At 60.1% G+C, this 109,457-nt stretch carries 97 protein-coding genes and 1 pseudogene (1 of these 98 cut by a window edge); 52 read left to right on the top strand and 46 right to left on the bottom strand.

The window, feature by feature from the left end; all coding sequences use genetic code 11:
• Positions 1 to 114: 114 nt before the first annotated feature.
• The 4 genes from D4754_RS18515 to D4754_RS18500 form a co-directional block, all read right to left on the bottom strand.
• Entirely contained in the window at positions 115 to 1,272 is a 1,158-nt protein-coding gene (locus D4754_RS18515) for a helix-turn-helix domain-containing protein (RefSeq protein ID WP_121066480.1), read from the bottom strand.
• A gap of 239 nt (positions 1,273 to 1,511) precedes the next feature.
• Positions 1,512 to 2,471: a plasmid partitioning protein RepB gene (gene repB / locus D4754_RS18510; protein WP_121066477.1), complete on the bottom strand. Its 960-nt coding sequence runs from the start codon at positions 2,469 to 2,471 to the stop codon at positions 1,512 to 1,514.
• Positions 2,461 to 3,663: a plasmid partitioning protein RepA gene (gene repA, locus D4754_RS18505; protein WP_089852475.1), complete on the bottom strand. Its 1,203-nt coding sequence runs from the start codon at positions 3,661 to 3,663 to the stop codon at positions 2,461 to 2,463. The genes repB and repA overlap by 11 nt, the downstream gene beginning before the upstream one ends.
• Before the next feature lie 441 nt (positions 3,664 to 4,104).
• A complete protein-coding gene (locus tag D4754_RS18500; RefSeq protein WP_114273238.1) occupies positions 4,105 to 4,992 on the bottom strand; it encodes a recombinase family protein in 888 nt (295 codons plus the stop codon).
• Positions 4,993 to 5,109: 117 nt separating this feature from the next.
• On the opposite strand from D4754_RS18500, the gene D4754_RS18495 reads away from it, so the two are divergent.
• A complete protein-coding gene (locus D4754_RS18495) occupies positions 5,110 to 8,526 on the top strand; it encodes a DEAD/DEAH box helicase (protein ID WP_121066474.1) in 3,417 nt (1,138 codons plus the stop codon).
• A gap of 103 nt (positions 8,527 to 8,629) precedes the next feature.
• On the opposite strand, the gene D4754_RS18490 is transcribed toward D4754_RS18495, so the two are convergent.
• Positions 8,630 to 9,763: a tyrosine-type recombinase/integrase gene (locus D4754_RS18490; RefSeq protein WP_093733201.1), complete on the bottom strand. Its 1,134-nt coding sequence runs from the start codon at positions 9,761 to 9,763 to the stop codon at positions 8,630 to 8,632.
• A gap of 225 nt (positions 9,764 to 9,988) precedes the next feature.
• Here D4754_RS18490 and D4754_RS18485 point away from each other — a divergent pair, with 225 nt between their 5' ends.
• Positions 9,989 to 10,687: an IS6 family transposase gene (locus D4754_RS18485; RefSeq protein WP_047998088.1), complete on the top strand. Its 699-nt coding sequence runs from the start codon at positions 9,989 to 9,991 to the stop codon at positions 10,685 to 10,687.
• Positions 10,688 to 10,765: 78 nt separating this feature from the next.
• Here the strand turns inward: D4754_RS18485 and D4754_RS18480 are convergent, their stop codons facing one another.
• Together D4754_RS18480 and D4754_RS18475 are read right to left on the bottom strand one after the other, a co-directional pair.
• A complete protein-coding gene (locus D4754_RS18480; protein WP_047998087.1) occupies positions 10,766 to 11,659 on the bottom strand; it encodes an SDR family oxidoreductase in 894 nt (297 codons plus the stop codon).
• Positions 11,660 to 11,688: 29 nt separating this feature from the next.
• Complete coding sequence (locus D4754_RS18475) at positions 11,689 to 12,501, bottom strand: DODA-type extradiol aromatic ring-opening family dioxygenase (RefSeq protein WP_047998086.1); 813 nt, start codon at positions 12,499 to 12,501, stop codon at positions 11,689 to 11,691.
• Positions 12,502 to 12,654: 153 nt separating this feature from the next.
• On the opposite strand from D4754_RS18475, the gene D4754_RS18470 reads away from it, so the two are divergent.
• The 20 genes from D4754_RS18470 (at position 12,655) to D4754_RS18375 (ending at position 34,928) form a co-directional block, all read left to right on the top strand.
• Complete coding sequence (locus D4754_RS18470) at positions 12,655 to 12,987, top strand: winged helix-turn-helix transcriptional regulator (RefSeq protein ID WP_047998146.1); 333 nt, start codon at positions 12,655 to 12,657, stop codon at positions 12,985 to 12,987.
• Positions 12,974 to 13,573 (top strand): TetR/AcrR family transcriptional regulator, encoded by a 600-nt coding sequence (locus D4754_RS18465; protein WP_047998085.1) that lies wholly within the window; start codon positions 12,974 to 12,976, stop codon positions 13,571 to 13,573. Before D4754_RS18470 ends, D4754_RS18465 begins: the two co-directional genes overlap by 14 nt.
• Positions 13,574 to 13,715: 142 nt before the next feature.
• The gene (locus tag D4754_RS18460) at positions 13,716 to 14,270 is read left to right on the top strand and encodes a TetR family transcriptional regulator (protein WP_047998084.1); all 555 of its coding nucleotides are present in this window, start codon (positions 13,716 to 13,718) and stop codon (positions 14,268 to 14,270) included.
• The gene (locus tag D4754_RS18455) at positions 14,257 to 15,405 is read left to right on the top strand and encodes an efflux RND transporter periplasmic adaptor subunit (RefSeq protein WP_047998083.1); all 1,149 of its coding nucleotides are present in this window, start codon (positions 14,257 to 14,259) and stop codon (positions 15,403 to 15,405) included. The genes D4754_RS18460 and D4754_RS18455 overlap by 14 nt, the downstream gene beginning before the upstream one ends.
• A 31-nt stretch (positions 15,406 to 15,436) precedes the next feature.
• The gene (locus D4754_RS18450; RefSeq protein ID WP_047998082.1) at positions 15,437 to 18,526 is read left to right on the top strand and encodes an efflux RND transporter permease subunit; all 3,090 of its coding nucleotides are present in this window, start codon (positions 15,437 to 15,439) and stop codon (positions 18,524 to 18,526) included.
• 197 nt (positions 18,527 to 18,723) lie between these two features.
• Positions 18,724 to 19,935: a CaiB/BaiF CoA transferase family protein gene (locus D4754_RS18445; RefSeq protein WP_047998081.1), complete on the top strand. Its 1,212-nt coding sequence runs from the start codon at positions 18,724 to 18,726 to the stop codon at positions 19,933 to 19,935.
• On the top strand, positions 19,932 to 21,098 hold the full coding sequence (locus D4754_RS18440) for an acyl-CoA dehydrogenase family protein (RefSeq protein WP_163025970.1): 1,167 nt from the start codon (positions 19,932 to 19,934) through the stop codon (positions 21,096 to 21,098). Before D4754_RS18445 ends, D4754_RS18440 begins: the two co-directional genes overlap by 4 nt.
• A gap of 105 nt (positions 21,099 to 21,203) precedes the next feature.
• Positions 21,204 to 22,058, top strand: a complete 855-nt coding sequence (locus D4754_RS18435; RefSeq protein ID WP_047998079.1) for an SDR family oxidoreductase — start codon at positions 21,204 to 21,206, stop codon at positions 22,056 to 22,058.
• Between the two features lie 33 nt (positions 22,059 to 22,091).
• A complete protein-coding gene (locus tag D4754_RS18430; protein ID WP_047998078.1) occupies positions 22,092 to 22,877 on the top strand; it encodes an ABC transporter ATP-binding protein in 786 nt (261 codons plus the stop codon).
• Complete coding sequence (locus tag D4754_RS18425; RefSeq protein WP_047998077.1) at positions 22,870 to 24,789, top strand: AMP-dependent synthetase/ligase; 1,920 nt, start codon at positions 22,870 to 22,872, stop codon at positions 24,787 to 24,789. Before D4754_RS18430 ends, D4754_RS18425 begins: the two co-directional genes overlap by 8 nt.
• A complete protein-coding gene (locus D4754_RS18420) occupies positions 24,790 to 25,677 on the top strand; it encodes a branched-chain amino acid ABC transporter permease (protein WP_047998076.1) in 888 nt (295 codons plus the stop codon).
• Position 25,678: 1 nt separating this feature from the next.
• Positions 25,679 to 26,752, top strand: coding sequence for a branched-chain amino acid ABC transporter permease (locus D4754_RS18415; RefSeq protein ID WP_047998075.1), 1,074 nt, complete (start codon positions 25,679 to 25,681; stop codon positions 26,750 to 26,752).
• Between the two features lie 12 nt (positions 26,753 to 26,764).
• Entirely contained in the window at positions 26,765 to 27,577 is an 813-nt protein-coding gene (locus tag D4754_RS18410) for an ABC transporter ATP-binding protein (RefSeq protein ID WP_047998074.1), read from the top strand.
• 33 nt (positions 27,578 to 27,610) lie between these two features.
• Positions 27,611 to 28,849 (top strand): ABC transporter substrate-binding protein, encoded by a 1,239-nt coding sequence (locus D4754_RS18405; protein ID WP_053079190.1) that lies wholly within the window; start codon positions 27,611 to 27,613, stop codon positions 28,847 to 28,849.
• Positions 28,850 to 28,935: 86 nt separating this feature from the next.
• The gene (locus tag D4754_RS18400) at positions 28,936 to 30,186 is read left to right on the top strand and encodes an ABC transporter substrate-binding protein (RefSeq protein WP_047998072.1); all 1,251 of its coding nucleotides are present in this window, start codon (positions 28,936 to 28,938) and stop codon (positions 30,184 to 30,186) included.
• Between the two features lie 89 nt (positions 30,187 to 30,275).
• Entirely contained in the window at positions 30,276 to 31,052 is a 777-nt protein-coding gene (locus tag D4754_RS18395; RefSeq protein WP_047998071.1) for an enoyl-CoA hydratase/isomerase family protein, read from the top strand.
• Positions 31,053 to 31,063: 11 nt separating this feature from the next.
• The gene (locus D4754_RS18390; RefSeq protein ID WP_047998070.1) at positions 31,064 to 31,846 is read left to right on the top strand and encodes an enoyl-CoA hydratase/isomerase family protein; all 783 of its coding nucleotides are present in this window, start codon (positions 31,064 to 31,066) and stop codon (positions 31,844 to 31,846) included.
• 43 nt (positions 31,847 to 31,889) lie between these two features.
• Complete coding sequence (locus D4754_RS18385) at positions 31,890 to 32,648, top strand: electron transfer flavoprotein subunit beta/FixA family protein (protein WP_047998069.1); 759 nt, start codon at positions 31,890 to 31,892, stop codon at positions 32,646 to 32,648.
• A complete protein-coding gene (locus tag D4754_RS18380; protein ID WP_047998068.1) occupies positions 32,648 to 33,577 on the top strand; it encodes an electron transfer flavoprotein subunit alpha/FixB family protein in 930 nt (309 codons plus the stop codon). Before D4754_RS18385 ends, D4754_RS18380 begins: the two co-directional genes overlap by 1 nt.
• A 193-nt stretch (positions 33,578 to 33,770) precedes the next feature.
• Positions 33,771 to 34,928: an acyl-CoA dehydrogenase family protein gene (locus D4754_RS18375; RefSeq protein ID WP_114294360.1), complete on the top strand. Its 1,158-nt coding sequence runs from the start codon at positions 33,771 to 33,773 to the stop codon at positions 34,926 to 34,928.
• Positions 34,929 to 34,943: 15 nt separating this feature from the next.
• On the opposite strand, the gene D4754_RS18370 is transcribed toward D4754_RS18375, so the two are convergent.
• Both D4754_RS18370 and D4754_RS18365 read right to left on the bottom strand, forming a co-directional pair.
• Positions 34,944 to 36,110, bottom strand: coding sequence for a CaiB/BaiF CoA transferase family protein (locus tag D4754_RS18370; RefSeq protein WP_047998066.1), 1,167 nt, complete (start codon positions 36,108 to 36,110; stop codon positions 34,944 to 34,946).
• Positions 36,107 to 37,273, bottom strand: a complete 1,167-nt coding sequence (locus D4754_RS18365) for a CaiB/BaiF CoA transferase family protein (protein WP_047998065.1) — start codon at positions 37,271 to 37,273, stop codon at positions 36,107 to 36,109. The genes D4754_RS18370 and D4754_RS18365 overlap by 4 nt, the downstream gene beginning before the upstream one ends.
• 96 nt (positions 37,274 to 37,369) lie before the next feature.
• On the opposite strand from D4754_RS18365, the gene D4754_RS18360 reads away from it, so the two are divergent.
• The 10 genes from D4754_RS18360 (at position 37,370) to D4754_RS18315 (ending at position 46,492) form a co-directional block, all read left to right on the top strand.
• On the top strand, positions 37,370 to 37,753 hold the full coding sequence (locus D4754_RS18360) for a Zn-ribbon domain-containing OB-fold protein (RefSeq protein WP_047998064.1): 384 nt from the start codon (positions 37,370 to 37,372) through the stop codon (positions 37,751 to 37,753).
• A 3-nt stretch (positions 37,754 to 37,756) separates the two neighbouring features.
• The gene (locus D4754_RS18355; RefSeq protein WP_047998063.1) at positions 37,757 to 38,908 is read left to right on the top strand and encodes a thiolase; all 1,152 of its coding nucleotides are present in this window, start codon (positions 37,757 to 37,759) and stop codon (positions 38,906 to 38,908) included.
• 23 nt (positions 38,909 to 38,931) lie between these two features.
• A complete protein-coding gene (locus tag D4754_RS18350) occupies positions 38,932 to 39,789 on the top strand; it encodes a MaoC/PaaZ C-terminal domain-containing protein (RefSeq protein WP_197089319.1) in 858 nt (285 codons plus the stop codon).
• A gap of 10 nt (positions 39,790 to 39,799) precedes the next feature.
• Positions 39,800 to 40,936 (top strand): CaiB/BaiF CoA transferase family protein, encoded by a 1,137-nt coding sequence (locus D4754_RS18345; RefSeq protein WP_047998062.1) that lies wholly within the window; start codon positions 39,800 to 39,802, stop codon positions 40,934 to 40,936.
• 66 nt (positions 40,937 to 41,002) lie between these two features.
• Positions 41,003 to 41,722, top strand: coding sequence for a transglutaminase-like domain-containing protein (locus D4754_RS18340; protein WP_047998061.1), 720 nt, complete (start codon positions 41,003 to 41,005; stop codon positions 41,720 to 41,722).
• Positions 41,719 to 42,168: a MaoC/PaaZ C-terminal domain-containing protein gene (locus D4754_RS18335; RefSeq protein WP_047998060.1), complete on the top strand. Its 450-nt coding sequence runs from the start codon at positions 41,719 to 41,721 to the stop codon at positions 42,166 to 42,168. Before D4754_RS18340 ends, D4754_RS18335 begins: the two co-directional genes overlap by 4 nt.
• A complete protein-coding gene (locus tag D4754_RS18330; protein WP_047998059.1) occupies positions 42,155 to 43,282 on the top strand; it encodes an acyl-CoA dehydrogenase family protein in 1,128 nt (375 codons plus the stop codon). The genes D4754_RS18335 and D4754_RS18330 overlap by 14 nt, the downstream gene beginning before the upstream one ends.
• On the top strand, positions 43,279 to 44,430 hold the full coding sequence (locus tag D4754_RS18325) for an acyl-CoA dehydrogenase family protein (RefSeq protein ID WP_047998058.1): 1,152 nt from the start codon (positions 43,279 to 43,281) through the stop codon (positions 44,428 to 44,430). Before D4754_RS18330 ends, D4754_RS18325 begins: the two co-directional genes overlap by 4 nt.
• Positions 44,431 to 44,458: 28 nt before the next feature.
• Positions 44,459 to 45,268: an enoyl-CoA hydratase/isomerase family protein gene (locus D4754_RS18320; protein WP_047998057.1), complete on the top strand. Its 810-nt coding sequence runs from the start codon at positions 44,459 to 44,461 to the stop codon at positions 45,266 to 45,268.
• A 345-nt stretch (positions 45,269 to 45,613) separates the two neighbouring features.
• On the top strand, positions 45,614 to 46,492 hold the full coding sequence (locus D4754_RS18315; protein WP_240453940.1) for a phenylacetate--CoA ligase family protein: 879 nt from the start codon (positions 45,614 to 45,616) through the stop codon (positions 46,490 to 46,492).
• A gap of 110 nt (positions 46,493 to 46,602) precedes the next feature.
• On the opposite strand, the gene D4754_RS24620 is transcribed toward D4754_RS18315, so the two are convergent.
• The 4 genes from D4754_RS24620 to D4754_RS18285 form a co-directional block, all read right to left on the bottom strand.
• Positions 46,603 to 47,064, bottom strand: coding sequence for an NAD(P)H-dependent flavin oxidoreductase (locus D4754_RS24620; protein WP_331284233.1), 462 nt, complete (start codon positions 47,062 to 47,064; stop codon positions 46,603 to 46,605).
• Between the two features lie 1,276 nt (positions 47,065 to 48,340).
• Positions 48,341 to 49,507, bottom strand: coding sequence for an acyl-CoA dehydrogenase family protein (locus D4754_RS18295; RefSeq protein WP_047998054.1), 1,167 nt, complete (start codon positions 49,505 to 49,507; stop codon positions 48,341 to 48,343).
• A 15-nt stretch (positions 49,508 to 49,522) separates the two neighbouring features.
• Positions 49,523 to 50,761: a thiolase family protein gene (locus D4754_RS18290; protein WP_047998143.1), complete on the bottom strand. Its 1,239-nt coding sequence runs from the start codon at positions 50,759 to 50,761 to the stop codon at positions 49,523 to 49,525.
• A gap of 16 nt (positions 50,762 to 50,777) precedes the next feature.
• Positions 50,778 to 51,566: an enoyl-CoA hydratase/isomerase family protein gene (locus D4754_RS18285; RefSeq protein WP_053079188.1), complete on the bottom strand. Its 789-nt coding sequence runs from the start codon at positions 51,564 to 51,566 to the stop codon at positions 50,778 to 50,780.
• A gap of 112 nt (positions 51,567 to 51,678) precedes the next feature.
• Between D4754_RS18285 and D4754_RS18280 the strand changes: the two genes are divergently transcribed.
• Positions 51,679 to 52,782 carry a CaiB/BaiF CoA transferase family protein gene (locus tag D4754_RS18280; protein ID WP_047998053.1) on the top strand — a complete coding sequence of 368 codons (1,104 nt, stop codon included), beginning with the start codon at positions 51,679 to 51,681 and terminating at the stop codon, positions 52,780 to 52,782.
• A 22-nt stretch (positions 52,783 to 52,804) separates the two neighbouring features.
• Here D4754_RS18280 and D4754_RS18275 read toward each other — a convergent pair whose 3' ends face one another.
• The 18 genes from D4754_RS18275 to D4754_RS18190 all read right to left on the bottom strand — a co-directional run bounded on the left by D4754_RS18275 (position 52,805) and on the right by D4754_RS18190 (position 73,550).
• Positions 52,805 to 53,593 (bottom strand): SDR family NAD(P)-dependent oxidoreductase, encoded by a 789-nt coding sequence (locus D4754_RS18275; protein ID WP_047998052.1) that lies wholly within the window; start codon positions 53,591 to 53,593, stop codon positions 52,805 to 52,807.
• Between the two features lie 13 nt (positions 53,594 to 53,606).
• Positions 53,607 to 54,398 carry an ABC transporter ATP-binding protein gene (locus tag D4754_RS18270; RefSeq protein ID WP_047998051.1) on the bottom strand — a complete coding sequence of 264 codons (792 nt, stop codon included), beginning with the start codon at positions 54,396 to 54,398 and terminating at the stop codon, positions 53,607 to 53,609.
• A 61-nt stretch (positions 54,399 to 54,459) separates the two neighbouring features.
• Positions 54,460 to 55,698, bottom strand: coding sequence for an ABC transporter substrate-binding protein (locus D4754_RS18265; protein ID WP_114294390.1), 1,239 nt, complete (start codon positions 55,696 to 55,698; stop codon positions 54,460 to 54,462).
• A 36-nt stretch (positions 55,699 to 55,734) separates the two neighbouring features.
• Positions 55,735 to 56,787 (bottom strand): branched-chain amino acid ABC transporter permease, encoded by a 1,053-nt coding sequence (locus D4754_RS18260; RefSeq protein ID WP_047998049.1) that lies wholly within the window; start codon positions 56,785 to 56,787, stop codon positions 55,735 to 55,737.
• A 3-nt stretch (positions 56,788 to 56,790) separates the two neighbouring features.
• A complete protein-coding gene (locus D4754_RS18255; RefSeq protein ID WP_047998048.1) occupies positions 56,791 to 57,675 on the bottom strand; it encodes a branched-chain amino acid ABC transporter permease in 885 nt (294 codons plus the stop codon).
• 15 nt (positions 57,676 to 57,690) lie between these two features.
• Positions 57,691 to 59,688, bottom strand: coding sequence for an AMP-binding protein (locus D4754_RS18250; protein WP_231582204.1), 1,998 nt, complete (start codon positions 59,686 to 59,688; stop codon positions 57,691 to 57,693).
• 4 nt (positions 59,689 to 59,692) lie between these two features.
• Positions 59,693 to 60,472 (bottom strand): ABC transporter ATP-binding protein, encoded by a 780-nt coding sequence (locus D4754_RS18245; RefSeq protein ID WP_047998046.1) that lies wholly within the window; start codon positions 60,470 to 60,472, stop codon positions 59,693 to 59,695.
• Positions 60,473 to 60,682: 210 nt separating this feature from the next.
• Complete coding sequence (locus D4754_RS18240) at positions 60,683 to 61,522, bottom strand: HTD2 family dehydratase (protein ID WP_047998045.1); 840 nt, start codon at positions 61,520 to 61,522, stop codon at positions 60,683 to 60,685.
• A gap of 11 nt (positions 61,523 to 61,533) precedes the next feature.
• Complete coding sequence (locus tag D4754_RS18235; protein ID WP_047998044.1) at positions 61,534 to 62,697, bottom strand: acyl-CoA dehydrogenase family protein; 1,164 nt, start codon at positions 62,695 to 62,697, stop codon at positions 61,534 to 61,536.
• Positions 62,698 to 62,700: 3 nt separating this feature from the next.
• Complete coding sequence (locus tag D4754_RS18230) at positions 62,701 to 63,495, bottom strand: citryl-CoA lyase (protein WP_047998141.1); 795 nt, start codon at positions 63,493 to 63,495, stop codon at positions 62,701 to 62,703.
• The gene (locus tag D4754_RS18225; RefSeq protein ID WP_082135449.1) at positions 63,495 to 64,409 is read right to left on the bottom strand and encodes an SDR family NAD(P)-dependent oxidoreductase; all 915 of its coding nucleotides are present in this window, start codon (positions 64,407 to 64,409) and stop codon (positions 63,495 to 63,497) included. The genes D4754_RS18230 and D4754_RS18225 overlap by 1 nt, the downstream gene beginning before the upstream one ends.
• Before the next feature lie 12 nt (positions 64,410 to 64,421).
• The gene (locus D4754_RS18220; protein WP_047998042.1) at positions 64,422 to 65,381 is read right to left on the bottom strand and encodes a hydroxymethylglutaryl-CoA lyase; all 960 of its coding nucleotides are present in this window, start codon (positions 65,379 to 65,381) and stop codon (positions 64,422 to 64,424) included.
• Position 65,382: 1 nt separating this feature from the next.
• Complete coding sequence (locus D4754_RS18215) at positions 65,383 to 67,392, bottom strand: acetyl/propionyl/methylcrotonyl-CoA carboxylase subunit alpha (RefSeq protein ID WP_047998041.1); 2,010 nt, start codon at positions 67,390 to 67,392, stop codon at positions 65,383 to 65,385.
• A 10-nt stretch (positions 67,393 to 67,402) separates the two neighbouring features.
• A complete protein-coding gene (locus D4754_RS18210; protein ID WP_047998040.1) occupies positions 67,403 to 69,010 on the bottom strand; it encodes an acyl-CoA carboxylase subunit beta in 1,608 nt (535 codons plus the stop codon).
• Positions 69,007 to 70,410, bottom strand: a complete 1,404-nt coding sequence (locus D4754_RS18205) for a phenylacetate--CoA ligase family protein (RefSeq protein ID WP_240453937.1) — start codon at positions 70,408 to 70,410, stop codon at positions 69,007 to 69,009. The genes D4754_RS18210 and D4754_RS18205 overlap by 4 nt, the downstream gene beginning before the upstream one ends.
• 14 nt (positions 70,411 to 70,424) lie before the next feature.
• The gene (locus D4754_RS18200) at positions 70,425 to 71,585 is read right to left on the bottom strand and encodes an acyl-CoA dehydrogenase family protein (RefSeq protein ID WP_047998038.1); all 1,161 of its coding nucleotides are present in this window, start codon (positions 71,583 to 71,585) and stop codon (positions 70,425 to 70,427) included.
• Between the two features lie 7 nt (positions 71,586 to 71,592).
• Positions 71,593 to 72,372 carry an enoyl-CoA hydratase/isomerase family protein gene (locus D4754_RS18195; protein ID WP_047998037.1) on the bottom strand — a complete coding sequence of 260 codons (780 nt, stop codon included), beginning with the start codon at positions 72,370 to 72,372 and terminating at the stop codon, positions 71,593 to 71,595.
• Positions 72,369 to 73,550 (bottom strand): acyl-CoA dehydrogenase family protein, encoded by a 1,182-nt coding sequence (locus tag D4754_RS18190; protein WP_047998036.1) that lies wholly within the window; start codon positions 73,548 to 73,550, stop codon positions 72,369 to 72,371. Before D4754_RS18190 ends, D4754_RS18195 begins: the two co-directional genes overlap by 4 nt.
• A 94-nt stretch (positions 73,551 to 73,644) precedes the next feature.
• On the opposite strand from D4754_RS18190, the gene D4754_RS18185 reads away from it, so the two are divergent.
• From D4754_RS18185 to D4754_RS24435, 3 genes and pseudogenes are all read left to right on the top strand, one after another.
• Positions 73,645 to 75,678, top strand: coding sequence for an NADPH-dependent 2,4-dienoyl-CoA reductase (locus D4754_RS18185; protein WP_121066471.1), 2,034 nt, complete (start codon positions 73,645 to 73,647; stop codon positions 75,676 to 75,678).
• Positions 75,679 to 75,700: 22 nt separating this feature from the next.
• Positions 75,701 to 76,703 (top strand): annotated as a pseudogene (locus D4754_RS24440) (class I adenylate-forming enzyme family protein); the annotation flags it as partial.
• A gap of 21 nt (positions 76,704 to 76,724) precedes the next feature.
• Positions 76,725 to 77,180, top strand: a complete 456-nt coding sequence (locus tag D4754_RS24435; RefSeq protein ID WP_338031156.1) for a class I adenylate-forming enzyme family protein — start codon at positions 76,725 to 76,727, stop codon at positions 77,178 to 77,180.
• Positions 77,181 to 77,207: 27 nt separating this feature from the next.
• Here D4754_RS24435 and D4754_RS18175 read toward each other — a convergent pair whose 3' ends face one another.
• From D4754_RS18175 to D4754_RS18155, 5 genes are all read right to left on the bottom strand, one after another.
• A complete protein-coding gene (locus D4754_RS18175; RefSeq protein ID WP_047998035.1) occupies positions 77,208 to 77,663 on the bottom strand; it encodes a PaaI family thioesterase in 456 nt (151 codons plus the stop codon).
• A gap of 21 nt (positions 77,664 to 77,684) precedes the next feature.
• Positions 77,685 to 78,410: a helix-turn-helix domain-containing protein gene (locus D4754_RS18170; protein WP_047998034.1), complete on the bottom strand. Its 726-nt coding sequence runs from the start codon at positions 78,408 to 78,410 to the stop codon at positions 77,685 to 77,687.
• On the bottom strand, positions 78,394 to 79,248 hold the full coding sequence (locus D4754_RS18165) for an SDR family oxidoreductase (RefSeq protein WP_047998033.1): 855 nt from the start codon (positions 79,246 to 79,248) through the stop codon (positions 78,394 to 78,396). Before D4754_RS18165 ends, D4754_RS18170 begins: the two co-directional genes overlap by 17 nt.
• Positions 79,245 to 81,182: an AMP-binding protein gene (locus tag D4754_RS18160; RefSeq protein ID WP_047998032.1), complete on the bottom strand. Its 1,938-nt coding sequence runs from the start codon at positions 81,180 to 81,182 to the stop codon at positions 79,245 to 79,247. Before D4754_RS18160 ends, D4754_RS18165 begins: the two co-directional genes overlap by 4 nt.
• 112 nt (positions 81,183 to 81,294) lie before the next feature.
• Entirely contained in the window at positions 81,295 to 82,056 is a 762-nt protein-coding gene (locus tag D4754_RS18155) for a glucose 1-dehydrogenase (RefSeq protein ID WP_047998031.1), read from the bottom strand.
• A 91-nt stretch (positions 82,057 to 82,147) separates the two neighbouring features.
• On the opposite strand from D4754_RS18155, the gene D4754_RS18150 reads away from it, so the two are divergent.
• The gene (locus D4754_RS18150; protein WP_114294392.1) at positions 82,148 to 83,503 is read left to right on the top strand and encodes a TetR/AcrR family transcriptional regulator; all 1,356 of its coding nucleotides are present in this window, start codon (positions 82,148 to 82,150) and stop codon (positions 83,501 to 83,503) included.
• An 18-nt stretch (positions 83,504 to 83,521) separates the two neighbouring features.
• Here the strand turns inward: D4754_RS18150 and D4754_RS18145 are convergent, their stop codons facing one another.
• Genes D4754_RS18145 through D4754_RS18120 form a run of 6 tightly spaced genes read right to left on the bottom strand, consistent with a single transcriptional unit; the run spans position 83,522 to position 88,506 of the window.
• Complete coding sequence (locus D4754_RS18145; RefSeq protein ID WP_231582202.1) at positions 83,522 to 83,926, bottom strand: PaaI family thioesterase; 405 nt, start codon at positions 83,924 to 83,926, stop codon at positions 83,522 to 83,524.
• Positions 83,923 to 84,405 carry a PaaI family thioesterase gene (locus D4754_RS18140; RefSeq protein WP_047998030.1) on the bottom strand — a complete coding sequence of 161 codons (483 nt, stop codon included), beginning with the start codon at positions 84,403 to 84,405 and terminating at the stop codon, positions 83,923 to 83,925. The genes D4754_RS18145 and D4754_RS18140 overlap by 4 nt, the downstream gene beginning before the upstream one ends.
• Positions 84,406 to 84,416: 11 nt before the next feature.
• Entirely contained in the window at positions 84,417 to 85,220 is an 804-nt protein-coding gene (locus D4754_RS18135) for an enoyl-CoA hydratase-related protein (protein ID WP_047998029.1), read from the bottom strand.
• Entirely contained in the window at positions 85,213 to 86,067 is an 855-nt protein-coding gene (locus D4754_RS18130) for an SDR family NAD(P)-dependent oxidoreductase (RefSeq protein WP_047998028.1), read from the bottom strand. The genes D4754_RS18135 and D4754_RS18130 overlap by 8 nt, the downstream gene beginning before the upstream one ends.
• Positions 86,068 to 86,078: 11 nt before the next feature.
• Complete coding sequence (locus D4754_RS18125; protein ID WP_047998027.1) at positions 86,079 to 87,278, bottom strand: acyl-CoA dehydrogenase family protein; 1,200 nt, start codon at positions 87,276 to 87,278, stop codon at positions 86,079 to 86,081.
• 13 nt (positions 87,279 to 87,291) lie between these two features.
• Positions 87,292 to 88,506, bottom strand: a complete 1,215-nt coding sequence (locus D4754_RS18120) for an acyl-CoA dehydrogenase family protein (RefSeq protein ID WP_047998026.1) — start codon at positions 88,504 to 88,506, stop codon at positions 87,292 to 87,294.
• Between the two features lie 136 nt (positions 88,507 to 88,642).
• On the opposite strand from D4754_RS18120, the gene D4754_RS18115 reads away from it, so the two are divergent.
• The 5 genes from D4754_RS18115 to D4754_RS18095 are packed head-to-tail and all read left to right on the top strand — an operon-like array spanning position 88,643 to position 94,843.
• Entirely contained in the window at positions 88,643 to 89,428 is a 786-nt protein-coding gene (locus tag D4754_RS18115) for an enoyl-CoA hydratase-related protein (RefSeq protein ID WP_047998025.1), read from the top strand.
• A gap of 21 nt (positions 89,429 to 89,449) precedes the next feature.
• A complete protein-coding gene (locus D4754_RS18110; protein ID WP_047998024.1) occupies positions 89,450 to 91,264 on the top strand; it encodes an acyclic terpene utilization AtuA family protein in 1,815 nt (604 codons plus the stop codon).
• The gene (locus D4754_RS18105; protein WP_047998023.1) at positions 91,261 to 92,730 is read left to right on the top strand and encodes an acetyl-CoA carboxylase biotin carboxylase subunit; all 1,470 of its coding nucleotides are present in this window, start codon (positions 91,261 to 91,263) and stop codon (positions 92,728 to 92,730) included. The genes D4754_RS18110 and D4754_RS18105 overlap by 4 nt, the downstream gene beginning before the upstream one ends.
• Positions 92,718 to 93,233, top strand: coding sequence for an acyl-CoA carboxylase biotin carboxyl carrier protein subunit (locus D4754_RS18100; RefSeq protein WP_047998022.1), 516 nt, complete (start codon positions 92,718 to 92,720; stop codon positions 93,231 to 93,233). Before D4754_RS18105 ends, D4754_RS18100 begins: the two co-directional genes overlap by 13 nt.
• Before the next feature lie 2 nt (positions 93,234 to 93,235).
• Entirely contained in the window at positions 93,236 to 94,843 is a 1,608-nt protein-coding gene (locus tag D4754_RS18095) for an acyl-CoA carboxylase subunit beta (RefSeq protein WP_047998021.1), read from the top strand.
• A 118-nt stretch (positions 94,844 to 94,961) separates the two neighbouring features.
• On the opposite strand, the gene D4754_RS18090 is transcribed toward D4754_RS18095, so the two are convergent.
• Positions 94,962 to 95,573, bottom strand: a complete 612-nt coding sequence (locus tag D4754_RS18090) for an acyltransferase (protein WP_047998020.1) — start codon at positions 95,571 to 95,573, stop codon at positions 94,962 to 94,964.
• Positions 95,574 to 95,851: 278 nt separating this feature from the next.
• Between D4754_RS18090 and D4754_RS18085 the strand changes: the two genes are divergently transcribed.
• The 9 genes from D4754_RS18085 to D4754_RS18045 all read left to right on the top strand — a co-directional run bounded on the left by D4754_RS18085 (position 95,852) and on the right by D4754_RS18045 (position 105,868).
• The gene (locus tag D4754_RS18085; RefSeq protein ID WP_047998019.1) at positions 95,852 to 97,036 is read left to right on the top strand and encodes a lipid-transfer protein; all 1,185 of its coding nucleotides are present in this window, start codon (positions 95,852 to 95,854) and stop codon (positions 97,034 to 97,036) included.
• A gap of 24 nt (positions 97,037 to 97,060) precedes the next feature.
• Positions 97,061 to 97,891: an SDR family NAD(P)-dependent oxidoreductase gene (locus tag D4754_RS18080; protein ID WP_047998018.1), complete on the top strand. Its 831-nt coding sequence runs from the start codon at positions 97,061 to 97,063 to the stop codon at positions 97,889 to 97,891.
• A gap of 181 nt (positions 97,892 to 98,072) precedes the next feature.
• Positions 98,073 to 98,702 carry a TetR/AcrR family transcriptional regulator gene (locus tag D4754_RS18075; RefSeq protein WP_047998017.1) on the top strand — a complete coding sequence of 210 codons (630 nt, stop codon included), beginning with the start codon at positions 98,073 to 98,075 and terminating at the stop codon, positions 98,700 to 98,702.
• Between the two features lie 3 nt (positions 98,703 to 98,705).
• Positions 98,706 to 100,304 carry an acyl-CoA carboxylase subunit beta gene (locus tag D4754_RS18070; protein ID WP_047998016.1) on the top strand — a complete coding sequence of 533 codons (1,599 nt, stop codon included), beginning with the start codon at positions 98,706 to 98,708 and terminating at the stop codon, positions 100,302 to 100,304.
• 10 nt (positions 100,305 to 100,314) lie between these two features.
• Positions 100,315 to 101,109 carry a crotonase/enoyl-CoA hydratase family protein gene (locus tag D4754_RS18065; protein ID WP_047998015.1) on the top strand — a complete coding sequence of 265 codons (795 nt, stop codon included), beginning with the start codon at positions 100,315 to 100,317 and terminating at the stop codon, positions 101,107 to 101,109.
• Complete coding sequence (locus D4754_RS18060) at positions 101,106 to 103,112, top strand: acetyl/propionyl/methylcrotonyl-CoA carboxylase subunit alpha (RefSeq protein WP_047998014.1); 2,007 nt, start codon at positions 101,106 to 101,108, stop codon at positions 103,110 to 103,112. The genes D4754_RS18065 and D4754_RS18060 overlap by 4 nt, the downstream gene beginning before the upstream one ends.
• Positions 103,109 to 104,275: an acyl-CoA dehydrogenase family protein gene (locus D4754_RS18055; RefSeq protein WP_047998013.1), complete on the top strand. Its 1,167-nt coding sequence runs from the start codon at positions 103,109 to 103,111 to the stop codon at positions 104,273 to 104,275. Before D4754_RS18060 ends, D4754_RS18055 begins: the two co-directional genes overlap by 4 nt.
• Before the next feature lie 53 nt (positions 104,276 to 104,328).
• Positions 104,329 to 104,895: a biotin transporter BioY gene (locus D4754_RS18050; RefSeq protein WP_047998012.1), complete on the top strand. Its 567-nt coding sequence runs from the start codon at positions 104,329 to 104,331 to the stop codon at positions 104,893 to 104,895.
• 139 nt (positions 104,896 to 105,034) lie between these two features.
• Positions 105,035 to 105,868 (top strand): MBL fold metallo-hydrolase, encoded by an 834-nt coding sequence (locus D4754_RS18045; protein WP_224557916.1) that lies wholly within the window; start codon positions 105,035 to 105,037, stop codon positions 105,866 to 105,868.
• 63 nt (positions 105,869 to 105,931) lie between these two features.
• On the opposite strand, the gene repC is transcribed toward D4754_RS18045, so the two are convergent.
• The 3 genes from repC to D4754_RS18030 form a co-directional block, all read right to left on the bottom strand.
• Positions 105,932 to 107,089: a replication initiation protein RepC gene (repC, locus tag D4754_RS18040; protein WP_121066468.1), complete on the bottom strand. Its 1,158-nt coding sequence runs from the start codon at positions 107,087 to 107,089 to the stop codon at positions 105,932 to 105,934.
• A gap of 220 nt (positions 107,090 to 107,309) precedes the next feature.
• A complete protein-coding gene (locus D4754_RS18035; RefSeq protein WP_121066465.1) occupies positions 107,310 to 107,963 on the bottom strand; it encodes a hypothetical protein in 654 nt (217 codons plus the stop codon).
• Between the two features lie 85 nt (positions 107,964 to 108,048).
• Positions 108,049 to 108,318 (bottom strand): hypothetical protein, encoded by a 270-nt coding sequence (locus D4754_RS18030; RefSeq protein WP_067296151.1) that lies wholly within the window; start codon positions 108,316 to 108,318, stop codon positions 108,049 to 108,051.
• A gap of 621 nt (positions 108,319 to 108,939) precedes the next feature.
• Between D4754_RS18030 and D4754_RS18020 the strand changes: the two genes are divergently transcribed.
• Positions 108,940 to 109,457, top strand: partial view of a lytic transglycosylase domain-containing protein gene (locus tag D4754_RS18020; protein ID WP_375342699.1) — the 5' portion only. It continues 31 nt past the right edge of the window; 518 of the gene's 549 nt are visible here — the first part of the coding sequence; its start codon is at positions 108,940 to 108,942; the stop codon falls past the right edge of the window.

Here is a 109,457-nt window from a genome sequence, read left to right as displayed (position 1 = left end):
CAAGGCTCGCATAACGGTCCGAAAGATCAAAGAAACCCATCTGCGTCATTGCTGCATCCCCTATATGCCGGTTCACCAAGTCACGATATCGCAGCGCCAAGGTCAGGGCAATTTTTAGAGATGCCCTAAGGTATGTTTGGTAGCTGAAATGATTCGAGCTAGGTATGCGTCAGGGTTGGAGATTTGCTCTGCACTGCCAGCAATCTGGTTTTGGACCATTAGTGTTTTCGCGTAACCTATTGTTGAAATCGCTTTCGTTAGGGTAACCTGAGCTATTCTAAGCATCTTTCCAAACTCGAAGATTATTTGCACCATAGCGCGCTCTGTTCGAGGCGTACTGGGATAGAACTCAGACAGGACTGTCAGACTGTTCCAAAACTCTGTGTTTGAATCTGGCGTAGTTTTTTTTGTATATGATTTTTGTGGTTCTTTGTGCCGGACATTTCGACCGTCTGTGGCGGTCATTGTGGCTGTATCATCAAGGTTCTGTTGTGGCTGATTTATGGTGGTGGTTTTAGATTCTATCGTGGCAACAGGTGCTTGGGTTCCTTCTGTATTGGCCTGATCCACGCCCATGAGAACGTCTGTAAGCTTGTCAATGATTGCGCGGGCTTGCACTAGCGTCGTACTGGCGCGGCGCATGATGTTGCGTGTTCCTTCCAAGAAAGTACTTACGTCTTCGCCTACGGGTAGTCTTAAACATTCCATACGCAGCTTCTGGATATAGGAGCGAAGACCGCGCAGCTCATCGGCTTCCTGACGACGCTTTTGGGCGAGGGCAAAAAGTTCTTCTGCCCGTGCCAGGAGAGGGGAAAGGTCAATGCCGAATGCGCCGATAACCTTCCCGCCGCGATGAATTGGGAACCGTTTCCCGTTAGCACTGTCTTTGCGTTGGATCAGCCCAACTTCTTCTAGGCGTTCTAAATGACGCCTGAGCTGTCGCTCGGTGATCCCCTTGGCTCGAAAGCAAAGTGTATTATTGGACGCGTAGACGGTAAGCAAAGTTAGTGGCGAAATAGGTCTATCGAGACCTGATTTGGAATCTTTGCAAGGGAGGCAGCTGAGTAGAGCATCAATCACCATAACAGAGGCTGCGCGCAGTCCGAGGTCTTTGGAGACGGTGTTGACCGCGGCCATCAAATCTCGCCTCGTGATCGGTCTGAAAGAAGGTTGCTGCTCGATGCTGCCCATTCCCGCAAAGGCAATGGGCTCCTGCAAGGCACAGTTATCCTGCGCCTCGACTGCTGAAGTCGCGACTTGTTCCTGTTTCATATGATTTCAGACGGCAAAATGCGACCGGGCACCGAAATCGGTGTTGCAGTGATTCGTTTTTGGGAGTACCAATATAGTGCTAGTAAATCGGGACCCTCTGGAGAGCTTCACCGCCTTCGGGGGGTTTCTTTTTGCGCGCTTGTCTGCCTCCTTGTTGTTTGCTTCTATCTTTTCCATAGGTTGGCCACGGCCAACCGTAACGAAATCAATGGCTTATCGTTTGTGGATCTGCGCCAGCTTCATGGATTCTTTTTCCACTCGTCGTAGAGTCTCTCAAGGTTGGCTTCGACAAAACCGATGAAGCCTCGTTCTTTCTGTTCCGATACCTCGATCATAAGGCGCTTGCCCTTTGCCTTAAACGAGACCGGCCTGTCCTTTAATCTGGACAGTGGGTTAGGAGAGGCAGCATTTGCCGCCAAACCTACAGCCTTTTTGCTCTTGCCTTCAGCAGCCTGAAGCGCCTCAATGAGAGCGCTCAGCTTTTCAGTTGGCGTACCATTGTCAGGAACCAGCGAGAGCATTTCAGCGTCTGTCACAGCAGTTTCGATCTTGATGAGTCGCCTGAGTTCGAGCCACGGTCGCCGCCCTGCCTCATGAGCAGCGCCAATTGCATAGATCAGCACATCAGGAAGATCGCGCGCTACACTTATCAGCTTGCTGAGGGTTCCCTTGTCGACTGCGAGGACATCTCCGATTTCTGCCCTGGTGAAACCCTGTTCTTCGAGCTTGATTGCGAAGATAGCTTGTTCAATGAAACTTCGTTCGAGGCGAGCGGAGTTTTCTAAGGCTTGAGAGACAAGTGCCTCACGTTGGTCCATTTCCTTGATGTAGGCTTTGACCTTGATCCCAAGCGCCCGACAGGCTGCGATTCTTCTGCGACCATAGACAACTTCGTAGCGAGGGCCGACTCCACGCCGATACCGAAGCAGGGCAGGAAGCTGTTGACCAGAAGTCCGGATCGACTCAATGAGATCGTCAAGCCCCTCGGCCACGTCAAACCTGTCTGCAATTTCGGAATCCGAGATTTCGCTGACATCCACTTCTTGGGAAGCTTGGGCCGAAACTTGAGAGAGCACGTCTGACATGCTTTTCAGCGAGCGAGGGGCTCCTTCGCCGGGCTTCTGGTCGTTCTCCTCGACAGCCGCAGAAGGTTTGGAACCCATTTGCGCTAGGCTTTTGGCAAGTAGATCACGCTTCATTGCTGCCTCCTCGACCCCATGCGGATTGGATCATCTTTTCGATATCGTTTGAGAAGCTGATCACGGATTCCAAGGCGCGATCATAAGTCTTCCGGTTCTTCGAGCCGGCAAGATCCACCTCGAAGATTGTCTTCTGGGACAAGCCAGCTTCGCTTACGGCAGACGACTTAACGAATGGGGACTTGATCACACTGTCACCAAGCAACTGCCTGATCCATTCGGCCAAATCTTGCTGCGTACTTATGGCTGTGTCAAACCGGGTCAGCAGATACGCAAAATTGTCGTAGGCGCCGATCCCTCCGTTGGAATGAAGTACTTCCAAAACACCAGATGCCATGGTGAGAAACTGGCTGGCTGAAGCGAGGTCTACGCGCTCGGGGATAATGGTCATGAGCAGTGAAGTTGATGCGCATACTGCCGACATCGTGAGATATCCAAGCTGAGGGGGGCAGTCGATGAGGATAACATCGTACTCGTCCTCAACCTGGCGTATCGGATCTCGAATCCGATTGAAAAACACCGGCTGCTCACCACGGCTCAATGCCATAGGGGTCTCTGTTTCAAACTCCGAGAGCATGATCCCTCCAGGAACCAAGTCCAGATTGGGAAAGTAGGTCTTACGTAGAACGTCGGTGATCGGGACTCGGGATATTTCGCCGTCGTTGTAGCGGATTGCATCATAGAGCGTTCCGCCCTTACGGAAATCGATCTCGGGCTGATATCCGAAAAAGGTCGTGAGCGAGGCTTGCGGATCTGCGTCGATCAGACACACACGATAGCCGCGTAACGCTAGCCTCATCCCAAGCGTTACGGTCGTTGTCGTTTTGCTCGAGCCGCCTTTGAAGTTAACAGTGGACCAGATTTGCAGTTTGTCGCCCTGACGTCGACCAGGAAGGAACTGGTAGGGGTCTTTAGCGTTCTGTGACAGAATATTGCGGATCTCGAGAATCTTCTCGGCGGTGTAGAGGCGTTTGTTGTTAGAGCCTTGCTCGACATCGGGGATGCGATCGTCGAAGTGAGCTTTTCGCAGATAGCCATCGCTTACACGCAACAACTCTGCCACTTCAGCGGTAGTGAAGCTCCGAAGCGTCTTTTCTTCTTTTGGCGCTAGGAAGAGCTTGGACATGTGTTCAAGGGCTTCGGAAAGCCGGTCTGCGTCTGCTCTTAGTTTATCATGCAGCACTGGATGCATTTTTGTTCGTCCGCCTCACATCGTCCCGTCTGCGTTACTCGATATAGGCTACCGTTCGGAGCATCGGGAAACGCGAAGGACGTATTTTTTCTTCTTTTCACGTTACAGCTATGACGCGAGAAATGGGGAAACTCAAGAAAAAATGTTTGCGGCCGTCTTGTGCTGACGGAGGAGGTAACCACCATATGAAGCGCTGACGTTAAGACAGCGCATCATGACTTCATGCTAAGCAGTTGGTTTAACTAGATTATCTTATACAAGATTTATCCACAGGACAACATTTCACCCCGGCGAGGGTGAGCAGTTGAAACGTCACTACCAGCTTCAGTAACGCAATTCATGCCGCTCTGACCACTTATAGGTTCTTTAGCGCAGCTCTGGCGATTCCTTTGTACAGCCCAAAGTTTGAACGATCTAGTGACTGCTGTATGCCGTATCCCGTTACTTAGAGAGTAAGCCTAGGCGTTGAGCACGCTCCAGCAACATCTTGACCGAAGACGGTTGCCAACTGGTTCGCCCGCGCGGTGTGCGTTCGCGCATCGCTTCTAAGCGGACGCAGATCGCCTGTAGCGTGATATCAGGGTCTGCACCCTTGATGGCGGCGACGATGGCCGGCAGGCGGTCGTCCGTCTCGCGTCGCCCGGCACGGCCAAGAACGGCTTCAGACAGGAAGCCGTCGCGCACGTAGGCCTTCACGGCACGCCGCAGGCGGCTTTGCGTCCAGCGACGCGCTTCGGGCAGGGGGGCATTTACGATGCGCAGCACATCTTCCCAGGCCATGTCTGGGCGCAACCGGCGGACATGTGGCACCCAATCCTGCGCCGTCTCGTTCAGGCGCTCCATATATCCATCCTGGCGCGCCAGACGGACCTTGCGCAACGCTGCAGGATCCTTGGCGCGCAGACCAGGGTTCCCACCGACGCGTCCCTTGTTGCGTGCGCTGGCCAGCCCCGCTTTGGTACGCTCACGGATCAGCGCGCGTTCGAACTCGGCCGCCGCGCCCAGAACCTGCAGGGTAAATTTGCCCTGCGGGGACGCAGTGTCGATTGGGTCCAGCAGCGAGCGAAAGAAGGCCCCCTTGGCTTCCAGCCGTTCGATCACCTCGAGTAGATGGGAGAGTGATCGCGCCAGGCGGTCGATGCGGACTACGACCAGCGTGTCGCCCTTGCCGATCCGCTCCAGCACGCGCGCAAGCACCGGCCGGGCGCGATTGCCGCCCGAGGCTTGCTCTTCGAATATCTCGGCGCAGCTTGCGGATTTCAGGGCCTGCGACTGGGGCAGGGGGGTCTGATCCTCTGTCGAGACGCGTGCATAACCGATTAAAGGCATCAAAACAGGCCGTTTGCAGTTTCATATACCGTCACTAAACGACCGATTGATGGCAGAAGAATAACGTTTCGGAGGTTGGTGCCACCTTTTTTCTGTAAGTTCCACATAGGCGGCGCAATGGAAAACCGCTATCTGGAAGAATATGCGGGAGACCTGTGGGCCGGGTCTGCGGGGCGGGCATTGGGGTGTTGCATGGACTTACGGTTGAGGGATTATTTTGATGTCGGCACGCTGCAACGCGGTGAAGATTATGCGCATCGCGGTCTGGTCGCGACGGTCGAGCCTCTGCCGGATGGGAGTATCCGCGGGCGTGTGTTGAATGGGCGCGGGGAAAGCTACCAACAGCGGATTACCCTGAGCAACAGCTTTGTGGACGGGATTTGCTCTTGCCCGGTGGGGCATAATTGCAAGCACGTGGTCGCTGTTTTGATGACATCGGCGGAACGCGATTCCAGCTCCCCGCAACTGGCAGCACCGGTGCGGGGTTGGCTGACCCGTGTCAAGCAGCAGCCGACAGCCCTAGTGCCGCCTGAGGCACGTCCCGAGGACTATCCGGACAAGGTGAAGGAACGCCTGCTTTATGTCCTGATCCCGAATGAAACAAAAGTCAGGATCGACATTTACAAGGGCCGTATCAATGCTGCTGGCACAGGCCTGAACAAGGCGATCCGGCGCTATGATGCGCTGCGCAGCAACGCTGTGGCAAAATTCATCCGACCGACCGATCTGGAGCTTTTGTCTGCGCTGGCGCAGACCCAACTGTGGGAAACGCACTATAGCTACGGCCTGCCCGGTATGTTCAAGCCAAAGGGGCAGGATGCTTTGCCCCTGATCCGGCGCTTGTGCGACACGGGTCGCTTCCTCCATGACAATTCTCCGGACGCGGAGTTGAGCTGGTCAGAAGCGTGTCCAAAGGCCAGACTGGCCTGGCGCATGGCGGCGGATGGCAGTCAGAGCCTGGGGTTTGAGGACGCAGACGGCATACAGTTGGAGTTGCGGGCGTTGGACGGGGCAGCGCTATGGGTGAACACCGCGCACGGTCAGATCGGGGCGCTGGCACAGCCGGTGCAGATTGAGGCGCTGCAGCTTGTCCAGAGCGCTCCCCAAGTCGCGCCCGATGAAGCGGCGGCCCTGGCTGCGGAGATGCCCGCCACGCTCGCTGGACTGGCCTTGCCGCCGCCGCATGTGGCGCGACAGAGACGGCGCGCGGCCCATAAACGCATCGCCCGTTTGACGCTTGGAGCGGAGAGCGCGCGTGACGGCTATAGGCGTTGGGACAGCGTTTCTGTCACTCTGCCAACACTGACATTGCGCTTTGTCTATGACGGGCAGGAGGTTTGGGAAGGCGACGCCGACCCCCGGGTCGTTGAAAACAACGAGGTCGTAACGCTGACGCGCGATCATCAATGGGAAGCTGCTTGCGTCATCCGACTGATGGATGCAGGGGCGATACCCGTTGACGAAATGGACTATCTTTTGCCGAGCGCTCGAATGCTGCAATGCGATTTCGTCTTCGCTGAGGAGGAGATGGGCGCGAACAGTATGCGCCTCCTGTCGTCGCGCGATGGTCTCGAGTTTGCGTTCCGGACGCTGCCCGGGTTGCGGACCGAAGGCTGGGAAATCATTGAAACATCAAAGTGGCCCTTCCGTTTGAGCGATGAAGCTGCCGCGCTGACGGTTGCAACACAGACCGAGGCAGGCGACGCATTCCACGGCAACGACTGGTTCTCGCTGGGGTTTCAAGCCGAGATCGGCGGCAAGCCAGTGGATGTCGCGCCCCTGATCGCGGCCTTTCTTGAACAGGTGCGTGACGAATGGGACGCCGTGCCGGATGTCGACGTCCTGTCGCAGCATCTGTCCGATAAGCCGGTTTACCTGAACCGGGGCAAGGCGGGCTATGCCCCCCTGGACCTCAGTCCGCTGGCACCCCTACTCCATCTGGTGCTGACGCATTATGCCGAGTTGGGCGCGCTGCACCCGTCGGATGCCGATGTCGCTCGGTTGGCAGAAAAGGCGCTGGCAGGCAGCTCGGTACACTTCGCCGATAACGCCGGGATCATTCCGCTGGCTCGTAGCCTGAAGGCATTGGCCGAGGCCGAGAGTTTTGCTCCACCAAAGGGATTGCGCGCGCAGTTGCGCCCCTATCAGGCCTATGGTTCCGCCTGGATGGGCAGCTTGCTCGAAGCCGGTTTTGGCGGAGTTCTGGCGGATGATATGGGGCTGGGCAAGACAATTCAGGTGTTGGCCCTCTTGCAGGCACGTCGCGAAGCAGGAGCAGCTGGCCCGGCGCTTCTGATCGTACCGACCAGCCTGCTGCATGGCTGGCAGATGCAGTCCGCGCAATTCACACCGGATATTCGACTCGTGGTCCTGCATGGCACAGGCCGGGCGGCGCTGCGCGACGAGGCTCTGCGCGCCGATCTGGTCGTCACCACCTATCCGTTGCTGGCGCGTGATCAAGACTGGCTGACAGCGACAGAGTGGCCTCTGGTGATCCTGGACGAAGCGCAAACCCTCAAGAACCCTGCGTCGCAAATGGCCAAGAGCCTGCGCAACATTCCTGCCAAGGGGCGGCTGGCGCTGACCGGCACGCCGCTGGAAAACTCGCTGCAAGACCTTTGGACACTGATCGACTGGGTGAATCCGGGTCTTCTGGGGTATAGAAAAGAGTTTCAGAAACTGTTTCGCACCCCGATCGAAAAGCATGGTGACGCGGTCGCACAATCGCGTCTCAACCGTCGGCTGCGCCCCTTCATGCTGCGTCGCACCAAGGAGCAGGTCGCAACCGAACTTCCTCCTAAGACCGAAATCCTGGAACGGGTGGAGCTGCCAAAGCCGCAGCAAGCGCTTTATGAAACCGTGCGCAGCACCATGGATGCCCGGGTGCGCGAGGCGATCAGCGCCCGTGGTCTGGCCGCAGCGCGGATTACTGTGCTCGATGCGCTGCTCAAGCTGCGGCAGGTGTGCTGCGACCCCGCGCTGGTCAAGACTGACGCGGCGCGCGCGGTGGCGGACAGCGCCAAACGCGTGCGTTTGCGTGAATTGCTGGCCGAGCTTGTGGCCGAGGGTCGCCGCGTTCTGGTGTTTTCGCAATTCGTTGAAATGCTGCATCTGATCGAAGCGGATCTTGCGGCCGCCGGTATCCCCCATCTGACATTGACGGGCCAGACGCAAAAGCGTGCCGATGTACTGGAAAGCTTTGCAAAAGGCACTGCGCCGGTTTTCCTGCTCAGCCTGAAAGCCGGTGGTCTTGGGCTGACCTTGACCGAGGCGGATACGGTGATCCTTTATGACCCATGGTGGAACCCAGCTGTGGAGCGTCAGGCCATGGACCGCACCCATCGCATAGGTCAGGACAAACCGGTATTCGTGCATCGTCTGGTCGCTGCAGGCACGGTAGAGGAAAAGATACTGGACATGCAGTCGCACAAACAGGCGCTGGCCGACGCCTTGTTCGACAAGGATGGGGGACAGGCTGGCCCGTTGCTGGACGAGGCGATACTGCAAGATCTGTTTGCGCCGCTCGGGGTGTGACAGGGGCTCGCCGCCTAGACGTTGCGCCAAAGCATGCGAACGCGGCTCTTCCGGCTTGAGGTGTTGCTGACCATTTCTGGCAAACGCGCCGAAGGTCCGAAGATTACAGCCCCGCAGCCTTGGTCAGGTTTACGCGGAACCGGTCGCGGCGACGCTGATAGCGGCGGGTCATTTCGGCTGAGGCGTGACCAAGATGCTTTTGGACGTAGCGCTCATCGACTTCGGCAGAGCTCGCGAGACCGGCGCGCAAGGAATGGCCGGAAAACAGCGCCAGGCGCTCTTTTTCGGACAGTTCGGATCGGATGCCGGCGTCGAGGACCGTGCGCTTGATCAGTCGTGCGACATGTTTGTCGTTCAGGCGTGTTTCAGATGCGCGCTTGCCATCCCGCGAGGTGCCGACGAAGACAGGGCCGAAGTCGATCTTTGCAAAGTGCAGCCATTGTTCCAGCGCCTGGACCGGGCAGGTCTGATCGCTGGAGCCGCGGCCAATTTCGACCTCGCGCCAGCCGGTCTTGGCGTTGAGCGTGAGCAGGGCGCCTTTGTCGAAGATCTCAATCCAGCCACCAGAATCCGGCGTGTCGTCCTTGTGCACGTCGAGGCTGACGATTTCTGACCGGCGCATACCGCCCGCATAACCGTTCAGCAGGATCGCCCGATCCCTGAGCCCGCGCAGGTCGTAGGGCAGGGTGGCCACCATCGCGAGGATGTCCTCGGCCAGGATCGCCTCCTTTTGCACGGGCGGTCGCGCGTGCTTGCGCTTGATCCCGGCAAGGACGGTTGCGATGTGGCGGTTCTTACGTTCAAAGGTGAAGCCGCGTTGCGCATAGTTCCAGGCAAGGCCTGACAGGCGACGTTCGATCGTGCTGACAGACAGGGGGCGGGACGCCGACTGCGGTCCGAACGTGGACTGCGATGGTGAGGGACCGGACCCGGAGGCGAGATCCGCGAGGTAAAGGCCAATCATCTCGGCCGAGGGGGGCAGGGGCTCCACCCCCCTCAGTCGGCACCAGCGCGCGAAGTGCGCCCAGTCCTTTGCGTAGGCCTTCAGTGTGTTATCGGAGGCCGCGGCGCGCGCGTAGCCGCGGGCGGTATCTACCAGCCGATCGAGGGTGCCAGACCCAGCAACATGAGCCGGCCGGGCGATCCAGTCGCTTTTCTCTTGACGGCTCTCGTTACCCTGAGCATCATCAAACTTATCAGAGCGTGCTGAGGTCGATTTATCGTGTTCTGCGCCCATCATTTTTCCAAAAATCCACTCATTTTAAGCCTATGTTACAGCATATTCCTTTGTGCCCGATAATGCAAACTTATTGGCATAGCTGCGGCCGACAAGGCGAGGCGCTTATAGTGCTATTTTCTGGAAGAAAGCGCCGTGATGACGTAAGCTTGAAGCATGACATTCACCCGGCACGCCCGGCATTGCCAAGTTGTTCAGCTTGCATGATCAGGCTATTTCAACGTCATGAAAATCCCAACCAGTATCCTGCGCCTAAAGGGCTTCCGGTTCCCTCGCGAAATCATCGCATACGCTGTTTGGGCTTGCCATCGCTTCGCAATGAGCACGGCCGACGTCGAAGACCTGCTGGCCGAGCGCGGTGTGATTGTAAGCCGGGAAGCGATCCGGTTGTGGGTCAATCGCTTTGGTCCACATTTCGCAAATTGCGTCCGGCGCGATCGTCCTCGCCCCAATGACAAATGGCATCTGGATGAGGTCGTTATCTCGATTCGAGGGAAGAAACATTGGCTGTGGCGTGCCATCGACGCGGAAGGGGACGTCCTCGACATTCTCGTGAAAACGCGACGAAACGCTAAAGCAGCCAAGCGGTTTCTCCAAAGGCTGATCAATCAGTTCGGCGAGCCGAGGGTCGTGATCACCGACAAGCTGCGCAGCTATGTCAAGCCGATCAAAACATTGGCACCGGACGCTGACCACCGCGCCCACAAGGGATTGAACAACGCCATCGAAGGATCACACAGGCCGACCCGGAAGCGAGAGAAGATATTCGGCCGGTTCAAGTCACATCGGCAGGCTCAGAGGTTTCTATCCGCTCACGATCAGATCAACCTGATTTTCCGTCCCCGCCGATTTCAACTCACCGCAAACTCATATCGCCACGCCCGAGCTGACGCGTTCAGCCTCTGGGCAGAATACACCATCTAGATGGTGGCGTAATTTACAGACCTGCAACACCCTACGACACGCGGCCAACAACTTAGCAATGCCCTTTGGGCGTGTCGTTTACGCCTGTCCTGTCAAAGCGGTTTTGTTTGCCAGCAGGAAATCCCGGACCGACTCCGCCTTCTGCCCGATCAGTTTTTCAACCTCATGCGAGGCAACATCAAGACTTTCCGTAGCAATGGCGACGTCGAAGGATGAGAAGACATCCGCGACGAACTCCGGCAGGCCGTTCTTGACCATAGCCTCGACAAGCGCATCGCGCGTGATCGAGACATAGGGGATCTTCTTTCCGGAAACTTTGGACAGGATCGCGGCGATCTCGGCATGGCCGACGGCCTCGGGTCCGGTGATGTCGCGCAGGGTCGATCCGGTCTCGGACAACAGGGCCGCGGCGGCAGCGCGGGCGCAATCTTCGCGCGTGACATAGCCTGCTTTGCCTTCGCCTGCTGCCGCGTATAGCGCCCCCGCATTGATTGCCTGCTGTCCGCTCTGCAACAAGAGATCGGCATAAAGGCAGTTGCGCAGGATCGTGTGCGGGATGCCGGTCTGCTTGATCAGCGCCTCGGTCTCACGGTGATCGGCGGCAAAGGTTATCGGGCTGCTTTCATCCGGGTTGGTGAGCGACGTATATACGATATGCGAAACACCGGCGTCCTGCGCGGCGGCGATCGCGTTACGGTGCGCGGCAAGCCGTTTGCCCGGCTCAAGGTCGTCCGTCGAGATGATCAGCAGCCGCCCGCCGCCGGCAAAGGCCGCACCAAGAGCGGCCGGGTCATTGAAATCGCCTGCCCTGACGTCGACCCCACGCCCCAGAAGGGCCGCGAGCTTTTCCGGCGTGCGGGTGATTGCAACAAGGGGCTCGGCCCCCTGCGCCAGCAGGTTCTCGATGACTTGACTGCCGAGTTGGCCGGAGGCACCGGTCACGATGAAGGGGCCTTTGATGTCAATTGACATGACTTTGTGTTCCTGTTCCAAGTTTCTGTTCAACCGAAGCGAAAGGCGCTTTCGATAGCGCCAAGAACGTGATCCTCCAGCGTCTTGCGACCGATATCGTCGCCCGCCGCACCCGCCACGACATGCAGCGGGATGAGATGCTCTTCGCGCGGATGGGCATCCCGGCCGCCGGGTGCGTCCGACCAGTGCGTCAGCCTGCGGTTGCGGTCCTCGGAATCGGGGCAGGTCGTCGCCTCGGTCAGCCAGGTGTCGAACGCGCCGCCAACGATGTCGCCCCGCGGCCCGCAGCGCAGGCTCCGCATCATCACGCCCATGTTGTGATAGGTGTTGCCGCTGCCGAGGATCAGCACGCCCTCGTCGCGAAGGGGGGCCAGGGCCTGGCCAAGCGCGATATGGCGCCCGGGGTCGAGATCGCTGGCAACCGACAGCTGGACGCAGGGAATGTCGGCCTCCGGAAAGGCGACCTTGAGCGGCACGAAGACGCCGTGGTCAAACCCCCGCACGGCATCCTTTGCGGCGGGGAGACCCGCGGCGCGGATCAGGTCATGCACGCGCTCCGCCAGCGCCGGATCGCCGGGGGCAGGCCAGGTCAACTCGTAGGTATGGGGCGGGAAACCGCCGTAGTCGAACAGAAGCGGTGGGGCAGGGTTGGTCTGCATGGTAAAGGCAGGCTCTTTCCAATGACCCGAGATCACCAAGAGCGCCCTGGGGCGCTCAGGCAGCGTGCCCGGCAGATCCTTCAGGAACTGCCGGTGCCGGTCCCACTCATCGGGCGGGTTCCAGTCCATGAAGAAGCAGGGGCCGCCCCCGTGGGGAATGAAGAACGTGGGTTGGCGGGCCATGTCCGTTTGTCCTTCCCGGTTTGCAGGGAGACCTCGCGTGTCTCGTGAAGACACTGAATAGTTGATGCATGGCGAAAAATAAAGTAGGAACGGAAAAGTAACTGCATAGCCCGAGGGTGAACAGCGATGCCCAAGGTCCCGCCACAGTGCCCGATGGACTCGATTTTGCGTCTGCTCATGGGACCCTGGACCACCTACATCATCTGGGTCCTGAGCGATCAGGGGCCGCAAAGGTTCGGGGCGCTGAAGCGAGCTGTGCCGGGGATATCAACCCGAATGTTGACCGAGCGTCTGCGGATGCTGCAAGGCGCTGGTGTCATCTGGCGCGAACAGGCTGAGACCATTCCGCCTGCGGTGTCCTATGGCCTGACGTCGCGCGGCAACGACTTGCGAAGCGTTCTCGACGCACTGGGAGAGATTGCACATAATTGGGAACACGAGGGCGTCTTCGCAGGCGAGGGAGGTGGTCGGCATGAGGGTCAGTAAAGTTGACGATGTGCTCAGAGGGGCCAGGACCGTTTTCCTGAAATTTGGCTTCGAAGGTGCCAGCGTCGATGCGATTGCCGAGGAAGCGAAAGTATCCAAGGCAACCCTTTATGCTCATTGTTCAAGCAAGGAACAGCTCTTTCTGATCGTTGTGCAAGCGGAGTGCGACAGGCTCTCGGCCGAAATATCTCGACCGCTATCAAGCAGAGAAGATCCGCGAAGCGTCCTGGAAGAGCTCTCACGGCGCATGATCGACCTTGTGATGGATGATGACTACATTCGTCTATTGCGTTCCTGCATTGGTGCGGTTTCGGTTCTGCCCGAGGCAGGCGACATATACATGGAAGCGGGTCCGAAGCGGGCTACCGGAATTGTCGCGCGGATCCTTCAAGGCATGCGCGACGCGGGATCTCTGCACGTGCAGGATTGCCATACTGCTGCCGGTCAGTTCATTCATCTCTCCCTGTCCGGCGTCATCATGCCGAGACTGTTGGCGCTCGAGCCTCGGATCGATGCATCAGAACATTCCACGAAAGCTACCGACACCTTTCTAGACGTCTATTCCGCGGGCAATAGCTCGATTTAGCGGGAGGAGGACATCCAGGTGGCTTCATGTACTCTTGACAGCAGGCGCCACGCCTTTTTGACGCGATGTGCACCGGACGCTTGACTTAGGTGGTAACGAGACATAGCTGCCTGTCGAACCTAACCGTCCGGATGGTACAGAAATGAAAGGGCGCCTACTCGCTGCGGGAGAAGGAAAGACCTCGCGGAAGATCCTCGAGGCGGCGCGTGCGATTGCCGCGCGTGAAGGTGCTGGAAAAATAACGATTGACGCCGTCGCAAAGGAGTCCGGCCTGAGCAAGGGCGGGGTGCTATACAACTATCCGACGAAGAAAGCCCTGCTATCCGGACTTTTGAACCAAATGCTCTCGGCGCATCGCGTGCTCCTTAACGATCTGCCCGAGCGGCTGTCCTCGCGCACATTGCGAGGACATCTTGAAACCATCACCCGATCCAAGGATGTCGACGATGACCTGTCCATGGCGATACTCGCCGCCGCGGCCTCGGATCCACAGCTGCTAGATCCACTCCGCGTTGAGCTGACCGGCGATCTTGAGCGCATCCTGTCCGACACGAAGGACGCTCCGGGTGCCATGATTGCCGTCCTTGCGATCCAAGGGCTGAGGTTCCAGAAGCTTTTGAAGCTTCCGGATGGCGGCGCGGACATCGGGGAACGCGTCATCGAACGATTGAGGACCATGATCAATGAACTCGAATAGAAAGACACGACGTTTGAAGCAATTAATGTCTGTTGTCTTGGTCGCAGGCGTGGCTGCCGTTGCAATTCCGTTCGCTCCGTCGTTCCTGACCGACGTGCTTGCTCAGACCGCGACGGGCACCACGGAGGCAGATGTTGACACACGGCCTGGGGGGAACGCGGAACGACCGGTCACAGTCGAAGTCACCCGTGTGATCAGTCGCTCCGTCAATCAATCCCGCACCGTCGCAGGTCGCGTCGAACCTGCCCGGACAGTGGATTTTGCGTTTCAGATATCGGGGCAGATCGTTCGGCTCGCGGTGGAGCCCGGCGACACGGTCCGCGCGGGCGACGTTATTGCCGAGCTCGATCCGGTCGATTTCGAGCTTACGGTCCACCGGGCGCAAGCGTCCTTCGATCTCTCGAAGTCCGAGCTTAATCGCGCGGCCGGTCTCGCCGCGCGGGGTGTCGCGGCCGACGCCCGGCTCGAGACTGCGCGCGCCCAATTCGCGCAGGCAGATGTCGCGCTGCGAGAGGCACGGCGGCGTCTCTCACAGACCCAGATCGTCGCGCCGTTCGACGCGATCGTGGCGCGCACCTTCGTCGAGGAATACGTCAACATTACTTCGGCCGCCCCAGTCGCACGCTTGCAGGACCTCAACGAGATGCTAGTCGTGATATCGCTGCCGGAGGATCTTGCGGCCATTGCGCGAGCGACACCCGGCGCCTTCCACATCGTGGCGAGTTTCCCAGCCGTGCCGGGCTACACGGCACCTCTCGTATTCCGGTCCTTTGCGACCGATGCCGACCAGACGGCGCAGACCTATGATCTGGAATTCGCCATCACCGGCGATATCGACCCGCGCCTGCTGCCAGGAATGATTGCGGATGTGCGCATTGCCATTGCGGCAGAAGAAAGTCGCCCACAAGCCATCATCGTTCCGGTTTCAGCGGTGGACACGACGAGCCGACCCAATCCTTCTATTTGGGTCTACAATGAATCATCCGGCCAGGTCTCGCGCAGGTCGGTCCAGCTTGGGCTTCCCGTTGATGACGAGGTTGTCATTCTGGGCGGTCTGGAGGGCAACGAACTGGTCGTGTCTGGCGGCTGGTGGCGGCTCAGCGACGATCAGGCAGTCGTCGTTTCGGGTTTGTGATCCTACCCTTTTAACAGGACGAAATTAGTTCATGGCACTCAGCATTTCACGCGCCAGCATCAAGCGTCCCGTCGCGGTATGGCTTGCGATCATCTTCTGCCTGTTCGGTGGCTACTGGGGGCTGAACACGGTCGGCCGTCTGGAAGATCCGAGCTTTACCCTCAAGACCGCGCTCGTCTTCGTGCCCTATCCCGGCGCCACGGCCGTCGAGGTCGAGGAGGAAGTCGCTGACGTCATTGAGAATGCTTTGCAGCAGATGAAGCAGCTGGACAGGGTCGAATCCAAGTCGATGCCGGGCATGGCGCAGATTACTGTTGACATCGTGGACACCTATGGTCGTGACGAAATCCCGCAGGTCTGGGACGAAATGCGACGCCGAATCCGAGATGTGGAGGGGGAGCTTCCGGCGGGCGCGCGCGCACCCATCATAAACGACGACTTTGGCGACGTCTTCGGCATGTTCTACGCTGTGACGACCGAAGGTCTGACCCCACAGCAGCAGCGTGATCTGGCGAGGTCGTTGCGAGTCGGACTCGTCACTGTCGACGGGGTCGCAAATGTCGAGGTTCAGGGCCTCGCCGAAGAATTGGTCACCATTTCGATCCCATCCGCCCGCCTCACTGGACTTGGGATTCCGCCCAACCAGATACTTGGTCTTCTCACGGACGAGAACCAGGTGTTCACCAATGGCGAGATAACCGAGGGCCCTGCACGTATCGGCCTGTCGGTTCCGCCGGGTTATGTAACACCCGAAGGGCTTGAAGAACTGCGGCTTGGCGTGGCTGGAGAGGTCGGACAAGTGGCGGTCAACGACATCGCCCGTGTCACTCGCGATGAGGCCGAACAGCCAAGCCAGATCATCCGCCAGAACGGAGCAGCAGCCTTCACTCTCGGCGTGTCGGCGTTGACAAACCGGAACGTCGTCGAGGTCGGCGCTGCGGTCTCGGACCGGATCGAACAGCTGAGGGCCGCGTTGCCCGAGGGGGTAGAGATCACCCCTATCTATGAACAGCATGTTGTGGTCGACGAGGCGGTTTCGAGTTTTCTTGTCAGCCTAGGGCAGTCCATCGCCATCGTCGTCGGGGCGCTGATGCTGACCATGGGCTGGCGGGCGGGCCTTGTGGTGGGGACAACGCTCGGGCTCACCGTTTTCTCCACGCTGTTCTTCATGTCGGTGTTCGGGATCCAGATGGAACGGATCAGCCTGGGCGCCCTGATCATCGCAATGGGAATGCTGGTTGATAACGCCATCGTCATCACCGAGGGAATGGTAATCGGCATGGCGCGGGGAAAGAGCGCGGAAGACGCGGCGGTCGAAACAGAAGGTTCCACATCCATCCCCTTGCTCGGCGCGACCGTGATCGGGATCATGGCCTTTTCCGGGATTGGTCTGTCGCCCGATGCGACGGGCGAGTTCCTGTTTTCGTTGTTCGCGGTGATCGCCATATCGCTGCTCATGAGCTGGGTTCTTGCCGTAACGGTCACGCCGTATCTTGGCAAGCTGCTGCTCAAGGCCCCCAAGAACATTTCGGATGATCCCTACAAGGGCGCTTTCTATGGGGTTTATCGCGGGTTTCTGTGGCTGGCGCTGCGCGCCCGTATCCCGGTCGTGCTGACAATCTTGGGGATCACCGTCTGGTCGGTGATGGCCTTCGGTCAGGTTAAGCAGGCCTTTTTCCCGGCGTCGAACACCCCGATTTTCTATGTCCAATTCCAGATGCCGCAAGGGACCGACATCAATGTCACCGAACGCGAAATGCGACGTCTGGAACAAATGTTTCTGGCCGAAGAGGGTGTAACAGATGTGACGACCCTGGTGGGGCGTGGTGCAAGCCGCTTCATGCTGACATACAACCCAGAGCAGGCGGATGCCAGCTATGGCCAGCTCATCGTCCGGGTTGCGGACGCCGCGATGATCCCGGCGATCGCCAGCAGACTCAACGAAGACTTGCCCGCTGAATTCCCCCACGCTCTGATCCGCGTCGAAGAGATCGTGTTCGGACCGCCAGCCGGTGCCGATGTTGCAGTTCGTTTTTCGGGACCCGATCCTGTCATCCTGCGCCAGCTCGCGGATGAGGCGACAAGCATTTTCGAGGAGGCAGGTACGATCACTAATCCGCGCACCAACTGGCGCCAACGCGAGATTCTCATTGAACCTGTCGTCGACGAGTCGCGGATGCGGCTGGCCGGCGCCACGCGCAGCGCGATCGCGGACACTATTCGCTTCGGAACCTCTGGCTTGCGCGTTGGCGAGCTGAGAGAGGGAGATGTGGTGATCCCGATTCTTCTCCGACTTCCAGAGAGCGAACGTGACGGCATTGGCCACGTCCGCGACCTGTCGGTTTGGTCCGCGGGGGCGGGATCCTATGTTCCCATGGCCAACCTGGTGGAACGCTTCGAAACACGCCTCGCCGAGGCGCTCATTCACCGGCGCGACCGCGAACGGACGATCACCGCCCTTGGTGGCGCGCGCAGCGACCTCACCGCTGATGAAGCTTTCCGCAGTGTCCGCGCCGAGATCGAGGCCATTCCGCTTCCGGAAGGTTACTCGATGGAATGGGGTGGCGAATTCGAAAGCGCAGGGGAGGCGCAGCAAAGCCTTGGCAAACAGCTTCCCCTAGGCTTCCTGGTCATGCTGACGATTTCGATCCTGATGTTCAACAAGATCCGCCAACCGCTGATCCTTTGGCTTGTCGTCCCCATGTCCGTGACGGGCATGGTCCTGGGGCTGTTGCTCACCGGATTGCCTTTCACCTTTACGGCCTTGCTCGGCTTCCTCTCGCTATCCGGGATGCTGATGAAGAACGCGATTGTTCTGGTCGAAGAGATCGACTTGCAACGTGCAGATGGTGTTGCGGATTACGAGGCCGTGATGAATGGATCGGTCAGCCGTCTGCGCCCGGTGGTGCTCGCGGCCGGCACGACGATTTTCGGCATGATCCCACTGCTGCCGGATGCGTTTTTCGCGTCTATGGCGGTCACAATCATGGGCGGCCTTGCCTTTGCTTCGGTCTTGACGCTGGTGGCCGTGCCGGTGCTTTACGCGCTCCTCTTTCGGATCCGTCCTCCGAGGCGGGAGATGAATCCGACCACGTTGCATTCGAAGTTGATCTCTTCCTGACTTTGCGAACTGGTCGATATCACGTGAATAAGGTGACGACTTTGTGGGTAAACATTCTCTCTGTCTGACCGCAAATTTCTAAAAGACAGCAATCATTAACCCTTTCCCGAGCCATTGGAATCGCAATTGCGGCTTGAATTTGGTCCGCCTCTTCGCTAATAATCTAACGGATGTTAGATTATTAGCGAAGAGATCATATGACCTCCCCACTTCATCAGCTGAAAATCATCGAACTCGGTCATGTTATTGCTGGACCACTCTCGACCTCGCTGCTTTCTGATTTTGGGGCAGACGTCATCAAGATTGAGGCACCCAACCGGACGGATATGATGCGCGATCTCGGACCAAAGGCCGGGGACGGAGTTGGCGTTTGGTGGAAAACTCTGGGCCGCAACAAAAAAATTCTGAGCCTCGACTGGAAGTCGGGCGAAGGACGGGACATCCTGCGCAGACTGGTTGAAAGCGCCGACGTACTTGTTGAAAATTTCCGGCCAGGCGTGCTTGAACGTGCGGGTGTCGGGACTGAAACCCTGCATAAGTGGAACCCGGATTTAGTTATTCTGCGCGTTTCGGGTTACGGTCAGGACGGCCCGATGCGGGACGTGCCCGCTTTCGGGCGCGCGGCAGAGGCGTTGAGTGGTCTAGCCCATCTGACTGGTTTTGCGGACGGGCCACCGATGCACCCCGGATTTCCAGCGGCCGACAGCACGACAGGGTTGATGGGTGCTTTGGGGATCATGATCGCGCTGTTTGCCCGGGAAAAAGGGATTGCGCGTGGTCAGGTCGTCGATCTTGCGGTGTTCGAGGCGCTGCTTCGACTGATGGACTATCCCGTGCCCGCATTGACGGGCGCGAACCTCTCGCCGCGGCGCAACGGGCTGCGCCAGCCGATGGATTTTGCGCCGGGGGGCATGTTCCGAACCTCTGATGGGGTGTGGGTGACCGTTTCGGCTGGTAGCGCAGAAACAGCGCAACGCCTGTTGCGGGCGGTCGGCGGAGATGCGCTGGCCGATGATCCGCGGTTCGCTACACTCGACGAGATGTCGCAGCATATGGCCGTGGTCTTCGACGCCATAAATGATTTCGTCACGCAACACACGCTTGCGGAAGTCGAGGCGGAGTTTGCCCGCTATGATGCGGTTGCCTCTCGTGTGCTGAGCGTCGAGGAGATCATGACGAATGAGCAGATACGTCATCGCGGCGACATCGTATCGGTTGAGGGCGAGCAAACGCAGGTGATTGGACCTATCCCGCATCTCAGCGCCACCCCCGGTGAGTTGCGCTGGCTAGGGCGGCCGCCGGGCGCGGACAGCCGAAGCATTCTGCGCAATCTTGGATATGAAGATGACCGGATCACTGCCCTGTGTGAGGCAGGGTTTGTAGGTGTGGATGGGAGCGAGACACAATGACATTTCGAATGACGGGTGAACAAAAGGAAATTCGAGATCAGATCCTGCGTATATGTGCGCAGTTTGATGACGACTACTGGCTGGACCGGGATCGGAACGGGGGTTTCCCGCATGATTTGCACAGGGCGATGGCAGATGGTGGCTGGCTTGGCATTGCCATGCCGGAAGACGTAGGCGGTGCTGGTCTGGGGATCACCGAAGCGACCATCATGATGCAGGCGATTGCCGAATCGGGGGCTGGCGCCAGCGGGGCCTCGGCCATCCACATGAACATTTTCGGGCTCAACCCGGTGGTCAAGTTCGGAACCGATGAACAGCGCGCTCGCATGCTGCCCCCTCTGATCGCCGGCGATCAAAAAGCTTGTTTCGCTGTAACCGAGCCGACGACCGGGCTGGATACCACCAAGCTTAAAACCATAGCTGTGCGACAGGGGGACAGGTACGTCGTTCATGGTCAAAAGGTCTGGATTTCGACCGCGCAGGTGGCCCACAAGATGCTGCTTCTGGCCAGAACGACACGGCTTGAAGACGTGACTAACCCGACCGAGGGTTTGAGCCTGTTCTATACGGATCTGGACCGCAATTTCGTGGATGTTCGCGAAATCGAAAAAATGGGCCGGAAAGCCGTTGACTCGAACGAGATGTTCATCGACAGACTGCCAATCCCGGCCGAAGACTTGATTGGGGAAGAGGGCAAGGGTTTCCGACAGATTCTGCATGGGCTGAACCCGGAACGCATCCTCGTTGCCGGCGAATGCATCGGCATCGCACGCAATGCATTGGTGCGCGCCGCGCAATACGCCAACGAGCGTGTGGTCTTTGGGCGGCCGATCGGCCAGAATCAGGGCATCCAGCATCCGCTGGCAATGGCATGGGCACGGGTGGAAGCTGCCAATCTCATGGTGATGCATGCCGCCGCCCTCTATGATTCGGGAGAGGCGTGCGGAGTGGAAGCCAACGCTGCCAAGCTACTGGCCGCAGATGCCGCGGTCGAGGCGACTGAAGCAGCGCAGATTACCTTTGGCGGGTTTGGATACGCCAAGGAATATCATGTGGAGCGTCTGGTAAGAGAGGCACTACTTTTCCGCATCGTCCCCGTGACACCACAGATGCTTTTGTCGTTCATCGCCGAAAAAGCGTTAGGGCTTCCAAAGTCTTACTGACCAGAGGTGATCACTATAGCAAAGCGCATTCTTGTCTTGCATAGTTTTCTAACACGCGTTAGATTATCCGCAACGAACCCGAACGGGACACAGGGAGGAGGCGTCATGACTAAGACGCAGTACGGGTCTTCGCGAGGAGACTTGGCGTCACGCGCAACCGTGTATGCAAGCGACTTGTTTGCGGGTAAAACCGTTGCTGTGACGGGCGCCGGCGGTGGCTTGGGTCTTTCCATTGCGGTGCTGTTCGCTAGGTTGGGTGCCAATCTTGCGATCAATGGACGCGACGCGGTAAAGCTGGCCTCGGCCAAGGAATTTCTCGAAACTTTTGGTGGCATGGTGTTTGCCAAGCCTATGACGATCCGGGATCCCGGACAGGTCGAGGACTTCGTTGGCGAGGTCAACCGTGAATTCGGATCGATTGACGTTCTGGTGAACAATGCCGGGGGTCAGTTTCCCCAAGCAGCGTTGGACTTTTCTCCGAAGGGCTGGAACGCGGTCATCGACACCAACCTCAACGGGACCTGGTGGATGATGCAATCCACCGCACGACACTGGGTCGAGCAAAAGCGACCCGGTTCTATCGTGAATATCGTGGCCGACATCTGGCGCGGCATGCCGGGCATCGCGCATACCTGTGCGGCGCGAGCAGGGGTGATATACTTGTCAAAATCGGTCGCGGTAGAGTGGGCGCCGCATGGGATTCGCGTGAACTGCGTGGCGCCCGGATGTTGTGAAAGCAACGGCTTTCACAACTATCCCGAAGACGGCGCGGCCACCTTCGAGGACTCAAATCCGATGCGCCACGCCGGCGACGAATGGGATGTCGCCGAAGGCGTTGTTTATATGGCGGCAAATTCGGGGAAATTCGTAACCGGTGAAGTTCTGAATATCGACGGTGGGCAGCAGTTGTGGGGAGATCCCTGGCCCACAGGTCGACCGGATTACTTCCGGATATCTTGATACGTGCATTGCCTGGGGGAAAACGGGGGCCATATGACGACACTAAGTAATAAGCCGATACTGGAATGCACAGGGATCGAACGCCGTTTTGGCGGTATCGTTGCTGTCACCGGTGTCGATCTTGTCATCCAGCGAGGGGAAATCTTCGGCCTTGTTGGGCCGAATGGCAGTGGCAAGACGACGCTTACCAATGCAATCACCGGGTTCTACCCGCCAAACGAGGGGACTGTCCGGTTGGCCGGAAAGAACATTACCGGCACGGCACCCCACAAGGTTGCAAAGCTCGGTGTGGCCCGGACGTTTCAGAACCTCGCGCTCTTCAATGGGATGAGCGTTCTCGATAATATCCTGCTCGGCCGGCACATTCATATGCACCCGGGAGTTTTCCGCACGGCGTTCTATTGGTGGGCGGCCCGTCCTGAAGAAGTCGAGAACCGCAAAATCGTCGAGGAGGTGATCGAGTTCCTGCAGCTCGAGAGCATCCGGTACGAACTGGTCGACGGCCTTCCGATCGGGCTGAAAAAGCGGGTCGAACTTGCGCGGGCCCTGGTGGCAGAGCCGCAGATGTTGATCCTTGACGAGCCGATGGCGGGTATGAACCAGGAGGAGAAGGGGTATATGTCCCGCTTCATTCTGGACGCGCGGGATGAACGCGGCGTTAGTGTCCTGCTTATCGAACATCATATGGACGTCATCATCGGTATTTGTGATCGGGTGCTGGCACTCAACTACGGCGAAATGATCGCCAGCGGTATCCCGAAGGATGTTGTAAAAGATCCGAGGGTTATCGAGGCATATATTGGAGGATCGCATGGTTGAAGCAGCAAAATCGCAGTTTTCCGCCAGCGAAACGATCGGGGCATTGCTGGCACGGAACGCGTCAAGCTACGGGTCGAATATTGCTATTCGCGAAAAAGAGCGTGGAATCTGGAAGGAAACCACCTGGGCAGAGTACGCCGAAGAAGTACTGGCCTGCGCGGCCGGGCTTGAGAAGATCGGCGTAAAGCCCGGCAAGGCTGTGCTCATTCTGGGCGACAACCGTGCGCGGCTCTATGCAGGCATGCTTGCGATTTCGCTGCTCGGTGCCTATGCAATGCCGGCTTATCCTGGCGCAACGATCGAAGAGCTTCAGCATTTCCTGAGCGAGGTCGAAATCGTCGCGGCCATAGCAGAAGATCAAGAGCAAGTGGACAAGGTCCTCGAGCTGCGGAGCGCGAGCGCGAGCGGCATAGCGCATATCATATACGACGAAACGCGCGGGCTCAGCTTCTATGAAGACGACGGCCTGATGTCATGGGATCACCTGATCGAAATCGGCCTGCACAGTCTCAACGAGGATCCGCGCCGCCGCGATGAACTTCTGAACAGAGCGAAGCCCGAGGACCCGGCAATCTTCCTGCATTCGTCGGGCACCACGGGCAAGCCGAAGGGTATCGTACTGAGCCAGAAGAATGTTCTTGCCGCTGTCCGCAATGGCCATGCAGCGGGAGTGTTTGGAGAGGGAGAGGAAATCCTTGCCTATCTCCCGATGGCCTGGGTCGGCGATTATGCCATAACGGTGGCGGCGGCGCTGATGTTCCGGTTCACGGTGAACGTACCGGAGAGGCAGGAAACGGTCGTTCGAGACATGCGGGAAATCGCACCGACCTTCTACCTGGCAGCACCCAGGAGTTGGGACCAGATGTTGACAACAATCCAGGTCGGCATGGAGAACTCAACCCCGTTGAAGAAGTGGCTCTACCACTTCTTCATGGACCGGGCGATTGCCGCCGAGACGCGCAAACTGAACGGCCAAAGTGGTGGTGCGTTGGAACCACTGGGCCGTTTTCTGGGGGAGGCTCTCATTTTCGGTCCGATCAAGGATCAATTCGGCATGAGCCGCCTGAGGAATGCGTTTACCGGTGGCGAGGCGATTGGCGAAGATACCTTCGTGTTCTACCGCGCCCTCGGGATCAAGCTGCGCCAGTTCTACGGCCAGACCGAGCACAGCGCGATCACCGCGATGCAGGCCCCCAACGAGGTGCGCCTGCATACCGTCGGCAAGCCCGTGCCGGGTGTCGAGGCGAAGATTGACGAGAACGGTGAAATCCTCTTGCGCTCGGAAGGTGTGTTCAATGGCTATTTCAACAAACCCGAAGCGACCGCCGAAGCCCTGACGGACGGGTGGCTGCGTACTGGCGATGCCGGCTATCTTGAGGAGAATGGCCAGCTTGTGGTTCTGGGGCGCGTCTCCGAGGTCATGCATACGGCGGGCGGTGAACGCTACGTGCCAAACTATATAGAGAACCGGCTGAAATTCAGTCCGTATATCAAGGATGCGGCCGTTGTCGGAGCGGGGCGGGATGAGCTGACTGCGATGATCTGCGTGGATTTTGAAGCTGTCGGTCATTGGGCCGAGGTGAACGGTGTGCCATATGTGTCCTATTCAGATTTGTCTCAGCGCGACGAAGTCGCGGCGCTAATACGCCCGGCTTTCGAACGGGTAAACAAGGCCGTCACCGAGCCACTGCACCTGAAGCGCTTTGTCTGCCTTCCAAAGGAATTTGACCCGGACGATGGCGAGATCACTCGAACCCGAAAACTGCGTCGCAAGGTCGTAGAGGAACGCTACGCCGATGTTATCGCGGCACTCTATGACGGTTCAACCAAGGTCCATGTGAGCGCCCAGGTGGCTTACGAGACCGGAGAAATGGGGAAGGTCGAAAGAACCCTTCCCATAAGGGAGGTTTAAATGGATTGGGTTTTTTTATCAGAGCTTGCGATCAACGGTGCCCTGACGGGTCTGTTGTATTCACTTTTTGCCATCGGCCTGGTCCTGGTCTACAAGGCATCCTCGGTGCCTAATCTGGCGCAGGGCGGGCTGACAATGGTCGGGGCTTATGTGGTTCTTGCCCTAGCGCGCGATCTGGGAATGCCGTTATGGCTAGCTATTCCGCTTGCTGCGGTCGTCATGTTCGGTCTGGGGTTTGGCATTGAAAGGGTGGCGCTTCGGCGTCTCGCGGGCCGTCCGGTCGTCATGATCCTGATGCTGACACTTGGCCTCGACATCTTCCTGCGGGGCACAACGCTTGCAATCTGGGGTGGGACGTCGCGTTCGATGGAACTCGGTGTCAGCTATGAACCATTGTTTCTGGGCGACATCTTCATCAGCCGCATCCATCTGGTCGGCGCCGGCGTTGCGCTTGCCCTGTTCGTCGCTTTCATGGTGTTCTTTCGAACCCGGACCGGGATCAAATTGCGGGCGATCGCGGATGATTACATGGCATCATGGTCTGTCGGAATTTCGGTCGAGCGCGGTGTCGGGCTGTCCTGGGCCCTCGCTTCTGTGGTGGCTGTGGCGGCAGGTGTCATTTGGGGCGAAATCCAGGGTGTCGATCAGGCACTGTCGCTTCTGCTTCTCAAGGGTCTGACTGTCGCTGTTCTGGGTGGTCTCGACAGCATATTAGGCGCGATCGTTGCTGGTATCATTCTGGGCGTAATCGAAAATGTCGGTGCGGAATTTCTTGATCCGCTTGTCGGAGGCGGCAGCCGCGAACTCATCGTCGCCGCGGTCCTGATTCTTACGGTCATGATCCGTCCGCACGGACTGTTCGGCCGTCACGACATCGAAAGGGTGTAAAATGTTCTATCGACTCTCGGGTGTCTACCACTCCAGTTTGATCTCGGATAGCCGCATGTTCAAAGTTCCGGCAGACCGGAACTTGGCGGTGTTCCTTCTGTTGATCGGACTTGCGGCACCGTTTATCCTACCGTCACTTTACCTTAACAGTTACATTTTGCCTTGGCTGATCTGGACAGCCGCCGCTTTAGGACTGAACTTGGTGACAGGCTGGGCCGGACAGCTCCATCTCGGATATGCCGCAGTAATGGCCGTTGGTGCCTATTCGGCCATACATGCCGTGCGGCTCGGGGTGCCTTGGGAAATCGCCTTGATCATTGGCGGGTTGGCGGCATCAGTGATCGGCAGTCTGTTCGCCTTTGCCGCATTGCGGGTCAAAGGTCTTTATCTCGCGCTCACGACCCTCGCGATGCAATTCGTGATGGACTGGGTATTGACCCACTCCCCAACGATTTCCGGCGGGTCACACGCATCACTTCAGGCTCCAACTTTGGCGCTGTTAGGACAGCAGATCACCTCTGATGCCGGCTATTATTATGTCGCACTTGGCTGGTGCGTCTTGGTCACAATCTTCATGCTAAACCTCAAGCGCACTGGGCTGGGACGTGCACTTGTCGCAGTGCGTGAGAAGGATTTTGCTGCGGCGATCCTCGGCGTAAACAGCTTCTACTACAAGATCCTAGCCTTCGCGGCATCGTCTTTCATTGCCGGTGTCAGCGGGGCCCTGCTGGTCGCGACCTTCTACTTTCTGGCCGCACCCGAACAGTTTTCGGTAAACGTATCAATCCAGGTATTGGCGATGGTGATCGTAGGCGGACTTGGCAGCATCATCGGGTCCTATTTCGGAGTTGCGTTGATCCTGCTCGTGCCGGGGCTGGTGAACGGGCTCGTCGTGACAGCGAGCGAAGAGCTCGGCATGCAGGTCAATGTGGAAACGCTCGCTCATATCCCCAATGCGGTCTACGGCGCGTTGATCGTCATCATTCTCATGATCGAACCGCTAGGTCTCGGAAAACTCTACGGCAATATCAGAGACTATCTTATGACCTGGCCCTTCGATCAGCTCAGAAAGTAAAGAGGAATGCCGATGCAAGAGAAAGCCCAAGGCCAGTCCATTCTGTCGATGAATAGCATCGAGGTGCTGTACGACAACGTAATGCTGGCGATCAAAGGCGTTTCTGTTCAGGTGCCGAAGGGCGGAATGGTCGCGCTTCTGGGCTCCAACGGAGCCGGAAAAAGCACAACATTGAAGGCGATCAGTGGTCTTCTGAAGGCAGAACGCGGCCATATCAGCCGGGGTGAGATAAAGTTTGACGGGACCGACATCACAGAGATGCTGGCGCAGAAACGTGTCGAAATGGGCATCTGTCACGTCATCGAAGGACGGCGCGTTTTCGAGCATCTGACTCCAGACGAGAACCTGACTGCGGCCGCACCGATGGGAATGTCCAGATCTGAATTGAGTGTGGAAAAGGATAAAATATACGACTATTTTCCCAGGCTTGCCGAGCGCCGTAATTCGCAGGCGGGTTATCTGTCGGGCGGCGAACAGCAAATGCTTGCCATTGGCCGAGCTCTTGTGACCCAACCGAGTCTTCTGATGCTCGATGAGCCGAGTCTTGGGCTAGCGCCATTCTTGGTGGCTGAAATTTTCGGCATCCTTCAAAAAATCAACCGCGAGGAGGGTTTGTCGGTGCTTTTGGTTGAACAGAATGCCTTGGCCGCGCTGGAAATCGTTTCGGAAGGTTATCTGATCGAAAACGGCCGCGTGGTCATGCATGGTACAGCCGAGGCGCTCAAATCCAACTCCGACATCCAGGAATTCTACCTTGGCGGCGGAGAAGGTGCCAACTTTCACAATGTCAAACATTACAGCCGACGCAAGCGTTGGCTGAGTTAAGTCACTAGACAGAGATTGTTCAGGGAGGAAAAGATGAAGAAACTTACCAAGGCATTAGCTGTTTTTTCTATGATGGGGAGCTGGATGGCCGGAACACAGGCTCTGGCGGAGCCATTCAAGGTCGGGGTTTGCTATGATCTTAGCAAGGCCTATACTTTCGCCACGCCGCAGGTGTCGCAGGCAGCGATGGATGTGGCGAAGCTGATCAACATGCAGGGTGGTATCGGTGGAGAGCCGGTAGAGGTTATCGTTCGTGATCACGGAAACGAGCCACAGCGCGGCATCGAGTGTTATTCCAGGCTGAGCCGGGAAGGGGTTTTCGTCTTCGACACGCTGTCGACGCCTGTATCTTTGGCGATCCTGCCACGCGCGATGGAAGACGGGCGGATTCTCATGCAGTCACTGGTGGGTCGGGGCGATGCGGTGGATGGAACCGTTTTCGAATGGGTCTATCCCGTCGGCCCGACATATTGGGGGCAGGTGGCAAACGATATCGGATATATCAAGCAGCTACATGACGACGATCTCTCGGACGTCAAGATCGGCTACATTTATTTCGACTACCCGTTCGGGCAGGAGCCGATCGAGATTCTCAAAACGCTGTCGCAGAAAGAGGGTTTCGAACTACTGCTTTACCCCGTGCCGCTGCCGGGCAGCGATCAATCCGGTGCATGGTCGAAGATGCGTCGTGACAATCCCGACCATGTGATCTCATGGATGCTTGGTGGTGCGCATGTCGTCGCTTCGAAGGAAATGCAACGCAATCGCATTCCGATGGACAAGTATATTTCCGTAAACTGGCTGAATGAAGTCGACATCGCCAATATTGGCGCCGAGGCCGCCACCGGGCTCAAGCGCGGCACAAATGTCGTGGGTGGTCAGGACGTGCCCCTGCGTCTGGAGATCATCAATAAACTCTATGACGAGGGAGAGGGCTCCGGTCCGCTCGTGAACACGCAGGACGTCTATTACAACACAGGTCTGGCGATGTATTCGATCATCTTCGAGGCTGCCCGCAGGGCCGCAGACCTGGAGGGGATGCCGATCACCGCGGAATCCTATAAAAAGGGCCTAGAGTCGCTGGAAAACTACGACGCCAACGGTCTGATGGCACCAATCACGGTCACAGCCGAGGATCACGGCGGCGGCGGCAAGACGCGTATCGAGATGTGGGATGGCGAAACCTGGGTTCCGCAGACTGACTGGATCGCGGCGTACGGAGAAGTTGTTTGGGACGTCGTTAGGGAAAGTTCTTCGAAGTACGGGGAATGAAGAATGGCAACTGAACGCAAAATGCGTGGGGCTGAGAATCAGTATTGGAACTATGAGCCCTGCGTTCAACAACGGGAGAGAGAAACATGAAAACCAAACGGAAAGTATGGACTATTGCCATCGCCGCTGCGTTGGCAACCAGCGGGGCGATCGCATCAGCTCAGGAAAATGAGCCGATCAAGTTCGGCCTCTGCTTTGACCTCAGCAAGTCATACACATTCATTTCGCCACAGGTCGCACAGGCGGCCCAAGATCTTGCGATGTACACCAATGAAAACGGTGGCATCGAGGGGCACCCGGTTGAAATCATCGTGCGCGACCACGGCAATGAGCCGCAGCGGGGCGTGGAATGCTATGAGCAGCTGAAGCGTGAGGGCGTTTTTATCTACAACTTCCTGTCTACGCCGGTCACGAACGCGGCTTTGCCGCGTGCCATGAAGGATGGAAACATTTTGATGCAATCTTTCGTCGGCCGTGGTGACGCAGTCGACGGCGAGGTTTTCGGATGGGTCTTCCCTGTCGGTCCGACCTATTGGCAGCAGGCGGCGAACGATGTTGCCTTCATCAAGGGCCAAATGGGGGGCGATCTGAGCGATGCCAAGATCGGCTTCATCTATCTGGACTATCCTTTCGGGCAGGAGCCGATCGAGATTCTTAAGACGCTTGCCGAGAAGGAAGGCTTCCAACTGGAGCTCTATCCGGTTCCGCTGCCGGGGTCGGATCAGTCCGGCGCATGGAGCAAGATTCGCCGAGACAAGCCTGACTATGTGATCAGCTGGCTATTGGCCGGTGGGCATGTTGTTGCGTCCAAGGAAATGCGTCGTAACGGTTTCCCAATCGACCGCTACTTGTCGGTGAACTGGATGAACGAGGTCGATATAAATAACATCGGCGCGGAAGAGGCAAAAGGTGTCTTGCGCGGGACTAACGTGGCCGGCGGGCAAGACGTGCCAATCGTCAAGACGATGCTCGACACCTACTATGCAAACGGAAAGGGCAGTGGGCCGGAAAGCCTGGTTCGTGACGTATACTACAATCTCGGCCTTGCAGTCTATACGACGGGTTTCGAAGCTGCTCGGCTTGCGATCCAGGAGAACGGTTGGCCGTTGACGCCCGAGAGCATGAAATCGGGCTACGAGGCGATAGAAAACTTCGACGCCAATGGCTTGATGGCCCCTGTGACCGTAACGCCCCAGGATCACGGTGGCGGTGGCAAGACACGCATTGAACAATGGGACGGGGCAAACTGGGTTCCTTTGACCGACTGGAGCGCGGACTACATCGATGTGGTGTGGGAAGTGATCAAGGAAAGCTCGGCGAAGTTCACTGTCGAATAGATGGCAGCTCCCCCGTGGCGATCATGTCGCGGGGGAGCAACAACCGCGTGTTCAAGTTAAAACGATGCTGGAGAAACGAAGTGGAAACCATGAGCCCGATCAAGCTTACAATTGAAGACGGAATCGCGACCGTCTGTATCAATCGGCCCGAGCGCAAGAACGCGTTGTCTGTGGACGCAACGAACGGGCTGACAGATGCTTGGAAGAAAATCGGAGCGGATGACACCGTCCGCGTGGCGATACTTACCTCGACCGATTGCGGTGTCTTCAGTGCCGGGCTGGATTTGAAGGAAGCTTCGCAGATAGCGCGTGATGAAGGAGTCGATATTCTGACGAAAATGCGTGACCCGTTTCATGAAACCATGCGCGCCTGCAAGAAGCCGATCATCGCCGCGATGACTGGATCGCTGATGGCGGGGGGCATGATGCTGACCCTCAATTGCGACCTGCGCGTCGGCCTCAAGGGAACAAAGGTTGGTATTACAGAGGTGAAGATTGGCCGGGGGTCGCCTTGGGCGGCGCCGGCGCTGTCGATGCTGCCGCAACCCATTCTCATGGAAATCCTTCTGACCGGCGATCTGATGCCGATTGAGCGTCTGCATGATTACGGGTTCACCAATTATCTCGAGGATACGCCGGACGCGGTGCGCGCGCGGGCGTTGGATCTCGCCAAGCGGATTGCCGGGGGCGCGCCGCTTTCCGTGATCGCCGCCAAAGGCGGCGTTCGCGCCACCATGGATCTGGGCTGCGCAGGCGGTCTGGAAGAAGGTAAGCGCCTGCACGAGGTCGTTTACGCCAGCAATGACGCAATCGAGGGCCCCAGAGCATTCGCCGAAAAGCGCGCCCCGGTGTGGACCGGAACCTGAGGGAGATTGGCATGACCGAGTTGATGCGCCTAGACCGGGACGGCCCCATCGGCATCCTACGCTTTACCCAGCCCGGGAAACGTAACCCCTACAGCATCGGGTTTGTCGAGGATCTCGTAACATGCCTGCGGCAGGCGGAGCGGGACGACACGCTACGCGCAGTTGTCATGACCGGTGGCGATCATTTCAGCAGCGGTGGGGATCTGGTCGGCTTTCAGTCTGAGATTGCCAAAGGCGCGAGAGCCACATCGGAAATGGTGGACAAGGTTCATGATGGCGGGCGCGCCGCGTATCTCTTTCGGAAACCCCTGATCTCCGCCGTCTGCGGTGTCGCCTTCGGTGCCGGCCTGAGCCTGGCCCTGTCGGCGGATATCGTCGTAGCGGCCGAAGATGCCCGGCTGTGCGAGGTTTTTGCCCGTGTCGGCGGCTGCCCTGACACCGGGTCGAGCTGGCTTCTTCAGCAACGCGCCGGCGCGGGCGTGGCGCGGATGCTTGTTCTCACGGGGCGCGAGATCGACGGGCGCACCGCCCGCGACCTGCGCGTCGTCGAGGAATGTGTGCCGGCCGGACAGGTCGAGGCCCGCGCGCTTGAGATCGCGCGCGAGATTGCACAGCATCCGATGTTCGGCGTTCAAACCGCCAAGCGTGTGATGCGCGCGTCGGCGGAATGTAGTTATCTTGAGGCTCTGGACATCGAGCGTGACTGCCAAAGTGTTCTGCTGTGCGCGCATGACTTTCCCGAAGCTATGAAAGCGTTTTCGGAGAAGCGCAAACCCCAATTCACAGACCGATAAGTCGGTCGAAACCATATCGAAGAACTCAAGGGAGACCACGCCAATGAAGGTACTCGTGCCTGTCAAACGTGTGATCGACTACAACGTGAAGGTCCGCGTCAAGGCGGACGGAAGCGGTGTCGATCTCGCCAATGTCAAAATGTCCATGAACCCTTTCGACGAGATCGCGGTGGAAGAGGCGATCCGGTTGAAGGAAGCGGGAAAGGCTGATGAGGTCGTGGTGGTTTCCATCGGCGTCAAGCAAGCGCAGGAAACCCTGCGGACCGCGCTGGCCATGGGCGCCGACCGCGCCATTCTGGTCGTGGCTACGGACGATGTTCACAACGACATCGAACCGCTGGCCGTGGCCAAGATCCTGAAAGCCGTCATCGCCGAGGAAAACCCCGGTCTGGTGATCGCGGGTAAACAGGCCATCGACAACGACATGAACGCCACCGGCCAGATGCTATCTGCCCTGCTGGGCTGGAGCCAAGCCGCCTTCGCCTCGCATCTGGACATTCAGGGCGATCACGCGCTGGTCACCCGCGAAGTGGATGGCGGTCTGCAGACGATCAAGGTCAAACTGCCCACGATCGTGACCGCCGACCTGCGCCTGAACGAGCCGCGCTACGCGTCGCTGCCGAACATCATGAAGGCCAAGAAAAAGCCGCTCGATGAAAAGACCGCCGCCGATTACGGCGTCGATGTCACCCCGCGCCTGACCGTGGTCAAGACCTCGGAACCGGCGGCGCGCGCGGCGGGCATCAAGGTGGGCTCGGTTGACGAGCTTGTGGCGAAACTCAAGGAAGCGGGGGCTGTGTGATGGCTGTTCTTCTGATTGGTGAAGTAACCGATGGCACGCTGGCAGTGGATGCCACCGCCAAGGCCGTGACCGCGGCCAAGCAACTGGGCGATATGACCGTGCTCTGCACCGGCGCCTCGGCCAAGGCCGCAGCGGATGAGGCCGCCAAGATCGAAGGCGTCTCCAAGGTGCTGGTCGCCGAAGACGCGCTCTACGGGCACCGCCTGGCCGAACCCGTGGCCGCCCTGATCGTCAGCCTTGCGGGCAATTATTCGCACATCGTGGCCCCCTCTACCACGGATGCGAAGAACATTATGCCGCGCGTCGCCGCCCTGCTGGACGTGATGATCCTGTCCGACGTGGTGGGCGTAGTCGATGCGGACACGTTCGAACGTCCGATCTATGCCGGCAACGCGATCCAGACGGTGAAATCCACCGATGGCGTCAAGGTGATAACGATCCGCACCTCGACCTTCGATCTGGCCCCGATGGGCGGCTCTGCCTCGGTCGAGGCGATTGCCACGGGCGAAAACCCCGGCCTGTCCGAATGGGTCGAGGACAAGGTAGCCGCCTCGGACCGCCCCGAACTGACCAGCGCAGGCGTGGTCGTGTCGGGCGGGCGCGGTGTCGGCTCGGAAGCTGACTTCGCCCTGATCGAGAAACTGGCCGACAAGCTGGGTGCCGCCGTCGGCGCATCCCGTGCCGCCGTTGACTCGGGCTACGCCCCCAACGACTGGCAGGTCGGGCAAACCGGCAAGGTTGTAGCCCCCGATCTTTATGTCGCGGTGGGCATCTCTGGCGCGATCCAGCATCTGGCCGGTATGAAAGACAGCAAGATCATCGTCGCCATCAACAAGGACGAAGAAGCCCCGATCTTCCAGGTTGCCGACTACGGCCTTGTCGCGGATCTTTTCACCGCGGTGCCGGAATTGATCGAGAAACTCAGTTGATTCGGGGCGCACAGCGTTTGAAAGGTCCGCCTTGCGCGGAGCTTATCATGAACGGGAGCAACCAGTAGGGGAACCGGCTCTTGGGAGGATATTTGCTTAATCTGACGCATCGCTTGAACCTGTTCCTCCTCATTTTCAAGACAAGACACCTGATAGATTTCAACAGATCAAGTCGCCTTTGTAGGAAAAAAACATGTCTCTGATCAAGAACTCCCCAAACTGGGTTTCCGATGAACACAAGATGTTCGCGGAGAGTACCCGCAAACTTTTTGATGCCGAGATGGCGCCAAATGTCGACAAATGGGCGTCACAAGGCATCGTCGACCGAGAGTTCTGGAAGGTCGTCGGCGAGCAGGGCGTCATGGGCGGATCCATTGCGGAGGAGTATGGTGGATTCGGGGGCGGTATTGGGTTTGACGCGATCACTGTCTATGAACAAGGGCGCACCGGAGATACCGGCTGGGGTTACGGCATCCAGAGCATCGTAATTCACTATCTGAACACCTACGGCAGTGAAGAGCAAAAGAAAAAGTGGCTGCCGCGGTTGATTAGCGGCGAAAGCGTCGCCGCTATCGCCATGACAGAACCGGGCACCGGCTCGGACCTTCAGAGCGTTCAGACCTATGCAGAACGAGACGGCAATCACTACAAGATCAACGGGTCGAAGATTTTCATAACCAACGGTCATACCGCCGACATAGTCGTAGTGGTGGCCAAGACGGACAGAAGCGCAGGGGCCAAGGGTGTGTCGCTGATCGTTCTGGAGGCCAAGGACGCAGAAGGATTCCGGCGTGGGCGGAACCTAAAGAAGCTTGGCATGAAGGGCTCTGACACGGCCGAGCTGTTTTTTGAGGATGTGCGCGTCCCCACAGCCAACCTGCTAGGTACTGAGGAAGGGCAGGGGTTCTATCAGCTGATGAAGCAATTGCCCTGGGAGCGATTGATGATCGGAATCACCGCGCTTGGTTTCATCGACTTCGCGATCGATGAGACCGTAAAATACGTTCAGGATCGCAAGGCGTTCGGCAAGCGGATCATGGATTTCCAGAACACCCGGTTCAAACTGGCGGAATGCAAGACCAAAGCCGAACTGCTGCGTAGCTTCGTCAATGACGGCATTGCCCGAATAGAGGCTGGCGAGCTTGATGCCGCCACCGCGTCAATGGCGAAATGGTGGGGCAGTCAGACGCAGAACGAAGTCATGCATGAATGTCTGCAACTGCATGGCGGATACGGTTACATGATGGAATTCCCGATCGCGCGTCTTTACGCCGACAGCCGGGTGCAGATGATCTATGGCGGCACCAACGAAATCATGAAGGAACTGATCGCTCGTTCGCTGGATGTCTGATCGGTCCGGGTGGGGTTACTCTTCGGCCGGGCCCAAGATCTCTTCGCTGTGCTCGCCCAACCGAGGGGCTGGTCGGTGGTCGTGTCGCGCCGGGGTTGCCGAAAATCGAACCGGCGGGCGTGTTGTCCAGATGGCACCTTCCGTTGGATGAGCAATCTGCTGAAAGAAACCGGTGGCGGCAAGATGGGGGTCGCTGGGCAGATCTGACAGGTTTCGGACTGGCATGGCGGGAATATCGGCCTGCTCCATCAGGGCAAGCCATTCTTTTGTGGTCCGTGTCAGCGCGAGCTGCGCCACCATATCGTAAACCGCGCCTATGTTGCGGCTGCGGGTGTCCATGTCGGTCACCCACAAGTGGCCGAGCATGTCTTCCCGCCCGACTGCCTTGAAAAAGCGTGCCCATTGAACGTTGGTGTAGGGCAGAATAGTGATAAACCCGTCCGAAGTCTGAACCGGGCGGCGATGAGGGACAAGCATGCGGGCATAGCCGAAATCTTGCGGGTTGTCCTCGAATGTGGCACCATCCATATGTTCGGTCAGCAGGAACGACGTCAGCGTCTCAAACATCGGCACTTCGACATGCTGGGGCACGCCCGTGCGCTCACGATGGAACAAGGCGGCCATGACAGCATAGGCCGCAGTGACGCCGCCAAGCTTGTCGGCAAGGATCGTCGGGGCATAGGCCGGCGCAGCTTCGGGATCGCGCAATGATGCCAAGCTGGCCAACCCCGAGACCGATTGGACGATGTCGTCGAAGGCAGGTTTGGCCGCATAGGGCCCGTCCTGCCCAAAGCCGGTGGCGGATACCGTAATCAGTCTCGGATTCTCGCGGCGCAACGTTTCGGGGTCAAGGGACAATCTGGCAAGCGCCGCGGGCCGGATGCTGGAGATCATCACATCGGCATCGGCCAGCAGCTTGCGCAGCCGATCGCGATCATTTGGCGTCTTGAGGTCTAGAATGACGCTGCGTTTGTTGCGGTTTGCACCCAGAAAGGCGGCGCCCATCAGCTTGTTGCGGGACGGCTGGACCTGGCGCAAAAGATCTCCCTCGGGGCTTTCCACCTTGATCACATCGGCCCCCAGATCGCCCAGCATTTGCGTGGCCAAAGGCCCGAAAACCACAGAAGTAAGATCGACAATCTTCACGCCATCAAGGATCGCGGGTTTCTGCGCAGCGGTCATTTATGCGTGTATCCTGTTCTATGACGAGGGTCGAACTCGGCGCGGATGGCTTTGCCGTCCGCGTCAAAAGCAGGGCAAGGGCCAAGTGTCGTCTCTCCGGCGCTGCGCCGGATCGGGGGCGCAGGGACGTTGATTTCGCCAGAGGGCGTGCTGATGACGGACCGGTCGAGCTGGGGGTGGTCGGACAGGGAGGCCACGTCGTTGACTGCCGCGAATGCAATGCCCGCAGCATCGAGCCTCTTCAGCATCTCGACGCGGTCATGCGAGGCGAACACGGTCTTGATGAGCGCTTCGAGCGCGGGCTTGTTGTCAATTCGCGCCGTGTTGTCATGAAACCGGGGGTCGGCTGCCAGAGTTGCATCGCCCAGTATGTGTTCACAGAACCGTTGCCATTCGCCGCTGTGCTGCACGGTAATGACGACAAGCTGACCGTCCTTGCACTCATAGGCGCCGTAGGGGCAGATCACCGTGTGGTTCAGACCGACGCGGGGCGTCGGTTTGCCAAGATAGTCGTGATAGAGCAGCGGAACCGACATCCAGTCGGCCATCACGTCGAACATGGCCACCGAAACGCCGCTACCTTTGCCGGTGCGCTCACGCCCGATCAGCGCTTCGCAGATCCCGGCATGGGCTGTCATGCCCGTGGCGATGTCGCAGATCGACACGCCAACCCGCCCCGGCCCGTCCGGCGTGCCGGTCACCGATGCCAGGCCGCTTTCGCATTGCACCAGAAGGTCATAGGCCTTGGCGTTGCGCATCGGGCCGTCTTCGCCGTATCCGGTGATGTCGCAAGTCACGAGACGCGGGAACCTCTCTCGCAGACTCGCGGAATCCAGACCCAGCTTTGCCAGGGCGCCCGGCAAAAGATTTTGAATGAACACATCCGCGTTTTCCAGCATTTTCAGCAGGATATCGCGATCTTCTGCTGCTTTGATATCCAGTGCGACCGATTCCTTGCCCCGGTTTAGCCATGTAAAATAGGCGCCTTCGCCGTTGGCGGCAGTATCATAGGCGCGCGCGAAATCGCCCACGCCCTTGCGTTCGACCTTGATCACCCGCGCACCGGCATCGGCAAGCCGCGAAGAGCAAAAGGGCGCCGCCACCGCCTGTTCGAGCGCGATGACGAGCTTGCCGGAAAGGGGGGCTGAACTTGAATCTGACATGGCGTTCTCTCACGTGATCCTAGGAGCTTGACAGAATCTAACAGGTGTTAGAAACATTATCAATACGATTAACCAGGAATGGGCCATTTGAGGAGAATGCCGGTGCCGGACGCCACAGGACCAGACCAGATATTCCAACGCGCGCTGACAAACGGGGAGATCATGCTGCCCAGGTGCGATGATTGCGGAGCCTATCATTTCTTTCCAAGGGTCCTGTGTCCGCACTGCCATGGGACCGCGATCTCTTGGCATCCCGCCAGCGGCAAGGGCCGGGTCCACACCACCACTGTCGTGCGTCAGAAGCCCGAGCGCGGCGGCGACTATAACGTGTGCGTGGTGGAACTGGAGGAAGGCGTTCGGATGATGAGCCGGGTCGAGGGCATTGCCCCCGGTGACATTGTCATCGACATGGCCGTGACCGCCTTCGTGGGCGGGGCCGAGGGCCAACCGGCCGTGTTGTTCAAACCGGCGGAGGTATAGGCCATGACCACCAAACTTCGGGGAAAATCCGCCATTGTGGGAACCGGGCACGCGGGTTTCGGCGAGGCGCATGGGCTGACGGCCTATGATGTCATGGCGCAATCCGCGCTTGCGGCACTTGGCGATGCGGGGCTGAAGCTGTCCGATGTGGACGGTCTGTTCTGCACCATGATGGAAGACAGCATGCCTGCCCTTATGGCGGCCGAATATCTGGGCATTCAGCCCAGGTTCATCGACGGCACCATGACGGGCGGGTCGTCCTTCGTGAATTACCTGACCTCCGCCACAATGGCGCTGGAGGCTGGCCTGTGTGATGTGGCGCTGATTGTTTATGGCTCCAACCAGCGCACCGCGTCGGGCAGGCTGGTGACGGCCTCGCGCCCGCCCGCCTATGAGGCGCCCTATAATCCGCGATATCCGATTTCCGCCTATGCGATGGCGGCGGCACGGCACATGCATGAATTTGGCACCACCCGCGAACAGCTGGCCGATGTGGCCGTGGCCGCGCGGGCCTGGGCGCAGCACAACCCCGAGGCATTCGAGCGCGGCCCGCTCAGCCGCGCGGATGTTTTGGGCGCGCGTATGGTGGGCGATCCGTTGACTGTGCGCGATTGTTGTCTTGTCACCGATGGCGGCGGGGCGATCGTGATGGTTCGCGCCGACCGTGCCAGGGACTTCCCTAAGGCCCCGGTTTACGTTTTGGGCAGCGCGGCGGAAAGCTCGCACCGGCAAATATCGCAGATGAAGGATTTCACCGTGACCGCCGCCCGCGAGTCGGGCGCACGCGCCTTTGCCGCGGCGGGCGTGTCGCCTTCGGACATTCAGGCGGTCGAGCTTTACGATGCGTTCACCATCAATACGATCCTATTTCTGGAAGATCTCGGCTTTTGTGCCAAGGGCGAGGGCGGTGCCTTTGTCGAGGGCGGGCGCATCGCGCCGGGCGGGGTCTTGCCGGTGAATACCAATGGCGGGGGTTTGTCCTGTGTGCATCCCGGCATGTATGGCATTTTCACCGTGATCGAGGCGGCGCGGCAGATCCGTGGCGATGCGCCCGGCATTCAGTTGAGGGATGTCGACCTGGCGCTGGCCCATGGGAACGGCGGTGTGCTGTCCAGTCAGGTCACGGCAATCTTGGGTTCGCAAAACACCCTCTAAGAACAAACCAGGGAGGAAAGATCATGCCATTGGATTTCGACGCGCTATCGAACTGGGACTTCGAAGAGATCGAGCAGACACTGACCGAGCGGGATACGATCCTTTATGCGCTCGGCCTCGGGTTTGGCGAGGATCCGACCGACAGGAAAGAGTTGGCCTTTGTCTATGAAGCTGGGCTGAGGGCGGTTCCCTCAATGGCGGTCACGATGGGGTACCCGGGCTTCTGGCTGCGCGACCCCAAGACCGGCGTGAACTGGCAGAAGGTGCTGCATGGTGAACAATGGCTAGACATCTACAAGCCGCTGCCGGTGAACGGCAACATCATCGGCCGCAGCCGGATCGACTTTATTTCCGACAAGGGCGAGGGCAAAGGTGCCGTCATCTACCAGAGCCGCGACATCATCAATGCCGATAGCGGCGAAAAGCTGGCTCGCGTGGCGATGTCGGCCTTCTGCCGTGGCGATGGTGGGTTCGGTGGCGAAAACAGGCCCGGCCCGGCCCCGGCGGCCTTGCCCGACCGCGCGCCCGATCATGTCTGCGATATCGAAACACTGCCGCGCCAGGCGCTGGTTTACCGCCTTAGCGGTGACATGAACCCGCTTCATGCCGACCCGGATGTGGCGCGTTCGGTCGGGTTCGACCGCCCGATCCTGCACGGCCTTGCGACCTATGGTCTGGCGGCGCGGGCGATCCTCAAATCGCTGCTCGATTATGACGCCGCCCGGCTTGTCGGGCTGGACGTGCGGTTTTCCGCCCCGGTCTATCCCGGCGAGACCGTGCGGTTTGAGATCTGGGAAGAGGGTGGCGAGGCCCGGTTCCGCGCTTCGATCCCGGCCCGCGACGTGGTGGTTCTAAACAATGGGGCTGCGCGTTTCGCGTGAGGGAGGGAGGATGACACAGCCGCTCAAGGATATCTTGGTGCTGGATTTCAGCACCCTTCTTCCCGGCCCGATGGCCACGCTCATGTTATCCGAAGCCGGGGCCGAGGTTATCAAGTTCGAGCGCCCGGGCACGGGTGAAGACGCACGCCTGACCGCGCCAAAAATAGACGGGGAGAGCATTGGCTTCGCTGTTTTGAATCACGGCAAGCGGTCAGTGGCTATCGACCTCAAGTCAAAGGGCGCAATGAATGTTCTGCGCCCTTTGCTTGAAAAGGCCGATGTTCTGGTAGAGCAATTTCGCCCCGGAGTGATGGACCGGCTCGGTCTGGGATACGAGGCCGTGCGCGAGATCAATCCCGGTCTCATCTATTGTTCGATCACCGGCTATGGACAGACCGGCCCGAAGGCTTCGACTGCCGGGCACGATCTCAATTATGTGGGCGATTCGGGGATCCTGTCGCTGAGCCGGGGACCGGATCAGCAGCCAACCATGCCCTTCGGGTTGGTCGCTGATATCGGGGGCGGAACCTATCCGGCGGTGGTGAATATCCTGCTGGCCCTGATTGCGCGGCAGGCAAGCGGTCAGGGGACGCATCTTGATGTCGCCATGTCTGAGGGGGCGTTTGCCTTTGCCTACTGGGCCCATGCAGATGGCGTGATCGCCGGCAATGACATCGCAAGCGGCAGCAGCCGTCTGACCGGCGGCCTAGCGCGCTATCGTCTCTATACCGCGGCGGACGGCCGTCAGATCGCCGTCGGGGCGATCGAGGAAAAGTTCTGGCAGAGGTTCTGCGATGTCATCGGCCTGCCGCAGGAGCTTCGTGATGACTGGTCCGACCCCAATGCCAGTGTTGCGGAAGTGGCGCGCCGTCTGGGCGACCAGCCCTCGACCCATTGGGAGTCTTTGTTGGCCGCGGCGGACTGTTGCTGTTCCGTCGTGAAAACGCCAGCCGAAGCTGCGGCCGATCCGCATTTTATCGCACGCGGCGTATTCGCGCGGAAGCTGAACATTTCTGGTCGGGAGGTACCGGCGCTGCCGCTGCCAATTGCTCCGGAATTCCGTTGTGCGGCAACTTCGGCCGGCCGTGCTGCGGCTTTGGGGGAAGACAATACCCGCTTTGGCCAGGACTTGCGAAAAACAGAATAAATCTCGTTGACCCGCAGGTTTTCAGATTGTATTCTAACATTTGTTAGAAAAAAATGGACAGATCCAATGGCCCAACCCCATGACGACCTGCCGACAGAAGCTGCGCGCTTTGTCTTGCCCGCGCACTTTGTCGAGAGCGACAGCCTCGAAGTGCAGGGTTTCATCACATCGGCTTTGCGCGATCTTCCTGTGGACGCGACCAATCGAGATAAGGCGATCCGCCTGTTCGAAGCGGTTCGCGACGATATCCGTTACGACCCGTATTGTTTTGCGCTGGATGAAGATTCTTATCGTGCCAGCCGGATCGCCGGGGCGGAGGCAGCCTTCTGCGTCCCCAAGGCAATCCTACTTGCCGCCTGTCTGCGCGCCGTCGGTATCCCCGCCGCTTTGGGATTCGCGGACGTGCGCAACCACCTGAATACTCCCAAGCTGCAGGAGCTGATGGGGACCGATCTCTTTATCTATCACGGTTATGTTCAACTTTGGCTGGGTGGTGAATCCTATAAGGTCACACCCGCTTTCAACATAGAGCTGTGTGAAAGATTCGGGGTCAAGCCTCTGGTCTTTGACGGCTATCATGATGCTCTTTTCCACGAATTCGACGAGCAGGACCAGCGCCACATGGAATATGTGAACGACCGGGGTCTTTATGTCGATGCGCCGATGGCGGAATTCCTGACGGCCTTCAAGGAAACCTACCCGAAACTGGAAGAGTTCAACCGGGTGAGAATCTCCAAAGATTCGAGCGGGTATGATTCCGGTTTCGCAAAGGAGGGGGCCGCTTGAAATATCTTGACGATTTCGAGTCGGGCCAAGTCTTTCACTTTCGCAGCGCCCCGATGAGCGCACAGTCCATAAAGGCCTTTGCCCAGGAGTGGGACCCGCAACGGCTGCACACCGACGAAGACTATGCGACCGCGATACATGGCAGCCTGATCGCCTCGGGATTTCAGACCGTGCTTGAGGTGTTCAAACCTGTCGTGACGGAATTGATGGTCGAGGTGGCCAATATCGGCGGCATGGGCTTCGAGAATCTGCGCTGGCTGCTGCCTGTCCGCCCGGATGAACCCCTCGATATCGAAATGACTATCAACTCGGTCACGCCGTCCAAAAGCAAGCCCGATCGAGGTGTTTTGCACTATACGCTCAGCGTCAGGAACCCCAAGGGCGAGGTGGTTCTTTCAGCTGACGTCCCATTGATGATGAAGCGAAAACGAAATGACACAGGTTGATATGCAATCCAGCGAACAAGAAGAAGACCTTCGCCTGCTGCGCGAAAGCGCGCGCACGCTGTTTGACCGCGCGGGCGGAAGTGGACGGTCGCGAAAGCTCCGCGATGCCGGGGGCGAATTTGACCCGGATATGGTCCGGGAATTGGGCGAAGCCGGTGTTTTTGGCGTGGCCGTGCCCGAAGAACAGGGGGGGCTTGGCATGGGCCTGGCTGCCGGTGGCGTTATCGCCGAAGAGGTCGGCCGCGTGATCGCCCCGGAACCGGTCGTGGCGACGATTGGTCTTGGCCTAGGCCTTCTGCGCCGCCTTTGCCCGGAGCATCCGAAGCTGGAACAGCTTATCGGCGGCGAGGCATCGCTGGCGGTTGCCTGGCAGGAACGTGGTCCGGGCGGCGCTTCCGCTGATGCGACTTGCCGGTATGCGGACGGAAAGCTGACCGGCGGCAAGGCCTGGGTGGTTGGCGCGGGAGGAACGCAGGATTTCCTTGTTGTAGCCGAAGCAGATGGTGGCCCGGTTCTAGTTCTGGCCGAGGCCAGCGCGGATGGGCTTGTTACGACCAGGCGGGCGCAGGCCGATGGCAGTTCCTTGGGCGAGCTTTCCTTTTCAGGAACGCCGGCTGCGGAGCTGGCCTGCGGTGCCGCGGTTCAGGGAGCGCTGTCCGAGGCTGTGGCCGACGCAACGGCGCTTGCCGCAGCCGAGCTTGTCGGCCTGAGCCAGCGCGCCTTCGAGATTACGCTCGACTACATCAAGACGCGCGAGCAGTTCGACAAGCCGATCGGATCCTTCCAGGTCATCCAGCACCGCGCCGTCGACCTGAACGTGATGTGCGAGGTCGCGCAGGCCGCAGTGCGCGAAGTTCTGATGCGGATGGATGGCGAAACGGACGCAAGTATCCGCGCACGTCTGGCCAGCCGGGCCAAGGCACGGGCGGTCACGGCCGCCAGGAAAGTCACCCGCGACGCCATCCAGCTGCACGGCGCGGTCGGCTACACCGATGAATTCGATATCGGGCTTTATCTGAACCGGGCGCTGGTGCTGTCGGCCTGGCTGGGCGACGACGCCTATCACCGTCGGATCTGGTTTGACGCGCGCGAAGAAGAGGGGGCCGCACAATGACCGACTGGAACGCAATGAGCGATGCGGAATTCCGCAAAGAGGTGCGCGGGTTCCTCGAGGCCGAGTACCCCGAAGAGCTGCGCCATCTGCCGCACCGCCCCAAGTTCGCCGAGATTGAACATTGGCATCGCAAGCTGCACACCAAGGGATGGGTTGCGCCGGCCTGGCCCGCGGAATACGGCGGTATGGGGCTGAATGCCGCCAAGCTGCTGATCTTCTACGAAGAGCAGCAGCGCTGGGGTGTCAATCGTGGTCGAGACATGGGTGTGCAGATGGTCGGCCCCCTGATCATCAAGTTCGGCACTCAGAAACAAAAAAACTATTGGCTGCCGCGAATCCTCAGTTGCGAAGACATCTGGTGCCAGGGGTATTCGGAACCCGGTGCCGGGTCCGATCTGGCCAACCTGCGCACACGCGCAGAGATTGACGGCGACGACTTTGTCATAAACGGACAGAAGATCTGGACCACGATGGCGCATGACGCCACGCACATCTTCATGCTGGTCCGCACCGATCCGGACGCGCCCAAAAAACAACAGGGAATCAGCTTTGTCCTTGCGCCGATGGATCAACCCGGTGTCGAGGTGCGCACGATCACCACGCTTTCGGGGGAAACGGAATTTTGCGAGGTTTTCTTCGACAATGCCCGTACACCCCGCGAAAACCTCGTGGGCGAGTTGAACAAGGGCTGGACCATGGCCAAGGCGCTCCTGAGCTTCGAGCGCATCTTCATCGGCTCGCCCAGCCTGGCCCAGAACGCGTTGGGGCAGCTTGAGAGCTTCGCACGGGGCCGTGGCGCTTTTGACGATCCAGTGTTCCGCGACCGCTTTGCGCAAGCCGCGCTTGATGTCGAGGATCACGCGGCGCTTTACTCCCGTTTCGCCGACCAACTGAAGCGCGGCGAAACGCTGGGCGCCGATGTCTCGATGCTCAAGATCTGGGTGACCGAGTGCTTTCAGCGCATCACCGAGCTGATGATCGAGGCAGCCGGACCCGATGGCGGCACCGTCGGCCCGCTTCAGGTCGGCAATGTAAGCGTCGATGTCCTTGCGAGTTTCTACAAGGCCAGACCGACGACGATCTATGGAGGGTCGAACGAGATCCAGCGAAACATCCTGTCCAAGGCCGTTCTCGGATTGCCTGACTGAACCTAATACCCTGAGGAGGAAAAGAACCATGTCCGATCGTTACGCAAAATATCACAAGATGAAATTCGACTACCCGGCTGATCGCGTCCTGCGCATCACGTTCGACCGCCCTGAGACCTTCAATTCCGTAGATGCGGAAACCCACACTCAGATGACAGATATGTGGATCGATATCGATCGTGACCCCGACATCAATGCGGTCATAGTCACCGGCGCGGGCAAGGCATTCTCGGCCGGCGGCGATTTCAGCCTGATCGAAAACATGATCGGCAATTCGTACGAGATCATGAAGACGTGGAAAGAGGCCAAAGACCTCGTCTACAACATCATCAACTGTAACAAGCCGATTATTTCCGCCATCAACGGCCCTGCCGCCGGTGCCGGCCTTGTGGTGGCCATCCTAGCCGACATCTCGATCGCCGGTAAGAAGGCCAAGATCGTCGATGGTCACCCGCGTCTGGGCGTTGCCGCTGGCGATGTCGCGGCAATCATCTGGCCATTGCTGACCTCGATGGCCAAGGCGAAATACTATTTGATGACTTGTAAGCCGGTTTCGGGCGAAGAGGCCGAGCGCATCGGCCTAGTGTCAATGTGCGTCGAAGATGACGAGTTGCAGCAAATCGCTTTGGATACGGCCGTCGAGCTCGCCAACGGCTCGCAAAGCGCGATCCGCTGGACCAAATATTCGCTGAACAACTGGCTGCGCCAGGCTGGCCCGATCTTCGATGCCTCGACTGCGCTTGAAATGCTCGGGTTCATGGGCGAAGACGTCAAGGAAGGGGTACTGTCGCATCGCGAGAAGCGCGCGCCGAACTTCCGCAAGGACTGCCCGCTTTAAGCCACGACTGAACAGGGAGGCATGATCATGTCTGAAGACATCTATAAGGACATAGCTCAAGCCTATGCCGCCGCAGCCGAAAGGGCATCTGGGCTGAAATCACGATTTGCGGCTGCCGGATTCGATCCGGCGGCCGTCAGGTCCTTGGCAGATCTGTCACGGCTGCCGGTGATGAAGAAGGAAGAGCTTCTCAAGCTCCAGCGCGCCAATCCGCCCTTCGGCGGGTTTCTCGCTGCCGATCTAAAGGATGTCGGCCGGATCTACGTGTCGCCCGGCCCGATCTTCGAGCCGTCGCTTTCGGGCGGCGGTGGCCACGGCTTGGACCTTCTATTCAGATCGGCCAGCGTGGGTGCGGGCGACATCATTCTGAACACCTGGATGTATCACCTCGTGCCGGCGGGGCTTTTGTTCGACGAAGCGGCACAGGCCGCCGGGGCCACCGTAATTCCCAGCGGCGTCGGCAATACCGAGCTTCAGGCGCAGATCATCGTCGAAACCGGCGTCACTTCGATCTGCGCATCCACCGCGTTTTTCCTGACGCTGGCGGACAAGGTGATCGAAACCTATGGCCGCGACGCTTGGAAGGTGAAAACGGCCTTCCTCGGTGGTGAGATGGGCGACTGGATGGCCAAGCGCCGCCGGATCGAGGCAGACTATGGCGTGTCGACCTGGGCTGCCTATGCCACTGCGGATTTGGGCCTTGTCGGCTATGAGGATGGCGGCGACGGCTATGTGGTTCATCCCGACCGCGTGGTGCAAATCTGCGATCCGATCAGTGGAGAACAGGTCGCTCACGGGGAACCGGGTGAGGTTGTTGTGACCGCGCGCGATGCCACCTGGCCGATGATTCGGTTTGGCACCGGAGACAGCGCCTTTGCGCTGGGGAGCAACGCGGATGGCACCGTCAGCCGAATTTCTGCACTGCAGGGCCGAGTCGGCGCAGCGGTCAAAGTGCGCGAGATTTTCGTTTATCCGCGCGTGATCGAAGAAGTTGTCATCGGTACGCCGGGCGCAAAGGCCGCGCAGGCCGTGGTAACGCGCGAGAACGATCGCGACATGATCCGCATCTCGCTTGTGCTGGAAGACGGTGCCGATGCCTCGGCCGCAATCATCGCCGCTGCCGAGGCCTTCAAGTCGCATTCCAGGATCCGCGCCGACGCGGTGAGCGTGGTGCCGGAGTTGCCGGAGAATGCCGATCTGATCGTCAACGACAAGGACGGATGAGGCGCGGACCCGGACCGCGCTGATTTTCCGGGCAGATCGCAAGGCGGCCGACCAAATCCGGCTGATATGACTGTCTTGACCGAAACGGGTTTGCGCAAAGTTGCCGGCGCTCAGCTGCAGAGCGCGTCCTTCGCGGCACGGGATTCCCGGTCGATGTAGTCCGCCGTTGTCGTCACCGCGTGAACCGCTCCGATGCCCTGACCGCAGCCCCAAATGTCGCGCCATGCCTTCGGGCGGACGTCGCCGGTGGAGAGGTTTAGCTTGTTGCCTTCGCCGGTCAGGTTTTCCGGATCCAGGCCTACTGACCGGATCGAAGGTTTGAGGTAATTGGCATTCACCCCGGTGAAATGGCTGGTGTAGAGAATGTCCTCGGCCGCGCTGTCCACGATCATCTGCTTGTAGCTTTCGGCGGCGACAGCTTCGGTCGTGGCGATGAAGAGCGAACCGATATAGCCAAAATCCGCGCCCATGGCGGCTTCGGTTTCGCACAGGAGTACCACGTCGAGCGGTATTTCCGCGAAAGCGTGCTGAACTTCATCGCCCCAGTCAGCGAGGAACTGATCCTCTCTCACGTGGCCGAGAAAGCGCTGGGGATGCCCAAGTCCTACTGACCGGCAATCGCCGCACCAACGCCGCCGCGGCCTCGGTCGGCGCAATCGCATGTATGTGCGATCTGGCGGCCTCGGCCGAGCAAGTCGATGACGGTAGAGACGGACATCGGCGAAATGGGTTTCATCGACATGATCTAGTTCACCGCTACGGGAAAAAACCCAATTCAAGCACCCGCGCGATAACCAACGCGATCATCCGTACGGCCTCACCCCCTTTGCCATCGCCTCGCGGATGACCATTCTCGGTGTGCCGAATAACTTCGGGGTGCAGTGGCGGCAGGTCTTATGGGTGCGGGGGGGCACTGCTTGGGCACCATGCCGAATGCCGCCTCCTTCATCTGCGACGAAATAGGCGGCCCGACAGACGACGCGGCCACTGACGCCCGCGCATGAGGTGGTGAGTGCATATCGCGCCGCAGGACGCACCGTACCGGACATGCCCGTCCTCCGCGGGATCTCCGGCGAGAACGGGTTCGTCGGCCGACACTGGCGGTTCATGACGGTCGTCGAGTCCGCCACGCGTACGGAGTTCGCCCGTTTTTCCATGTTCCATAGCTCATCTCCTTTGTTGATAAGCGTTCACAGAAGAGCACTGGCCGTTCAGCTTGATGGCTTTAAGCTCCACGGCAGTAGGTGACCTGCCACAGAACTTTCATCCAGCCGCGATTTGAGCCCGGTTAGTGATACGCCGACTGGCGCTGCTGGAGCTACTGACAGATGCGCGGAACTTTAGAATGGTGCAGCGCAGCTTTCGGTTGCGATGCCCAAGTCCTCGGCGAACGCCTTGGGCGTCTGGTAGCCGAGGCCCGAATGCGGCTTCCTCGTTGTACAACTGAACACTAGAACACCCACGTTATCGATTGGCGCGAGGTTCTTCTATCGATGACGTCCATGGTCTGGCCGGTCGGTTTATCTCCATAAAGTGATCGACAAACCTGGTGTGGCGATGTTTCGATGCAATCTCACTGGCGGCCGGGCGGACCGGTCTCTGGAAGTCCAGTCTGGATGTTTGACCGGGTAGCATCTGCCGACTGTCGCGGTATCGATGATCAGGATGCCCTGACGGTGCTTGCAGAGTTGGTCCGCGATGCTGGCCGTAGCTTATTCGACAAATTCGCTTCCTCTTGGCCCCTCCGCTCGGGTCGAGGCAAGGTTTGGATCGACCTGCTTAACGCCATTGGGCCGGAACGATCACGCCGTGGCTGCACCGCGTGTGCCGTACCGGCCCGGGCGCATTTCAGAACGCGTTCAACCCGGTCAGGTTGCGCCCGATGACCAGCTTCTGGATTTCGGTGGTGCCGTCCGGGATCGGCATGACCTTGGCATTGCGGAAGTGCCGTTCGACGGGAAACTCTTTGGTGATACCATTGCCGCCGTGAATCTGCACGGCCTTGCCGGCGATTTCGACTGCCATTTCAGTCGCATACCATTTCGCCATCGAGGTCTGCGTGTCGCAGCGCACGCCCAGTTCCAGAAGTTGCAGCCCACGCTGGCACAACAGGCGCGCAGCATCCAGATGCGTGGCCATGTCGGCTAGGTAGCCCTGGATCAACTGGTGCCCGCCGATCGGCTTGCCGTGCTGCTCGCGCTCTTTCGAATAAGAGACTGCGCACTCCAGCGCCGCTTGTGCAATACCGACGCTTGTCAGCCCCACAAAGACCCGCGCGCTCTCAAAAAGCTTCAATGTCTGGAACAGGCCCCCGCCTGCATTTCCCAGAACATGTTCGGCGCTGGTTTCCGCACGGTCAAAGAACAATTCGCAGGTCGAGGCGCCGACAAGCCCCATCTTGCGCAGCTCGCGGCTTTCATAACCGCCCTTGTCGCGATCCACGATAACCATCGAAATGCCACCGTCCAAATTGCAGACAACGATGGCGAAATCCGATTGCGCACCGTTGGAAATCCACAGCTTCTGTCCGCTGACAAAAATCCTGTCGCCGTGGCGCTCCGCGCGGGTCTTGACCTCACGCACGTTCGAGCCGACGGAGGGTTCGGAAATGCAAGTGGCGCAAATGCGCTCACTGCGCAGGAGCGGTTTGAGATAAGCCTCTTTCTGCGCCGCGTCGCCCATCAGGTTGAGCGCGAATGCGGCATGACCCTGAATCAGAACGGCGATCGCCAGATCGGCCCAAACCCGCGCCAGTTCCTCGTAGAGGATACCATAGGTCAAGCGGTCGATCCCCGCGCCACCGTCCTCTTCGGGAAGCAAGCCGCTGATGAGCCCGAATTCCTCGACCTTGGTGAACAAGCCCTTGAGGGTTTCCGCATCCGGAGGATGGCCCAGATCTTCGTATTTTTCCACTAGCGGAGCGAATTCCGCATTGGCCATCTTGCGGAAGTTTTCCAGCAACATGCGCTGGTCGTCGGTATAAATCGCCTGTGCGGCAGCAATCACATTTTCCATTTTCTTTTCCTTGTTTCAGCGGCCCAGAATGGTGACGCAGGCGGCGGCTTCCTCGACGCCGTGCAAGCCGCCGCCATTTTCGGCGATGGCGTTCTGTGCGCCGTCAACCTGGCGTGCGCCAGCCTCGCCGCGTAGTTGCGTGACCAGTTCGAATATCTGGCCAATCCCGGTGGCACCCACCGGGTGGCCCTTGGATTCCAGCCCGCCCGAGGTGTTCACCGGGATGCGCCCGCCGATCGTTGTCTCGCCGCGGAGGCTGGCCGGGCCACCTTCGCCGAACGGGACAAAGCCCAGGTTCTCTATCTGGATGACCTCGCCCACGGCGGTTGCGTCGTGCACTTCGGCGAGGGACATGTCATCGGGGCCAAGCCCGGCTTGTTCATAGGCTTGCAGGGCGGTAAGGCGGGTCAGGTGGTTTTCGTGATCCTCGGGCGCGCGGTCGGTGCCCGAGCGCAGGACCGCTGCCTTGACCCTGATCGCGCGGGTCCGGTCGATGCCCAGCCGTTTGAGGCCCTCGCCCGTACAAAGCACCGCCGCCGCCGCTCCGTCGGAAATCGGGGCGCACATGGGAAGGGTCAGCGGGTAGGTGATGGGCGGCGCGGCGAGCACCTGATCAATGCTCATGCTGTCGCGATATTGCGCCAGCGGATTATGTACCGAGTGCCCGTGGTTCTTGGCGGACACGGCCGCGAAGTGTTCCTGTGTCGTGCCAAAGGTTTTCATGTGCAGCCGCGCGAAGCCGGCATAGACATCCATGAACACGCTATATGGCTTGGACGATTTCGAGCCTTCGGGTTCCTCCACCCCGGCACCCAGATCGGCCAGGCGCTGCGCGACCGCTTCGCCATTGCTCACGTCCCAGCCGCTGTCGAAGGCCGAGAACATCAGCGCGCGATCATCGGAATACATCTTTTCCGCACCCACGGCGAGGCAGCAATCGCCGTTGCCGGCCTTGAGAAAATCGACCGCCAGCTTGAAACCAGTCGCGCCGCTGGCGCAGGCGTTCTCGACATTCACCACTGGAACGCCCTGAATGCCGATCTCGCGCAGCGCTATCTCTCCGCGGATCATGTGTTGGCCCTCCATGTGGCCCTGCACGGCGTTCGAGAAAAACGCGCCTTCGATGCGCTTTGCCGAGAGTCCGGCATCGGCAAGAGCGCCGGTGACGGCCTCGCGGGTCATGTCCTTGATGGACTTGTCCCGAAACTTTCCGAACGGCGTCATGCCGACGCCGATGACATATATGTCCTGCATCATTCGTCCTCCTGTATCAGTATCCGCGAAACCGAGGCTTGCGCTTCTCATTGAACGCCGCCAGCCCTTCGTGCATGTCCCAGGATCGCATATGAGCGCGCAGATTTAGCATCTCTTCGGCGAGCGCGGCAGGCTCGTCTACGTTCAGCGACCGGTTGGCGACCGACTTCATGCGGCGCAGCACGGCCGGGCTCTTGTCGGACAGCTTGTCGGCAAAGGCCTGCACCGTCTCGCGAAGCTGGGCGTCCGCAACCACCTTGTTGACCAATCCCCACTCCATCATCTCCCGCGCCGAGACATTTTCGCCCGAGAAGAGCAGGTACTTCGCGCGGTTCAGTCCGACCCGGCGCGGCAGGATCGCCGCGCCGCCCGCACCGGGAAAGACACCGAAATTGGAATGGGCATCGCCCATCTGCGCGCTTTCGGCGGCAAAGACCAGATCGCAGGACATCACCATTTCCAGCCCGCCCGCCATGGCCAGCCCGTTGACGGCGGCGATCACAGGCTTGGGGCCATGGCGTATCAGCCCGAACGTGTGCTCGACCAGGTCGAGCAGGTCGGGCTCTCCGGGTTCGTGACTTGCGCTGGCCACTTCCTTGAGATCGGCCCCCGCGCAGAACGCGCGGCCCGAGCCGGTCAGGACAATGGCGCGAACGGCGTCGTCGGCAATCGCGGCTTCAAGCGCATTTGTCATATCGCGCAGCATCTGCATCGACATGGCGTTCAACTGCTCGGTGCGCTGGAAGGCAATCCATTCGGTTCTGGCCACACGTTCGACGGTAAGGGTGCTGGGTGTTTCAGTCATTGTAACCCTCGGAATAAAAACAACATTTGCTGAGTTGGGCTTGCCTTTTAGCGCGGATTGCGTTGCACTGAGCTGGATACGCGCGCGGAAGAAACAAGACCTGGAGCCTGATATGAGCACTGCACCACTGGCCGGATTGAAAATCCTCAGCCTCGCGGAACAATTCCCCGGACCCTACGCGACGATGCTTCTGTCGGATATGGGTGCCGAGGTGATCATGGTCGAACGGCCCGGCGTCGGCGATCCCGCGCGGCAGTTTCCGCCGCTTTTTCGGGCGCTCAACCGGGGCAAGCGCAGCGTGGCGCTCGATCTGAAATCCGCGGAGGGGATCGCGCGGTTTCGTGAGATGGTCAGCAAATCCGATGTCATCGTCGAAGGCTTTCGCCCCGGCAAGCTGGCAGCACTTGGCGCCGGGTTCGAGGACATGCGCAAGATCAATCCGCGGCTGGTCTATGTGTCGATCTCGGGATACGGGCAAGACGGCCCCTATCGCGACAGGGCGGGGCATGACCTCAGCTATGAAGGCGTCGGTGGTCTTCTGGCCGATCAGGCCGAGGCCGGGCAACCGGGGCCGGTGCCGACCCTGCCGCTTGCGGATATCGGCGCCGCGCTGTTTGCGGCGATCGCGATCCTCTCGGCTGTGGTATCCAGCCAGCGGACGGGGCAGGGCCGTTACGTCGATGTCTCGATGTCGGATGCGGTGGTCTCGATGCTCACGGCCTTCCTTGTGCCCGCGGCCAATGGCACGCCGCTGGGCGAGTTCATCTCTGAGCCGGGCTATGGCGTGTTCACCTGCAAGGACGGCAAACTGCTGACGCTGTCCATCGCGCATGAGGACTGGTTCTGGCATCCGTTCTGCGAGGCGATCGACAAACCGGACCTCGCCGGGATGAAAAGCCGCGACCGTGTCACGCGCAAGGACGAGTTGCGGGAGGAGATTGCGGCGGTTCTTGTCGGCAAGACGCGCGCGGACTGGGGCGGTCTCTTTGACAAGGCCGGCGTACCCTGGGGCCCTGTCAATTCGCTGGCCGAGGCCATGAACGATCCGCATGTGCGCGCCCGCCGGTTGCTGCGCACCATCGCGCACGATGGCGGCAAGACAGAGACTTTTCTGGTCCAACCCCTGAAATTCGACGGTTTCGAAACCGAGATTTCGGGGCTGCCGCCGGAGATCGGCGCCGATAATAAACGCTTGTTCGAGGGCGGCCCCAATTGATTGCGACTGCCCATATTCGGCTCTAGCAAGCAAATGAATAACCGCCATTCACCGGATAGGTCTGGCCGGTGATCCAGCTTGCTGCATCCGAGCAAAGAAACAGGATCATGCCTGCCGCGTCTTCCGGCTCACCCAGCCGCCGGACTACATATTGCGAAAGCGCCCGCTTTTCGGTCTCCGCATCCGGGATCAGATCGGCGACCGCCGGGGTTCTGGTGCCGCCTAGGGCGACGCAGTTTGCGGTAACTCCGAACCGGCCACCGGCCTTTGCAATGGCGCGCATGAAGCCCGCCGCCCCGGCCTTGGCACCGGAATAGACCGCCAGGTGCGGCTCGCCCACCCGGCCTGCGTCGGAAATGACCGTCACGATGCGTCCGTAGCCACCCTTGACCATCATCGGCATGGCGTGGCGGGTGCAGTTCAGCACGCCATCGAAATTGGTGGCCATCCAGCGCCGCCATTCGGCGGGGTTTGATTCCCAGAACGGTACAAGATCGTCGAGCCGTGACGTCGGCCCGGCATTACCAGCATTATTGACCAGAATTTCCACGCTACCAAAGACGCGCTGCGCCTCGGAAAAGGCCGCGCCCACAGCATCGAAATCCGACACGTCAAAGGCCATCGGTAGCGCCTTTGCACCAGCCGCTTCCACTTCCGCCGCGACGCTTTCGGCCCGCGCGGCGTGGAAATCGTTGACCACAACGGCACCCGCGCCATGTTCGGCGAGATAAAGCGCGACCTGACGACCCACGCCTTGTCCGGCCCCGGTTACAAGTGCGGTATGACCCTTGATGTCCAGCAATTCAGTCATTGTATTTCCCCTCCTATCCGAGCCATCTCTTGCGGCGCCGATAATGCTTGATTTCGCGATAGCTCTTGCGTTCACCGGAGGCGGTGACACCAAGATAGAATTCTCTGATGTCTTCGTTGCCGGCGAGCTTGTGGGCGGGGCCATCCAAGACGATGCGCCCGTTTTCCATCACATAGGCGTAATCGGCGATCGACAGGGCGGCGGCGCTGTTTTGTTCAACAAGAAAGAAGGTCGTGCCTTCGCGCTTGAGCTGTTTGAGAACTTCGTAGACGTCACGGACCATCATCGGCGCCAGACCCAGCGACGGCTCGTCGATGGCGATGATCTTGGGCCTCGCCATCATGGCCCGGCCGATCAAAAGCAGTTGCTGCTCACCGCCGGACATGAACCCCGAGGTGCGGTTGCGCAGGTCCGCAAGACGCGGCATCAGACTGTAGACATGAGCCAGACGGTTTTTCAGTTCGGTGGAATTGGTCACCATATGCCCGCCGACAATCAGGTTCTGTTCCGATGTCAGGTGACGCAGCACGCGTCGGCCCTCCATCACATGGATAAGGCCATTCTTTACCACATTCGACGCTTCCATGTTCTGAATCGGCGTGCCGTTCAGGACGATCGAACCGGCGGACACGGTTCCGTCTTCGGATTTCAGAGTTCCGGAAATCGCCTTGAGCGTCGTGCTTTTCCCTGCCCCGTTTCCACCGAGAAGCGCAACACACTGACCCTCGCGCACGGTCATTGAGATCCCTTTGAGCGCCAGAATGACGTCGGAATAGGTCACTTCCACGTTATTGAGTTCGAGCATAACTTCGGGTCCGGATCCAGAGAAAGGGTCGGGCACCACGATCGCGGTGCCCGGGTTTTGTTCACCACTTGCTCAAATCGGGAACATCGACGCCGGTCGCCGCGATGGTGATCTTCCCGTCCTTAACCGTGCCCACGTTCACCTTGAGTCCTTTCAGAGGAAAGGGGGCTTCTGGGGTGAAAGTGAGACTCGGAAGGAAGCCATGGGTTTCCTCCGAGGTGATCGGCTTGGCAAAGAGCGCCTCGCGCACCAGCTCGCCCGTCAGACCTTCGGCACCGTTCTCCTCGATCGCGTGCTCGATCACGGCCACGGTATAGAGGGCCTGGGAAATCCCCATGGCCGTCACGACATTCCAGGGCGCCTTGAGCCCGTAATCCGAAACTAGGGTCTGGTAAAACTGCCGCGCTTCTGTGTCCTCATCGGCCGCGATCACCATGCCGTAGGCCTCAAAGTCGCCTTCAAGCTGCGCCAGCCCGCCAAGCGCTTTGCCCGAGGCAGGCAGCCCGTTATGCGAGCTCATCATGATCGGGATGTCGGCCCCGTTGGCCTGCAACCCGCGTTTCGCGGCGACCACGATCGAGGTGTTGGTCTGGATGATCACCGCTTCGGCCCCCGACCGCGCGACGCGACGCATTTGCGCGGTCAGGTCGGTCGGCTGCACGTCGGTATAGATGACCTCAACCAAATCGGCGGCCTCGGGATGCTCTTCGGCATAGACTTCGAGCCCCTTTCCCATATCGACATAGGCAGGGGATGCCTCGGAGGACAGGACCGCGAATTTTATGGGTTCGTCGCCGCCACGCTGTTCGCGCATCCAAGCCAGAAAGCCTGCGGCTTCATGCGAATAGGTCGGGCGCGGATTAAATATCCAGGAATCGGGCTGCCAGGCAAAGCCATAGGCGGCCGTGGCCATGAACATCGGGATCTTGTCTTCGGGTAAGCGTTCGGACAGGGCCGCCACGTCCGGCCCGCCAAGGCCGACCACGGCGATCGGCGCCAGCTCCGACTTGATTCCGGGCCACAGGCTGGCGACCTGTGCGGCATCATATCGGGTCTCGTAGTTCTTGTAGTTCAGCTTGACGCCGAGTTCCTTGCCGCTGGTCGCGTTCCACCAGTCGAAAACGACCTCCCGGCTTGAGGCCAAGATCGGCATGATGTCGGCATAGGGGCCAGAAAAGTCCGACAGAAGCGCAAGGTTATATGTGGTCTCCGCCTGTGCCTTCATTGGTAGCGCCGTGGCGAGCGCCAGCGTTCCGGCGGCCAGCAGCCCCCCAAGGCCCGATTTGCTGAGGTATGTCATTTTCATTCTCCTCCCAGGTTATAGACCGCCCCGAAATCAATAGGGGAACGGCCAGATACGATAAGACGATTTCAGGATATTCCAGCGGTGCATCACCCCCTTGGGTTCAAGGATCATGAACAAGGCAATCACGCCACCAAGAATGACGTTCATGCCCGCGAACACGATATCGCCTCCCAGAAACGAGACGGAATCGGCGATATTCGGGCCGACTGTGGCAATAACTTCCTGGATGGTGCGAATGACGAAGACACCGACCAGCGCCCCGACGATCGACCCCATTCCACCGACGATGATCATCGCCACGAAAAAGATGGAATGGAACAGGGTGAATTGATCGACCCCGACAAAGCGGATCATGTAGGCCCAGAGTGCCCCGCCGACGCCAGCATAGAAGGCGCCGATCAGAAAGGCATTCGCCTTGGTAGCCGCTACATTGATCCCCATGATGCCTGCGGCCACGTCATCGTCCCTGACCGCGATGAAGGCGCGACCGAAGCGCGACCGGATGATCCCGAACGCGCCTGCGATCATGATCGCGGCAACCGCAAGGTTCATGTAGAATTGCTGGGTCTCGGTGACGAAGCGCAGCCCGAATATCTCTGCTGCCGGCACGGTGACTCCATTTGAGCCACCTAGCCAGGAGGATGGCAGGTTCAGGACTGCAAAATGAAAGATGAACTGTGCCGCGAGAGTCGTCAGCGCCAGATAGAACCCCTTGATCCGAGTCGCCGTCAAACCGAAGAGAAAGCCGAACAGCGCAGCCGCGAACCCGGCCAACGGTATGGTCAACAGGAACGTGAGACCGGTCTTGGAGGCCAGTATCGAAGCGGTATAGGCGCCCACCCCCATGAATGCGGCCTGGCCCAGATTGATCTGGCCCGCATAGCCGGTGCAAATCTGGAGTCCGACGGCGATCACGGCGCTGATCAGCATCATGTTCAGCACGGCGATGATACGCCCGCTCACAAGATAGGGCATCGCCAGCATAACCACGAGGAACAGCGCCAGGCAAACCGCCTGCCAGCGCGTGCGCACGAGACGTCTGTCGGCGCGATAGCTTGTGGGAAAAATGCCGGAAGGATCCATGAATTAAACCCGCTCGATTGTGCGCCAGCCGAACAGACCCGTGGGCCGGATCAGCAGAATGGCAAGCATGATGATATAGGGCACGACACTGCCGAGCGAGCCGCCGATGATCGGATCGAGGTAGTTGGTGGTCAGGCTCTGGATTACACCGATGATGATTCCCGCCAGGACAAGTCCGCCGATCGACTCCAACCCGGCGAACAATGCAACCGGCAGTGCCGCAAAACCGATATCCGAGGCCAGAAAGGTCAGCGACTTGCCGCTGAGGAAGATCATCGCTCCTATCGTGGACAGGATTGCGCCGAGAATCCAGGCAAAGGCAATAGAGCCTTTCACCGAAATCCCCATCGAAGCAGCGACGACGTGATCTTCGGCCACTGCCGTCATCCGCAGGCCTGAACGGGTCCAGTTGAAGAACCAGGACAGGCCAACGGCGGCAACGATGGTGATGATCCCCCCGATAAGCAAGTTCATCGGAATCAGCATATCGCCGAGTAAGAGCGGCTTCAGCGGAAAGATGATCGGGAATGGCCGGACGGAAGCCCCAAACAGCAGCAGGACGACGCCACGCAGCAGGATCAGCAGGCCGACAGTCACCATCACCATCGAGAACACCGATTCACCGATCAGCTTGGTGAGGAAAATCCGTTCGATCAGATAGCCGACAAGACCCGCAAGAACCAAGGATAGCGGGATCGACAGCCACAGGCTCAGGCCGAGCTGCATGGTTGTGAACCAGACGATGAAACCGCCGATGATCACCAGTTCGCCCTGCGCGAAATTGAACACCTTGCTAGCGCGGTAGATCACGACGAACCCCATGGCCACCAGCGCGTAAAGCAGGCCGATCAAGGCCCCGGTGATGATGTCATTGATGAAATAGACCATTTTTGCCGACCTCCCTTAAATTTGCGACCGCCGCCCGGCAGCCTTCGATCCGCTCTCGACATCCGATACACGCACCTCGGCCCTGAGCACGCCCTGGCGGCCATCCTGATAAGTAACGGCAATCTCAAGGTCGATCTTGTCGGCACCGCTGTAAATAGCCTCGACGAGCGTGGCATACCGATCTTCCAGGAATGCGCGCCGGAGTTTCCGGCTGCGGGTCAGCTCGCCTTCGTCCGGGTCCAGTTCCTTGGGGAAATTCGCGAACCGCACGACCCGAGAACCTTCGGGCAGCAAGGCGTTGATGCGCGAAACCTCGCCTTTGATAAGGTCCAGAACCTCGGCTTTTTGCGACAGGTCGGTATAGGTCGAGAAGCTGATATTGTTCTCTTCGGCCCAGCGGCTGAGGACCTCCATGTCGATATTGATCAGCGCTCCGACAAAATCCCGGGTTTCGTCGCCCAGCGTCATAAGATCCTTGATGTAGGGGCTGTAGCGCAGCCGTGTTTCGATAAACTGCGGCGGATAACTGTGGCCGTTCGCTAGGCGGCGCATGTCCTTGACGCGGTCGTAGAATACCAGCTCTCCGTCATCGGTCATCGAAACCGCATCGCCGGTGGCATACCAACCGTCTTCGGTCAGCACCTCGGCGGTCTCGTCCGGTTTGCCATAATATCCGCCAAAGCCCGAGCCGCCGCGGACCTGCAACTCACTTTGCGGCGTTATGCGGTATTCCAACGGATCGCCATAAGCGGTATTGCTTTGCATCCAGCTGCCGCTTGTTTCCAGCTGATAACTTTCGCTGACATGCGCGGTCAGAAGGCCGATTTCGGTCGCGCCATAGACGTTGCGCAGCTTGACCCCCATGGCGTGGAACATGCGAAAGACTTCGGGGGCCATCAGAGCACCGCCGCTCATCGCATTTTTTGCCTTGCCAAGGCCCAAATTGTCGCGCAGGTGATGCAGCACCAGCGCCTCGGCAAAGGGAAGTCGCAGGCGCGAGGCGAGGCTGGGACTGCGCCCTTCCAAGCGTTCGACATAAACGTCACGGCCGACTTTCATACCCCAATTGTACATCAAGTTGCGGAACTTGCCCGCGCCCAACATCCGGGCCTGCACGATCGACGCAAGGTTTTCCCACTGGCGCGGACTGAACACCAGCGCGTCAACCGCCAGTTCGCGGATGTTGGTCAGCACATCTTCGGGGCCTTCGGGAAAATTGACGACCATGGGCGCGATCAAACCGATCGACAGGCCGAAAATCTGTTCCGTGACCCAGGCAGGCGAAATGTACGTCAAGTATTCGGTGCCTGGCGCGATTTCGATTGCCCCCATCACACGTGAGCAGTTGTCGAACAGGTAACGATAGCTGATGACAACGCCCTTCGGTTTTCCCGTGGTCCCGGAGGTATAGGACAGCAAGGCGGTATCGTCCGCCCGTCCGCGTTTGACGTGTTCTTCAAATCTGGCAGGCTCCTTGGCGTGAATCTGACGTCCTGCCGCGCTAAGGCTTTCAAATGAATGCAAAAGGGGATGATCATAGCTCCAAAGACCAGAATCATCCCAGTAAACGATCGCCAAGGCACCCGAGTACTTGCCCGCGATCTCGATGCATTTATCGACCTGCTCCTGATCCTGCGCCAGAAAAATCCGCGTTTGCGAGTCTTCGGCCAGATACAGGATCTCTTCGGCGTTCTGATCCGGATAGACGGACAGGACTTTGCCGCCCAATGACTGAACGGCGTATTCAGCCCAGAAATGTTCGGGTTCGTTTTCCCCGATCAACATGACGGATTCGCCCGCCGACAGGCCCAGGTTCTCCAACCCGAGAGCCAGGGCACGAACTCTGTCAATCACATCGGCCCAGGTGAATTCCCGCCAGATGCCCAGGCGCTTGTGGCGTTCGGCGAGGTTGTTCGGCATGGACGTTGCACGCGCGAGCAAAACCTGCGGCAGGGTTTCGCTGTGTGTCACTGCCGGGTCTGAAAAGACCATTGCTGTTCGTTGTTTTGTCATCCCGCTAACCCAGATATGCCTTGATCACAGCCGGGTTCTTCTGGATTTCTTCGGGCGTGCCTTCGGCGATGACCCGCCCGAAGTCCAGCACCACGATCCGGTCAGCAAGGTCCATAACAACGCCCATGTCGTGCTCGACCAGAACCACTGGAATCTTGCGCGCCTCGCGCACATCGAGAATGAAGCGCGCGAGGTCTTCTTTCTCTTCCGAGTTCATGCCAGCCATCGGTTCATCCATCAGCAGGATGGATGGTTCCTGCGCCAATGCGCGGCCCAGATCGACACGTTTGCGCAGCCCGTAGCCCAATGTGCCCACTGGCCGGTTGCGGATTGCTTCGATCTCCAGAAAGTCAATAATCTCTTCGGCGGCTTCGCGATGCTCTGATTCCTCCCGCATCACGAGCCCAAACTGGAAAAAGGCCTGGATCACATTCGATTTCATCAGCATGTGACGACCGATCATGATGTTTTCCACCACGGTCTGCCCGGCAAAGAGATGGGTGCCCTGAAACGTACGCGCCAGTCCGCGCCGGGCGATCTGGTCTACACGCAGGCCGGTAACGTCCTGCCCGGACAACTCGACACGGCCCTTCTGCGGACGATAGAAACCCGCAGTAACGTTCAGAAGTGATGTTTTTCCGGCACCGTTCGGACCGATGATCGCAAGCAATTCATCGTCGTTCACGGTAATGCTCACATCGTCGAGCGCCGTCACACCGCCAAATTTCAAAGTTGCACTGCGCACAGCAAGCGGCGATGTGACGATCCCCCCATTCGTGGTCATGACTCAGCCCGTGCCTTTTGCCGACAGCCCATGGAACGGCACATAACCTGACCGAACGGTGATCCGCAAGTGACGAGGTTTCCTCGCATTTTTCTCCTCCCACCTCTTATTTCAGAGGGCTGCTTGCCGGAGGTGCCAAGCCGCTTTCTGATACCTAACATATGTTAGAAAGTTAAATCAACAATTGAATCCGCCGCCAAGCAGAACCGCTCAGACAGTCGCGTATTCTGCGGTAAAGCTTCGAAGACCGGTTTGATCCTGGCACCAGACGGTTCCGGAGTTTTCGGCCCCTTCACTATGCAACTGCAATTCGCAGGGCAGGGTCAGCGGTGCCAGTCCCCGGAAAGAAAACCGGTGGGGCGACGACTTCAAGGCTTCCGCCGCCAGATTCAGAAGAAGCGTCGCCTGCAATGGGCCATGCACAACAAGCCCGGCATAGGCTTCGGTTTCGGTGGCGTAGACGTGGTCATAGTGGATGCGATGGGCATTGAACGTCAGCGCCGAATAGCGAAACAGCAGCACCGGATCCGGTGCAAGGCTCGATCTGAGCGTGGTGGGGTCAACCGCGGCAGGTGCGTTCTTGACCGGGCGGGGCACAGAAATCTCACGATAGACAATCGATTGCTTCTCCCGAATACAAAGCCGGCCGCCGCTCGAATACTCGTGTTCTACGGTCACAAAGACCAACGTTCCGCTGCGGCCCTGCTTGGCTGTTATATCCCCGATCACCGAGCGGCGGGTGACGGCTTCGCCGATCGTCAGCGGCGTGAAATGTGTAACATCGCCGCCGGCCCACATGCGGGCGGGCAGCGGGACAGGGGGCAGAAATCCACCCCTTGCGGCATGGCCATCGTCTGACAGGGCGGCAGCTGGCACGGTATCAAGGGCAATACACCAATGAACCCCCAGCGGGACATCACCTGCTCCGCCCCAAAGTTGCGGACCGAACGCGGCACGGAATTTGTCGATCAGACCGTGCGTCAGGACGTCTTCTTTGGTTTCAGTGCGTCCTAGCCAGGGTGCCAGCGCGTCAAGGTCGATCTCATTCATGGTCCCTGGCCTCAGAACGACCGCGGCATACCCAGGATATGCTCGCCGACATAGGACAGGATGAGGTTGGTCGAGATCGGGGCCACCTGATACAGTCGGGCCTCGCGGAACTTGCGCTCGACATCGTATTCGCGCGCAAAGCCGAAGCCGCCATGAGTCTGGATGCAGGCATTGGCCGCTTCCCAGCTGGCATCGGCGGCCAGTAGTTTTGCCATGTTCGCCTGTGCCCCGCAATCCTGCCCGGCGTCAAAGCGTCTTGCGGCCTCGAAGCGCATCAGGTTGGCGGCCTCGACGTTCACATAGGCCTTGGCGATAGGAAACTGCACGCCCTGATTCTGACCGATCGGGCGATCGAAGACAATACGCTCGCCGGCATAGGCGCGGGCCTTGTCCACAAACCAGTATCCGTCCCCGATACATTCCCCGGCGATCAGCGTGCGCTCGGCGTTGAGCCCGTCAAGAATGTGGTAAAATCCGCGGCCTTCGGTTCCGATCAGGTTCTCGGCGGGAATCTCCAGGTTGTCGAAGAACACTTCATTGGTTTCGTGGCCCGGCATGTTGGCGATGGGGCGCACCTCCATGCCATTGCCGATGGCCTCTTTCAGATCAACCATTAAGATCGACAGGCCCTGGGACTTCTTCTTGACATCTTTCAACGGTGTGGTGCGGGCCAGCAGGATCATCAGGTCCGAATGTTGAATGCGGCTGATCCAGACCTTCTGGCCGTTGATCACATAGCGGTCGCCCTTCCTGACCGCTGTAGTCTTGAGCTTGGTGGTGTCGGTCCCGGTCGTCGGCTCGGTCACGGCCATGGACTGCAGGCGCAGCGCGCCGCTGGCGATGGCGGGTAGGTATTTCTGCTTCTGCTCGTCCGAGCCGTGCCGCAGAAGCGTGCCCATGTTATACATCTGCCCATGGCAGTGGCCCGCGTTGCCACCGCAGCGGTTCACCTCTTCCATGATGATCGAGGCTTCGGTCAGACCCAGGCCCGATCCGCCGTATTCCTCGGGGATCATCGCGGCGAGCCAGCCCTCGCGGGTCAGCGCATCGACAAATTCCTCGGGGTAGGTTTCGTTCTCGCCGAACTTTCGATGATATTGCGGCGGGAACTGTGCACAAAGCGCGCGCAGGGCATCGCGCAGGTCGCCATGGGTGTCGGGGGCTGATGTCTGCATCGTTTATTTCGCTCCCGGTCCCGAGGTTTCAAGGATTTCCTGCTCGGCACGCTGCCACAGCTCATAGGAAATTGGGTTTTCGCTTTCCTCAAGGATATGGCCGACCAGCCCGATGGCCCGCGCCATCACCCCAAAGCCGCGCACGATCTTCCACGGAAAGCCGAATTCGCAGCAGATCGCGCCGATGGCACCGGTAGCGTTGATCGGCAGCATCTTGCCCGATCTCGCCTCGGCCACGCCCTGAATTTTCTGGATCAACTCGATGTATTGACCGGATTTGCCGTTCTCGGCTGCGATCTGGAACAGGCGCGGTGTGCGCGGATCGACCGGCTTGTGAACCGGGTGGCCCAGCCCCGGCACGATGGCCTTGCGGGCGTGGAACTTCTCAACCGTTTCCAGCGCTATGGCATCCAGATCGGCGCCGGTGCCGCGCCTGTCCTGCGGCAGCGCCTCGTAGAGCATTTTTGAGGCGCCCTCCATCGAGCCGACAAAAACCGTGCCCAGCCCGCACAGTCCCGCCGCCACCGCCGCCTGAAGCGATTCCGGTGCGCCCATATAAGTCATGCGCGCGGCCAGCGCCGAGGGCGTGATGCCATGCTCCACCAGGGTGATGATGATGGCGTTGAAGACCCGGCTTTCCTCTGGCGTGGCCTTGCGGCCCGTCAGTTGCAGAAAGGCGAGATCGCCTAGGTTCATGTGGCCCAGAATCTCGTTCGGCAGATCAAGGCCCCGCACGCAGATCTTGTCCGGCGTGCTCCAGGCGATGTTCGAGCTAATCTTTTCCTTGCGTTTTCCCATCAGACCGGATCCCACGAAAAGACGTCCGCCGACACTTCGAGCGGTGTGAACTGCGATCTGAGCGTGGGCATGGCGCGCTCGGCGATTTCATCCGCTGTCCAGCCCTCGCCGGAATGAACCGACCGCACCGGGCGGGGCTGGTTGAACAGGAAGATCTCGTTCTTGCGAACCGCAAAGACTTGTCCGGACACGTCAGCCGCGCGGTCGCTCATCAGGAAACAGGCCATCGGCGCAACTTTTGCAGGGGTCATCTGCTTGATCTTCTCGACCCGCGCCACCTGTTCCGGGGTGTCTGTCTTGATAGACGAGATCATCCGGCTCCAGGCGAAGGGCGCGATGCAGTTCGACCGCACGTTCCACCGCTTCAGGTCGAGCGCAATCGATTTCGACAAGGCGGCGATGCCCAATTTGGCAGACGCATAATTGGCCTGCGCCAGATTGCCGATCAGACCCGAGGTCGAGGTCATGTGAACCAGAGCGCCGCCTTCCTGTTCGCGGAAATAATCGGCGGCAGCGCGGCTGGTATTGAAGGCACCATAAAGATGGACCTTCACCACCGCATCGAAATCCTCGTATGTCATCTTGTGGAAAAACCCGTCGCGCAGGATGCCTGCGTTGTTGACCACCGCGTCAATGCGACCGAATTCCTTGACACCGGCCTCGATCATCGCACGCGCGGCCTCGGGGTCGGTGACCGAACCGCCATCGGCGATCGCATCACCTCCGGCGGCTTTGATCTCTGCGACGACGGCCTGAGCGGCGCTTTCGGTCTGGCCGGTGCCTTTCAGGGACGCCCCCAGATCATTGACTACCACCGCCGCCCCTTCGGACGCCGCCATCAGCGCGATATCGCGGCCGATACCGCCACCCGCGCCGGTGACCAGAACCACTTTTCCGTCAAGCGCCTTCGCCATCTTCATCCCTCCTCAGTTTGCCTTGCGGTACTTGTCGAGCCCGCCGGTATGCATGACCCGGCCCATGAGAGGCACGCCGATGATCTCTTCCGCCTTGACCGCCGCTGCGATCAGCTTGTCCAGATCAATGCCGGTTTCGATGCCAAGCTCGTGGCACAGGAACACCGCATCCTCAGTGCAGACATTTCCTGCGGCGCGGGCGTGGCCGTGGCCCGCGAAAGGACAGCCGCCAAGACCGGCGACCGAACTTTCGAACATGTCCACGCCCATCGACAGGGCGGCATGGAGATTGGCGATGCCAAGCCCGCGCGTGTCATGAATATGCATCCCGATGCGGGCACTGGGTGCCAGTTCCCGCAGCGCGCCGATCATTCGTTTGACAGCCTCGGGGTTGCCCCAGCCCATTGTATCGGCGATCACAAGGATCGGTACGGGGATGTCCTCTTCTTCGCACAGCTGAAGAACGAAGCGGAAATCGTCCAAGATGCGCTCTTGCGGGATGGGGCCTTCGAGGTTGCAGCCGAAGGCCGTCATCACATAGGCCGCGTCGATCGTATATCCCTCTTCCTTGTAAAGGCGAACCCAGTCGCGTTGTTTTTCCCGCATTTCCGCGGAGGAACAATTGTTGTTCGATTGGGCAAACGCCTCGGAAGGATATAACAGCAGGCGCGGGTCGATATCGACCTCATGCGCCGTCAGGGCCTTGCGAAACCCTTTGTCGTTCAGCCATAGTGACGTGTAATTCACGCCCGGCTTGCGCTTGATACGCTGGAACAACTCCCCGGTGTCCGCCATCTGCGGCACGTATTTCGGGCTGACAAAGCTGCCGACCTGAATGCGCTTCAGACCGGTGTCGCTGAGCATATCGATCAGTTCGATCCGCTGTTCGATCGGATAGATCTTCTTTTCGATCTGAAAGCCCTCGCGCGGGCCTTCCTCACGAAATTCGACGAATTTGGGAAAGTCGCTCATCTCATAGCTCCTCGGATGGCAGTATCTCGGCGATGACCTGGCCGCGATTGACCATGTCACCATTCGAGACGGATATCTTGCTGGCGGTACCGGCTGCGGCAGCGCGGATCGAGATTTCAAGTTTCATTGATTCCATGACCGCGATCACGTCGCCTGCGGCGACGGGTTGACCGTCGGTCACCTTGATCTCGACGATCATGCCGGTTAGCGGCGAGACCACGGCGCGATCCGCTGCCGCATCGCCGCCGGCAAAGGTCAGCGGCGTGGCCGGGCGAAAGATCAGCCGACCTTCGGGCGTGTCCATCTCAATCACCCCGGCGTGGAGCCGCGCGTCGATCAAAAGGACGGTATCGCCCTCGCTCAGGCGCCATCGACCCGGCGTGATTTCACGCGCGGTCAACATGGTAGCATCGCCGTTTTCCGAAATAACGGTGTATTTGTCACCCGGTTTGACAGGGCCGACGCGCAATTCCTCCGATGCACCGGCGGAATCGGTGAGCGTCACGCGCTGTCCCGCCTCAACCGCATCTCCACCCAGGCCAAGCCGCCAGCCGGTGAAGGTATCGCGGTTGCTCCAGGGATCCACGTCCGCATCGCGGCGCGACGTTGCCACGAACAGAATCGCGGCTGCCGCCTTCCACCGCTCGGGGCGGGTAAGGGGGGGCGGCTGTGTCAGCGCGTCAAGCTGGCCGTCGATCCAGCGCGTATGAACCTGCATCTGCCCGAATTCGGGGTTTCGCGCTAGCGCCGTCAGAAAGGCACGGTTAGTTTCCACACCCTCCACCGCGATATGGTCCAGCGCCGTCGCCAGCCGCGCCAAGGCGGTTTCCCGGTCGGGCGCGTGAACGATCAGCTTAGCGATCATCGGGTCGTAATAGGGCGTCACCGCGTCGCCTTCTTCGACACCGCTGTCGATCCGCAGGCCGCCGGGCAGGCTGAGCGTGGTCAGCGTGCCCGTCGAGGGGGCGAATTGCATGGCCGGGTCTTCGGCATAAAGCCGCGCCTCGACGGCGTGGCCGTTGATCCGCAGATCCTCCTGAACAAGCCCCAAGCCCGCGCCCTCCGCAATGCGCAGGTGCAACGCGACCAGGTCCAGCCCGGTGATCGCCTCTGTGACGGGGTGTTCCACCTGGATGCGCGGGTTCACCTCCAGAAAGAAATACTCGTCCCCCGCGACCAGAAATTCGACCGTGCCCAGGCCGCGATAATTGAGCGTTTCGCCCAGGCGCACCGCGTCATGCGCGATCTCGTCAAGAAGCGCGCGAGGCAAGCCCCAAGCCGGGGCCTCTTCGATGACCTTCTGGTGGCGGCGCTGAAGCGTGCAGTCGCGCTCGAACAGGTGCAGCACATGGCCCTTGCCGTCGCCCGCGATCTGCACCTCGACATGGCGTGCCTCGGGCAGGAAGCGTTCCAGCAGAAGGCCCTCGGAGCCAAAGGTGGACTTTGCTTCGCGCAGCGCGCCCTCGATGTCCTCCACAAGCGTGGCTTCAACCGTCACGAGCCGCTGCCCGCGCCCGCCGCCGCCGCCGACCGCCTTGAGCAGCACCGGTAGGCCCATCTTGCGCACTTCCTGTGCGATTTCCTGCGGGTTGGAGCGCGCGCCCTGGGCGCCCGAGACAACCGGAATGCCGGCAGCAACCGCCGCGTCCTTGGCGCTGGCCTTGTCGCCGAAGCGTTCCAGCGTTTCCGGTGTCGGCCCCATGAAGATCATGCCTGCGGCTTCGACCGCGCGGGCGAAATCTGCGTTCTCTGCCAGAAAGCCGTAACCGGGATGGATCGCATCGGCGCCGACGGATCTGGCGGCGGCGATGACTGCGTCGATCTTCAGATAGCTCTCGGATGCGGGACCGGCACCGATGCAGACAGATTTGCCGATCTCACGGACGTGAAGGGCGTTGGCGTCGGCCTGCGAATGCACGCCAACAGGGGTGATGCCGCTGGCCCGCGCGGTGCGTGCGATTCGGCAGGCGATTTCGCCGCGATTGGCGATAAGAAGCGTTTTGATTTTCATGGTTTGCGCCTCACATCCTGAACACGCCGAAATGCGTTTCGACCTTGGGCCTGCGCGAAGCGATGTCCAGCATCAGCGCCATGACGTCCCGGGTCTCGGCAGGCTCGATCACGCTGTCGATCCAGAGGTTGGAGGCGAAATTGTAGGCCCCCTGGAAATCTTCGTATTCCTTGCGGATTGGTGCCTTGAAGGTTTCCTCCTCCTCGGGTGTCCATTTCTTGCCTTGGCGTTCGTTGATCTGGGCGCGCACCTGCGCTAGCACGCTGGCGGCCTGTTCCGGCCCCATGATCGCGGACCGGCCCGTGGGCCAGGCGAACATCGCGTCCGGCTGGAACGGGCGGCCAAGCATGGCCAGGTAACCCGCCCCGTAAGAGCCGCCGGTGATGATGGTGAACTTCGGCACCCGCGCCGAAGACATGGCGGTGATCATCTTGGCGCCCGCCTTGGCAATGCCCATCTGCTCGACGTCGCGGCCGACCATGAAGCCGTTCACATCCGCGAGGAACAGCAGCGGGATATCGCGCTGGACGCAGAGATTGATGAAATGCGTAGCCTTCAGCGCGGCCTCGACAAAGAGCACGCCGGTGTTGGCCAGGATGCCGACCTCGTGGCCATGGATTCGGCCCCAGCCGGTCATGAGGGTGTCGCCGAAAAGTGGCTTGAACTCGTGAAAATCGCTGTCATCGACAAGGCGCGCAACAATCTCGCGGTTGTCGGTCGGCACCCTTGGGTCTCGGCTGACGACGCCATAGATCTCCTCGACCGGATAGGCGGGGGGGCGCGGCGACGTCGGCGTCTTGCGCGGCTGCGGTTTTTCGCCCAGGTGGCTGACGATTTCGCGGGTGATGGCCAGCGCGTGCGCGTCATCCTCGGCAAGATGGTCTGTCACGCCGGAAACGGACGAATGCATCTTGCCGCCGCCCAGCGTTTCGGCATCGACCTTTTCGCCGGTCGCAGCAAAGGTCAATTCTGGCCCGCCCAGATACATGAAGCCCTGACCGCGCACGATCACCACCTCGTCGCAAAGCGCCGGGATATAGGCGCCGCCCGCGGTGCAGGGCCCCATGACCACGGCGATCTGCGGTACGCCATCGCCCGACATGCCGATCTGTTGATGGAAGATTGAGCCGAACTGCCCCTCATCGGGAAAGATACTCGCCTGCTCCGGCAGAAACGCCCCGCCGGAATCGACCAGGGTGATCACCGGAAGACGGTTTTTCCAGGCGATTTTCTGCGCCCGGACGTGTTTGCGGCAGGTCATGCCGAAATAGGTGCCGCCCTTCACGGTAGCGTCATTGGCGATTATCATGCACTGACGTCCCTCGATCACGCCGATGCCGGTGATGATCCCTGCACCGGGTGGCACGCCTTCATATTTGTTCAGCCCGGCGAGTTCTCCGATTTCGAGAAAGGGCGTTCCCGGATCGATCAGCCGCTCGACCCGTTCGCGCGGCAGGATCTTGCCTTTGCTGACATGCCGTTCCCGCGCATTTTCCGGGCCGCCGACGCGTTGTAGCAGCCGAAGCGCATGCAGTTCGCCGACCTTTTCCCGGTAAAGCGCATCGTTTTTCCGGAAGTCGTCGGACCCGGTGTCGAGAAGGGATTTCATTTTCGTCATGGCAGGTCCGGGTACTTTCTGAGGACAAAGGCGACCTTAGCTGCGCCGGGTTTTTCAAACGTATCCGGCGCGACCAGGCGAATGTCGGCCCTGAAAACGAGGGCATCGCGCAAGCGCTGCTCAATCTTATTCTTGAGGGCGTTGTCATCAGATGGATCGCGACCGGGACCGCGTTCGACGATCACTTTCAGCGCGCCCTGAGTAGTGTGGCCTTCGAAATCTGCCACGATCCGCATGACACCATTGGTTTCGGGCACCATTTCTGTGATCACGCTGTTGATCGCCGAAGGAAACACATTGGCCCCGCGCACAATCAGCATGTCGTCGGTCCGACCGGTGCAACGGATCTTGGGGCCGGTGCGGCCGCAGGAGCACTCGGTGTCGATGACCTCAATATAATCGCCCGACCGGAACCGCACCAGCGGGCTTGCCCGCCGGCCGATCGCGGTATAGATCATCTCGCCCTCGGCGCCTTTTTTCCAAGGAATGATCTCGCCACTTTCGGGATTGAGCAGTTCGGTGATGATGTAGTCCATGTTGACCATATGCATGCCCGATTGCGCGTCGCATTCGGCCCAATAGGTCACGCCCAGATCGGTGCCCCCCAGCATCTCGGTGCATTTGGCACCCCAGGCCGCTTCGATCTTGGCGCGGATCGCCGGGATGCCGCCGCCCGGTTCGCCGCCCACGATCACCCGCTCGACGCCCAGCTCGCTGGCCTTGCAGCCAAGCACTTCCGGAGCCTTTTCGGCCAGATGCAGAACGAAGTTAGGTGCGCCGACGATACAGCGCGGGCGCGTGTCCGCACAAGCGCGCAGCAACCTTTCCGCGCCGCCATCAGCCCCCACCGGCACGTCGATCGCACCCATGTATTGCAGTCCCTGCATCACCGGGATGCCGCCGACAAAGCCCTTGGCCAGCGAAAACGCATGCAGCACCATGTCGCCGGGCCGCACGCCGTTGGCAAAGAAACAGCGCGCCGTCATCTCGTGCCACATCTCGGCGTCGGATTCGGTCAGGGCCACATATGCGGGGCTGCCGGTTGTCCCCGACGAGGCCTGCATCTGGATGATGTCGGCCATCGGCGCGGCGCGGTGCTTGCCGAAGGGCGGCTCTGCCGCGAGGCTTTCGCGAATCTCGGTCTTGTATGTGTAGGGCAGCTTTTGCAGGTCTTCGATGGTGCGGATATCGCCGAATTCCACACCGGCCTCGGCGAACTTCTCCTGATAGAAGGTCGAGTTCGCCTTGAGATAGGCCATTTGATCGCGCAGCCGCTCTTCCTGAATGCGGCGCACCTCCTCGAGCGGCGTGCCCTCGACTGGGTGCCAGAAGTGATCGTTTACCTTGTCGGCGGCATCCTCCCGCCGGAAGCGCATTCCATATTGCATATTATCCTCCATTCCCGGCCGGGCGATCAATAGGACCGCGGCAGACCCATGACCTTTTCGCCGATGAAGCTGAGGCACAGCTCGCGGTTCACGGGTGCCGTACGCAACAGGCGCACCAGCGGATACATCTCGTAGAGTCCGGTATCCTCGGTGAAACCCGATCCGCCATGCGCCTGCAGTGCGGCGTCCACCGCTTCGATCCCGGCTTCGGCGGCGAAGTATTTGGCCATGTTCGACGAGGCCCCCGCGGGCAGCTTGTTGTCGAACTCCCACGCTGCGCGACGGGTCATCAGGCTGGCCATTTCAATGGCGGTGTAGGCCTTGGCCATCGGGTGCTGCACACCCTGGTGCGCCCCGATGGGTTGACCGAAGACATTGCGTTCGGACGCATAGGCCACACCTTTGTTCAGGGCGAAGCGGCCGATGCCGCAGCATAGTGCGGCCAGGATGATGCGCTCGGGGTTGAGGCTGTCGAACAGGATGGAAAACCCTTCGTCCACTTCGCCGACCACGTCCTCGGGACCCAGATCCACCTCGTCGAAAAACAGGGTCCACTGTTCTTCGGGCAAGGGGATCGAGATCTTCACCCGTTGTTGCGCGACGCCCTTCTTTTTCAGGTCCACGGCAAAAAGGGTGAACCCGTCGGTCTTGCGGCTGACCTCGGTGTGCGGCTTGGTCCGCGCCACAACCAGGCAATAGTCGGACACATCGGCCCCGGTGATGAAGGTCTTTTCCCCCGTCAGGCTGAACCGGTTGCCCCGGCGCTTGGCCAGCGTGGTGGACTTCATCGTGTTCGACCCGGCCCCCGGTTCGGTGATCGCGAAACAGAACTGGATTTCGCCCCGGCAGGCGGCTGGAAGCAGCTCTTTCTTGTGGAACTCGGTGCCGTGGCTGGCGATATGGGCCAGCGACATGGTCGGGCCGACCACCATCATCAGCAGCGGAATGCCGTGATTGGCCGTGCCTTCCATGAACAGGGCCATCTCGGTCATGCCAAGCCCGGCACCGCCGTATTCTTCGGGAACCATGATGCCCAGAAAGCCGTCATCGGCAATCTTTTGGAACATGTCCCTGGGAAATTCATGTTTCCGGGCATGCCGCAGCCAATAATCGTTGTCGAATTCTTGCGCCAACTGACCGCCGTATTCGTAGATCTGGCGTTGTTCGTCGTTCAAAGTGAATTCCATGTTTTCCTCAAGTCTTGAATTCGGGGGCGCGCCGGTTCTCGAATGCGTCGAGCCCCTCGGCCACGTCATCACTGGGCAGCGCGCGCACGGCGGCGTCACGCTCCAGCCGCATTTGCTGGTCGATGCCCAGGTCCGCACCTTCCCGTGCCAGCCGCTTCATCTCGGCGATACCGGGACGCGACCGGGTCGCGATCTTTTGGCAGTATTCCAGCGCGGACTTGTGCAGATCCGCTTCCGGCACGATGTAATTGACCAAACCCGCCTCTTTGGCCTCCTCGGCCTTCAGCCAGCGAGCCGAAAACATCAAGTCAAGCGCCCGGCGTTGTCCCATCAGCCGCGTCAGCCGCTGCGAACCGCCCCAACCGGGTATCAGACCAAATTGCGCATGCTGATCGCCGAACTGCGCCGTTTCGGCTCCGAAACACACGTCACATGCTAGCATTAGTTCGACCCCGCCGGCCAAACACAAGCCCTGCACTGCCACTACGACAGGGAGGGAGGAGGATTCGAGTGCGCGCAGGTTGTTCATGCCAAAGGCGATGAAATGGTCCAGCGCGGCGGGATCGTTCAGTTTGCCCTTCACCTCAGTCAGATCGGCTCCGGTGCAAAAATGTTTGCCCTGTGCCCGGATCAGGATCGACCGAACATTCCGTTCGGCCTCGAACCTGGCGCGCGCGTTCGAAATGCATTCATGCACCTTGAGCGACAAGCAATTGAACTTCTCTGGTCGAGCCAGCTCGATGATGCCGACGCTACCTTCGATGGTTACGGCGACGGGAGCGCTCATTTCGCTACTCCCTTCGCCTTCTTGTCATACTGCAGCGCCAGCCGCCCGACCTTCTCGCGGGCAATCACCAGCTTCTGGATCTGCGCGGTGCCGTCGCCAATCTGCAGACCGAGCACGTCGTTGTAACGCTGATGATGGGGCAGGTCGGTGGTGTATCCGTAATGCCCGTGCAGGATCAGACACTGGTGAATGATCTCGCAGGCGGTCTTGGGCAGATACCACTTGCACATCGCCGCCTCGGAGGTATGGGGCAGGCCCCGGTCGCGCAGGTCTAGTGTGTAGTAGCAAAGCTGCCGCATCATGGTAAGTTGCGTCTCGGCCTCTGCCAGCGGGAAGCTGACGCCCTGATATTGCACGATGGGGGCGCCGAACGCCTCGCGTTCCCGGACATAGGCCCAGGTTTCGTCCACCGATGCCTGTGCCGCGCCCAGGCATTCCAGTCCTATCAGCGCGCGGGAATAGTCGAACCCCGCCATGATCGTGCCGAAAGCGCGGTCCTGTTCGGCCATCATGCTTTCGGCCGGCACAAACACATCGTCGAAAAACACTGATCCGCGTCCGACCGGCTTGGTGCCGATGTCGTCGAAATGGGTACGCTTGATGCCCTCCTGGTTCAGATCGACAAAAAACGCGCTGACCCCGCGTGAGCCGCCGTCCGGATCGCCGGTACGCGCAAAGACTACCGCCGCATCGGCTTGGGATGCAAAGCTCATCGAGGTCTTCTCGCCGTTCAGCCGCCAGCCGTTGCCGGACTTCGTGGCCTTGAGGATCAGGTTCGCCGCGTCCGAACCGCCGCGCGGTTCGGTCAGGCCCAAGCCAATGACGGCCTCCCCCGAGACTACCTTGGGCACCCATTCCGAAGCGATCTCCTGGGAAGCATGCTTGGCCACCATCCCCCCCATGAGAGAGCCGAGGAGCTGAACATAGCTTGCGTTGAAATCGGCATAGGCGATTTCCTCGACGATCAGCCCGGAAGTAACCGAACTTTCGCCAAGTCCGCCGAATTCCTCCGGCAGATCGGCACCAATTAGTCCAAGCGCGCCCATGTCGCGGATCAGCGCTCGGTCAAACGTGTGGCCGCTTGCGCGCTCCTGATAGCTGGGCGCCAGTTTTTCAGTGGCGAATCTCTTGGCGGTTTCGCGAAACGCCTTTTGATCCTCTGTTGGCTGGAATTGCATCGGCGCTCCTCCCCGTGACCGAAATATACTCTTCCCAAAAATCTAACGAATGTTAGAATATAGTTCAAGCAAAGATTTGAGGAGGATGTTCACAATGGGAAACACGCAAAGGGAAAGCTTCGGAAACCTGCTTTCGCCCATCCGCGCAGGCACACACATGGTGCGAAACCGGATCATCATGGGGTCGATGCACACACGGCTGGAAACCGAGCCCGATGGCATTTCCAAACAGATCGCGTTCTACGCTGAACGGGCCCGGGGGGAGGCGGCGATTCTGGTCACCGGAGGGTTTTCTCCCAATGCCGAGGGGCTGTTCGATCCGGAAGGTCCGCGAATCGACGACCCGGACGAGGCCATGCACCTGCGTCCGATCTGCGAGGCGGTACAAGCCGAAGGCAGCCTGTTCTGCGCGCAGTTGCTTCATGCCGGACGCTACGCAAAGATCGAGGGCTGCGTGGCGCCATCACCGATTCGCGCGCCGATCAACCGTTTCATCCCGCGTGAGATGACCGACGCCGATATTCGCCGCACCATTGCGGATTTCGCCAAAGCCGCAGCCAACGCCCAGGCCGCGGGGTTCGATGGCGTCGAGATCATGGGTTCCGAAGGATACCTCATCAATGAATTCACTGTCACGCATACCAACAAGCGTGAAGACGACTGGGGCGGCAGCGCCGAGAACCGACATCGCTTTCCGGTCGAGATCGTGCGCGCCGTGCGAGACCAATGCGGGCCGGATTTCCTTGTCATCTACCGAATTTCGGCGGCTGATCTGGTCGAGGGCGGCGCGCCCGCCGATGAAATTGCGGCACTGGCGCGCAAGATCGAGGCGGCGGGGGCGGATATTCTGAACACCGGCATCGGTTGGCACGAAGCGCGCGTGCCGACGATTGCTTATCCGGTTCCGCGAGGTGCCTGGCGGCAGGCGGCGGCCAATGTGAAGGCCGCAGTGTCCATTCCTGTGGTCGCCTCGAACCGGATCAACACGCCCGCAATGGCCGAGGACATCCTTGCCTCTGGCGAGGCAGACATGATCTCGATGGCCCGGCCCTTTCTGGCCGACCCGCATTTCGTCAAGAAGGTGCGCGAGGGCCGCGCGGACGAGATCAACACCTGCATCGCCTGCAACCAAGCCTGTCTGGATTTTATCTTTTCCGACCGGCCGGTGAGCTGTCTGGTCAACCCTCGGGCAGGCCGCGAAACCGAATTCCGGGACACGCCGACAGATTCACCCCGGAAGGTGGCGGTTGTCGGCGGCGGCGCCGCGGGCATGGCCACGGCGGCCGAGGCGGCACGGCTGGGCCATGTCGTCACCTTGTTCGAAGCCCATGACAGGCTGGGCGGCCAATTGAACCTGGCGCGTGCGGCGCCGGGCAAGGACGAGTTCGACGAAACCCTGCGCTGTTATTCCGGCCAGATGCACAAACACGGCGTCACGCTGCGCCTGGGGCAGCGGGCCGGTCTGGATGATCTGACCGGTTTCGACCATGTAGTGATCGCCACAGGGGTCACGCCGCGCATTCCCGATCTGCCGGGCGTGGACCATCCGAGCGTTGCCACCTATGCCGAGATCCTGTCCGGCGAACGTGCTGCGGGTGACAACGTCGTGGTGATGGGGGCAGGCGGCATCGGCCATGACGTGGCCGAATTCCTCGTGACCGGATCGGCAGAGGTCCACAGCACCAACGCATTCTGCGAGACATGGGGCGTAGACCCGACATTCGCCGCGTCGGGCGGTCTTGCGGGCGATCCGCTGGCACCGAAACCTTCGCGTCGCAAGGTGGTCATGCTTCAGCGAAAAACCTCGAAACCGGGGGCAGGGCTTGGCGTCTCCACGGGCTGGATCCTGCGCAACGCGCTGCGCAAACACGGGGTCGAGGCCATGGGCGGCGTGGTCTATGACCGTATCGACGACGCGGGGCTGCATATCCTCATGGACGGAAAGCCAAAGGTCATCGCCGCCGATACGATCGTGCTGTGCACCGGGCAGGAGCCAGAGCGGGCGCTGGCCGAGGCCCTCGCCGGGCGCGGAGTCACCGTCACGATGATCGGCGGGGCAAAAGAGGCGGCGGAGCTTGACGCGCTGCGCGCCATTGATGAAGGGGTGCGTTTGGCGCAGGGTCTTTGAATTGGCATGAGGGGAGGATGCGATGCAGCCAGAGGTTTTTCGCGCAGGACGCACCGATCTGTACTCGATCTTTCGAAGCCGCGCGCAGGACAGTGCCAGGGTTCTTGCCGTCGAGGACGGTCGCAAACGGCAGACCTACGCCGAGTTGCTGGAGCGGGTTGATCGTCTGGCCGCCGTCTTTCTGGCGAGAGGCGTCACGCCCGGAGACAGGATCGCGATCCTGTCCCACAACCGGGCGGAATATCTTGAAACCGAACTGGCCGCTTGCGCCGGATGAACTGCGGCATTGCATCGACCTGGTCGAGCCGGTTCTGGCGCTGGTCGAACCCGGCCTGCGCGGCGCGTATCATGCGGTCTCCGCTACCCGATGCATGGAGATCGGGCCGGATCTGGACGCGGCCATCGCTGGGGCCAAACCAGATCCGCGCACCGGAACCCTGGTGGAGGATCCCGAGGCCGGGCTGACGATCCTTTACACATCGGGGACGACAGGCCGACCCAAGGGGGCGCTGATCAGCCACCGCGCCCATATCGCTAGATCCATGGTCTTCGCGGCGCAACTGGCGCTCGATCCCGGCGACGGCTTCATCGCCTGGGCGCCCATGTTTCACATGGCGTCCACCGATCATGCGCTGGCGACGATCTTGCGCGGCGGCACGGTGGTGATGGTGGACGGGTTGCAACCTGCCGTCATCAATGAGGCGCTGTCACGCCACAGGATCGGCTGGTTCGTGATGATGCCGGGCGCGTTGGATGCCTTCATCGCCGAGCGGCGCGCCAACCCGCTGCCGGTGAAAGGGATCAAGGTCTGCGGCGCGATGGCTGATCTGGTGCCTCCACATCAGATCGCGGAGTTGACCAGCCTTCTGGACACGCCCTTCCTGAATTCCTTCGGGGCGACCGAAACCGGCTTGCCGCCTGGCACCGCGGGTCTGATCGCGCCCGGTGTCATACCCGAAAAACTGTCCAAACGGATCAGCGCATTCTGCGAGGTCCGGCTGGTTGACCCTGAAGACCGCGACGTTCCCGACGGAACGCCCGGTGAAATGGCGATGCGCGGCCCGACGCTGTTCTCTGGCTACTGGAACGCCAACGCCACCAATGCCCGAGACTTTCGCAACGGGTTCTTCCACATGGGCGATCTGTTCCGGCGCAATCCCGATGGCACGATCGACTTTGTGGACAGGGTTAAATACCTGATCAAGACCGGCGGCGAGAACGTCTATCCGGCGGAAATCGAGCGCGTGCTTCTGGCGCATCCGTCTGTTGTCGAAGCGGCGGTGGTGCGGGCGTTCGACGCGAAATGGGGCGAAGCCCCGGTGGCCTTTGTCGCCTGCGGCAATGACCGACCGGATGCGGATGCGCTGATGAATTTGTGCCGCGAAAGTCTGGCAGGCTACAAACGCCCGCGCGAGCTGCATTTCATCGCATTCGACGATTTCCCCAGATCGACCAGCGGAAAGGTCCAGCGGCATGTCCTCGAAGCCCGGTTGAAGGTCTGACCCTCGCCCGGTGCCCGGCCCCGGTCGTCACCCCGCCACGCCCGTCCGCCCCACCAGCGCCATCAGCGTCGCGGTCATCGTCGCGACCAGCTTTTCCTGTCCTCCCTTGGTGGCATAGGCGCGTGCCTCGCAGATGGTCAGGTTCCTTCCCGGTTTCACCACGTCGGCAACGAAGCGAAACCGTTCGCCGTCCGCCGGGTTGAGCAGGTTGATCTTGAATTCCACCGTCAACACCGCGGCATCGGCGGGCATCAGCGAAAAACCGGCATAGCCGCACGCACTGTCGAGCGCGGTCGAAACGACTCCGGCATGCAGAAACCCATGCTGTTGGGTGAAATCAGCACTGTGGGCCATCTCTAGGACGATATGTCCGGGGGTAAGATCGGCAATCCTGATCCCAAGCGTGCGCATCACATTCTGTCGATTGAAACTGTCGCGTACGCGTGCGTCATAGGCAGGATTTTTCGGTTCGAATGGCGTCATGGCGTGCTGCCCTCCTGAATTTCATTCATTGATGACCAAGATTAGCCGATCCTTGAGGCGCGCATCTTGTAGCGAACGGCCAAAACCGCACTGTGCCGCCTGTAAGCGAAGTGCGCGGGGTGGTTTTCCTGCAAAGGCACGGCAGGCGGCGGACATATGAGGTTGATCGTAATATCCGGCATCCAGCGCCAGATCTGTCAGGGACACGGTCTGCGTCGCGAGTTGTCCAAGCAACCTCCGAAAGCGCCGTGAGGCAGCGAGTCGCCGTCGTGACACGCTGGTTTCCTCTCGGACCTTACGTCGTTCCGTCCGGGCACTGCACAGCCCGGGTGACGCGGCAAAACGCAGACACTTTGCAAGTTCGTCGAGCATAGTGACCAACAACGGCAGCGCCTCGTCGCTCTGCTGAACGCGCGCCAGAGCTGAAGCCAACGGTTTCAGTTCCTCGGCCTCGGGCAAACGCTCCGGTCTTGACGACAGCCGTAGCCCGGCCACGACACCATGGAATGGCATTAGGCGGGGCGTGAAACCCGGGCGCGGTGGTGCCATCGATCCGCGCGCCCCGCCGCTGTCGTCGCACGTTATCGAAAGGGTAAAGAGGTCGGTCGCGAACCGCCCGCTTCCACGTCCGCTCAGTACACCCATATCGCGGAACACAAAAAGATGGTTGATCTGGGACGCTGCGTTCAGGGGCGGCGCCATTTCAAGATAAAGCGGCGCCGCCGCCAGGTCACTGGACGAACGCATCCCGGTTCTCAGCGATGAAATCGGTAAATCGACGGGCCGGGCGGCCCAACACGTCGCTGACCGTTGTCTCGATGCCGGCAAGGTAGCCCTTGGGCGCTATGGAGGCCAGTTCGACCATGGCTCCGGCGACCTCATCCTGCATCCCGCCAGCCACCATGGCCGCTTTCGCATCCTCGGCCGACAGGGGGGCACAGGTGACATTTCGCCCTGTCACTTCGGACAAAAGGGCTGCGATGTCATCGCCGGTTAGCGCTTCGGGGCCGGTCAGCCCAAGACCCTTGCCCTCAAATCCCGGGGCGGTCAGTGTCTCGGCGGCGACATCCGCGATGTCGCGGGCGTGGATCCAGGCTACAGGGCCGCCCAGATCATCGTGGTACACCCCGTTCTTGCCAATGTTGCTGGTCTGCCAGAACAGGTTCTGCATGAAATAGGTCGGCTGGACGAACGTCCAGTCAAGCCCGCTCTGCTTCAGCAGCTCCTGGGTTTCGGAGTGCCACTTTCCAAAAGTCAGCCCCGCCTTGGGCGACGCACCCAGCCCGGTGGCCAGAACGACATGGCGCACGCCCGCGGCCTTGGCGGCCTCGATCACGTTCGCCTTCCACTGGCGCATGTCCAGATGGGCAGGCGTGACCAGGTATATCTTTTCTGCCCCGTTACAGGCCCGCGCCAGCGCGGCGGGATCGGTGAAACTCGCGACGACGGCCTCGCATCCCTTGGCCTTCAGAGCGTCCAGACTTGCGGGGTTGCTGGTGACAGCGCGCACGGTCGCGCCCTTGGTCAGAAGCGTGTCGACAAGGGGGGCGCCGGTGGTGCCGGTGGCTCCGAAAACGGTGATCATGTCTTATCCTTTCGCAGGTCTGCAATGGGCTGGATTGTTTTCGGGTTGCTGATCGACGACAGATCGCCCGGATTCTCGCCAAGGAAGGCCGCGCGCACGATCCGGCGCATCGTCTTCATGGTGCGGGTCTTGGGCAATGCCTCGACGAAATGGATCTCGCGCGGGCGGAAGGGTTTCGACACGACCTCGCCCACCCGGTCCTTGAGCCGTTCGACAAGCGTCGCATTGGGCGACACCCCCGGCGCCGCGACGCAAATACAGACCACGGCCACCCCCTTGATATCGTCGGGCGCGGCGATGGCGGCGGCGTCCACCACCTCGCCGGTCCCGGTCAGCGCCGCCTCGATCTCGGGCGGGCCGATGCGTTTACCGGCGATGTTCAGCGTGTCGTCCGAGCGGCCGAGGATATACCAGGTGCCGTCAGGGTCGCGGCGCACCCAGTCGCCGTGCCGCCAGATGCCGGGATAGGTGGACCAGTAGGTTTCGAGATACCGCTCGCGGTCGCCCCAGATCGCCGGGGTCAGCCCCAGAGGCGGCTGGGTCACGACCAGTTCGCCCACCTCGCCCGGCGCGGCCTCGTGGCCATCCTCGCGCAGTACGCGCGCGCCCACACCCAGGGCCTGGGCCGAAAAACCGCCCTGCTTGATTTCGTGCAGCACAGTTGAGGTCAGGATCGCGCCGAACAGTTCGGTTCCACCGGAAATGTTCAGCGGCACAGCGCGGCGTCGGCAGATATGGTCGAGTTGCCAGAGCCAGGCCTCTTCCGTCCAGGGCTCGCCGGTCGAGGCGACGATGCGCAGGCGTGCCAAGTCATAGGCCAAAAGTGGCTCGGGGCTTTGCGTCATGAATTGCCGCACCAGCGTGGGGGCAACGCCGATGTGGGTCACCTGCATCTCGGACGCAATGCGCAACAGCCTGAAGGGATCGCCAGGGATAGAGGGCGCGCCCTCGGCCAGCACCAGCGTGGCGCCGGACAGCAGCACCGATAGCAGGGTGAGCGGCCCCATCACCCAGCCCATGTCGGTCATCCACAGGTGGCGGTCATCGCGTTTCATGTCGAGGCACAGCAGGATATCCGCCGTTGCCTTGGCCTGCACCCCGAGATGGGTATGCACAACGCCCTTGGGCCGGCCTGTCGTGCCCGAGGTATAGGCGATGAGGAAAGGGTCCTCGGCCTTGACGGCAACCGCTGCGAAATCCGGGTCGGCGGCGCCCAAAGCTTCGGTCCAGTCGAGATCGCGGGCCGGATCGGCCACCGCGCCGCCGAACCGCCGCAGGCTGAACACGGTATGAACGGAAGGCACCTCGGTCAGGGCTTCGGCCAGCACCGCCTCCATCCAGACCGGCTTGCCGCGTCTGGGTGAGGCATCCGCCGTCAGCACCGCCACGGCACCCGCATCCTTCAGGCGCGATATGATCGCATGCGGCGCAAAGCCGGAAAACAGCGGCACCGCGACCGCGCCCAGCCGGGCAATACCTAGCAGCGCAGCCTCGATTTCGGGGATCATCGGCATGTAGATGCCCACCGCCTGACCAGGCTGCACCCCGCGCGCGTCAAGGGCCGAGGCGACGCGGGCGACTTCGGCGGAAAGTTCGGAATAGGTCCATCGGCGGCGGCTTCCGTCTTCGCCGACCCAGTCAATCGCAGTCTTTTCGCCAAGACCTTCGTGAATTCGTGCGTCGAGACAGGTTTCCGTCAGATTCAGAGTGGCTCCGACAGCCCATCTGATCGATTCAGGCCCATCGGAAATATCCCGCAGCACCGTGTGCGGCTTGCCGAACCGTATACCGGCATGGTCAATGATCCGGCCCCAGAACCAATCCGGCTCCTCAGTGGCGCGGCGGACAAGATCCTCGTAACTGTCAATGCCGCAGTCTTTCAGAAAAGCGGTCAGCGTGCTTAATCGCTGAATGTCAGAGTCTGGCTGAAACATCCGCCACCTTTCTACAAGGAAAAAGGGCCGCGCATTTGGCGCGGCCAGTCGGGGAGGTAACCCTGGACACGGCGTGACGGCAATACCTTGTGACAGGCACTCCCGCCCACGGTCAACCGTGCATCGACAAGCCGCCGGAAACCGAGATCACCTGGCCGGTGATGAAACCGGCGTCGTCGGACGACAGGAAGCAGATGATGCCAGGATAATCCGTCGGCTGCGCCAGACGCTTCATCGGAATCGCCCGCTTGAGACCCTCGGCGATCTTTTGACCGGCCTCGCCCTCGGCAACCTGAGCAAACAGCGGCGTATCGGTCGGGCCGGGGGCGACAGCGTTCAACTGAATGCCCTTGCGCGCCAGTTCCCGCGCCACGGTTTTGGTGAACGAGATGATGCCGCCCTTGCAAGCCGAATAAACGGCTTCGCCCGAAGACCCGACACGACCGGCGTCGGAGGCGATGTTGACCACGCGGCCCCCGCCGTTATTGACCATGCCGGGCAACACCGCGTGGTGCATGTTCAGCGGACCATAAAGGTTGATGTCGATGACCTTTTTCCACAGATCCGCATCGCTGTCGAGGAACGGTTTTATCACATCCCAGCCGGCGTTGTTCACCAGCACGTCGATCGGGCCACCAGCCTCGAACGCGGCCACAGCCTTGTCCACCTCAGCCCGGTCGGTGATGTCCACCCTGTAAGCTTGGGCTTTTCCTCCGCCGCTCTGGATCAGACGGGCCGTTTCCTGCGCGCCGCCTTCATTCATGTCGAAGATCGCAACCTCGGCACCTTCTTCGCCGAAACGTTCGCACACCGCGCGCCCGATTCCGCTGCCGCCACCCGTCACGATGACACGTTTTCCATTTAATCCTCGCATATGGATGTCCTCCTCTTCCGCTAACACCTTCGCAAAGAACTTGATTCGAGGCGTCCTTTCGTACATTCTAACGCTTGTTAGATTTATTGCAATGGACATCCTTATGGGCGACAAGTATCGGTCGCGGATGATGCGAGGACTCGATGTGGTCGATAAAATCGAAGATGACCTGAGCAAGTCCGAAAGGACGCGGGGGGACGTCCTCGCTACGGCTGCCCGACTTTTTCGGCACGATGGCTTTTACGCGACGACGATGCGCGACATTGCCCATGGATCAGGGATAGAAGCCGGAAGCATCTACTATCATTTCCAATCCAAGGACCAGATTTTGAGCGAGGTTCTCGAACTTGGTGTGCGGCAGCTTTACGAGAAGGTCTGCGAAATCGTCCGCGCGACAAAGCAGCGCCCCGAAGAATTTCGCAAGACCTTCGCTTTGCTTATCGAAACCCACCTGACCTATCTTCTGACCGACAGCGACTTCACTTCCGCCAATATCCGGAACTATCCGATGCTGTCGGATGAAGCGCGCGCCCCACACCGTGAGTTGCGTGCCTCCTATGCCGGGGTATGGAGCAGCTTTCTGCAGGATGCCAAAGACTATGGCACCCTGAGAAACGACATTTCCGTTACGGCGATCCGGCAGTTCATATTGAGCGCCATGAACTGGACCGTCGAATGGTATAAAATGGACCAGTATCCGGTTCATATCCTCGCAGAACGTATGAGCAAACTGATACTTGACGGTATGTGTCCCAGTCACCGGGCTGACGTAGACGGCCAGAAGGCGGGCGACGTAGCCGCTTCTGTTGAAGAGCAAGACACCATCGGCAAGGCCGCAAAAACCCGCGCCGAAATCCTGAGGGCCGCGGCGCGCGTTCTTAGAGACAAAGGGTACAAGGCGACCACGCTAAGACAGATCGCGGATGAAGCGGATATGAAGGCGGGCAGCGTCTATTACCATTTCAAATCCAAAGACGCGATAGTGGACGAGGTTCTGAACGCCGGCTTGAGCGATTTGCTATCTGGGGTCACCGCAGCAGTCCAAGAATTTCATGCGCCAATCGACCATCATGCTAGGATCGCAACTGCGATTTGGACGCATTTACATTTTCTCTTCAAGGCAAGCGAATTCACGTCTGCGAACATCAGAAGCTATGGGATGCTGCCCAATCATTTAAGGAAGAGACACAGGGATATTCGTCATGAGTATGGGCATCTCTGGGACAGGGTTCTTCGCGAAGCGCAAGAGGCCGATGCCATAAGATCTGACATCAAGATTGTCCCTCTGCGCCAGGTGATGTTGGGCGCCTTGAACTGGACGGTGGAATGGTTTGATCCCAACAAGGAGGGAAGCTCGGGGTATCTTTCATTGTCTGAGTTCTCTGGCATGCTCATCAAGCTGCTTCTTGAAGGGATCTGCGACAGGGAGAACGTCGCGCGAGCCTGATGAGCGCAGCCATTGCGATCAAACCAGAAGGAAGTGGTACAGCCCTTCCGCAACCGCCTTTTCCCGGTCCGTCTGCCACGTGATCACGCTGACGCTCGCCATCCGCTTGCCCTTGCGGGTAACATTAGCACGGGCATAAAGCGATCCCTTCACGCCAGGTCGGAGGTAATCGACGGTCAGATTGATCGGCTTTGCCGGAACGTCCGCGAAATCGGGATGAACTGCGATAGCGGCGGTCGCTTCCATGAAGCTCGCGATGATCCCGCCATGGTAGTAGTCCATGACTGGGTTTCCGATGTGGCGTTCTACAAAGGTCATCTCGGTTTCGGCGTGGCAGCTGTCCACGCTCTGAACCTCGAAGTTGAGAAAACGGAAGAACGGCACGCGGGATACATTTGCATTGACGGCTTGCAAGTTGATCACGATGGCTCTCCTTTTTCCAACGCGTCAAACAGGCTGGAGTCTCCACGGGTCAATGCGAATGATGCGACTCCACGTGCAATTTCCGCATTCTCATGGCCATCAAACCAGATACTGCCCGAATTGAAGGCGATATGGCGGGTTTCCCGAAAACAATGCGCGCGAACGATGACGTCCGCGCGCGATCGAGCGGGCCGCAGGTAATCAACCCTAAGGTCAAGAGTGGCCATGGTGCTGACGCCCTCGATTGCCACAAAGTTTGCAAGACCGAACACACTGTCCAGCAGAGCCGTCAGGATGCCACCATGAAGCCGCGTTTGATCCGCGTCGACGCAAAACTCCGGATTGAACGGCATCCGAACTCGAACGCCTTCGGTCGAGACCTCTTCGATCTGGAGTGCCATATGCTTTATCAGACCCTTGCCGCGCGCATTCCACATCTGCGCGATCTGCTCCATCTTCCTCTTGGTGATATCGGACATGTGATCTTCCTTTAGCGACCCGTGAAATTCGGTTTTCGTTTTTCGATAAAGGCAGCGACCGCCTCGTGGTGGTCTTCAGTCTGATGCATGAGCGCTTGATAGGCCGCCGCGGAATTCAGGAAATCTGGTAGATCCATCCGTTCGGCATTGCGCATCAGACGCTTTGCGATCCGCACCGCGCGCGGCGGCTTCGATGCGATGACGGCGGCGCGTTCGCGGGTGCGGTCCATCAATTTCTCATGCGGCACGACCTCCAGCACCATTCCCATTTCCAGGGCCTCGGCGGCATCGATCATGCGGCCCGAGAAGGTCAGATCGGCAGCTTTCTGATGGCCCAGACGGCGCAGCATGAACCAGCTGCCCGCATCGCCCGGAATGATTCCGAGGTTCAAAAAGACTTCGCCGAACCGCGCCTTGTCCGAGGCGACGCGCATGTCGCACATCATCGTCAGGTCGCATCCCGCGCCGACCGCCGCGCCGTTGACCGCGGCGATGGTAGGAACGTCGAGATTGTAGAGCGCCAGAGGCAGCCGCTGCACCCCATCGACATAGCTCTGCGCCGCCGCAAGCGGTTCCTTGCGAAAGATGCTGTCGGGATCGTTCATCTCCTTGATGTCGCCGCCGGCGCAGAAGGCCGGATCGGCACCGGTCAGGATCATGACGCTGACCTGCGGGTCGGCCTGCACTTTTGCAAACGCGTCCAGAAGCGCGGCGATCATGTCGTTTCCGGTGATCGGGTTGCGACGTTCCGGATCGTTCAGCGTGACCGTGGCTATCCTGTCGGAAATTTCCAGAACGACGGGGGGGTTACTCATTTTTTCCATCTCCTCGTTCGCGTTTCTCGAACATGTCAGGGTTTATCATGTCACGGGCATCGTGACCCATGTGCAGGGTTTCCCCGCCGTCTACATAGATGTCTTCGCCGGTCATGAAATTCCCCAATTTGGATGCGAGGAAAATGATCGTCCCGGCGATGTCCTCCGCCGCGCCCATCCGGTTCAGGACCGAGCGGTTGAGCTGTTTCCAGCGCTCCGTCGGAATGGGATAGCGGCCAAGCGCCTCTGTCTTGATCGTTCCCGGCGCAACGCAGTTCAGACGGATCCCGTATTCGCCCCATTCGGCGGCCAAGGTCTTCATCATGCCCGTCACGCCGGCGCGCGCGGCGACGGTATGGGTGAACCCGGTGAGCGCGGTGCGCGCTGAAATCGCAGTCACGAAGACGATGGAGCCGCCGTTTTCATACATGAAATGATCGGCCACGGCGCGTGTCATCTGCCACGATCCTATCAGGTTGTTGCGGATCACAGCCTCGAAGCCCTTGTTGGTGATGTCGCGCGCGGCTGCGATATACTGGCCGCCCGCGTTGTTCACCAGAACATCAAGCCGCCCGTAATGGTCCTTGATGCGCCCCATCGCTATTTCGATACTGTCCGCGTCACGGGTGTCGCCTGGCACGACAAAGGCCTCGCCACCCGCCGCGCGGATCATCTCGGCGGTCTCCTCCAGCGGCCCTTCGCGGCGCGCGAATAGGGCCAGCCTGGCCCCGCAGGAGGCCATTTCCAGCGCCGTTGCCCGGCCCATCCCCGAGCCGGATCCGGTGACCAGAGCCACCTGGCCCGCCATGAGATCCGGCGCGTAACGCCGTGCTTTTTCTTCGCTCATGTTCTGCCCCCTCAGTTTTTAAGCAGTTCGCCGGCGATGATCAGCTTGCGCACCTCCTGGGTGCCCGCGCCGACCTCCAGCACACGTCCGGTGCGGTAGAGGCGGTTCACTTCGGTATCACGCATGTAGCCCGACCCCCCGTGGATCTGCACCGCCTTGTCCAGCACGAAGGACGTCGCCGCGGCGGTCTTGAAGATCGCCGCAGCGGTCAGCTTGTGAATTTCGCCGCGCCCGCCTTCGCCCTCTTCCAGCCCCTCACACATGGCGGCCGTCTTCAGCGACAGGCTGCGCGCCGCCTCGATCTGGGTATACATGTCGGCCAGCATCGCCTGCACCATCTGGAAACTGGCGATCGGTTTGCCGAACTGCTGGCGCGTCTTGGCGTAATCGATGGAAATATCCAGCGCCCGCTGCGCAATCCCCAGGGCATTGAAGCAGACGATGGCGCGCTCCAGATCCAGCCCCGACATTGTCACCGCAACGCCGCCGTCCAGCTTGCCGACCATGTTCTTCGCGGGCACCCGGCAATCCTCGAACACCAGCTCACCCGTGGGCGAGCCGCGAAAACCCATCTTGTTGAGCTTCTGCGCCACCTTGAAGCCGGGCGTGTCAGTTTCGACGATGAAGGCGGAAATGCCCTTGGCGCCCTTTTCGGGCGAGGTCTTGGCATAGACCAGCACCAAGTCGGCAATCGGCCCGTTGGTGATATATATCTTGGTGCCATTCAGGATATAGTCATCGCCATCCTTCTTCGCCGTGGTCCGCATCGAGCCGAGCGCATCCGACCCGGCGCCCGGTTCGGTCAGGCCAAGCGCGCCCACCAGCGTGCCGTTGCACAGGCCGGGCAGATACTTGCGGCGCAGATCGTCATTGGCGTTTCGGTAGATGTTGTTGACGCACAGGTTGTCATGCGCGACATGGGTCAACCCGATGGCCGCCGAGGCGCGCGACAGCTGTTCGGTGATGATGCAGGCCGAGGTGAAGTCGAGCCCCGCGCCGCCGAATTCCGGCGGTACGTTGAGGCCGAGATAGCCCATCTCTCCCAGCTTGGGAAAGACCGAAGGCGGCAGGTCGTCGGTGTCGTCCATTTCCGCGTTCAGGTGGTGGAACTCGGAAAAGAAGAACTTTCCGGCCTGATCGGCCAATGCCTGCTGTTCGTCCGTCATGAAATGTGTTGGCAGATTGATGTCGTTGCGCAGTTGCTTGTTCATGGTCTCGTCCCCCTCAGGCGCGCAAAAGTTCTTCGGCGATGATGATCTTGCGCACTTCGCTGGTGCCCGCGCCGATCTCCAGCAACTTGTTGGCGCGGAACAGCCGGTTAATCTCGGTGTCCTGCATGTAGCCCGAGCCGCCGTGGATGTGGCAGGCTTCGGTGACGGCCTTGTTAAAGGCCTCGCCTGCGTAAAGGCAGGCGGCCGCGGTCAGCTTGTGGATCTCGCCGCGACCCCCAGCACCCTTCGGCAAGCCGACACAGGCCGCCAGGGCACGATAACTGAAGGCGCGAGCGGTTTCGACCTCGGTGTAGATCTCGGCCAGTTTCGACTGCATCATCTGGAAGCTGGCGATCGGCTTGCCGAATTGTTCGCGCATCTTCGCGTATTCCAGACCCAGTTCAAGCGCACGTTCGGCCATGCCGACGCAGACCGAAGCGACCATCGCGCGTTCCAGATCAAGCCCGCTCATCACCACTGCAACGCCAGAGTTTTCGACCCCCAACATGGCTGATGCCGGAACGCGGCAATCCTCGAACACCAGCTCGCCCGTAGGTGAGCCGCGAAAACCCATCTTGTCTAGTTTCTGCGCCACCTTGAACCCGGGATTGTCGGTTTCGATGATGAAGGCCGAAATGCCCTTGGCGCCTTTGGATTTGTCGGTCTTGGCATAGAGCAGGATCACATCGGCAATGGGACCGTTGGTGATGTAGATCTTCGAGCCGTTGATGACATAGTCGTCGCCGTCGCGCCGGGCGGTGGTGGCCATGGAGCCAAGCGCATCGGATCCCGCGCCGGGCTCGGTCAGCCCGAGCCCGCCGACCAGATCGCCCGAACACAACCCCGGCACATATTTTTTCACCTGCGCTTCGGAGCCGTTGCGCAGCAGGTTGTTCAGGCACAGGTTGTCATGTGCACCATGCGACAGGCCGACGGCGGGGTTCCACTTCGAAATCACCTCAGACACCAACGCCTGGGTAAACTCGTTCTGGCCCGATCCGCCCAAAGCCTCCGGGGCCGTGATCCCCAGAAGACCAAGTTCGCCCATCTGCTTGAAAAGATCGTCAGGCCACCAATCCTCTTGGTCCATGCGTGCCTGTAGCGGGTGAAGCACCTCGCGCGACACCCGATCAACATGATCAACGATCTGGCGCTGCTCATCGGTCAGCGAATAATTCGCCCTGATGGCCGCCAGATCAGCCATGGCAAGTTCATTCTGACTGGTCATACTTTTTCCTCCCGAACAAAATGTCATCTACAGCGTTGACCAAAATCAAACACATGTTAGAAAATAGTTCAAGGCAAGCTTTTCGCGACCTGACGTTGCAGGCAAGTTCGGCCAGAAAACGGGGGATATCTTGGAAATGGTGGAGAATGTCGTTCGTTCGCAGTCGCGGGGGTATGAGGTGCGCATCACGATCTGCCGCCCTGACAGTCGAAATGCCCTGAACCGCGAAGTGGCAGAGGGTCTGATTGCCGCAATTCTGGCGGCCGAGGCCGACGCGGAATGCCGGGTGATCGTCCTGACCGGCGAGGGCGAGCGTGCCTTCTGCGCTGGCGGCGACATCAAGGCGGGTGCCGAAGGTGGCCCATTTGTTCAGGACCCGGCCTATCCGGACCATTTCGCCGGGCAATTGTTCGAAACCATACAAGCCTGCCGAAAGCCAACCATCGCGCGCATCAACGGTGTGGCCATGGGCGCGGGCGCGGGCATCATCTGTGCCTGCGATCTGGCCGTGATGGTCGATCATGCCCGAATCGGAACGCCTGAAGTGAAGGTGGGTCTGTTTCCGATGACTATCGTTCCGCCAATGATCCGCATGTTGCCCCGGCGCAGATTGATGGAGATGTTCATCACCGGCGTTCCTCTGACCGCCGAGGAGTCCTTGCGCTATGATCTGGTCAACCATGTGACAGATACTGCCGGGCTGGATGACAAGGTTGCGGAGTTGGTCGCGCAGATTGCCGCGCAGTCGCCTACCGCGATCCGGCTGGGAAAATACGCCTGCCACGCGATGGAAGACATGACCTATGCGCAGCAGATGCGCTTTGCCGAAACCCTGTTGCCACGAGTTGCGCAGACAGAAGATGCGCGCGAGGGCTTTGCCGCCTTCATTGCGAAACGCAAACCTGAATGGACAGGCCGCTGATCAAGCGGAGAGGAGAAGCACATGTCGGATCGAAAACTGCGTATCGGATGCGCATCGGGATTCTGGGGCGATACGCCTGAAGCGATCGGTCAGCTGGTCTCCAAAGGCGAGATCGACTATCTGGTGTTCGACTATCTGGCCGAGGTGACGATGTCGCTGATGGCGCGAGCCCGCGCCAAGTCGCCCGATGCGGGTTATGCGCCGGATTTCGTCAAGGCGCTGGCACCCTGGTTGTCGGAAATCAAGGCCAAGGGGATGAAGGTCGTTGCCAATGCCGGGGGTGTGAACCCGCGTGGCTGCCGCGATGCGCTGGCTAAAGTCGCCGCCGAGGCCGGGATAGATGTGTCCATCGGTGTTGTGCTGGGCGATGATTTGTCGGCGCGGGCCGACGATATCCGCGCCGGTGGTCAGACGGAGATGTTCTCGGGCGTCGCGTTTCCAGACGATATCTGGAGCATGAACGCCTATCTGGGCGCCCGCCCCATCGCGGCGGCGCTGGATGCCGGAGCCGACATCGTGATCACAGGGCGCTGTGCAGACAGCGCAGTGGCGCTCGGCCCGCTGATGCATGAATTTGGCTGGGGCGACGATGATTGGGACAAGCTCAGCCAGGGATCGTTGGCGGGCCATTTGATCGAGTGCGGCCCCCAGGGGACCGGTGGCAACTTCACCGACTGGCAGGACGTACCGGGCTGGGACGACATGGGGATGCCCATCGTCGAAGTGTCGGAAGACGGCAGTTTTGTCATGACCAAAACACCAGAGACGGGCGGGCTGGTTGTGCCGGGTTCGGTCGGTGAACAGATGCTCTATGAAATCGGCGATCCGCGCGCCTACCTGCTGCCCGACGTGATCTGCGACTGGTCGCAGGTCACGCTGGACCAGGTCGGGCCGGATCGGGTGTTGGTCAAAGGCGGCAAGGGTCTCGGGCGTACCGGCAGCTACAAGGTGTCGGCGACCCATGCCGATGGCTGGCGCGCGGTTTCCTCCCTGACCCTGGCGGCCATCAACGCGCCGGCCAAGGGCAAGCGCGTGGCCGAGGCCATCGTTACCCGTTGCCGCCGGATCTTCCGTGAAAGAAACCTGTCCGATTTCCGGCAGGTCAGCGTCGAAGTGCTGGGGGCAGAGGCGGCTTACGGCGCCAACGCGCGGGCGCAGACCCGCGAGGTGGTGATCAAGATCGGCGTGACGCACGACGACCGCGCCGCGCTCAACATCTTCGCCGGCGAGATCGCACCGATGGCCATCTCGACTGCGCAGGGGCTGACCGGGTTCTTTGCCGGGCGGCCCAAGGTGCAGCCGGTGGTACGCCTGTTCTCGTTCCTGCAGGACAAGGCCGACACCCCCGTCGCAGTCGAGGTCGACGGCCAGGATGTTCCCGTCACCGTGGCCACCAGGCCAGTCCACCTCGATCCGCCTGCCGCACCGCCCGCAGAGAGCCGCGAGCCCGGTCCGGACGCGGTCAAGGTGCGCCTCGTCGATCTGGCCTGGGGACGGTCGGGCGACAAGGGGGATATCGCCAATATCGGTATCCTGGCGCGCAAGCCAGACTACCTGCCTTTTATCCGGTCGGCTCTCAGCGAAGAGGTGGTAAAAGACTATTTCTCCCATGTCTGCGAAGGCAAGGTCGAGCGGTTCGACCTGCCGGGAAGCCATTCGCTGAATTTCCTGCTGCACGAATCGCTGGGCGGGGGCGGCATCGCCTCGGTCCGCATCGATCCGCAAGGCAAGGGGTTTGCCCAGATGCTGCTGGATATCGAAATTCCCGTGCCGGCCGACCTGGCCGCGCGCGACGGGCTGAACACCCCGGACCCGAACAAGAGGGTAATACCATGACTATTTCAAAACTCCTGGTCGCCAATCGGGGTGAAATCGCGGCGCGCGTGTTGCGCACCGCCAAGGCCCGCGGCCTTGCGACGGCTGTGTTGCGCCACGTCGCCGAACAAGATGGGCCGGCCCATCTGATCGCGGATGAGGTTGTGATGATCGACGGCCCGACGCCTGTAGCGGCCTATCTCGATATTCCGCAGATCGTTGCGGCCGCAAGAAAGATCGGCGCGGATGCGGTGCATCCCGGCTACGGCTTTCTGTCGGAGAATGCCGGTTTCGTCGCGGCGCTGGAAGAGGCCGGTGTGACATTTGTCGGCCCGACCTCCGAGACCATCGACCTGATGGGCGACAAGGTCCGCGCGCGCGCCTTTGTCGAGGCGCGCGGCTTTCCGGTTGCCCCCTCGGCGATCGAGGATGACGATCCGGCGAGTTTTGTCGAACGCGCCCGCACCCTGGGCTATCCGCTGCTGATCAAGCCTTCGGCGGGGGGCGGCGGCAAGGGCATGCGCATCGTGCGCGAGGACAGCACGTTGGAGACCGAGATCGCCACCGCGCGCCGCGAGGGCGAGCGGTATTTCGGCGACGGTCGTCTCTTCGTCGAACGCTATATCGAACGTCCGCGCCATATCGAGGTGCAGGTGATGGGCGACGGGCAGGGCAACGTGGTCCATTTCTGGGAGCGCGAATGCTCGATCCAGCGCCGGTTCCAGAAGATCATCGAGGAAACGCCCTCGCCCGCGCTTTCGCCCGAACAACGGGACGAGATCTGCGAAACCGCCGCCAGAATTGCGCGCGCCGTCAACTATCGGGGTGCCGGAACCGTCGAGTTCATCTATGCGCAGGACGGGGCCTTCTACTTTCTCGAAATGAACACCCGCCTTCAGGTCGAACATCCGGTGACCGAGATGGTCACGGGCTTCGATCTGGTCGCCGAGCAGTTGCGTATCGCGGCGGGCGAGGGGCTGAGCGCGGCGCAGGCCGATATTCCGCAGACCGGCCATTCGATTGAGCTGCGCATCTGTGCCGAGGACGCGACGGCCGATTTCCGCCCCGCGATCGGGGATATCCTGCTGCTGGACGAACCCCACGGTGAGGGTATCCGTGTGGACAGTGGCATTCGGGACGGCGGCAAGGTCACGACCGATTTCGACCCGATGCTGTCCAAACTGATCGTGCATGGGGCAGATCGCGCACAGGCCATCGCCCGTGCGCGGAACGCCGTGCAGAATTACGTCATCCTCGGGGTGACGACCAACACCGGCTATCTGGACGCGATCCTTGCACATCCCGATTTTGCGTCGGGCGATGTTTCAACCGGGTTTCTAGCCGAACAGGCGGATGTGCTGACCGCGCCGGGCGAGGATGTATCCACCCTGCTTATGGCGGCGGCGGCCCTGTCTGATCAACGTCTGGTGACCGATGTGATGCAGATACCCGAAATGCACCGCAAGATGGGCGGGTGGAGAAACTGATGCGCAGAATATTCATGATCGCCAGCCATGAGGCCGAATGCTGGCTAACCCATGATGGCAGCCGCTTTGTCCTGAACATGCCAGATGGCGCAGTTCCCTGCCAACTGGACCCGACCGGGGCGCCGGGCGCACATGTGCTGCGGACCGGGGGGCGGGCGCATGAGTTGCGGCTGGCGGTCGGGTCGGAATCTACCTTCATACATTTGAACGGGCGCACCTTCGAGGTTGGGAGGGTCGATCCCGACGACCGGCTTGCCGGCAGGCAGGGCGCTGCAGGGGGTGATCGACTGTTGGCGCCGATGCCGGGGGTCGTCGTTTCGGTGGCGGTTAAGCCCGGAGACACCGTTACAGAAGGCCAGCCGCTTCTGGTCATCGAAAGCATGAAGCTTGAAACCACCCTGACCGCGCCGCGCGACGGTGTGGTTGCCGAAATGCCTTTTACCGCGGGTGACAGTTTCGGCCTAAAGGCCGTCCTTGCCCAGCTGACCCCGCAGGAGGAGTGACAATGCGCCGGATCGAAAGCCACATCGACACCAATGCCGCCGACTACAAGGCCAATTTTGCCGCCATGTCCGAACGGCTGAAGGAGTTTCACGCTCGCCAGCACGCGGCGCGTTTCGAGCGGCCCCAACGGGACATCGACCGCTTGGCACGCCAGAACAAACTGGGCGTGCGCGAGCGGTTGAAGCTGCTGCTCGATCCGGGCACGCCGTTTCTTGAATTCTCGACGCTGGCCGCCTGCCGCGAATATGATGGCGCCGTGCCCGGTGCCGCCGTGGTGACGGGCATCGGCATCGTGCAGGGCCGCGAGGTGGCCATCCACGCCAACGATGCGAGCGTCAAGGGTGGTGCCTGGTATCCGCATACCGTCAAAAAGATCGTGCGGCTTCTGGATGTCGCGCTTGAGAACCATTTGCCGGTCGTCCATATCTGCGATAGCGCCGGGGGCTTCCTGCCGCTGCAACACGGCGTGTTTCCCGACCGCTATCTGGGCGGGCGGGTGTTTCGCAACCAGGTCAAGCTGAGCCAGGCCAATATCCCGCAGATTGCCATCGTTGGCGGGCATTGCACCGCGGGCGGCGCCTATGTGCCGACGCTGAGCGATTACAACATCATCATCGAGGGCACCGGGGCGATCTTTCTGGGCGGTCCGCCACTGGTCAAGGCGGCCACCGGCGAAGAGGTCGGCGTGCAGGAACTTGGCGGCGCGGTGATGCACACCTCTGTCTCGGGGACGGGAGATTATCGCGCCGCCACAGAACAGCACGCCTTTGCACTGGCGCGCGAGATTGTCAGTCAGTGGAAGCGTATGCCAAAAACCATCATCGAAACGGCGGCGCATGAGGAGCCCTATTACGATCCCAAGGAACTTTACGGGATCATCCCCAAGGACCGGAAGACCCAGTTCGACATGCGCGAGGTTCTTGCCCGAATCGTGGACGGTTCGCGGTTTCACGAATACCAGCCGGATTACGGAACCACGATGATTTGCGGTTTTGCCCACATCTGGGGCTACAAAGTGGGCATCCTCGCCAACAACGGGGTGCTGTTCAACGACAGCTCGCTTAAAGCGGCGCATTTCATGCAGCTATGCAACCAGAACCGTACGCCACTGGTCTTTTTTCAGAACATCACCGGCTACATGGTCGGCCGCGAATACGAGGAACGCGGCATCGCCAAGGACGGCGCCAAGATGCTGATGGCGCAGGGCGGCTCGGTCGTGCCCAAGTTCACCGTGATTGCCAATGCGTCCTACGGGGCCGGCAATTACGGCATGTGCGGGCGGGCCTGGGATGCGCGCACGCTGTTCATGTGGCCGCAGGCGGAAATCGGCGTAATGGGGGCGGATCAGGCCGCCAACACCATGGCCGACGTCAAGATCCGGCAGCTTGAACGCGAAGGCAAGCAACTGACCGAAGTGGAAATCGCCGCGATCCGTGACCCGGTGCTGGAGAAGTTCCGGCGCGATGTCGAGGCCTATACCTCGACCTCGGAATTGTGGGATGACGGCATTCTCGACCCGGCGGACACGCGCAACGCGCTCGGCATGTCGATCTCGGCTGCGCTGAACGCGCCGATCGACGATCCGCATTACGGGATATTCCGGCTGTGACGGCTTGAAGGGCAGGGCGGCACACTGGATTACGGAGTTGCCGTCCCGCGTCAAGGCGATGCCAACGGGGGCTTTTGAGGCACGCGGGAACCCTGACCTGTCCGGTTTGCCGGACAGGTCAGGATGGCTTCTGCCGCGCCTCCTGAATGGATACGACGTCGGAGGCGGCCATATGCGGCCTGTCGGTCTCTACCGCCTTCAGCGGCTCGACGGGCTTCAATCCGGCCAGACAGTCGCGCGCGAGTTGCTGATACTCGGCAGTTCCGCGTGTTTTCCAAGCGACTTCCTTCTCGGTGACGTCGCGGATTACCCTTGCCGGCGATCCGACCACCATCGAGCGCGGTGGAACTATCGTTTCGCCCCGCACGAACGCCTGCGCGCCGACGATTGATTCCGCACCAAGCTCTACGCCATCCATGATGACGGCATTCATCCCGACCAGGGCGTTCCGACCCACTGTGCAACCGTGCAGGATCGCGCCGTGGCCGATATGACCGTCGGATTCAACGATCGCGTCGCGACCGGGAAAGGAATGGATGATACAATTGTCCTGCACATTGGCCCCGTCGCCAATCACGATCCTGCCGAAGTCGCCCCGCAGGCTTGCTCCGGGTCCGATATAGCATCCATGACCCAGGATGACATTTCCGATCAGAACCGCCTGAGGATGGACATATGTATCCTCGGGCACAACGGGCACGAACCCTTTGAATTCGTAACAATACGCCATTATCTCTCCTTTTGGTGGGTTGGGTACCACTGGTTACCGGAACCAGACGTCAGACGTTTATCGACAGTCATGCCGGGACCCGAACGCCTGAATGGTGCTGGCTTGCGGAACGCGCGGTCAGGAAAATCAGTCATGTGTTGGCAAATGACGCAGGCTCCCTACATCACGGTTTAGCTATGTTGACAGTTATCAAGGTTGAGCGCTAAAATCAAACATGTGTTAGAAATTGACATGGCTTACCGTTCACGATGGCCGGGCCAAGCATGGGAGAGAGAGAAATGAGAGACAAAGCCTATGTCGTCGGCGTCGGGATGGTCCCATTTCAGAAGCCAGGAAAATCCGAAAGCTATGATGTGATGGCTGCTGCGGCCACCCGTGCCGCGCTTGCCGATGCGGGGCTGGATTATGACAAGGTTCAGCAGGCCTATGTGGGATATGTCTATGGTGACAGCACCAGCGGCCAGCGGGCTTTGTATCACGTCGGCATGACCGGGATACCGGTTCTGAATGTGAACAACAACTGCTCGACCGGTTCGTCGGCCCTGTTCCTGGCCCGTCAGGCAGTTGAAAGCGGTGCGGTGGAATGTGCTCTGGCGCTTGGCTTCGAGCAGATGCAGCCTGGCGCAATCGTCGCGATGTTCCACGATCGGGTCAGCCCCTTCACGTCCTTCGACGCCGAGACCGACGTGCTGGTGGGCAACACGGAGATTCCGCTGGCGCTGCGCTATTTCGGCGGCGCGGGCAAAGCGCATATGGAAGAGTTCGGAACTACGCTGGAAACCTTCGCGAAAATCCGCGCCAAAGCCAGTCGGCATGCGTCCAGGAACCCGGTGGCGCTGTTCCGGCAGGAAGTGACGCCGGAAGAAGTGATGGCGGCACAGGTCGTCTGGCCCGGCGTCATGACAAAGCTGATGGCTTGCCCACCGACCTGTGGCGCGGCTGCGGCAATCGTGTGCTCCAAGGCCTTCGCCGACAAGCACGGTCTGGACAGCTCGGTGCGCATTGCCGCTCAGGCCATGACGACGGACGGCCCGGAAACCTTCGGCGCGCATGACATGCGCGAGGTCGTCGGCTATTCGATGGCCAAACGCGCCGCCGATCAGGTCTATGAGGCGGCGGGCATCGGCCCTCAGGATGTGGACGTGGTCGAACTGCATGACTGTTTCGCCCATAACGAGCTGATCACCTACGAGGCGCTTGGGCTTTGCCGCCGCGGTGATGCGGCAAAATTCGTCGATGACGGCGACAACACCTATGGCGGCAAATTCGTGACCAATCCGTCGGGCGGGCTGTTGTCCAAGGGGCATCCGCTGGGGGCGACCGGCCTGGCGCAATGCACCGAACTGGTTCAGCAGTTGCGCGGGCAGGCAGATGCAAGGCAGGTGGAAGGCGCGCGGCTGGCGCTCCAGCATAATCTGGGTCTTGGCGGGGCTTGTGTGACCACGCTTTATGAAAAAGCGTGACAGCACCAATCGGGAGGAGAAAACATGACTGGAAAACTTGACGGGCGCGTTGCGCTGGTTTCCGGTTCGGGCCGGGGTATCGGTCGCGAGATCGCGCTCAAGCTGGCCTCGGAAGGGGCGCGCGTGGTGGTCAACGATCTGGATGCCGACCCGGCCAATGAGACCGCCGAGGCCATTCGTGCGGTTGGCGGCGAGGCCGTGGTCTGCGCCGGCAGCGTGACAGAAGACGGTTTCGCCGAACGTTTCATCAAGACGGGCGTGGACAGTTTTGGCGGGCTGGACATCATCGTGAACAATGCCGGCTATACTTGGGACAGCGTCGTTCAGAAGATGACCGACGAACAGTGGCAGGCGATCATCGACGTTCACCTGACTGCGCCCTTCAGGATTCTGCGCGCCGCCCAGCCGGTGATCAGCGCCAAGGCCAAAGAAGAAGCTGCTGCAGGGCAGGAAGTGTTCCGCAAGGTGGTGAATATCTCATCCATCGCGGGGACCGGCGGTAATGCCGGCCAGATCAACTACGCCGCCGCCAAGGCCGGTGTTCTGGGTGTCACCCGGACGATGGCCAAGGAATGGGGCCGTTACAAGGTCAACGTCAACGCGGTGGCCTTTGGCCCGATCCGCACGCGGCTGACCGAAGGCAGCGCCGCGGGCGACAGCACAATCAAAGTGGAAGACCGCGAAATCAAGGTCGGCGTGAACCCCGATCTCTTGTCCCAGATGGAGCGCATGATTCCGCTGGGCCGGGTCGGCACCCCGCAAGAGGCCGCTGGCGCGGTCTATTTGTTCTGTACGCCCGAATCTAACTTCATTTCGGGTCAGCACATCATTTGCGGCGGCGGCTTCACGATCTGACCCACGCCAGCCAAACCACGTATTCGAGCCTTGGCTGGCGACCGGCATTTCCGGCGGCCGTATGACGATTGCCCGGACGGGATTCGCCACAAATTCCAATCCAACGCGTTCGGGAGGATTGACTCATCGGCACCAATTACCTAACAGGTGTTAGTTAGGCAGTATACCGTAAAGAGACCCCATGGCGAATACCTCAGCGAGCAAGCTCAACGAGATCCCCCGGAGGGCGGTCGGGCGTGATGGCGTGCTGGATGTTGCGGCGCGGCTCTTCCGCGAACAGGGCTATGGGTCCGTGTCACTCAGAAAAATCGCCGAGGCCGCTGGAATCAAGGCGGGCAGCATATATTACCATTTTGGCTCCAAGGACGAGATCGTCGCGCGCGTTCTGGATGCAGGTATTCAGGTCGTTCATGAGAGCATGCGCCAAGCCGTTTCCGCCTTGCCCGAGGGCACCGGCGCCGAGGCGATCCTGCGGGCAGCGATCGGGGCGCACCTGCGCGCGCTTCTGGACGTCAGCGATTATTCCTCGGCCAATGTGCGCATTTTCGGGCAGGTGCCGCAATCCGTCCGCGATGCCAATCTGCACACGCGCCGGGCCTATGAGGCCGAATGGGACAACCTGTTGTCCCGGCTTCAGGCAGACGGCGCGCTGAAACGCGAAGTGGACATCCGCCGCCTGCGCCTGATGTTGATCGGTACGCTGAACGCCACGCTTGAATGGTTCGATCCGCACCGCGGCAGCGCAGAGGCGCTGTCACGCACCTATGCCGATGTGTTTCTCAACGGAATACTTGAAAGACAGGAGACCTGAGCCATGGCGCGCCTTGAAACAGCAGTGCTGACCGCATCAGAGATCTATGCGCGGAATCACCAGGCGCAAAGCGCGCGGGTCGAGACGCTGCGCGCGCGCTTTGCCGAGGCCACCTCGGGCGGGCGCCTCGACATGGTCGAGCGCCACCGCAAGCGCGGCAAGCTGCTGGTCCGCGAGAGGATCGACTTGCTGGTGGATCCGGGCACGGCGTTTCTGGAACTGTCGTCGCTCGCGGCCTACGGGCAATACGGCGGCGAGGTGCCTGGTGCGGGGATCGTGACCGGCATCGGCATCGTCCACGGCCTGCCCTGCATGATCATAGCCAATGATGCGACGGTCAAGGGCGGATCATTTTACCACGAGACGGTGCAAAAGCATATCCGCGCCCAGGAAATCGCGGCGGAAACCCGGCTGCCTTGCCTTTATCTGGTGGATTGCGGCGGGGCCTATCTGCCCGAGCAGGACCGGGTCTTTCCCGATGCCCGCCATTTCGGCAATTCCTTCTATCGCCAGGCCAACATGTCGGCCAGCGGCTTGCCGCAGATATCGGCCGTGTTCGGCGGCTGCACGGCAGGCGGGGCCTATATTCCCGCGCTGTCGGACGAGGTCATCATGGTGCGCGGCAACGCGCGCATCCATCTGGGCGGGCCCTCTATCGTCAAGGTGGCGATCAACGAAGTGGCCGATGGCGAAACGCTGGGTGGTGCTGAGATGCATTCGCGCGTCTCGGGCGTGTCCGACCATCTGGCCGAGGACGAATACCATGCGCTGGCGCTGATGCGCGACATCGTGGCCGAGTTGGGCCAGTCGCGCCCGATGCCGCCCGACGCAGCCCCCGCGCCGCCCGCGCATGATCCGTCAGAATTGCTCGGCATCATCAGCGCCGACCGCAAGCAGCCCTACGACATGCGCGAGGTTCTGCTGCGCATGATCGACGCGGGCGAGTTCCGCGAATTCAAGCCCGGCTGGGGTGAGACGTTGGTTTGCGGCACCGGGCGGATCCACGGCTATCGGGTCGGTATCCTGGCCAACAACGGCGCGCTGATGTCGGACAGTTCGCTGAAGGGGGCGCAGTTCGTCTCGATGTGCGACCAGCGCAATATCCCGCTACTGTTCTTGCACAACATCGCGGGTTTCATGGTCGGGACCGAGGCGGAGCGCGGCGGCATCGCCAAGAACAGCGCCAAGCTTGTCTATGCCATGTCGGTTGCCAAGGTGCCGCGATTGTCAGTCCTGCTTGGCGGATCCTATGGAGCGGGCAATTACGGCATGTGCGGACGCGGATTTGCACCGAATTTCCTCTTTGCCTGGCCGATGGCGGAGTTGGCCACCATGTCCGCGGACATCGCGACCAACGTGATGCAGGAGCTGCGCCGCCAGAAAGGCGGCGAGCCTGAAAGGATGGAGACCGATCTTGCGCAGATCGAGGCGCAGGTGCGTGCCCAATATGGCGAACAGTCCGATCCGTATTACGCCACGTCGCGGCTCTGGGATGACGGGTTGATCGAGCCCGGACAGACCCGCGATATTCTGGGCCTGTGTCTGGCCATTGTCTCGTCGGTGCCCGAGAAAGGGCGCCACACGCCCGTCTTCAGAATGTGAGGCCGATGTCATGACAACAAGTTATGAAACCATCATTGTCGAAACCGATGCGCGTGGCGTTGCCACGGTAACCCTCAACCGCCCTGACAAGCACAATGCGCTGAACGCCGATCTGATCGCCGAGCTTTTCGACGCGGTCGAGGATCTGGCTTCAGATGACAAGGTGCGCATCGTGATCCTGACCGGTGCCGGCAAAAGCTTTTGCGCTGGAGGGGATTTCAACTGGTTCGCCTCAAACGTCGAAAAATCCCGCGCCGAACGGGTCGAACAAAGCGCCACGCTCGCGCATCTGTTGCGCCGACTGGACACGCTGCAAAAGCCCCTGATCGGGCGGATCAACGGGCCGGCATATGGCGGTGGCGTCGGCATGATTTCGGTCTGCGACTATACCATCGGCGCAGAAGGCGCACGCTATGGCCTGACCGAAGTGAAACTGGGTCTGCTGCCCGCCAATATCTCGCCCTACGTGGTGGCCCGCATCGGCAAGGTGCACGCGCGTGAAACCATGCTGTCGGGCGCGCTCTTCGACAGCGCGCGCGCCGAAAGGATCGGGCTCCTCACCGAGGTCGTCGCCGCCGACGCGTTGGATGCCGCCGTTGAACGGGTGGTGCACGATCACCTTCAGGCAGCGCCCGGCGCGGTGGCGGATACCAAGGCACTGATCGCTTATGTCGCCAGTCACGATCTGGAAACCAACATGATCTACACCGCCGACCGTCTAGCCGACGCCTGGGAAACCGGGGAAGGCATTGAAGGCATCAACAGCTTTCTCAACAAGAGCGTGCCTTCGTGGAGAGTGAAATGAGTTTCACCCGCGTCCTGATTACCAACCGGGGCGAGATCGCCCGGCGCATCCAGCGCGGGTGCCGCAAGCTGGGTCTGGAAACGGTTGCGGTCTTTTCCGAGGCCGACCGCGACGCGCCCTTCGTAGCCGAGGCGGATCACGCTGTCTGTATCGGCCCGGCGGCTGCGTCTGAAAGCTACCTGAACGTCCCGGCCATCCTGGGGGCTGCGCGCGCCACGGGCGCGGGTGCGGTGCATCCCGGTTATGGCTTTCTGTCCGAGAACGCGGATTTCGCGGCAGCGGTCGAGGCCGCAGGGCTAGTCTTTATCGGACCGGAACCCGATGCCATCGCTCAAATGGGGTCCAAGATCGCGGCGAAGGCTGCGGCCGAGGCCGCAGGGGTGCCGGTGCTGCCCGGGTACCGCGGTGCCGATCAATCGGATTCACGCCTGCTGCAAGAGGCGGGCGCGCTTGGGGTGCCATTCCTGGTCAAGGCCAGCGCCGGCGGTGGCGGACGCGGGATGCGTCTCGTCACCGACATGGCCGACGCGCCCAAGGCCATCGCCTCTGCCCGGGCAGAGGCGCAGGGTGCGTTCGGCGATCCGGCGGTATTTTTGGAACGCTATGCGCTCCGCTCCCGCCATGTCGAGGTGCAGGTGCTAGGCGACACGCATGGCAACCTGGTGCATCTCGGCGACCGGGACTGTTCGCTGCAACGCAATCACCAGAAGCTTATCGAAGAGGCCCCCGCGCCGAATCTGCCAGACGATCTGCGCGAGCATATGCGCGCTGCCGCCGTGCGCCTTGCACAGGCGATCGGATACCGCTCTGCCGGAACGGTTGAATACTTATATGACCCCGAGCGCCGCGCCTATTACTTCCTTGAGATGAATACCCGCCTTCAGGTCGAACATCCCGTCACCGAGGCGATCACCGGAATCGACTTGGTCGAATGGCAGTTGCGCATCGCGCGGGGCGAGCGGCTGACTTTCCAGCAACCCGACGTACACTTCGAAGGCCACGCCATCGAAGTGCGCGTTGCCGCCGAAAACCCGGCCGAGAATTACCGCCCCGAAACCGGCAGGATCACGCTGTGGGTGCCGCCTTCGGGCGTGCGGCTGGATACGGGCGTCGGGGAAGGTTCAACTGTCGGCCATCACTACGATTCCATGTTGGCCAAGCTGATCATCCATGCGCCGGACCGGGCGCAGGCCATCCGCAAGAGCGTGGCCGCAATCGACGGCTTTGCCGTGGGCGGGCTGGGGCTGAACCTGGCGTTTCAGCGCGCCTTGTTAATTCATCCCGACTTTGCCGCGATCCGGCATCACACCGCCGGGCTTGTCGAGATGTTTGTGAACGGGTGGGCACCCCCCGCACCCGATGCGCAAAGCCGCGCGCTGGCCACACTGGCCCTGCATTTGCATCTGGTCCCGACGGCCGGGAACACCCCTTGGCAAGGTCTAGGTGCGTGGCGTCTGACCGCGCCCGCAGGCCGGCCCGGCGCTGCCTTCTATTGGGCCTTGGGCGACGAAGACCCGACCAGCGCGGCGGGCGATAAAAGGCATCTGACGATCAGATTGCCGGACGACACCCCTGTTACCGTCGAAGCGCCCGGCCTGACCGCCGACCGCCTGACAGGGCGCGTTGGCGGCGTGCCCTTTACCCGCGCCGCGCACCTGCGCCGCACGAAAAAACACTGGCAGGTGTTTCTGTCAACGCCGGATGGTATGGCCGGGTTTGCCATTGAAACGCTGGAGGACAGACACCTGCAACGCGCTTCGGGAAAGGTCCGCGGGGCAGACTTGCTTGTCGCGCCGATGCCCGGTGCAGTGGTCGAACTGCGGGTCGCGCCCGGCGATCGGGTCGCGGCGGGCGATACACTGGTGGTGCTTGAGGCGATGAAACTGCTGCAAAGCCTGGTCGCCCCGTTTGCGGGCATCGTAGCCGAAATCTACTGCGCCGCCGGCGACACCGTCGCCGGGCAAGCGCCCCTTGTAAAACTCGATCCAGAGGAAATCCAATGACCAAGCATGACATGATTGATGCGGCCACAGGCCCGTTCAGTGAGGACCTGAACATGATCCGCGCGCAGCTGCGCCGCTTCATCGAAACCGAAGTGACGGCCAAGGCCGACGCTTGGGAAAAGGATGGCATGGTGCCGCGTGACGTGCTGCGCCGGATGGGCGATCTGGGCGTGCTGGGCATGCGCTATGACGAGCAATATGGCGGCGCAGGGCTAAATGTGATGTCCAGCGTCGTGCTGGCCGAGGAAGCGGGTCGCTCCACCTTCGGCGGGTTTTCGGCCACGGTTCTGGTCCATACCGACATGGCCTCGCCGCATCTTGAAAACGCCGGTACGCCCGAACAAAAGGCGCGCTGGATGCCCTCGATCACCTCGGGCGAAAAGATTGCCGCAGTGGCCGTGACCGAACCGGGCGCCGGGTCTGACGTGGCGGGGATGCGCACGCGCGCGGTGCAGGACGGATCGGACTGGGTGATCAACGGCACCAAGATGTTCATCACCAACGGCGTGCATGGCGACATCTATTTCGTCGGCGCCAAGACCGACCCGGACGCCAAGGGCTCGCGCGGGATCACCATGTTCACGGTCGAAAAGGGCACGCCGGGGTTCTCTGTCGGCCGGGCGCTGAACAAGACCGGCTGGCTGTGCTCGGACACCGCCGAACTGATCTTCGAGGATGTGCGCATCCCGGCAGAGAACGTGCTGGGGGAGGTGAACCGGGGCTTCTACTCGGTGATGAAGAACTTCCAGAACGAACGGATCGTGCTGGGTGCAATGGCCTGCGCCGAGGCGCAATCCGCACTGGAAATGACTGTGGATTACGTCAAGCAGCGCAAGGCTTTCGGTGGTGTGCTGTGGGACAAGCAGGCAGTGCGCCAGCGATTGGCCGATTGCCAGACCCGGATTGAAGCGGGACGTCAGCTTACCTATCACGCTGCGTCACTAGATGCCGCGGGCCGCGATTGCGTCAAAGAAGTATCGATGGTCAAGGCCTATTGTGGCGAGCTGGTAAACAGCGTGCTTTACGACTGTGTCCAGTTCCATGGCGGTATGGGCTATATGCGGGAAACACCCGTGGAACGCATGTCGCGCGATGCCCGTGTCCAGGCCATCGGCGGCGGTGCCACCGAGGTCATGCTCGAAGAGGTCGCCAAGCGGATGTGAACTCACCATTACAAAAACCATATCAACGACCAACTGACACAAGGACTAACAAAATGAATTTGGAATCTACTCAACGCCAACCACTCGCAAGTCTGTCCCGAGAGTTCGCAACTATACTCATCGGCACCATTCTTCTAACACTCTCCGCGAAAATCGTGGTTCCTTTCTACCCGGTTCCGATGTCGACCCAATCCCTAGCAGTCCTGGGCCTTGGACTTTTTCTGGGTCCAGTTCGCGGTGGACTTGTTGTAGTAATCTACCTTCTGGAAGGCGCGCTTGGCCTTCCGGTTTTCGCTGGCACGCCTCCCGCGCCGGCCGGATTGGTCTATATTGCCGGCCCCACAGGCGGATACTTGATTGGGTTCGCACTCGCAGCGGCTGCCGCTGGATGGATGGTTCAAAAGTTGAGAGGGTTTCAGCCTGCATTCAGAGCAACTGTCGCTGTACTTTTCGGTTCCATGCTTATGTACTGCGCAGGGCTCTTCTGGCTGGGCGGCTTTATCGGCTATGGAGAAAAATTGATGAACGCCGGGCTTTACCCGTTCCTGCTTGGAGATCTGGCCAAGGCGGCAATTGCTGTGGTGCTGTATACAGGGTTCCAAAATCGGGGCCGTGTTTGAACGCTGGGCTTCGTTGCTTTGTTCCAGTGCCGGGTTCGACCGGCGCTGAAAACCAGCTTGAGGTTTCCGAAATTGTGCAAGAGCAAGAGGCGGAGCTGCATGATACGGATTGTTCGCAATCAATACATGGTCATAAAGAATGACAAGAAACAACATGTTTTACGGTGAGCCTGACCCTCCTCGTGCGCAGGGCGTAGAGGTGGCCGAGGGAATCCTAAGGATCGTTGCCAACAATCCCGGGAAGATGACCTATCACGGGACGAATAGCTATATCATTGATACTCCTGACGGTCGGTTCATTATCGACCCCGGTCCAGCAGAAGACAGTGCACATTTCGAAGCAATCGTCGAGAATTTGGGAGCCAACCCTGCCGGAATTCTCTTGACACATCACCATTCCGATCATTTCGGGGCCGTGCCGGCATTGCGCGAACGTACAGGTTTGCCGGTTTATGTTTCGCGCGCATTTCCTGACGATGCGTTTCAACCTGACGGCTTTTTGAAAGACGGGCAGGTGATCGCTGGTCTTACTGTCCTGCACACACCTGGTCATGCGAGCGATCACCTCTGCTTCGCGAGGCCGGATGGAGTACTTTTCACAGGCGATCACGTGATGAGTTGGAACAGTTCTATAGTCAGTCCCCCTGACGGCAACATGCGCGATTACTGCACCCAGCTTCAGCGGCTAATCGATCGCAACGATAAGGTCAGCCTGCCGGGTCACGGACCTGTACTCCGGGACCCGGGACCGTACGTCAAACGGTTGCTCGCCAACCGGATGCGTCGTGAGTCGGAGATTCTCGCGTACCTCTCAAGTACCTCCGACTCGCTCCAGAATATCGCCACTTCTGTTTACAAAAAATCTGACCCGCATATTGCAATGGCCGCCGAACGAAATGCCGCGGCGCATCTGGAGAAGCTTCTTTCAGAATCCCGGGTGGTTCAGGACGAAGGGATCTGGAGATTACCTTAACATAAACTTCATTACGAGATTTTCAGCGCGTTTTTGGGCAAGTTCAGTTGCGGGTTGGAAACTCTACCTCACCCCATTGCGCCGTTTTTGCAGAGCCGCAACGCTTGCATCGAAGTCCAGCCTTCCTGCCTTGGCTCGACGGATCAGTTCGCGCATCAAACCGCCAGGATTGCGAACAGGGTAGCTCGGGTGATCTCGCTGCGCATCAACCAATAGTAGGCAGAAAGCCAACCCGTGGTCGCCCAAGGTGCTCTGGCCCTCATGCCAAACTGAAGCATGGATATCGAGCATCGGCAGCAACGCCCAGGCAGCCTCGATGATGTCGCGCTCTTTGAGAGGTCGGTTCTGATCTCGGCTCGCGTCAAGCATCATGCGTAAGCCGTCGCCGGCAATGCGATATAGATTCTCTGGCGTCAGAGCGGGTGGCGCGGGGCAGGGAATTGATGATGGCGGTTCACTCTGTGCGATTTCCGCATGTCTTCCAGAGTTATCCACAGCGGGCGGCGTCTTTACAGTTTGAGTTTCTTCTCTGGTGTTTTGTGTAAAGGGCCGGAAGTTTTCCGCTGGCTGGTCGGAAGAAAGCCCACGTTTTTCAAGCCAGTCATCAAGGCTGTTGCACAGATCGGAACTGGCCTTCAAATGGGCGTTGAGCCGCTCCAGACCAAGACGGCTTAACGCATCGCTGCGTGGCCATTTATCGAAACTGGCGAGAATCTTGACGATCTCAGGATCTTTGATAGCCGAGGAGGGCAGGGCGGCGATGCACCGTTTCATGTGACGCAAACGAAGGGACCGAAGATCCTTCAAAGCGCGCAAATGCCTCCGTTCCGCACGGAGCCGATCGCGAAGGGCTATGAACTCTTCCAGTCGCGCGATCAGCGGAGTCAGTATCAAGCCTAGGCCAGCGCGACCATAGCGGGCCCCATTCGCCGCGACACGTTTCACGATCAGCCCAAGCTTGGCCAGCGCGGCCTCATCCGTTCGCAACTGGCGCGACGTCTTGCCAAGTTCGACCGCTGCGAGATCTTGCGCGCCAAAAAACACCGGTTCACGATGGGGAGAGGTCCAGTCGGATGCGCGGGTGCGCCCGATGATGTAGTTCAGAACTGCCAAGCGCGCCGGGCGCAGGCCTATATGCGGGGCAACCTCTGAAATTAGCGCCATGACAGCACCTTTGGTCCAGCCTTCCGGCAGGGTGAGATGGGTTTGGATCACGTTCACTGTCTAGTCCTTGTGAATTGGGACAAGGCTGCAACAGGGCATCCGTGTCCCCGCGAGCGACACGTTTTTTCATTGCCTTGACTGTCGGGACTGCTAGAACGAGATCACAGTTTGATTTGATCTGACGGAACGCCAATTCCGTTGTTCTTTGAGCCCCTCGCTTGGTTGCCGCCTTGCGGGGGTTTCTTCTTTTTTATCGTTTGCCTGTGACTGTTTGAGATCAGTAGTTGACTTGTTCGAAGCCATAGGCGCCCTCAAAATCCTCCCAATCGACGAACACAGCACGGACCCAGATATCGGGGCAGTTCTGGCCGTATCGCTCGGCCCCTCGGAAGGCTGGAGGAAGGGCACTTATCGAGCTGTTTTGCCACCGGAATTGGCCGTCTTGATCATACGTGCCACGCCGCACAGAAGCATATCTGTTGCAATCGTCACGGCCCTCCCTCTGACGTGCCGTAACCTGAAAGACATCTATGGAGCGGACGAAATCAAAAGCAGGGTCCGTCACATCGATATCGGCGGCACGCCCGACAGCTTGGGCGAGCTGGAGCGTTTCTCGCTCTCGGGGCAGGGAGACTGCTTGACCAGGATTGAACCCCGCCAACCTGTAGAGGCGCTCAAACGGGTCCGGCGCCTCGAACTCAGCACGCATTGGACAACGCCAGATCTGCAGCGGTGGTTCGACTGGCCAGGGCGTGATCCGGCGGATGAACTCCGCGCGCGCACGGGCGCAGGGAACCGACGCAGGCCAACCGCCTGCGAGGCACAGGAGGATCGCACAATCGATCTGGTAGCCTTGTGCGGTGGCAGGTTTGGCAGCAAGCGGTGTAAGCCCGATCGCGATGATCGCGGCAGTTGACACAAGCCGCCTCATGACAGAGCGCCGCCGCTAACCCGTTGGCGTATAATCAGACTTATGTTAATTGTGTCATAATTGCTGACATATTTTGCGCGTCGTTTCATTGGAACATCTCCTGGTAAGCGTCAAGCACAAGACGGACTTCGGCCTGCGCGGAAGCTGATGCTGCGGCGAGGCAATTCAGATAGGTTTGTGCCTCATCGAAGTAGGTGTTGAACTCGGCTCTGATGTCGTCGCCGTACTCGTTCAGGAGCGCAGGCGAGGCCGCCAGCTCCGGCCGCAACGGCAACACGCAGTCCATCGCCAGCGCCTCGGCATTTGCTGGGATCGCTAGGGCGATGAATGTGCTACATGCCAGCAACCGCGACATCTGGTGGTCTCCCGACAATCTGGGGGCGAATCGTGTGTCGGACCTATCACCGAAAAAATATCGTAATCAATCAAAAGATATCTATTGACCTTCTAACGGGTTTTCCGCTACGTCGCCGCATATCTTGTGACATGCACTGTTTGAAGCGGTGCAAAAGCAGGTTACTTCCGTAGGAACTTCTTTCCTTCGGAGGCAAAATGGCAGGAACAAAATACCCCGTGATCCTAACATCGCACATGCAAGAGGCGATCGAGGGTGGGGCATGGATCGAGGTGGAATGCGTTGAAGCCCCGGAAAAGGGCGGCAACACGCATAGGGGTGGCTGGACGGTTTTCGTCTGCTCCAATGACGGTCAAGGCGGTGTGCACCGGTCGGTCTATGTGACCAACCGGGATCTTAAACCACGCGTCTTCAAGACCGCAGCAGGGCTCATGAGCTTCTGCCTGGAGCTCGACGCAAAGGTATTCAGCTGCCCTCTCCGAGAAGGTGAGAGAGGCACGTGGGAGTTTGAGACGACAAGGTATCCTACCAGCGGCTAGCCTCGTTCTCTGGGGGCTTTCAGGCCCTTCCACTTATGCACAATCCGTTATCGATCTCGATGCTCCAGACCGTGTTGGTCGACTGACCAGTAGCGTTCTCGACTTTGCAAGACCCCAACCCGAGCAAAGCGACGGTGTCGCACGCTCTGAGGTCGTCCCTCTTGATTCACCACGCCTGTCTCCGCCTCGGGTCCCATCGGGCCGCCCTGCGATCGAGACTATGATCCTGGATGTGGGGTCGGTTTACGTGGACCACCCGGCCCTGCGCAGGGCCGGGATGTCCTCTCGCGATTGGCTCGCATTCTTTCGCGCCAACATCGCTATTGAAAGCGCATTTGATCCAGGCGCGCGGTCGCATGTCGGCGCAATCGGGCTTGGGCAGTTGATGCCGGACACTGCGCGCGTGCTTGGCGTCGATCCGCATGATCCTGAGCAAAACCTGCATGGATCCGCCCGCTACTTGCTGACACAACTTGATCGTTTCGGCACGCCGCAGCTTGCGCTTGCAGCCTATAATGCCGGCCCCGAAGCCGTGGCGCGCCATGGCGGGATTCCCCCCTACCGCGAAACCCAAGGCCATGTCCGCAAGGTCATGGCCGT

Source organism: Chachezhania antarctica (assembly GCF_003646465.1).
GTDB classification, from domain to species: Bacteria; Pseudomonadota; Alphaproteobacteria; order Rhodobacterales; family Rhodobacteraceae; genus Chachezhania; species Chachezhania antarctica.
Note: the sequence above shows the minus strand (reverse complement) of the source record. Positions and strands in the feature narration are given on the sequence as shown.

Excerpts from the sequence above, each read along its gene's own strand:
- D4754_RS18515 (WP_121066480.1), bottom strand. The coding sequence starts at position 1,272 with ATGAAACAGGAACAAGTCGCGACTTCAGCAGTCGAGGCGCAGGATAAC.
- repB (WP_121066477.1), bottom strand. The coding sequence starts at position 2,471 with ATGAAGCGTGATCTACTTGCCAAAAGCCTAGCGCAAATGGGTTCCAAA.
- repA (WP_089852475.1), bottom strand. The coding sequence starts at position 3,663 with ATGCATCCAGTGCTGCATGATAAACTAAGAGCAGACGCAGACCGGCTT.
- D4754_RS18500 (WP_114273238.1), bottom strand. The coding sequence starts at position 4,992 with ATGCCTTTAATCGGTTATGCACGCGTCTCGACAGAGGATCAGACCCCC.
- D4754_RS18495 (WP_121066474.1), top strand. The coding sequence starts at position 5,110 with ATGGAAAACCGCTATCTGGAAGAATATGCGGGAGACCTGTGGGCCGGG.
- D4754_RS18490 (WP_093733201.1), bottom strand. The coding sequence starts at position 9,763 with ATGGGCGCAGAACACGATAAATCGACCTCAGCACGCTCTGATAAGTTT.
- D4754_RS18485 (WP_047998088.1), top strand. The coding sequence starts at position 9,989 with ATGAAAATCCCAACCAGTATCCTGCGCCTAAAGGGCTTCCGGTTCCCT.
- D4754_RS18480 (WP_047998087.1), bottom strand. The coding sequence starts at position 11,659 with ATGTCAATTGACATCAAAGGCCCCTTCATCGTGACCGGTGCCTCCGGC.
- D4754_RS18475 (WP_047998086.1), bottom strand. The coding sequence starts at position 12,501 with ATGGCCCGCCAACCCACGTTCTTCATTCCCCACGGGGGCGGCCCCTGC.
- D4754_RS18470 (WP_047998146.1), top strand. The coding sequence starts at position 12,655 with ATGGACTCGATTTTGCGTCTGCTCATGGGACCCTGGACCACCTACATC.
- D4754_RS18465 (WP_047998085.1), top strand. The coding sequence starts at position 12,974 with ATGAGGGTCAGTAAAGTTGACGATGTGCTCAGAGGGGCCAGGACCGTT.
- D4754_RS18460 (WP_047998084.1), top strand. The coding sequence starts at position 13,716 with ATGAAAGGGCGCCTACTCGCTGCGGGAGAAGGAAAGACCTCGCGGAAG.
- D4754_RS18455 (WP_047998083.1), top strand. The coding sequence starts at position 14,257 with ATGAACTCGAATAGAAAGACACGACGTTTGAAGCAATTAATGTCTGTT.
- D4754_RS18450 (WP_047998082.1), top strand. The coding sequence starts at position 15,437 with ATGGCACTCAGCATTTCACGCGCCAGCATCAAGCGTCCCGTCGCGGTA.
- D4754_RS18445 (WP_047998081.1), top strand. The coding sequence starts at position 18,724 with ATGACCTCCCCACTTCATCAGCTGAAAATCATCGAACTCGGTCATGTT.
- D4754_RS18440 (WP_163025970.1), top strand. The coding sequence starts at position 19,932 with ATGACATTTCGAATGACGGGTGAACAAAAGGAAATTCGAGATCAGATC.
- D4754_RS18435 (WP_047998079.1), top strand. The coding sequence starts at position 21,204 with ATGACTAAGACGCAGTACGGGTCTTCGCGAGGAGACTTGGCGTCACGC.
- D4754_RS18430 (WP_047998078.1), top strand. The coding sequence starts at position 22,092 with ATGACGACACTAAGTAATAAGCCGATACTGGAATGCACAGGGATCGAA.
- D4754_RS18425 (WP_047998077.1), top strand. The coding sequence starts at position 22,870 with ATGGTTGAAGCAGCAAAATCGCAGTTTTCCGCCAGCGAAACGATCGGG.
- D4754_RS18420 (WP_047998076.1), top strand. The coding sequence starts at position 24,790 with ATGGATTGGGTTTTTTTATCAGAGCTTGCGATCAACGGTGCCCTGACG.
- D4754_RS18415 (WP_047998075.1), top strand. The coding sequence starts at position 25,679 with ATGTTCTATCGACTCTCGGGTGTCTACCACTCCAGTTTGATCTCGGAT.
- D4754_RS18410 (WP_047998074.1), top strand. The coding sequence starts at position 26,765 with ATGCAAGAGAAAGCCCAAGGCCAGTCCATTCTGTCGATGAATAGCATC.
- D4754_RS18405 (WP_053079190.1), top strand. The coding sequence starts at position 27,611 with ATGAAGAAACTTACCAAGGCATTAGCTGTTTTTTCTATGATGGGGAGC.
- D4754_RS18400 (WP_047998072.1), top strand. The coding sequence starts at position 28,936 with ATGAAAACCAAACGGAAAGTATGGACTATTGCCATCGCCGCTGCGTTG.
- D4754_RS18395 (WP_047998071.1), top strand. The coding sequence starts at position 30,276 with ATGAGCCCGATCAAGCTTACAATTGAAGACGGAATCGCGACCGTCTGT.
- D4754_RS18390 (WP_047998070.1), top strand. The coding sequence starts at position 31,064 with ATGACCGAGTTGATGCGCCTAGACCGGGACGGCCCCATCGGCATCCTA.
- D4754_RS18385 (WP_047998069.1), top strand. The coding sequence starts at position 31,890 with ATGAAGGTACTCGTGCCTGTCAAACGTGTGATCGACTACAACGTGAAG.
- D4754_RS18380 (WP_047998068.1), top strand. The coding sequence starts at position 32,648 with ATGGCTGTTCTTCTGATTGGTGAAGTAACCGATGGCACGCTGGCAGTG.
- D4754_RS18375 (WP_114294360.1), top strand. The coding sequence starts at position 33,771 with ATGTCTCTGATCAAGAACTCCCCAAACTGGGTTTCCGATGAACACAAG.
- D4754_RS18370 (WP_047998066.1), bottom strand. The coding sequence starts at position 36,110 with ATGACCGCTGCGCAGAAACCCGCGATCCTTGATGGCGTGAAGATTGTC.
- D4754_RS18365 (WP_047998065.1), bottom strand. The coding sequence starts at position 37,273 with ATGTCAGATTCAAGTTCAGCCCCCCTTTCCGGCAAGCTCGTCATCGCG.
- D4754_RS18360 (WP_047998064.1), top strand. The coding sequence starts at position 37,370 with ATGCCGGTGCCGGACGCCACAGGACCAGACCAGATATTCCAACGCGCG.
- D4754_RS18355 (WP_047998063.1), top strand. The coding sequence starts at position 37,757 with ATGACCACCAAACTTCGGGGAAAATCCGCCATTGTGGGAACCGGGCAC.
- D4754_RS18350 (WP_197089319.1), top strand. The coding sequence starts at position 38,932 with ATGCCATTGGATTTCGACGCGCTATCGAACTGGGACTTCGAAGAGATC.
- D4754_RS18345 (WP_047998062.1), top strand. The coding sequence starts at position 39,800 with ATGACACAGCCGCTCAAGGATATCTTGGTGCTGGATTTCAGCACCCTT.
- D4754_RS18340 (WP_047998061.1), top strand. The coding sequence starts at position 41,003 with ATGGCCCAACCCCATGACGACCTGCCGACAGAAGCTGCGCGCTTTGTC.
- D4754_RS18330 (WP_047998059.1), top strand. The coding sequence starts at position 42,155 with ATGACACAGGTTGATATGCAATCCAGCGAACAAGAAGAAGACCTTCGC.
- D4754_RS18325 (WP_047998058.1), top strand. The coding sequence starts at position 43,279 with ATGACCGACTGGAACGCAATGAGCGATGCGGAATTCCGCAAAGAGGTG.
- D4754_RS18320 (WP_047998057.1), top strand. The coding sequence starts at position 44,459 with ATGTCCGATCGTTACGCAAAATATCACAAGATGAAATTCGACTACCCG.
- D4754_RS18295 (WP_047998054.1), bottom strand. The coding sequence starts at position 49,507 with ATGGAAAATGTGATTGCTGCCGCACAGGCGATTTATACCGACGACCAG.
- D4754_RS18290 (WP_047998143.1), bottom strand. The coding sequence starts at position 50,761 with ATGCAGGACATATATGTCATCGGCGTCGGCATGACGCCGTTCGGAAAG.
- D4754_RS18285 (WP_053079188.1), bottom strand. The coding sequence starts at position 51,566 with ATGACTGAAACACCCAGCACCCTTACCGTCGAACGTGTGGCCAGAACC.
- D4754_RS18280 (WP_047998053.1), top strand. The coding sequence starts at position 51,679 with ATGAGCACTGCACCACTGGCCGGATTGAAAATCCTCAGCCTCGCGGAA.
- D4754_RS18275 (WP_047998052.1), bottom strand. The coding sequence starts at position 53,593 with ATGACTGAATTGCTGGACATCAAGGGTCATACCGCACTTGTAACCGGG.
- D4754_RS18270 (WP_047998051.1), bottom strand. The coding sequence starts at position 54,398 with ATGCTCGAACTCAATAACGTGGAAGTGACCTATTCCGACGTCATTCTG.
- D4754_RS18265 (WP_114294390.1), bottom strand. The coding sequence starts at position 55,698 with ATGACATACCTCAGCAAATCGGGCCTTGGGGGGCTGCTGGCCGCCGGA.
- D4754_RS18260 (WP_047998049.1), bottom strand. The coding sequence starts at position 56,787 with ATGGATCCTTCCGGCATTTTTCCCACAAGCTATCGCGCCGACAGACGT.
- D4754_RS18255 (WP_047998048.1), bottom strand. The coding sequence starts at position 57,675 with ATGGTCTATTTCATCAATGACATCATCACCGGGGCCTTGATCGGCCTG.
- D4754_RS18250 (WP_231582204.1), bottom strand. The coding sequence starts at position 59,688 with ATGACAAAACAACGAACAGCAATGGTCTTTTCAGACCCGGCAGTGACA.
- D4754_RS18245 (WP_047998046.1), bottom strand. The coding sequence starts at position 60,472 with ATGACCACGAATGGGGGGATCGTCACATCGCCGCTTGCTGTGCGCAGT.
- D4754_RS18240 (WP_047998045.1), bottom strand. The coding sequence starts at position 61,522 with ATGAATGAGATCGACCTTGACGCGCTGGCACCCTGGCTAGGACGCACT.
- D4754_RS18235 (WP_047998044.1), bottom strand. The coding sequence starts at position 62,697 with ATGCAGACATCAGCCCCCGACACCCATGGCGACCTGCGCGATGCCCTG.
- D4754_RS18230 (WP_047998141.1), bottom strand. The coding sequence starts at position 63,495 with ATGGGAAAACGCAAGGAAAAGATTAGCTCGAACATCGCCTGGAGCACG.
- D4754_RS18225 (WP_082135449.1), bottom strand. The coding sequence starts at position 64,409 with ATGGCGAAGGCGCTTGACGGAAAAGTGGTTCTGGTCACCGGCGCGGGT.
- D4754_RS18220 (WP_047998042.1), bottom strand. The coding sequence starts at position 65,381 with ATGAGCGACTTTCCCAAATTCGTCGAATTTCGTGAGGAAGGCCCGCGC.
- D4754_RS18215 (WP_047998041.1), bottom strand. The coding sequence starts at position 67,392 with ATGAAAATCAAAACGCTTCTTATCGCCAATCGCGGCGAAATCGCCTGC.
- D4754_RS18210 (WP_047998040.1), bottom strand. The coding sequence starts at position 69,010 with ATGACGAAAATGAAATCCCTTCTCGACACCGGGTCCGACGACTTCCGG.
- D4754_RS18205 (WP_240453937.1), bottom strand. The coding sequence starts at position 70,410 with ATGGAGGATAATATGCAATATGGAATGCGCTTCCGGCGGGAGGATGCC.
- D4754_RS18200 (WP_047998038.1), bottom strand. The coding sequence starts at position 71,585 with ATGGAATTCACTTTGAACGACGAACAACGCCAGATCTACGAATACGGC.
- D4754_RS18195 (WP_047998037.1), bottom strand. The coding sequence starts at position 72,372 with ATGAGCGCTCCCGTCGCCGTAACCATCGAAGGTAGCGTCGGCATCATC.
- D4754_RS18190 (WP_047998036.1), bottom strand. The coding sequence starts at position 73,550 with ATGCAATTCCAGCCAACAGAGGATCAAAAGGCGTTTCGCGAAACCGCC.
- D4754_RS18185 (WP_121066471.1), top strand. The coding sequence starts at position 73,645 with ATGGGAAACACGCAAAGGGAAAGCTTCGGAAACCTGCTTTCGCCCATC.
- D4754_RS24435 (WP_338031156.1), top strand. The coding sequence starts at position 76,725 with ATGGCGATGCGCGGCCCGACGCTGTTCTCTGGCTACTGGAACGCCAAC.
- D4754_RS18175 (WP_047998035.1), bottom strand. The coding sequence starts at position 77,663 with ATGACGCCATTCGAACCGAAAAATCCTGCCTATGACGCACGCGTACGC.
- D4754_RS18170 (WP_047998034.1), bottom strand. The coding sequence starts at position 78,410 with ATGCGTTCGTCCAGTGACCTGGCGGCGGCGCCGCTTTATCTTGAAATG.
- D4754_RS18165 (WP_047998033.1), bottom strand. The coding sequence starts at position 79,248 with ATGATCACCGTTTTCGGAGCCACCGGCACCACCGGCGCCCCCCTTGTC.
- D4754_RS18160 (WP_047998032.1), bottom strand. The coding sequence starts at position 81,182 with ATGTTTCAGCCAGACTCTGACATTCAGCGATTAAGCACGCTGACCGCT.
- D4754_RS18155 (WP_047998031.1), bottom strand. The coding sequence starts at position 82,056 with ATGCGAGGATTAAATGGAAAACGTGTCATCGTGACGGGTGGCGGCAGC.
- D4754_RS18150 (WP_114294392.1), top strand. The coding sequence starts at position 82,148 with ATGGACATCCTTATGGGCGACAAGTATCGGTCGCGGATGATGCGAGGA.
- D4754_RS18140 (WP_047998030.1), bottom strand. The coding sequence starts at position 84,405 with ATGTCCGATATCACCAAGAGGAAGATGGAGCAGATCGCGCAGATGTGG.
- D4754_RS18135 (WP_047998029.1), bottom strand. The coding sequence starts at position 85,220 with ATGAGTAACCCCCCCGTCGTTCTGGAAATTTCCGACAGGATAGCCACG.
- D4754_RS18130 (WP_047998028.1), bottom strand. The coding sequence starts at position 86,067 with ATGAGCGAAGAAAAAGCACGGCGTTACGCGCCGGATCTCATGGCGGGC.
- D4754_RS18125 (WP_047998027.1), bottom strand. The coding sequence starts at position 87,278 with ATGAACAAGCAACTGCGCAACGACATCAATCTGCCAACACATTTCATG.
- D4754_RS18120 (WP_047998026.1), bottom strand. The coding sequence starts at position 88,506 with ATGACCAGTCAGAATGAACTTGCCATGGCTGATCTGGCGGCCATCAGG.
- D4754_RS18115 (WP_047998025.1), top strand. The coding sequence starts at position 88,643 with ATGGTGGAGAATGTCGTTCGTTCGCAGTCGCGGGGGTATGAGGTGCGC.
- D4754_RS18110 (WP_047998024.1), top strand. The coding sequence starts at position 89,450 with ATGTCGGATCGAAAACTGCGTATCGGATGCGCATCGGGATTCTGGGGC.
- D4754_RS18105 (WP_047998023.1), top strand. The coding sequence starts at position 91,261 with ATGACTATTTCAAAACTCCTGGTCGCCAATCGGGGTGAAATCGCGGCG.
- D4754_RS18095 (WP_047998021.1), top strand. The coding sequence starts at position 93,236 with ATGCGCCGGATCGAAAGCCACATCGACACCAATGCCGCCGACTACAAG.
- D4754_RS18090 (WP_047998020.1), bottom strand. The coding sequence starts at position 95,573 with ATGGCGTATTGTTACGAATTCAAAGGGTTCGTGCCCGTTGTGCCCGAG.
- D4754_RS18085 (WP_047998019.1), top strand. The coding sequence starts at position 95,852 with ATGAGAGACAAAGCCTATGTCGTCGGCGTCGGGATGGTCCCATTTCAG.
- D4754_RS18080 (WP_047998018.1), top strand. The coding sequence starts at position 97,061 with ATGACTGGAAAACTTGACGGGCGCGTTGCGCTGGTTTCCGGTTCGGGC.
- D4754_RS18075 (WP_047998017.1), top strand. The coding sequence starts at position 98,073 with ATGGCGAATACCTCAGCGAGCAAGCTCAACGAGATCCCCCGGAGGGCG.
- D4754_RS18070 (WP_047998016.1), top strand. The coding sequence starts at position 98,706 with ATGGCGCGCCTTGAAACAGCAGTGCTGACCGCATCAGAGATCTATGCG.
- D4754_RS18065 (WP_047998015.1), top strand. The coding sequence starts at position 100,315 with ATGACAACAAGTTATGAAACCATCATTGTCGAAACCGATGCGCGTGGC.
- D4754_RS18060 (WP_047998014.1), top strand. The coding sequence starts at position 101,106 with ATGAGTTTCACCCGCGTCCTGATTACCAACCGGGGCGAGATCGCCCGG.
- D4754_RS18055 (WP_047998013.1), top strand. The coding sequence starts at position 103,109 with ATGACCAAGCATGACATGATTGATGCGGCCACAGGCCCGTTCAGTGAG.
- D4754_RS18050 (WP_047998012.1), top strand. The coding sequence starts at position 104,329 with ATGAATTTGGAATCTACTCAACGCCAACCACTCGCAAGTCTGTCCCGA.
- D4754_RS18045 (WP_224557916.1), top strand. The coding sequence starts at position 105,035 with ATGACAAGAAACAACATGTTTTACGGTGAGCCTGACCCTCCTCGTGCG.
- D4754_RS18035 (WP_121066465.1), bottom strand. The coding sequence starts at position 107,963 with ATGAGGCGGCTTGTGTCAACTGCCGCGATCATCGCGATCGGGCTTACA.
- D4754_RS18030 (WP_067296151.1), bottom strand. The coding sequence starts at position 108,318 with ATGTCGCGGTTGCTGGCATGTAGCACATTCATCGCCCTAGCGATCCCA.